Here is a 103,085-nt window from a genome sequence, read left to right as displayed (position 1 = left end):
TATTGATTTACACTTAAAATTGACCCGGGTTTAATACTTAAAACTGACCCACCCCAGATGGTGGATCGCGAGTATAAAACCATTTCGATTATACACTGTACCTTGAAAATTTAATACTTAGAATTGACCCACCTCTTTGAGGTTATATAGAATTCTTTCCGTATGTAAAAACATATGGAAGGAGGAAAAGAGGTGAAAGAATTGGAAGACTGGGTGGCTGTGCACAAAGTGTACAAACAGACTGGTTCCAAAAGAGCTACGGCTTCTATTCTTGGGATAGCCAGAAATACGGTCAGAAGTCTATTAGAAAAGACTGAACCTCCTGTCTACAACCGGACAGAGTACAGCTCCAAGATTGATCCGTTCAAGGAACAGATCATTGCCTGGAGGTGTGACCCATTTAACTTCAATGGCACCAGGATATTCAGTGAATTACAGAAGCGTGGCTACAAAGGCAGTATAGGACCTGTCTATTACTTTTTAAGAAGAGTGGATGAAGATGTTGGAAACAGTATCAGTAGTAAGGCAACGACAAGGCACGAAAGCCCTCCGGGTGACCAGGCTCAGTTTGACTGGAGTGAGTATCAGGTGCTTATTGCAGACAGGTACATGACAGTATACTGCTTTTCCATGATACTGGCTGCATCAAGAAAGAAGGCGATATGTTTTTCTTTACGGGAAGATGCTGATGCTATATATGAAGCTGTTCAGGAACTGTTTGATGATCTGGGAGGCGTAACACTGGAGCTTCTTATTGATAATCCCAAGGCGTTTGTTATCAAGAATAATCCAAAGTCAGAGGAAGAAATAAAATATAATCCTCATGCGCTGGCCATGGCTCTGCATCTTGGTGTTGAGCTCAACGCATGTCCATGCTACTGGCCACGTAAAAAAGGGAAAATCGAGAGACCATTCAACTATATCGAAGAACAGTTCATAAAAGGGAATGCCTTTGCAAGCATGGAGGATCTGAATTCCCGAGGGAAAGCTTTTATAAATGAGTGGTGCGACAAGAAGCATTCCACCACCAAAAGAATTCCAAACCAGCATTACCTGTTGGAAGAAAAAGCTCTGTTACAGCCGCTTCCCAAGGAACACTACTATGCAACCAGCAAGCTTAAGCGGAAAGTCAGTCCTGATAGTTATCTCAGTATCGGTGGCAATAAATATAGTGTTCACGTCAGATATGTTGGAAAAACACTATACTACAGGCTGAATTATGGCTTCAGGATCATGTTGTATGACTCACAGGGACATTTCATAGAACATCAGGAAATATCTTATGAAAAACATGAGATCCGTACCAATCCTGACCACTATGAGCCCATTGCAAAGAAGGTATCAACTTCTGTTCCGCAGATAAGGCGTGACTTCACTAAGCGCTTTAGTAATGGTGCACGTTATCTTGAAGCAGCAGGTCGTAAGTTTGACCAGCCTACATTCCATGCCAGAAGGATAATGGAACTCCAGGATCTTTACGATGATGATACTCTGGACAGGTTTATAGGGCTGGCCGTCGATGAAGGAAAGATGGATATCAAGCTGTTCAAAGAGATGCTTCGTGAGTATAACTCAGGAGAGCGAAAACTTCCGGAGGCTAACGAAACTGAAGCTACCGCCCTGATAATCGGTACAACGGCCACTAGTGAGCTTACGAGAAGCTGCAGCTACTATGAGAACTATGCAAAGGAGGTTCTGAATGCTTAACGACACAGAACACAAAAGCGCATACATAGAAGCAAAGATGAAGCAGTTCAAGCTCGTAGATATGCGCGCCCAATATAAAGACATCATTGAAGAAGCAACACAGGAATCACTGGGATATATGGATTTTCTCCTCAGGCTATTGGAACTTGAAGACAGTGGAAAAGCCAGCCGTAGAACAGAAAAGCTTCTTGTGAAAGCCGGTTTTGATAATGCATCTTCTCTTGAGGACATTGATTACAGCTTTAATCCGTCGCTGGATAAGGATAAGATCGATGAACTCGGAAAGCTTACTTTCCTGGATAACCGTGAAAATATCATAATCATTGGGCCACCTGGAGTTGGTAAGAGTATGATTGCTACGGGAATAGGTCGTAACGCCTGCAGAAGAGGCAGGAAAGTCCTTTTTGTTAATGCAAAGGAACTTGTCGACAGGCTTTATGATGAGATGCTTGCCGGGAATCTCCAGCAGATGCTTGATAAGCTGAATCGTATTGAGCTTCTGATAATAGACGAACTTTCATACATAAAAATGGACAAAGAAAGAGAGAGCATGTTTTTCCAGATCATCCGTCAACGATACGAAAAAAGCTCCCTCATTATCACCACTAATCTCCCAATGGGTAGATGGGATGAAGTATTTACCGGACAGCTTGCGGCAACTGCAATACTTGACCGCCTGCTGCATCACTGCCATGTGCTTAGTATAACGGGAGACAGTTACCGTGTCAAAGGGTCAAAAATAAGTGTTAAAAAACAGAAAGGTACAGAAAAATGAACATAACAAGCGATAGACAGCGATTCCTGCAGGATGAGCTGAATAGATATGAAAAATCCACACCAATGAATGAGGCAGAAAGGAAGGTTCTTCATGAATGGGTTGCTGCTGGCAACAGTGTGCACGAGAACTCATGCAATGCTGAAGACGGCCATGGAAACTACATTGATTTTCTTGACATTTACAGGGAGGAACAGGATATCCGTGATACCCTTAGCACTATGGATGATGAAGAAAAAGAAGAATATCTTGCCGAACTGAGAGGTGAAGACACTATTAAAAGCCTGAGAAAGCAGCTTCATGAGTTGTCGTATAAGTCAGATGTATATGAGAAAGTACTTCGGAGACACAAGCTCATTGAAGAGGCTGAAGCCCTTATGGAAGAAGGACGAGCTCTATCCAGAGCATTCGATGAATGGGCTGAAGCAGAAATGGGCAAGCTGTCGGAAGGAGAACTATCATGGTTAAAATAAGAGATAAAAATCTCCCTGAACTTGCAGGAATATACAACAATGGCGGAAAGGATGCTCTTTACCAAACGCTCCGAGAGTCATTTGGAATAAAGTATCCTTGGTCAACGCTGTCAAGAATGAAGAGCATGGATTCCCTGGGATACGACGAAACAACTGACAGATTCAGAGCTGAGCAATGCAAACAGGCAGATGAGAACTTATTTATGTCGATGGATGAACTATGCTCCCCAGTTAAACCACAACATATATGCGAGGACAAAATAGAAAGAAATGCTCCCAAGGCTGAGGCTATGGAGAAGCTCGTGAAGGAACTTATCGGTGACAGACTACTAGAACTTAGCAGGTATGTTGTCATGGATACCTTGAGCAAGACAATGATCATAGATAAAACAGCACTTACCGGTGCTGGATACACACTGGTAACTCATTAAAAGGTGGGTCAATTCACAGTGTAAAAATCGAGATTTATAAATAAAACTGACCCGCCCTCAAAATCGCACTGGCGGATCTAGGGGTGGGTCAGATTTAAGTGTAAAAGTGGGTCAATTTTACTTGACATTCAACATTGTAGTAGCATTTAGCTTTGTTATTAACCTAGGCGTTTTGTTTTTTTATAAGCACATAAATTTTGCGTTTGGAATATTGGGCAGGAGCAAAAAAAGTAACAGCATATTTAGGAAATGTATTAGCAGATAAATATGGAATAGAGGATCATAGAACAAATGAAAACTACAAAGGTTGGTTTTCGATGTATGATGACTATTAAAATTATAGGAACACAAGATTGAAGGAACAAACAGGGCTTGATCAGTATTTGATGCTTTTAAGTGACAATGACTATTTTGTTAATTTGACTATAGGAGATGATAGAATATATCAGGATTCAATTTTTAATAAAGTTGTGAAGAATTGCATTGTGGTGAATAATGATGAAATGGAACTGATTGATGGTCAAATTAAGATACAGGTAAATAGTTCAAAGAATGGAGAACTAATCGATGAGGCTGTTTTTTATATCCCTGATGGTGCTGATGTAAACAATCAGGAGCTTATTAGTGGGGGTTGGATACAGAGCCTTGCAATAAAGATAGAGGAATAGATATGAAAAAAGCTTTAAAACTCGTAATAATCACACTTTCGTTATTGTTTACTATTTTGTGTTGCATATTTCAATATTATCATTACAGCAAAATTAGAAAAATAGATATTAGCAAAGCTTCTGTTTCAAAGGAAATAGAATACTCAATCGAAGAGATTAATTACAAAGATACAGACAATGATTATATTATTGGTACGTTATCTATGGATGGACACTCTACCACTTCATTTCCAACAAAGATAGTGTTTTATCAGGACGATAGCAATGAAGCGTATTCATTACCAGTGAAATTGAGCAATATAAATGAAGATGGCGAAGTTGTTGATGGAGCGAATAACAACGGATTATATGCTGCATCAACTCATTTTGATGTTCTGATTGATAGATATTCAGGGCTTAGGAATAAGTATAAAATTGGCTTTCTAATAAAGGTCGACGGAAAAGAAATCTTTGTAAAGACTGATAATTTGTACAAGTACAGTGATGTTTGATGGAGAAAAATAAGTTTTGGATGTAATAAAGAAGAGGGATAATCTAAAGTACATATTGATATATGGTGCGCTTATTGGTTTATATCAGATTGTTATGAAAGAGTATTATGGAGATACTCTTGCTTACTTTGCTAGAGCAATTCAAGATATGAACATGTCATCTTTATTGGCTGAATTGTATATCAGGTATATGTCTTGGACATCTAGAATACTTATTGAACTGCCGCTTTTTATTTTGGCTCACGGAATGCACATGGTACTTTTTGGAATAGCAAATTGGCTTGTGCATATTATGTTACTTCTATCACTTATGCGTCTTACTGACTACAAGCATAATAGAGTATTAACATGCTTGATGCTGATGTATCCTGTCGCACTTATGGCTGGATCAGGCTGGATGACGGCTTATATTACTTATTTTTGGCCATTATCTTTCGGAATTACAGCAATGGTATCACTTAAGAAAATGTTTGATGGGGCGAAGGTAGGAATTATTGAAGGGGTATTCTACTTGCTTTGTCTGATTTTTGCAGTGGATTTGGAAGTGTGCGCTGTTTTCTATACTTGTATCTTAGCAACGTTTTGCTTTTTGATGTTTTGGGATAAGAAATTTTCATCTAAGTATGTGGTATATACAGCGCTTCAATTGGTTATGTGTACATGTGGCATTGTTTTTGCCCTCACGTGTCCAGGTAATGAAGCAAGAAAGATTTCTAATATAACTTTTTGGTTTCCAAATTATACTTCATTTACAGTAATTGATAAAGCTGTACTTGGGGTGAATTCTGCATTTATTAATCTATATACACATGATGTATTCTGGTTTGTATTATGCTTTGTTGTGTGTGCCCTTACATTGGCAAAAAACAAGGACAACATTATACTGATGATTGAAGGTGTAGTACCATTTACCTTCATTATCTTTTGGAATATTCTTAAGAATTTTGTGTATGGATATTATCCAGAAATTGTGGATCTGTTTGAAGCTTTTGACAAGAATAAATACGTGGATTCCACTAACTATAATAGCCCAGCTGTTTATATTCCATTTGTGATCTACATGTTCTTGATAGTGATGCTTCTTCTTAGCATTTTGAACCTTTTTAATGATGAGAGAAAGGGCTTTTTAGCATGTGCTATCATAGTATCGGGTATTATATCTAGGCTTACATTAGGCTTTTCTCCAACAGTGTTTACATCTGGCAAGAGAACTTTTATTTTTGCTGATTTTGCTATTATTTTTGTTTTGTTACTGATGGCTGAGGCCTTTGTGCCTGAAATAAAAAAGGATAATGAAAAGGTACTTGTATTATGTAGATCTTTAATGGTGATTGCTACAGGATTTGTAGTCTTGGCCAATTTTGTTGCTGTATGTAGCGTGTATTTATATTGAGGATAATTGGTATGGTAACTGTACTTGGTATATTATTCCCTTTTCTCTATATGTGTTTAGTGACAGGGGCTTATTCAATTCAGTTTAATAGAAGGTATGCAGAGAGCATGGCACCAGCTTTTTGTATACAGATGCTTTTGATGTTATTTACAGGTATGGTGATTAACAGTGTTAGCTTAGGAATTGTGATAGGTATAGTATTAGCGATTTCAAGCTATGCTTTTTTTATGTTTAAGAATAGGTCATGGTCTATATTACATAGCAAGATGAAGGATTGTTATCCTGAATTCGTGTTAGCTGTGATAGTTTATTTGTTGATTTATACTATAAACATGGGAAAACATTACCACTCAGTAGATGAGTTTATGCACTGGGGTAATTTTCTTAGAGAAACTTATAGATTAGATGCTTTATATGTTACCTCGCCAGCTCCGTTTTATCATAAAGATTATGTGCCTGCAATCACTTTGTTTGAAGCATTATGGTGCAAACTTTCTCTTAGGCTAAGTGAAGCAAATGCATATAGAGGAATACAGATGCTACAGGTGAGCATGCTACTTCCTATGATTACCAGAACTGTCAGACGTGAGGAACATATCAAGCCAATCAGTGTTGCTGTAAAGACATTTATAACACTTACTATTCCACTATTCTTTTCGGGATTACTTTTCTACCATACAATCTATCAAGATTACATTTATGGTGTACTTGTATTCTATTGCATGTGGATTGTCATCACAGGTGAAAGAACAATATATACGCTGTTTGAAGCTACATTGGCTATGACCATTTTGATTCTATCAAAGATGACGGCGTTAGCATTTTTGCCGATGATAGTAATTTTCTATGCTGTATACATGATTTTTTATCAGGAAAGCGTGCGAGTATCACATACTGTTTCTAAAGTTATAGGAGCTAGTGCGGTGTTGACGTTTATTCCGCTGGCTACATGGAAAATGTATAATGTTTATGCTCAGACTTTTCTTGGCAAATCTAGCGGAGGACAGAGCTATGGAGCACATGGAATTTCTTCGCTACTTATAGTGCTTGCTCATGACGGAACAATTGCATGGCAGAATGATGTTGAGAAAAGCTACCTTTCAGCATTGATATCTCGCGGTTTGGTTAGCCGGATACCGTATGTTCAGCTGATTTTACTAATTGTTGCTTTGCTCTTGCTATACTCCTACATGGGTGAGAAGAGAGACTATATCAGAAAAATTCGTATATCTGCGCTATGGATATTTCTTGCTGGACTAGCGTATGGTTTTTTGATGTACTATCTATATATGACAGGCTTTAGTGAATATGAAGCAAGGGAACTGGCAAGCTATGACAGATATATGGGTACATTTGCTATTTCAGCTGTATTTCTGGCAGTAGCGATAGTGTTCTACTTTTCAAAGGAAAAAACAATAGTTATACCTGCGATAGGAATAGTATTTTTGCAGAATGCATTTTTCTTTTTGGATTATGATCAGATTATTCCAGGTATTCTATCAGGAGATAAAGCTCTTTATTTAAATGAGGCAAATCACATTTGTAATATCGTTCCAGAAGATAAGACGGTTGCTGTTGTTATACGTGGAGAAAATGTTATTGCTGAGGATGCAGTTAATTATTATGGCTATCCAAGAGAAATGGGATTTGCTTATCCGGGGAAAGCTACGAGTGAAGAAGATACGCTCAGTAGAGAATATTCATGTGAAGAACTTACTAAGTGGATTATAAGTTACGACTACGTATATTTTATGAATATAGATAACGCTTTTATAGGGGAATATAGCGGAATATTTGCTAACCCTGAAGACGTTGTTAGAGGTGAAATATATAAAGTGAGCTATGATGGCGGAAAGATAATAACATATTAAAGGTGAGAAACTATGGGAATTATTGGTGGAGCTATATTGGCAGCAGTGCTTGCTATAAAATTTCATAAGAAAATTGAAGAAATGATAGCGCTATCGCTATTGTTGTTTATTCTTTTGATTTATGCATTTGGATTGATGGGACACCTTACATTAGGATTATATTTTACTATAGGCATTATGATAGTATCACTTGGGTATCTTATCTATTTGACGATCAAAGATAGGAAAAATGTAAGGACTTCGTTGCTGACATGGGGAAGCTTAGCATTCTGTATATATCTAGTATTTTTTTTCTATTATAGTCACAATAGATGCTTAAATCATCCCGATGAATTTTATTGTTGGGGATTAATGGCAAAGGGATACTATTATTTTCAAAAACTATTTTCTGATAATGCTACTGCTATGTCTGGAGATCATCCGCCATTTATGCCTTTGATTAATTATTTTTCTATGATGACCTGGAGGGAGTATTCTGATAGTATTTCTTTCTTTGGCAATTCAGTATTAAAAATATCACTATTACTTCCTGTTTTTGCGCATGTTAAGTCTAAAATGACTGCTCCAAAGTTTCTGGGGATGTTGGTGCTTCTTCCACTTTTTCATGTGTTATCAGGATTGGAAGGATTTGACCATATTCTTGCAGATGGGCTAATTGCTTTGCTTTTGTGTTATTTTATGCAGAATGTCTTAGCGCATATTGAGACAAAAGACAAATTATATTATGTGTCTGCTTTAGCAAGTTTGCTTGCTATTTGCTTATCTAAGAGATTAGGCTTTTTGTTTGCAGCACTGGCGATAGTGTGTATAACTGCAATTTATTCAAAGAAGATGACAGAATGGTATGTCTACTTGGGAGGATATGCAGTAGCCTCATCTTTAGTATGTTTATCTTGGTTTAAATTCCAGCAGGGAATATTCCTTGTACCTATCATAGCTTTGATTGGTGCTATGTTTCTTAATGTGGTGTTTGAAAAAACAATTAAATTACGTGGTAGTACAAAACAAATCGTGATAATAGTGGAAGCTTTTGCAGTTGCGGGTGCTGTTTTTATTTTTTGTGTGGGCTATCTTGGCAGAATTGGCGCATATAGTTACGCAGTGATGGCTAGGCTATGTGAAGATTTATTTACAATTAAAAGTACTGGAGACCATATTATTTTATCTTATGGAATATTCATGGTGGTTGCTTTACTGTTTGTAGCATATCTCAAACAGTACCAAAGAGGTAAATATTTGGAGATTAATTATATTACCTTTTTTACAGTTGTCAGTATGTGTCTTTATTTGCTAGCAATGCTCACAATACATATTAAGTCTATTGGCCCATATAGAGACTATATCGAAGGCCTTATTCAGAGGTACTTGATACCTTGGGAAATAGTAGTTATATTCCTGATTTTTTTGGCACTTGTTATTTACAATGAAAAATCATCATATCTGCATGTTTTAGTGGCTTTTATTCTGTTGCTTTTAATTTCTAATGCTAGCGAGTTTTATAGAGGGATATTTTTTAAACATTATGCTGGAGATTATAGCGCTTTTGAAAAAGCAGGCGTAGAAATTAATAGCGGAGATATGATTTACTTTATTGATGAAGAACCTGTTTATGGATATTCTGACAGAGAGTTTTTCTACACGATGTTTCCTGCTAGAACAAACTTTATATATGATATGATGAATGATAATAATGGACCGATTGAATGTACTGTAGAAGAATTATCGAACGAAATTGCTGAGAAGTATAATTATGTTTATATTCAGTCTATAGATGATGATTTCGAGCTAAAATATGGAACTTTATTTGATAATCCAGATGAAATAAAAGAAAAGAGCGTTTATGAAGTAGAGAGGGAGGGAAAAAAGGTTTCGCTCAAATTAATTTCATAAATATTTTTTGGGAGTTTGGCGACCTATGAAAAAAGCACGATTTATTCAATATGATTTGCTTAGAATACTAGCATTTATCAGCGTTTGTGCTGGGCATTTTCTGGGAACATACGGTGAATATTATATTAGGCATAATATGATATACGATCTCTTTCTTAAAATATTTGATATGGGAAAGTATCATGTGTGTATATTTGCAATAGTACTTGGCATATTTGCTTCAAAAGTAAAAGAAGAAAGAATTGGAAATTGGATATTAAAAAGATATATCTATTTTTTCATTTCAGGGGCATTTATCAATTTAATATATTTTGGACTTGGAAGCTTTACAGATATTTTTGCTCCAATTGGTTTTGAAGATGTGATTGTACAATCGTTGATCATAGGAGGAAAGATCTTTCCTCCATACTGGTGTATGCAGGCTTTCTTTTTGGGAAGTATCTTAGTTCAGATTAATAGTAGAGGGAAAGCAGATCTTATCACAGTTATATTTGAAATGGTATTTCTTACTGTAATTGGACAGCTTTTTGTGGCTGCGTGTCTGTGCGGTTATTTGATTACTTTATTAGGAGATAATAAAGCATATCAAACGATTACAAATAGCATATTCTTTAGAGTGGGAATCTTGTTTGCTGCTTGGGGAGCAAATTATCTGTTGAGTGCTTATGATGAATCGCTTTGGATTTACATTATTAATGTGCTTACTGCATGCTTTACTGTAATTGCTTTTTCACCTAGGAAAGAAAGTAATAGGCTATTAGATGCTATTGCTAAGATTCCATTCCTAAAAAACTACATGGCTATGTATATCATTCACATGGTAGTTCTGATTTTGACAGGAAGATTTTTCTTTGAGCATGGACTTGGATATGGAAAGAGCATGATTCTGACGTTGATTACAATTATGTTATTATCTATTCCAGTTCAGAAAATAATTGATTATATATGTGGCAAATTATATGGATTGTTCCTGGCGTTAGAAACAAAAGTTAGTAAGTGAGTATTTAGGAGTCTAATATTTCATGAATTCCAGTAGAGTTAATAATTCCCTTCGCAACGCTTTCTATGGTGTGCTGAGCAGAATTATACTTATCATCCTTAATTTCATAAACAGAACAGTATTCATCATGTTCCTGTCAGATGAGCTCCTTGGTGTAAGTGGGCTCTTTTCTGATATCTTGATGATGCTGTCTCTGGCGGACCTTGGACTTGGTGTGTCTATGGCGTATAGCTTTTATAAGCCCCTGGCTGAGGATGACAAGGACAAGATTTCCAGTCTTATTGGCTTTTACAGGAAGATGTACACCTATATTGCCGCAGTTGTGTTTGTTGTGGGTGTGGCCCTGACGCCTTTCCTGGACTTTTTTGTTAACACTGAGACTGAGATCGAGCATCTGCAGATTTACTACCTGATCTATGTGCTTAATACGGTGGCGTCATATCTTTTTGTATACAAGTCATCGCTTATTACAGCTGATCAAAAGAACTTTGTGGTCTACAGGTTCAACATTATATTCAATATCATCAAGCATGTGCTTCAGATCACGCTACTAGTGATTACCAGGAACTACTTTGTTTACCTTGCTGTTATTGTATTCTGCACATTTTTCCAGAATATCTTTATCTCAAGGGAGGCAGACAAGCTCTATCCATATCTAAAAGAAAAGCCAAAAGCCCTTGAAAAGTCTGAACAGGATGAAGTGTTCTCCAACGTTAAGGCTATGTTCCTGTACAAGTCATCGGGAGTTCTTCTTAGTGGAACTGACAACATCATTATTTCCAAGATCATTGGCACGGTGTTTGTGGGCTTTTATTCCAACTACCTTTTGATTGCCAACTCTATCATGGTCTTTGTGGACATTATCTATTCATCAGTTACCGCCAGCGTTGGTAATGTTATAGCCAAAGAGTCCAAGAAAAAAGCCTTCGAAGTTTTCCAGATGATGCAGAGTGTCAGCCTTATCATTACTTTTATTTCAACTGTATGCTTTGGCGTGCTGATCCAGGACTTTATCCATCTGTGGATTGGACCAAAGTACATGCTGGATACTCTGACAGTTTGGGCAATCATCCTTAACTTCTACCTTGGAGGCGTGGTCCATCCTATCTGGTCTTTTAGAGAGGCCACGGGAATGTACCTTAAGACCAAGTACATCATGGCTATATGTGCTGTGCTTAATATCATCCTTTCAATTGTCCTTGGAATCTATTTTGGAATTGGCGGAGTTGTGGCAGCTTCTGCTATTTCAAGAGTATCTACCTACTTTTGGTATGAACCAAAGATCTTGTTCGAAGATTATTTTGACCAGGGATTATCAAGGTTTATGGTGCCGGTTGCACTTAATTTGGCACTTACGATATTGTATATTATACTGTTTAAGTGGATATTATCTAATATTGCCATGACCAGCTACTTTGTCTTTTTTGCAGAGGCAGTTGTCATTGGACTTATAACACTGGTTTCGGTTGCTGTTATCTACAGGAAGACTGAAGGCTACAGGATGCTGAGGGACGTGGCATTTAGATTTTTGAAAAAGAAAAAAGAGGCATAATTTTAGATGAAGATTAGTATTTTGATGCTTACACATAATGCTCCAAAGTATGTAAAAGAGAGCGTAGAAACCGTAAAGAGAACTACAGGCGTAGACTACGAGCTTATCGTTGTGGATAACGCTTCTAAGTTTTGGACAAAGAGGTTATTAAAAAAGCTTGAATCTAAAGGATACATTGATAAGCTGTTTTTAAATCCTGAGAATTCTCTTTTTGCCAAGGGAAATAATATCGCAAGTACCATGTGCTCAGAGGATGCAGATATGATACTGCTCCTTAACAGTGATGTCAGGATCAATTCTGACGACTGGCTTTCTAAGCTTGTTTCTATCCATCCTGCTGAGGGCGGTATCTCATCTTATGGCGTTGTAGAGACAGAGCCTATAAGGGCAGATGGCTATTGCATGCTGATAAATAGAGAGCTTTACGACAAGTACAAGCTGGACGAGGAGTTTGCCTGGTTCTGGGGTGTAACTAAGCTTGAGAGCCTGGTTCTCAAAGAGGGCAAGTCTATCGTTTCAGTAAGAGACCATGAGAACAAGATTCATCACTACGGCGGTAAGTCCGGTAAGGGCTTCAAGCATGCCGCAGGAATGGGTATCGATATTGAGGAAGTGAAGAAGTGGTTTACAACCGGCAAGGTTGAGATCATCGATCACTTAGACTGATATGGGAATTAGGAAGTGCATTAATACAATTTCAAATGTGGTAGCATATAACTTCCCAGTGGGAGAGTCTGTAGAGACAGACATGATTCGCGTATTTGATACCAGCGTGGGCAGTGATAATGCAGGAGATTACATCATCATGCATTATTGCAACCTGATTCTTGATGAGGTGTTTGGCACAGATATTAAGAGGCAGTATGTTCCAACCCATGTGAGACCTGCTGTATCTGAGTTTATTAAGAGGGCTCCTTTATCAATCTTTTGCGGAACTAATATCCTCTACTCCAACATGCAGGAACATAGCATGTGGAAGATGCCCTTTGGTGCAGGCAAGACTATCAGTAATGTAGTAGGCCTTGGCCTTGGTTGGGAATACTACGAGGATAGAGAGCTTTCTGGATATACCAGGAAGATTTTTGATGAAATTTTTTCAAATGATTTGGTGCACTCTGTTAGAGATAAATATACTTACGAGAAGTTAAAAGCCTTTGGCTATAATAATGTTCTTTTCACAGCTTGCCCAACTATGTGGAGACTTGATGAGAAGCACTGTGGGTCAATTCCTACTGGTAAGGGCAAGTCAGTTGTAACAACTATTACGGATTACAACAAAGATCCTGACAGTGACAGAGCGATGCTTGATATCCTTAAGAAAAATTATGAGAAGGTCTATGTGTGGATTCAGGGTGAGAAGGACAGAGGATATTTAGAATCTATCTGTGATGTGAGTTCTTTGGAACTGATTGATTCAACCTATGAGGCATATACTAAGGTGCTGGAATCTGAGAGTAATTTAGATTTTGTGGGCACAAGACTTCATGCGGGAATCCATGCTTTAAATCTGGGACATAGGACTATTATCGTTGCTATCGACAATAGAGCCAAGGAAATGGGAAAGGATACTAATCTTCCTATCATTTCTCGTGAAGATGTGTCAGATAAGCTGGAAGGCATGATAAATAGTGAAGTTAAGACGGAGATTCTTTTACCAACTGAGAATATCAAGAGGTGGAAGGATCAGTTTAAAGGAGATGAGCGAAAGTGAAGAGTCTCTTGATAATCACCACCAAGCTTGATGCAGGTGGCGCAGAGCGAAGCTTAATAAATTTCTTGAGTTCATATGATAGGAGCAGGTACACGGTGGACCTGCTTCTTTTAAAGAGGGAAGGAGCGTTTCTTAAGTATGTACCTGAGGATGTGAGAATCCTGGAGCAGGATAAGGTTCTGTTCTACATGTACAATATGGCGAAGTTCTCGCTTGGTACGGCATCTGATGGATTGCATCGAGATTTCCTGCATGGAATTCCTTTTGTTGTTAGAAGAGTTTGGTCAACGCTCTACTACAAGAAGATAAAGAAGCTGGACCGTCCTACTGCAGAGCAGCAGAGATGGGAAAATTCCTACAGCAAGGTCATCGAGGAACTGACTGGTCACTACGACTGTGCTATGGCCTATCTCGAAGGCGAACCTATTTATTATCTTGTGGATAAGGTCAGCGCTGACAGGAAGATTGGCTGGATCCACAATGACTATGAGAAGATTGCCGGTGACAGGGATTTTGATGAGAAGTACTTTGCCGGGCTTGATAATATAGTTACCATCTCTGATAAGTGCGTGGATGTGCTAAAGAAGAATTTCCCTAAGCTGGCAGATAAGGTTGTGGAATTACCTAATATCAATTCGGTGGAAGTTATTGAGAAGTTTGCAGAGGAGTTTACGCCGGAGAAGTATGCGGAGGGTAGTGACGTCCATAAGGATGATAATGGGGGTGTGAATGCTAGAAAGCATGTGCTCTTATCCATCGGCAGACTTACTCAGCAGAAAGCCTTTGACAGGATCATTCCTATTGCTAAGGCTCTCAAGGATAAAGGTGTTTCTTTTAACTGGTTTGTGCTTGGGGATGGAGAACTGAGGCAGGAGCTAGTTTCTAAGGTGTCCGAAGCTGGACTTCAGGATACTGTTAAGCTTCTTGGCATCAGATCTAATCCATATCCATATATCAAGGGGGCGGATGTTATAGTTCAGACGTCTCTTTTTGAAGGAAAGTCTGTAGTACTTGATGAAGCCAAGATTCTTCACAAGAAGATTGTAGCTACTAAGTACGACACTATCATGGATCAGGTTGGAGATTATCCTATTAAGGTTGTGGAGTATGAGCCAGAGGCTGTGGCTGAGGCAATTAAGACGGCACTTAGTGAGGATATGGTGATTGATATGAGCAAGAACTATGGCAACGTGGAGTGCTTGGAAGAGTATTATAGGGTTATAGGGTAAACCAGTACACAAGTATAAAATAAAACAGCATAAATGTGTAAACTAAACGGATTGAGCATAGTCTGATATACTATATATGTATTAGTTAAGTGATAATGTTTGATAATGAATGAAATATGCGGAGGAGCAGGATGTTCGATTTATACATCAAGAATATACATATTGATAAAGTTAGAAATTTAGAGAACATCGATATTAAAGTATCTGACAAAGAGAAAAAGCATATATTGATTACTGGTAAGAATGGAAGCGGTAAAACCAGTCTTCTAGACGCAATGGCAGGGCATATAGAATACCTGGCATTGCATGACGGATATAAAGAACTTGAAAATTGGATTAAATTGAATAGAAGTAATTATGAAAAAGCGCAGATGGAGAATGCCTCTCTCAGTACTTTAGAAAAAACAAGGCAAGGACTTGAAAATGCCGATGCCGAGTTAGAATCTGCAAAACATGGTCTGACGATAGTTTTTTCAGAGCCATATGATGATATGAACGCTTACTTCATGGATAATGAGTATATTGTCGCATACTACAGAGCAAACAGAGTCTTTTCCTCAATTGTTCCAAAAAGCGTTGAGAAGGTGAAGCTTAAAAACTACTATTCTGTTGATGATGAGCCAAGAAAAGACTTCATCAAGTATCTTCTTGATATGAAAATGACAGCAGCACTTGCTCTTAATTCAGGTAGAGTAGCAAGGGCTAATGATATATATAAGTGGTTTGAAAGATTTGATGATTTTTTGAAAGATGTTTTTGAAGACGAGTCAACGAAGCTCGTATTTGATGAAGAAACATTCCTTTTTTCGATTCATCAAGATGGTAAAGAACCATTTGACTTTAATACGCTTTCAGATGGTTATGCAGCAGTATTGGATATTGCTGTTGATTTGATGATCAGAATGGAAAGGTACACTGGCGGAACTTTCAAATATGATATGCCAGGTATTGTTTTGATAGACGAAATAGAAACACATCTTCACTTGGAACTTCAGAGAACAGTAATGAAATTGTTAACAGCGATGTTTCCTAATGTACAGTTTGTTGTATCTACGCATTCTCCATTTATTCTTGGAAGCGTTGAAAATGCTGTAATTTACGATCTTGAAAATAGAACATACGTTGAAAATGGTCTTTCAAATGTGCCATATAGCGGTATTGTAGAGAGTTACTTTAAAGCGGATGAGTTATCCAAGAATTTAAGGGACAAATTTGAAGAGTACAAAAAGCTGCTTCAACAAAATGAATTATCAAACTCTGATTTGGAAAGAAAAGCTAAACTTGAGTTTTATTTAGATGAAATTCCAGATTATTTAGCTGTTTCTTTTTTGACAGAGTATAAAAGGTTAAAGCTAGAGTTTAAGGCAAGGAATAAGAAATAATGGTTAAGATAGAGAGAAGTAAACCAGCACCTAAGTCTCTTCAAATTGCAAAAAAGAAGGGGAAGGGCAGTTATAGAAGAGAAGACGTAATAGATAGGCTGAGAGAAGATTTTCATGATAAATGCTATTTGTGCGAAACTAAGGGACTTCAAGATCCAGAGGTAGAGCACAGATTACCACATCAAAATGGTAAAAATCTAAAAAGAAAATATGATTGGAATAATCTTTTTTGGTCATGTGGACATTGCAATAATGTAAAAAACAAATATTACTATAGCAAAAATATCATTGATTGCTGTAAGGTTGATCCCGAAGAACTTTTGGTTTTTGTTGCAGCTGATGAAAGTATTCAGATTGAGCCTGTGAATAAGAAAAAGAGATCAGCCAAGGTGACAGCAGATTTGCTAAATGATGTTTACAATCTGACAAATACTGGAATCAGACTAGCAGCTTGTGACAATAGAGTAAAGGGCGTCTTTATTCAAATGAATTTGTTGTTTAACGCTATAAATAACTACATCGATGATTCAAGTAATAAAGACTACGAAGATACTCTTAAAGCTTTATTGAGTAGAGAGTCGGAGTACGCCGCTTTCAAGAGAAGCTACATCCGTGAGAATAAGGATTTGTATCCTGATGTTTATGGCTTAATAGATGAAGAATGAAAAAGAATGTATTTAAGATTATAACAATTATATATTGGCTCATGGTACTGGTTAATACCGATTCTTACTATTGGGTTTACCTGCTTCTGGGTGGTGCTGCGCTTTTTAGTTTTAGTAAGAAACTTGCTGATAAAACAGCAAAAAGCACTGGGCTTTTTGGAAGTCTGTTTTCACTTATGGTGGTACTAGCAAATTACGAGACAGTGCTAAACTTCTATGAGGGAACGGGTAAGGCGTTTTATATTCTCTATACTGGAGTGTCAGCTGTATTCATGATACTTGGCGGTGTCTATGTTTACACAAGTGTATTTGAACTTGGGCATCAAATAGTTGATAAAGGATTGGTAGTAATCTCAGAAGGTAATGAGAAGAAAGTTTCTCTAGCCAGATTCTTCTGGCTCTCATTTACAGGTATATCTGTATTTTACCTGCTTATCTTATTTCTCTTTAATTATCCTGGAATAGTATCTCCGGATGCAATTCATCAGTTGAGAATGATCAGGGATAATGCATATTCAGACCACCATCCGCTTGCACATACGTTAATGATTAAGCTGTTCTTTGGATTTGGAGCCGAAATCTTTGGCTCAGCTAATGCTGGGGTTGCGGCTTATTCTGTGTTCCAGATTTTGTGTGTTGCAGCTGTCTTTGCATATCTTTTTATGACTATTTATGAGATGGGTGGCAATTGCAAGAAAATCGCAGTTATTACAGAGGTGGTTTATGCTATACTTCCTTACAACATTGAGTTTTCTGTATCTATGAGAAAAGATACATTGTTTAGTCTGTGTATCTTACTTTTTATAGTGGCAGTATATAGATTATCAAGATCAGAAAAAACACTTTGCGATTCTATAATTTTTTCTGTAAGCTCTTTTGGAATATGTCTTTTGAGAAATAACGGAATGATGATATTTCTGGCATGTGCTGTAATATTTGCGATCATGTTTAAGAATAAAAAGAAGGCTGAACTGATGATCATGTCGATTATAGCAGTTTTTTCTTTAGCAATAACACCGATGATGAAAAATGAATTGAATGCAGTTTCTCCTGACTATCTGGAGAAAGTAGGAGTACCTATGCAACAAGTTGTCAGAGTAATAGTAGATGGATATGAATTAACGGATAATCAAGATAAAATAGCCGAAAAACTGTTCGGGGGGGGTATAGAGATGGCTTAAGACAAGTATACCTGCCTTACTTTGCGGACCCGACTAAGGAATATATTAGGGAAAATGGCGATGTTAAGGCGCTGCAAGACAATTTAAATGAATATTTTGGTTTATACATTGAATTGGGTGTGGAACATCCTTTGGAATACATAAAAGCTTGGATAGATGAGACCAGAGGCTATTGGAATGGTGGATACAACTACTGGCGTTGGGAACAAGGTGTCGTCTTAAACGACCTTGGCATATACAGAGAGTATCCATCTGAGATGATCCACAGGCTTATGTGTGAATATCTGTGGCTATGGCAACGCATTCCTTTATTGATTCCTTTTCTATGTATAGGCCTACAAACATGGCTTATCATGTTAGTGATGAATGAGGGAATTGTAAGAGGAGATAAAGTTATTGTGGCAATGACGTTACCTCTTGCAATAAATATATTGACGCTAATGCTTGCTACTCCGGTATTTGCGGAGTTTAGATATGCGTATTCAAGTTTCTTATGTGTTCCTTTTCTGTTTCTGGCGTGTGTGTGCCGTGAATAGAAAAGGATAAGAAAGAATGAATAGTAGAAAAAGATTAAATAGTATCAATGTTTTAGCGATTGTTTCAGTGGTGGCCCTTATCATCCTGTTGATCCCCTTCATCTGGGTATCCAAATTTGCCTACCCATGGGCAGATGATTTCTCTTACGCATCTGAGGCAAGAGCTGTATTTGTCAGCACCCACAATGTGTTTAAGACAATTGCAATGGCGTTTTCTACTATGAAGGACTCGTACATGACATGGCAGGGAACATATACTTCATGTTTCCTCATGGCCCTGCAGCCTGCGGTCTTTAGCATTAAGCTCTATCACTTAACTGGCGTATTTATGCTGGGATCAATATTGATCTCATACTACGTACTGGTGACAGTTCTTTTTAACAAGGTATTTAGTGCCTCCAAGTCAGCAAAATGGCTGATCTATGTGTTCACAGTTATGCTGAGTATAGAGGGAGTAGATGGCAAGGCAGAAGCCTTCACCTGGTACAATAGTGCTGTGCACTACACCTTTGGGCATGCGCTCTTCGTACTGTTTATAGCTCTTTTGATATATTACGTACATGACCTTAGAAATTCATCCAAAAAGACTCTGCACTGCGCACTCATCAGTATAGTGGGCTTCCTGGCAGCAGGTACCAACAACGTAACTGTATTTGGCGGCCTCTTAACTATTGTGATCCTTGCAGCCATGAGCTTTTTGTATGAACTTATCTTTGGGGAAAAGAAATACGACGGACTATTAAGTGCTCTTCCAATGGGAATCGTTTATATCATTGGAACTGCTGTGAATCTTGGAGCTGTGGGAAATTCTAAGAGAATGGTCACAGCTGGATCTCACAATAATAGCGTGTTTATTACTGTTAGGAACTCTTTTGTCCTAGGAACAGAGTTCATCAAGAGACACTTCTGGGGCATGACAGTTGCATATATTCTCATAATGGTGGCTGTTATCTGGTATGCCTTTGTAAAAGAAAATGCTCTTGAGGGTGTAAACTTTAAGTTTAAACTTCCTGGCCTTGTGACACTTGCAAGCTATTGCCTGTTATGTGCTCTGTACGCACCATTTGCATATCTTGGTGAGGCACAGGTTTCGCTTCCTTACATCGATGAGAATTTAAATGTCCTTAGAGTAGCTAATGACGTATATCTTGAGTTTATCTTACTTTTATTTGTAAATGTGCTCTATTACTGCGGATGGCTTTATCAGAAGGGCGTTAGAGTTTACACTCCTATATTCAATATCTGCGTAGCAGTTGTTTCAGTAATCTTGGTTGTTACTTCCTACAAGGCTCTTACTGTAGAGAATCAGTCAAAGTTCTTAACTGGAAGTGCTATTCACAGCATTCAGAATGGAACTGCTGAGTATTATGGATATCAGATGGCGCTTAATATCCAAAAATTAGAAGCTGAGGATGAGGTTGTTTATGTTTCTCCTATAGCTGTTGATCCTGACTGCCTCTTCCCTCACGGGGCTGCAGACTGGAAGGAAGGCACAAGAGTCTTTTATGGCAAAGAGGCTGTTGAATATGATTCAGAGCCATATACTTTCTAGGAATTGCAAAACGGATATGACCGTGTTATCATGAAGATGATAAAATTATGATAAAATAATGGAGGCGATGTATATGATGCAGATCAGACCGGTTTCCGATTTAAGAAATAAATTTGCAGATATTGAAAAGGTCGTCCAAAGTGGTGATCCGGTGTATTTAACAAAAAATGGTTACGGGGCTATGGTTGTTCTTAGCTTGGATGCATATTCAAGAATGACTGATCCCGAAGAGTATATTATGGATGTTGCTGATGCGGCAGCGGCTTCAACGGATGCGAGGCTGACACATGATGAAGTGTTTGGGACTATTAGGGGAAAAATAAATGCTTAATCAGAAATATACGTTAAGATATCTTCCCCTATTTTATGAAGAACTTGAAGCTGCTGTTCTTTATATCGCATCACGTTTAGGAAACCCTTCTGCAGCTGAGAATCTACTCAATAATGTAGAAAATGCTATACTCGAACGAGTAAACAATAATCCTGAAGGATATGAGCCGGTACCATCAAGAAAGAAAAGGGACTATCCATATTATCGAATCTATGTCGGAAACTATATTGTCTATTATGTAGTTATTCCGGAAGGCAACGAGCGTATTATGGAAGTAAGACGTTTTGTACATACACTTCAAAATCGAGACAATATTTAGACATAAAGGCATGATATAGAATCAATATTAAGTACCACAAAGAAGCACGCTCCGTCGTGCTTTTTTGTGGCTTTGAGGACATTCTACCCTCCCATGATGATTACAATTAACGCTTTATTATCTATTTCTAAAAATATTTGGCCATTTTATAAACAGAAAATTATATATATGGTAAACTATACGATGGGAGTGGGTTTCATAAATTGTGAAATTTGCTACGAATTAGTTTTTGTTAAAAGAGGATATGAAAAGTGCCAAAGAAATTAAACGGAACAGTAATCGTAACATATAGATGTAATGCTCGTTGCAACATGTGCAACAGGTACAAAGCTCCATCTAATCCGGAGGACGAGATCTCAATCGAGACTATTAGGAAACTCCCTCCAATGTATTTCACTAATATCACAGGCGGTGAGCCATTTATCCGCGAAGATATCAAGGATATCGTCAGAGAGCTTCGCAAAAAGAGCGATAGGATCGTAATCTCAACAAACGGCTTTTTTACCGACAAGATAATTGACCTGTGCAAGGAGTTCCCTGACGTGGGAATCCGCATCTCTATTGAAGGTCTAGAGCAGACCAACAACGAGATCAGGGGATTACCTGATGGATTCAATAAGGGCTATACAACGCTCAAGAAGCTTCGCGAGATGGGACTTAAGGATGTTGGCTTTGGTATGACAGTTCAGGATAGAAACGCTCCTGACCTCTGCGAGCTATACAAGTTATCAGATGAACTTGATATGGAGTTTGCTACAGCCTCTCTCCACAACAGTTTCTACTTTGTTGAGGCCAAGAACATCATCCATGACAGACCTATGGTTGCTGAGAACTTTGAAAAGCTCATCAACATGCTTCTTAAGTCCAAGAGCCCTAAGAAGTGGTTTAGAGCATACTTTAACCACGGCCTTATCAACTATATTTATGGTCAAAAGAGACTTCTTCCCTGCGACATGAGTTTTGATACCTTCTTTATCGATCCTTACGGCGATGTTATGCCATGTAACGGAACCAAGGATAAAGAAGTTATGGGAAATCTTAATAGACAGTCATGGGACGAACTATGGAATTCACCAGAGGCTGAGCACGTTAGAAACGTAGTTCGTCACTGCGACAGACAGTGCTGGATGATTGGTTCAGTTTCACCTGCTATGCACAAGTATATCTGGACACCTGCTCTTTGGGTAATCTGGCACAAGTTCAAGGCTCTTTTCATGAAAAAGCCTTATTCAATGTATGAGCTTAAGTGCGTTCGTGACCTTAGAGACGGCAAGGTTACCAAGCAGCAGCTTGATAGTTGCAGTACCTGCGACTTTAATGCAGTTGCAAATGATGGACTTAAAAAGTGATTGGAGAATGACGTGAATAGACGAGGCATTCGTTATCCTGCAAAGAGAATATTGGTACTAGATGAGCTGACGCTTATAGTGGCGTTTTTTGCGACCTTGGCTATAAGATATCGCGATACCTTTAGGTATTGGACCACATTTTATGACGGACTATATATCAACTTTCTGATTGTTTTGTGTCTGGTGCAGGCGTTGGTATTTTTGGGATTTGATAAAAGGAAGAAATCTATCTTCGAAATGGACCCAGTAGAAAACCTCATGTCTGTAGTTAAGAGCAAGGTCATCCTCATAGTTCTTGGACTTCTTTATCTCTATGCCACACAGCGCGGTGAACAGTCATCAAGATTTGTGGTGGCTGGAGTTTTAGTCCTTAGCATAATCTTTGGATTTGTGGCAAGGATGATCTGCAGGAAGAGTTATCTTAAGAATCATGACTTGAGTGCAGAATATAAAACTCTGGAAGTTACGTCTGACGAAGACGCGGCTGAGGTAATCGCTAAATACCATCAGGGTTCCTACAACGATGTGCTAGTTCATGTAGTAAGCGAGGGGTATGATAATCTCCTCCGCAAACTTGACCGGGAAGGAATCCGCACTTTCATCGGTGCCACAGCCCTTGATTACCAGGTTCGCTCAGGCATAATCTCAGACATTAACGGCTATGCTTCAATTCCTGCTTCTGTAAGATCAGAGCGTTTTAATTTATTTGGTATCAACTATGCAGTTTCTCGTACCGAGGAGGCAGTCCTTCATGTGATGCGTCATATCAAGGAGCTTTCTGGCGAATATATCTGTTTTTCAAACGTGCACACATCAGTTATGGCTAGAGAGGATGCTAGTTACAGGGATGTCCTTAACGGCGCAGCCTTTGTTTTTCCTGATGGAACACCTATTGCAACCCTTGAGCAAAAGAAGGGCTATGTAGGGGCAGAGCGTGTGGCAGGACCTGACTTTATGGAGCACATGTTCAGGGATACTCAGGATGGCAGGCTTTCACATTTCTTTTACGGCGCATCTCAGGAGACTCTGGATGCCTTAAAAGAGAATCTCTTAAAGAAGTACCCTGGCATCGACATTAGAGGCATGTACTCTCCACCATTTAGAGCACTTTCCGAGGAAGAGGACAGAGCTGATGTTAACCTCATCAATGGCTCTGGTGCAGATATTATCTGGATCGGTCTTGGGGCACCAAAGCAAGAAAAATGGATGAATGCTCATAAGGGCGAGATAGGCGGCGTTATGATGGGTGTTGGTGCTGGATTTGACTTCCATGCTGGAACTATTAAGAGAGCACCTAAGTGGATCCAGAAGATTGGCCTTGAGTGGCTCTTTAGACTATTTCAGGATCCGGGAAGACTTTTTAAGAGATACTTTGTAACAAATGGCAAGTTTATCTGGTATTTTCTGACAAATAGAAAATAATTAAATTAGCACTGTGGGGGAATTTCATGGCAGATGCAATTAAAAAACTAATTTCAGATAGAAGGCAATTGGGAGAAGGTATATACCTTCTCTATTTTGCGCTTATGGTGGGAGCAAGGGCAGCAGGCCTTTACGAAGGAATGACCATCTATAACATCTCCCTAGTACTGGGCCTTGGACTCTTTGTTCTCAAGATGATAGTAACTCAGCATACGGTAAAAGAATATGTGGTAGCGGCTCTTTTCCTGGCTCTTGGCGGAATTGTCTATCTTCATACCGGAGAAAAGGGGCTATTTGTCTGCTTTACCATGATGCTTGGAATGAAGGGCGTCTCTAGTATCAAAGTTGTAAGGTGCGGAGCTATCGTTGCAGGTGTCATCATTATCTCCAAGATCCTACTTGGAGTTTTTGGACTCACATCAGAAATATATTATCCACAGGAACGAGACGGCGTGGGGCTTATGTTTAGGCACGCTCTTGGTTATGCACATCCTAACACTCTGCACATGAATGTCCTGATGCTGACCATGATGCTGATGTTTCTTTTAACTGTGGCACTTATGAGAAATCATGACGTTAACACCCAGAGGATGTCTAGGTTTGTACTTATCTTAGCTTCAGTTATGGCCTTTATGTTCAATGTATATATTTTCCTGTATTCAGGCAGCAGAACAGGGCTACTAGCTAGCTTCATATATCTTTTCATAAATGCGTATCTGTACCTTAGAGGCGGGATTGGCATATTTGAAAAGATCTGTCTATATATTTCATTTCCATTTGTATGCTTTATTTCAATTGTTCTGCCATTTTTACTTGATGGTGATCTTTTTGAGTTTGTTGATAGAACAGTGTTCACAACGAGATTTTCTCTTGCCAGATATTTCTGGAGTAACAACCACATTTCTCTTTTTGGAATAAGGCTTGTTAATCCTCAGGAGAATTTAAAGACTTACGGAATCGATATGGCTCAGCTTTATCTCTTTTTACAGCTTGGTCTTGTGGCCTTTGTGGTGATAGCTGCACTTACTATCTGGTTTATCAACAGGGCTATCAAAAAAGATATGAGAGCAGAGCTTTCAGTTCTCATGGGAATGCTGTTTCTTGGCATGTGGGAGCCTCTTTTATACAACCTTGGTTTCAAGAACTTCATATATGTTTTCATGGGCCAGCTTCTTTACGAAGCTCTAAGCGGCGCTACCTTTACTGAGTCTGAGTGCACAGAAAAGAGTCTTAGCTTCTTCCAGGATATTAATCCAGAGCTTATGAAGACCACACTTTCTATAATCTCAATTTCGCTTGTAGTGGGAATTGTGGCATCAACTCTTTATCTAACATCCACTAGGACTCCTGACTATCTCTATGGTGACAGGGAGCAGAGTGAAGCTGGTGAAAGCTTTGGCATGGATCCAATGTATATTTCCGAAACTGAACTTGCTCAGATTGAAGGCAGGGGCAATATTGTCATTGGCTATGTGGATGAGACCGTGCCTATGTATCAGTTTGGCCCGGAGATCGCGGAGATGGAATACCAAAAGCGCGCCGTTAGTTTTGGCGTGTGGAGCGGTGCTTTTGCCATGATCTGTTTGCTTCTTTTAAATAAACGTAGAAAAAGGTATAATGCTAACGTATGAGTAACAAATATAAAACACTTCAAACATACCTGCTGTGGATGATCGACATGGCATGTATCATAGTAAGTTACGTATTTGCCACATGGCTCAGATTTAATAGTAAAAGAGACTACGGAGACAAGACACTGCACTACATGGTGTGCGTTGTTTTTCTCCTGTTTTGTACTGTCTATGTTTTCCTTGCTGACTGGAACAGGGATTTTATCATTCGTGGATATTTCAAGGAACTTATGGCAGTTATCAAATACGTAGGACTGATGCTGGTTGCAAGTCTTGTTATCGTTTACTTTCTGCAGTGGTCGGGCATTCTCTCCAGATTTGTTATTGGTAACTTTATCTGGATGGATATTGTCCTTACTTATGTAGCGAGGATCCTTTTTAAAAATGTCTTTAGAAGGCACATTTCAAGCGCGTCCAACGCAGTTCGTGTTGTTGTTGTGGCTGAAAGAGAGCTTATGGAGGCTACTATAGGCAAGCTCCTTGCTGAGTCTGATGGTGTTGGATACAAGATTGTAAGGGCCTACAGTGCAGATGCAGACAAGGTTCTTGAGAGTTATGCGGCCAAGAAGTCCGGGACCAAAGAGCCTTTAGAAGACTCTGCTTCCAAGAAATCAGATGGTGAGTGGTACATCGGAGATATCCACATCCACGAAGGCATTCAGAATCTTACATCAAGGCTTATAACAGATCCTTTTGACGAGGTATTTATCAATACACCTAATATTCCTCAGAGAGCTATGCAGGATATCATCCTTGGCTTTGAGGAGATGGGCGTTACAACCCACTACAATCTTGAGCTTCCTAGCATTGGCAAGGCCAACACCCAGTTTGATGACTTCCTTGATTATTCAGTCATCACCTACACCATGCACAAGACCAGCTACAAGAGACTTTTTATCAAAAGAATCATCGATGTCATCGGCGCTTTGGTAGGACTTGTCATTACTGGAATCATTACCCTTTTCCTTGCGCCTGCTATCAAGCTTGATTCTCCTGGTCCTGTTTTCTTTTCACAGACCAGAATTGGTAAGAATGGTAGAAGGTTCAAGATCTATAAGTTTAGGTCTATGTACATAGACGCTGAGGAGAGGAAAAAAGAGCTGGAGTCTCAGAACGAGATGAAGGGTCTCATGTTCAAGATGGAGAACGATCCTCGTGTTACTAAGGTTGGAGCATTTATCAGAAAGACCAGCCTTGATGAGTTCCCTCAGTTTTTGAACGTCCTTAAGGGAGATATGTCCCTTGTGGGAACAAGGCCGCCAACAGAGGCTGAGTTCCAGCACTACAATGAGCATTACAGACGTAGGCTCTCCATGACACCAGGTCTTACAGGACTTTGGCAGATCAGTGGCAGAAGCGACATCGAGGATTTTGACGAAGTTGTTAAGCTTGACCTTAAGTACATCGACAACTGGAGCCTTACAGAGGATTTCAGCATCCTGCTTCAGACGGTTTATGTAGTTCTTTTTGGCAAGGGAGCTAAATAAGAGAAAAGTAATATTTGCTAGGGATACATTGGCAAGAAAGTGTAGATATGTTAGATAAGAATATTGATTTAAATGGAAAAAGAGTATTAGTAACAGGTGCGGCGGGATTTATTGGATCTAATCTGTGTAAAGAGTTATTAAAAGAGTTTAAGGACATTCATATTTATGGAATTGATAATATGAATGACTACTATGATCCAAAGATTAAGGAGCAGAGACTTAAGGAAGTATTGGAGTTATCTGCAACTAAAGGTGATGAAGAAAAATACGCTGAGGATGATGCTCCATTTGTTTTTGAGCGTGGAAGTATTGCAGATAGAAATGCTATCGATGATATCTTCAAGGAGTTCAAACCAGAAGTAGTCGTAAACCTTGCTGCACAGGCAGGGGTTCGTTACTCTATTGAGAATCCTGATGCATATATCGAGGCAAACCTTATTGGTTTTTATAACATTCTTGAAGCGTGTCGTCACTCCTATGATGCAGTTAAAACTGATGCAAATGCAGACTACAAGGGAGTTGCACATCTTGTTTATGCTTCAAGCTCCAGCGTTTACGGCAGCAACAAGAAGATTCCTTACAGCGTAGAGGATAAGGTTGATAATCCGGTATCTCTTTATGCTGCAACCAAGAAGTCTAATGAGCTTCTTGCTCACGCATATTCTAAGCTCTACGGAATTCCTTCAACAGGACTTCGATTCTTTACAGTTTATGGACCTGCCGGAAGACCAGATATGGCATATTTTGGATTCACCAATAAGCTTGTAAAGGGTGACAAGATCAAGATTTTTAACTATGGTAATTGCAAAAGAGACTTCACTTTTGTTGATGATATCGTAAAGGGCGTTGTAAATGTAATGCAGGTGGCACCGGCAGAAAATGAGAATGGTGTTAAGTACAAGGTTTACAACATCGGTAATAATGATCCTGTTAATCTCCTTGATTTCGTGGATATCCTTCAGCAGGAGCTCATAAGTGCAGGAGTTCTCCCTGAGGATTATGATTTTGAAGCTCACAAGGAGCTTGTTCCTATGCAGCCTGGCGACGTTGAGGTTACCTATGCTGACGTCACAGCTCTTCAGGAAGATTTTGGATTTAAGCCAGCAACACCACTTCGCGACGGCCTTAGAGCTTTTGCTAAATGGTACAAAGAGGTTTACTGTTAATGTTTAGTTATGAAACTCCCAAGTGGAATATTAAGTTTGATGCCAAAAAGCTCAGTATCTTTTTTACATGCATATATGTACTGAGCCTTATTCCTATGCTTGTTTTGGGATTCTATGATTTCCCGTCAGCTGATGATTTCTCAATGGCTATGCAGCCTCATCACTATTTTGTAGAAACAGGTAATTTACTTGGAACCTTAGGAGTATGGCTTCAGAAGTCATATTATGTGTATTCGAATTATGAAGGATACTTCTTTTCTATAATGCTAACATGCATTTGTCCTGTAATATTCGGTGAGGGCTTTTATGTTCTGACTCCCTTTATTATTCTAGGAATGCTGACTTTCGGCGTGTGCTACTTTTTTGACGCCCTGTTTGTACGAGTTTGGAAGCTGGATAAAGACCTTACGAATATAGTAAGGATGATCGTTTTAACAGTAATGGTTCAGTGCATTCACGGAGAAGGCATCCGCGTAGAAGCTTTCTATTGGTACGCTGGAGCCATTAACTATACATTTACCTTTGGAATGGCATTTTTCTGGCTGGGACTTCTTCTTCGTTCTATTTACGATGAAGACGAGAAATCCAGAAAAAGAAAGCTCATCTGGGCTAGCATCTGGGGCTTTTTCATGGGCGGAGCCAATTATCTTACAGCCCTTGAACTTGCAATCTGCTCAGTGATAGCTCTTTTCCTACTGATCATGATAAGATTCATGAAAAAGAGCTCCTTCAAGTTGGAAGGCGTATCTGATGCCCAGCAAAAGAGCTTTGGATACATCTGGATTCCTACAGTACTTAATCTTATTGGCTTTGGATTTGCCTGCTTTGCTCCAGGAATTGCCACAAGAGCTCAGGAGACTAATCAGACTGGACCTGTAAAAGCAGTTTTTTTATCACTGTATTCGACCTTTGATGTAATGATGAATCAGATGCTGAGATGGGAGATCCTGGTAGCTTTTGTACTCCTTATTCCTATTTGCTGGAAGCTTGCAGAGGGGCTTAAACAGAGATTAGAGCATCCGATCATGTTTGGGCTTTTTGCTTTCCTTATGGTTTCATCAAATGTTACACCGCCAATCTATGCGGTATCTAACTTTGATGCAGGGAGACTCAGGGCTCTGGCATTTTTTGAGTTTGTGTTCATGATGAGCCTTGTGATGTTTTATTTTACGGCGTGGATGAGGCAGCACATCCTGGGAGCCAACGGTAGCAGTGTTGCAGGAGCTGATAACAATGAAAATAAGGACGGTAGCAAGCTCTTTTCACATGCATCATCCATGATGATAGCAATATGCGTAGTCTTCATTGCTCTTGGTTCTGAACTCTGCGTGATTCCTGAGAGAGACTATTACTGTGCCACATCGGCACTTAATGATATAATGAGTGGAGATGCGTCCAAATATCGCGCAGAGAACATGGAGAGACTTTCTATTCTCAAGGATGATTCAGTAAAAGAGGCTGTGCTTGAGCCACATACTGTCCGCCCGGAAATGCTCTTTTACCAGGATATAACATATGATGCAGGCGAGTGGATAAATTACGTAACGGCAGATTATTACTACAAAGATAAGCTTTATATATTTAATGAGAATGAAGAGGAATGAGGGATTAGGTAATGCAGGAAATTAAAGAACCATACAAGCTATTGGAGTTTAAGGAATACGGCGATGAGAGAGGAAACCTTGTTGTTGCAGAAGGTTCAGGCTTTGATATTCCTTTCGACATCAGAAGAGTCTTTTACATGTCAGGCTCTGACCCGGATATCAGACGAGGCATGCACGCAAACCGCTATACGAAGTTCGTTTTGATCAATGTCAGCGGCAGCAGTAAAGTCCTTGTGGACGATGGTCACAAAAAAGAGATAGTTGTTCTGGACAAGCCTAGAATGGGCCTTTATCTCGGACCAATGGTATGGAAGGAAATGTACGACTTTTCTCCTGATTCAGTTCTTTTGGTATTGGCAAGTGAGCACTACATCGATAGCGAATATCTTCGTGATTACGATGAATTTATAGAAGAAGTTAAAAAGGGAGAAAACTAAGAAGTACTATGAGTAAGATTTCTATTGTTATTCCGGTTTATTGGAACTCCGATACACTGGAGATGTTATACGATGACATGAAGGAAAAGATCCTTGGACAGATCGGTGACTACGAGATCGTATTCGTAGATGACGGCTCTGGCGACAATTCCTGGGAGATCATTCAAAAGATCGCAGCAAAGGATCCTAACGTAGTTGCAACCAAGCTTTCAAGGAACTTTGGAGAGCACGCAGCTATCCTTGCTGGACTTTCAGTTTGTACCGGTGATTGCGCAGTTACCAAGCAGGCTGACCTTCAGGAAGATTCAACACTTATTCTGGACCTCTACGAGAGCTGGAAGAGAGGCAACAAGGTTGTCCTTGCTATCCGTGGTCAGCGCGATGAGAACCCTGTCAAGAAGTTCTTTGCAGGCTGCTACTACTGGCTGGTCAGAAAGACAATAAATAAGGATATGCCTCAGGGTGGATGCGACTGCTACCTTGTAGACAGAAAAGCCATAGAAGTTCTGAAGCTTATGGATGAAAAGAACTCATCCCTTACCCTTCAGGTTATGTGGATAGGCTTTAAGACTGAGAAGATCTACTTCCACAGAAAGGACCGCGAGGTTGGTGAATCCCGTTGGACCCTTGGTAAGAAGATCAAGCTTGTCGTTGACTCTATGATGAGCTTTTCATATTTCCCTATCAGATGCATGGCAACACTTGGATTTTTCTTTGCCCTCTGCTCTCTTATCGGAATCATCATGGTCATCAGAGAGAAGATCGTGACAGGAACTCCTATCCTTGGATATGCGTCCCTTATGGCGGTTATTCTCTTTGGATTTGGCGCTATGTTCATCATGCTCTCAATTTTGGGAGAGTACATCTGGAGAACTCTTGAGGAGTCAAGAAAGCGTCCTCCATTTATCATTGATGTTGTGAAAAGACATGACGATAAAGAGTAAACACGTGTAAGTTGATATGTATATGTGTATATGAATGTATGTATGGAGAAATGTACATGTATAGATATGGAATATAGAAAGGCGAAAAGTTATGGATAAGATTATGCAGAGCCGTATGGATAGAGGCTTTGAAAGATATCAGGATGAATATGAAAAGAAGGCTCTTGAAGTCCTTCGCTCAGGATGGTACATCCTTGGCAAAGAGGACGAGGCTTTTGAAGAAGAGTTTGCAAAGTACATCGGAACCAAGTACTCAGTTGGACTTGCCAGCGGACTTGATGCACTTTGGCTTGCATTCAAGGTTCTCGGAATAGGTGAGGGCGACGAAGTGATCGTTCAGGGTAACACATACATTGCCAGCGTTATGGGTATTACGATCAACGGCGCAAAACCAGTTATCGTTGAGCCTGATGAATATTATCAGATCGATGCTGACAAGATTGAAGAAAAGATCACAGATAAAACTAAGGCAGTTCTTGTTGTTCACCTTTATGGTCAGGCTGCCAACATGACTAAGATCGTAGACATCTGTAAGAGACATAATCTCAGACTTGTTGAGGACTGTGCTCAGTCCCATGGCGCATGCCACAATGGCCAGATTACAGGAAGCTTTGGTGATTTTGGATGCTTTTCTTTCTATCCATCCAAGAATATGGGAGCTTTCGGCGACGCAGGTGCTGTTACAACCAATGATCCTGAGCTTGCTCGTCTCATGAAGATCTACAGAAACTACGGTAGTGAGAAGCGTTACTACAACATGGTAGTAGGTGCTAACTCAAGACTTGACGAGCTTCAGGCTGGACTTCTTAGAGTTAAGTTAACTCACATGGATGAGATCACCAAAGAAAGAGAAGAACTAGCAAAGGTTTACACTGATGGCATCAACAATGATCTTGTTATCAAGCCTGTTGTCCGCGATGGTTCAACAAGCGTATGGCATCAGTATGTTCTTAGAGTTCCTAGTAAGTTTGATGAAAACGGTAAGCTTATAGGCGAGAACATGCGTGACAAGTTCAAGACTTATCTTGAGGAGAAAGGCATCACAACAATCTGCCACTACCCAATCCCTCCTCACAGATCAGAGGCTTATGCTTACCTCAATCTTCCAGAAGGTAGCCTTCCTATTACTGAGCGCTACGCTAATGAGGTTATCTCTCTTCCTATTTACACAGGCATGTACAAAGAAGAGCAGGAGCGCGTAATCGAGGCTGTTAACAGTTTCAAGGGTTGACGCTTCGCTTCGGAGAGAACGTGTATGGCAACAAGTTAAGGGATGCGTTTCGGCAGAGAAGAGCTTGGAATTGTGCTACGGAATGTATAGCGGCGGTGCTTGGCATTGTGTTACGGAATATATAGCGGCGATGCTTGGCATTGCGTTACGGAATATATAGCGGCGATGTTTGGCATGCGGATTGCTTTAAAAATTTAAAAAAGGCATGCCAAAAACAGCAAGATTAAGGTTTGCCGGCATGTAAAAAGCAAGAAATAATTCCCAAAGGCATGCCAATACCTTATAAAACAAGCTCAAAATGGCATGCAAAAAGTTGTAAAATAGCCCAAAGGCATGTTGAACTTGATAACAAGTTAAATGCGACACGTAAAAAGATAGTAATAAGCATAAATACATGTCAGGACAGGTATTTTTTTGTATTTTGACCATTTAAGGGCTTTGAAAAACGTCAGTACTTAGGTGCTGTTTTTTAGCACCATAGTACTGCTACGTTTTTCACAGAGCGAGAGCGTCCCGCAAATGATCAAAATACAGAAAATGCCGTACGAAAGGATATTATGAATATAGTTTTATTGTCTGGTGGAAGTGGTAAGAGACTTTGGCCACTTTCAAATGATGTCAGATCCAAACAGTTTATAAAGATGTTCCACCCTATTGAAGGTGGCGATGAACTTGAATCTATGGTTCAGCGTGTATATGGTCAGATTAAAAGAGCTGACGCAAACGCAACTGTAACTATCGCAACCAGTAAGTCACAGGTTTCTGCAATTCACAATCAGCTGGGAGATAAGGTTTCAGTTTGTGTGGAACCAACCAGAAGAGATACATTTCCAGCTATTGCTCTTGCAGCAGCTTTTTTACAGGACAAGCTCCATGTATCAAGAGATGAAGCAGTTATCATCTGTCCAGTAGATCCATATGTTGATGATAGCTACTTTGATTGCTTCAATGAACTTGAAAAGATGGTAAAGTCCGGTGACTACAACTTAAACCTCATGGGCGTTGAGCCAACCTACCCATCAGAGAAATACGGCTATATTCAGCCTGAGAAGTCAGAGCACATCAGCAAGGTTTCAGCATTCAAGGAAAAGCCTGATGTAGAGACTGCTCAGAAATATATTGACGAAGGCGCCCTTTGGAACTGCGGTGTTTTCGCATTTAAGCTTGGATATATCATCGATAGAGCTCACGAGCTCATTGATTTCAAGGATTATCAGGATCTTTTTGACCACTATGAAGACTGTAACAAGATAAGCTTCGACTACGCAGTAGGCGAGCACGAGACTTCAATCGGAGTAGTTCGCTATTCAGGATCCTGGAAGGATATCGGATCATGGAATACTTTTGCAGAAGAGATGCATGAGAACATGATCGGTAAGGGTGAGATGGATGAAGATTGCGTCAACAGTAACGTTGTAAACGAGCTTAATATTCCTATCATTGCTATGGGCCTTAAGGATATGGTGGTTGCAGCTTCTAACGACGGTATCCTTGTTGCAGACAAAGGTAGATCAAGCTTTATCAAGCCTTATGTTGAGAGACTTACTCAGCACATCAGATACGCAGAGAAGTCCTGGGGATCATTTACAGTTGTTGATGTTCAGCCGGAAGCTTTAGTCATTAGAGTAGTTCTTTTACCAGAGCATAGGCTTCACTATCACAGCCACGAACACAGAGACGAAGTGTGGACTGTTATGAGCGGCGAGGGAACTGTGATCCTTGATGATGTCAAAAAAGACGTGAAGGCCGGAGACGTGATCTCTATAAAGGCAGGTCAGAAGCATACTGTTATTGCAAAGACTGAACTTGTACTGAATGAAGTTCAGGTGGGAAAAGAAATCAGCGTCGAAGATAAGGTAAAGTATGATTTTCCAGAATAAATAATAGGAGAACAGATGAAGAAAGAATTAGGAATTGATAAGTTTATCAAAAATCTAATAAGTAAATATCTCTTTGAAATCTGCATGCTTGCAATGATCTTTGCTGCTACAGCTATCAGATGCAGGTTTGCTTCAGAGACAACTCTTTCTCCTGATTATGAGAGCTATTACAAACCTTGGGTGGATTTCTATAGAGAAAACGGCATTATCAAAGGCCTTGGTAACGCTATTGGCGATTACTATGTTCCACTTAATGTGCTGTATGCTCTTTGTAGTCTCCTTCCTGTGGAGCCATGGATTCCACTTTCAGTAGTGACCTATGTTTGCGAGATGTTATCTGCATGTTCTATTTTTGGAATCTTCTATGTCCTTACAGGACGCAAGCACCACTCTATGTTTGCAGGAGTTGCTACACTTTTCCTTCCATTCGTTGCCTTTAACGGTTCCCTTTGGAAGCAGGTGGATTCCATCTATACTTGTTTTATATTGATATCCATTTACCATATGTTAAAGCAGCACTACAGAGCAACCTTCATCTGGTATGGAGTTGCCTTTGCAGTAAAGCTCCAGTCTGTGATCTTTTTGCCGGTTCTCATAATTCTCTATATTACTGAGGGTTTCCACAGCTATGACAAAGTGGTCAAGGACGCGCAGGCTAGAAACAGCTTTAGCATCCTGGAATTCTTATGGATTCCTGCAATTTACTTTATTGCCGGTCTTCCGGAAGTTCTCTGTGGAAATGGCCTTAGGAGAACCTACCTTTCATACCTTTATCAGACAAGGGAACTTGATTCTGAAGGCTATGGAATGGTTTCATTTTTCCCAAATCTATATAATTTAGGTCTTGATGATTATGACAGTCTTCTTTCAACAGCGGCTATCATGCTGACTTTTGCGGTGCTTGTCATCATCACCTACACCTGCTACAGGAAAAAGGAAAATCTTGATAAGAGAACAGTTCTTTATCTTGCCATTTGGACAGCCTGGACCTGCGTTGTGCTCCTTCCTGGAATGCACGAGAGGTACGACTATTCAGTACTGCTCCTTCTGACTCCTTTTGCGATCCTTCTTAGGAAAAAGATCCTGTGGCCTATGCTTATTGCAAATATCTGCTCCCTTGCTGTTTATGCAAAGACTTTGTTTAGAGCAGGTGACCTTATAAATATGCCGGTAGTATCACTTTTCTACGTGGCAGCGTACCTTTATGTGACCATAGATATCATGAAGCTCATAAATGGCGATACTGGAGAAAAGTACGGTGAAGCTTAAGAAAGTTTTTTTTAACATAATATTATTCTGCCTGATGGTGGCAACTCTGACTGTGCTTGGAGCCAGCATTCTCACTACTATCACCTATGAAATGCATGTGGATGTGGATTTCCCTCATTACTCTAGAGAGAACATTCCGCTGCTCCTGATTTCATTGATACTCGTATTTGGAATCTTTGCTTTTCTTAAGTCAAAAGATGTATTTACCAGCAAAAAGATGATCGGCTTTGCTCTTATCTTTTGCATCGCCTACTGTCTGATGCTGATCCTTGTGATAAAACCTCAGCCCGTTAATGATTCCAAGACCTTGGATGATATAATAAATGCCTTTATGGCAGGGGATTATTCGTCCTTAACTCAAAAGGGCGGTTATTTGTTTATTTGGCCTTTTCAGCTTGGCTATGTCTATTTTGGCCAGCTTGTATGCAGTATCTTTGGAACTGGAAATTATCTGGCATGGGATATACTGCAGCTTGTTTCCATCGTCATCACAGTAGACCTCATCTACAAGATGACCTGGGAGATGTTTGAAGATAGAGAGATCTGCGGTATCATGGCTCTTATGTCCGCAGGGTGTCTTTTTTTCTATAATTATGTGACCTATATCTATGGCGACATCCTTAGTATGGCGCCGCAGACCTTGGCTCTATATTTCATGATCCTTTATATGAAAAGAGATAAGGTTAGATACGGGCTTCTTTCAGGCATTTTCATTGCTATAGCCGTTATGTTAAAGACAAACTGCGAGATTGCAGTTATTGCACTTATAATGATGGTGCTCCTCCACACTGTTAGAGAGCACAGGCTTGCTAACACTGTAGGAAGAGATGTCAAGAGAACAATAGTTATCATTGCGGCAATGCTGATCATGGTATTTGGCATCAAGACAGCTGTTAATACCCATTACTGCGCACTTACCGGCCTTGAGGAGATTCCGGCAGGCAGCCCTTCGGTATCCCACATAGCTATGGGACTTCAGGAAAGCTACCTTGAGGATGGATGGTACAACGGCTACAACTACCGCGTCTTTGATGAAAATGACTATGATACAGACAAAACCAAAGAGGCAGCGATAACTGAGATAAAGAGACGATTAGCTCTTTTTACAGAGCATCCATTGTACGGAGGAAGGTTCCTTGCAAGAAAGTTCCTGACGCAGTGGGCTGACCCGGTTTGCATCTCGACACACAATCTTGACCTTGTATCAAGGCATGTTGATGATCAGCCGGCCTTTTGTAAGTCTCTGGTCTTTGGTAAGACCAATTCGATTTTACGATGGATCATGAATGTATTTATGACCTTTTGTTATTTTGGAATTGTGGTATACTTATTTAATGTTTTAGAAAAGGGTGAAGTTTCAGATTCAGAAATGCTGATACTGATACTTATATTTGGCGGCATTATGTTCCATGAATTCTGGGAAGGATCATCGAGATATGCCATGAGATATTATGTTTACTGGCTCCCATTTGCTGCATTCGGCATCAGGGAAACGCTGGACATGATCTCCAAAAAGCTTAAAAGATAAGATTAAGAATATAAAGAATATTAGGAAGTAGGTTTTAGTTATGCCAATAAGAATCAATAGTTTCATGGGTAAGTTTGGATGGTTTGCAAGGAAGCATTTCCCAATGCTTGCAAGTAACGCTTACCTTAAGTTACAGTTTGCTACAAGAAGCAAGTCTCAGAAAAAGTACTGCGATTATTTCCTTAACGCAGAAGAAATTCCAATGCCAAATGTAGTAAATATCGAGACTATCAACAGATGTAACTCCACATGTTCATTCTGTACAGCAAACGTAAACGCAGAGTGCAGACCACTTGCCAAGATCGACGACGACCTTTACAAGAGCATTATTGATCAGCTTGCTGACTGGGGCTACAAGGGACATCTTACACTTTATGGAAATAACGAGCCATGGCTTGATACCAAGATTGTTGAGAGACACAAATACGCAAGGGAGAAGCTCCCTGATTGCTTTATCTTCATGTCAACAAACGGATTGATCCTCAGTGTAGACAAGCTCAAGGCAATCAAACCATATATCAATCAGCTCATCATCAACAACTACTCAATGGAAATGAAGCTCCACAAGAGTATTCAGGAAGTATATGACTACGTTAAGGCTAATCCTGAGGAGTTCAAGGATCTCGATATTCAGATCCAGATGAGATACCTGCAGGAAGTTCTTACAAACAGAGCAGGAAGTGCTCCAAACAAGCAGGAGACAAAGAAGGTCATCAAGGAGACATGTCTTTTACCATTTACAGACATGTGGATCATGCCAAATGGCAAGATGGGTCTTTGCTGTTGTGACAACTTTGAAAAAACTGACTTTGGCGACCTTACGAAGATGACTCTCAAAGAGGCGTGGGGAAGCGAAGCCTTCCAGAAGGTTCGTAGAGCAATCGCAGAGGGCAGACAGAATTATCCATTCTGTAAGCACTGCGACTTTATCGATGCAGGCTTCCGTATGCAGCTTGTAAACGCTATCCTGAGTGGGGACCAGGATGCTGCCAATAAGCTTGGCGGACACGAGCGTATGAAGATCGGTAAAAAGAACAACGAAGACGACAACATTAAGTAAAAAGTATTTGGGGCTAAGAATATGAGGAGATTATCCATTGGTAAGTTCATAGTATTTCTGTTTCTCTTATTTGTTGTGATTTTTTATTCCGCAATTGGAGAGAATAGTTATATTGCCATCCAGGATAATCTTGACCTCTTTCAGGCCCAATTTGCAATGCTTCAAAATACAGGGAGCTTCTTTGCACAGTATGTGCATGCTCCATTTCTAGGCGGTGTATCAAGAGACGTGCTCCCAAGTGAGCTTTCTTTGTACACTGTCCTTTTTATGTTTTTACCACCTTTTGCAGCCTATGTTACAGGATATGTCCTTAAGGTCATCATTGCTGTATTTTCAATGAGGCTCCTTCTTTTAGAGGTTATCTATGAGAAGACTGAAGCTGGCAAGAAGTATGGAAATTTCAGTATCAATCCGGTTTTCTATGATGATCATGTTGATAATTTTGCTACTTTAACAGGTCTTTTGTATGGCGTACTTAATCTTTTCCCGGCTTTTGGGATTCCATTTGCGTCAATTCCTTTGATCATATTTTTACTTATCAAAGCTTATAGGGCGGGAACAGAAGCTAAAGGCCCGGGAGCTTCCTTTAAAAAGAGCTTTAAATGGCTGTTTTTGATCTTCTTATTCCCATTTGTTTCCTATTTCTCATATATTGGATTCTTTATCCTGGGATATTTGTTTATAGCCATCATCTGGCTCTGGATCAAGGACAAAAAGTTTTCTTTTAGCCTTTTATATGCGCTGATCTTCCTTACTATTGGAAATGTGGTATTCGAGTACAGACTCTTTTACCTGATGCTATTTACTGACACGCCAACTATCAGAGAGACTATGGTCCAGACTTATCTCTCTGCTCCTGAAATATTGGGGGAAATGGGAAATATTTTTGTTAACGGCATGATGCATGTTGACGACCTTCACAAGTTCTTTATCATGCCTATCTGCGCAGTTTACTTCATTTACCTTAATGTGAAGTACATAATTGACAGAGATTTTGAGGGTATCTTTACTGATTACTTTAATCTTGGAGTTTTGATCCTTGTATTTAACTGCGTGGTTTACGGCCTTTACTATTCAGAGCCTGTGGAGTTTGTGATAGAAACGCTCCTTCCTCCACTTACGGGCTTCCAGTACAACAGGACAATCTTCTTTAATCCGTTTATCTGGTGCGTTCTTTTGTTCATCATCGTTTACAGATGCTATAAAAAGAACTCTGACAACAAGTTTAGAAGACATAAGTCAAAGGGCGCTCTGAACTTCATGCTCTTTATGCAGTATGTTGTGATCCTTGTGGCTATAGGCATAGTTCTTTTTACTCCTACAAGATACAATGACCTTTATAGAACAGCTCTTTTGACAGCAAGACAGGAACTGTTCCATCACGAAAACGATGACCTTAATTATAGAGAGTTCTATTCAACAGAGCTCTTTGACAAGATAAAAAAGGACCTTGATTACAACGGCGAGGATTACTGCGTTGCCTATGGTATGCATCCTGCAATCCTTGAGTACAACGGCTTCTACACACTTGATGGCTATCTGGGATTCTATCCTCAGAGCTACAAAGAGAGATTTAGAGAGGTTATTGCACCGGCCCTTGAGAGAATGGAGCCTACAAGACTTTACTACGATGATTGGGGAGCAAGGTGTTATCTATACTCTGGCTCTGACCTTTCAATAGTCATGGCAACAAAGAGTATGACTGGTGTTACAGATACAGATATTTATATCAATGCACAGTCACTTAAGGACCTTCATTGCAAGTACATTCTATCCAGGATTGAAATCTCTAATGCCGAGGAAACAGGCATTGAGCTTATTGGAACCTATGAAGATAAGAGCTCACCATATACTATTTATGTATATGGATTTCCGGAAACTTGAAAGAAGCTAGTGAAATCCTGATTGGTTGTCATTTGATTCATTAGAGGTTACAATAATTAAGCTACAGACTTGAAATACAAAAATTTTTTGCAACTGGCAAAATAGATGATAAAAGAGGTACAGATGGATAAGATCGCAGTTTTGATTCCATGCTACAACGAAGAAAAGACAATTGGTAAGGTTATCAGAGATGCCAAAAAGGCACTTCCTGAGGCTACCATATATGTTTACAACAATAACTCCAAGGACCGCACAGCTGAGATCGCAGAGGCTGAGGGTGCTGTAGTTCGCAATGAATACATGCAGGGCAAGGGCAATGTTATAAGGAGAATGTTCCGCGAGATCGATGCCCTTGTATATGTAATGGTTGACGGTGATGACACATATCCTATGGAGTCAGCACCTGAGATGGTTGACCTTGTTCTTAACCACAATTCAGATATGGTTGTTGGTGACAGATTATCAAGCACCTACTATCAGGAAAACAAGAGACCATTCCACAACTTTGGAAACAATCTCGTAAGAGGCAGCATCAACAAGCTCTTTGGATGTAACATCAGAGATATCATGACTGGCTTTAGAGCATTCAGCTATGAATTTGTTAAGACATTCCCTGTTCTATCAAAGGGATTTGAGATTGAGACAGAGATGACTATCCACGCTGTCTACAATAACATGCAGATCGACAATGTAGTTATTGACTATAGAGATCGTCCAGAAGGATCAGAGTCCAAGCTCAACACTTACGCTGATGGATTTAAGGTCCTTAAGACTATTGCAAGACTTTACAGAAGCTACAAGCCATTTGGATTTTTCTCAATCCTTGCTGGTCTTCTTGCTATCCTTTCAGTTATCTTCTTTGTTCCAATCCTTCAGGAATACTGGGCAACACATCTTGTTCCAAGGATCCCAACACTTATCGTGTGCTGCTTTGTTATGATGGCTGCGGTACAGAGCTTCTTTGTAGGAGTGCTTCTTTCTACAATGGCTATCAACAACAGGAGAGAATTTGAGATGCAGCTGAACATGCTTCAGAGGCACAAAGAGACGGATTATTCAGATAATGAAAAGTAATAATAAGAAATTAGTTTTAAATGCATCAAAAGACTTTATATTCAGTGTACTTGCGCTGGTAATCTATAACGGTGTCCTTCAGCTTCTGATCTACCCAAGACTTGAGACTTATGTTGGGGCGGATGCTTTTGGCACCGTTCTTTATTTGATATCAGCAGTGTCCATCATGGGCGCAGGTTTTGGTACCGCTGGCAGTTACTCACGTATGGTAGCCAAAAAAGACAGAACAGAAGCAAACGGTGATTACAACCTTTTCCTTCTGATCATCACCCTGATATCGATACCTGTAACTATAGGTTCACTTATTGCGATCCATAGCCTTGATCTTATCCAGTTTATCTGGGTATTTGTGCTGATGGCTATAACTGTTGCCAGATACTATTCTGATGTTGAATACAGGATGAACATTAAGTTCCTTGATTACTTCCTGTTCTTCACATCAGTTTCTTTGGGTTATATCCTAGGCCTTAGGTTATATAGATACACCGGCAACTGGGTTATTACAATCCTTACAGGTGAAGTCTTTGGTATCATCTACACCGTGGTAAGAGGCAGGATCTTTAGGGCGCCATTTACAGAAATTTCCAGTAGCTTTAAAGAGAATATGAAATCTCTTTTCTTTATATCTGCCAGTAATTTGCTGGGTGCACTGATCCTTCATTCAGACAGGATCTTATTAAGACTTGCGGTTGGTTCAAGGGAAGTTACAATTTACTACACAGCAAGTCTTGTGGGTAAGATCGTAGCAATGCTCACAACTCCGCTAAACGGCGTTATCATAAGCTATCTTACTAACTACAAGATAGAGCTTAATAAAAAGAGATTTGGAATCATCGCAGCAGCATTCCTTGTGCTTACAGTTATTGGAGCTATCTGCTGCACAGGAGTATCATATCTTTTTGTACAGATAATGTATCCTGATGTTTTTGAGGAGACTGTTCCATATTTCTTTGTGGCAAACTTAGGACAAATCCTTTACTTCATATCAGGTTCACTTATGGTCATCATCATGAGCTTTTCTGCTGAGAAACTGCAGCTTCTTATAAATGCAGTTTACGCGGTAGCTTTCTGCGTAGTAGTTATTCCTATGACTTACATACTGGGACTTCCCGGAATAGCTTACGGACTCGTTATTGTTAACCTTGTGAGATTTGGATTTACCATGATCCTTGGCATGAAAAAGCTTAATAAGATTCAAAAGGAAACTATTGGCACCGATAATTAATTATCGAAATAGTGTTAACTTCTTAAGACTTTCTTAAGATTAACAGCAGATTTCCTTAATTTTTTTGCTTTTCTATTTCCAAATCCGAAACAAGTGGTAGAATGAGTTTTGTTAGGAGGAATTAAAAGGATGAAAAGAAAACTAATGGCTGCAATAGCAGTTATTTCAACAATTACAATAATGGTATCTGGTTGCGGCCTTAAGAATAATGATGTTCAGACAGCAAATGAGTATGTGGGAGATGAGGCTTCTAATGAAGATTCTGCAGAGGATGATGCAGCTTCAGTTAGCTCAATCGTAGTTATGGAAGGTCTTGCAGAGCCTACTTTTGAAGAGTCAAGCGCTTCTGCTTCTACATCAACAGTTGATAAGCAGGTAGCGGCTGATGAAGATCAGACAGTTATGGTATTCTTTGGAGATAGCCAGATGGCAAGCGGAAGAGGAGATGGAACAGATATCCCTTCACTTGTTTCTCAAAGAGTTCCTCATTCAGTAGTTTATAACCTTGGTATTGGTGGTACTACAGCAGCTCTTGAGGCTTCATCATCATCAGTTGATCCAGCTACTATGAATTCAGATAGCTTCATCGGTATGGCTTATGCATACTCAGGACAGGCAGATAGAAATGCAGTTCTTGCAAGCCATCCGGAAGTTCTTGAGACTATGAACAAGATCGATCCTGCAAAGGTTGATTACTATGTTATCGAGTATGGTGCCAACGATTTCTTTAGCGGCAACCCTATCGATTACACCCAGTATGATGGAGACAACAGAATTCATGCATATTATGATGCTATGTGCGCAGGTATTGATATCTTAAAGAAGATGAGCCCTGATGCCAAGATCATTATCATGACTCCATTCTATGGAATCTACAAGGATACAAACGATGCATTTATCGGTGATACATATGTTGTAAGTAACGGATATGGCACACTTGCTGATTACGCCAAGAAGGCCAAGAATGTTTCTGAGGATGAGGGATGCATCGACTTTGACGGAATGTTCAGAGAGCACTCAGATCTTTATCTTGATACTGCTGAGCAGTACCTTATAGATGGTGTTCACCTTACACTTACAGGTAGACAGATATTTGCAAGACTTCTTGCTCATATCCCTAATTTCTACGAAGGCTATGAACCATACGCTTACCTTGAGCGTGATAACATCGAAATTGCTAATTTCGATCCTGATGAGTACTTCAGATTCAGACATGATCTTATGCAGCAGTATTATCCAGAAGCTTGGGCCAAGATGCAGAACGGCGAGTATCTTCTTGCACCACCTGTAACTCAGGAGGAAATTGATGCTTCATCTGTAGAGGCAGCAAATGAGTCAGCCCAGGAACAGCAGCAACAGTAAGTCCACAACCTAAAATTTTTGGTATTTAACCTGCTTCCATCAGAAAACATGGGAGCAGGTTTTTATTTTGCTTTGGTAGTGTACTAAAATTTGAACAATGTCTTTATATAAGGTATACTACTTATGTTTGAAAAGATTAATTTACGATTGAGGATAAAGGAATGAAAAAGGTTGTAATAATTGGGGCAGGTCCTGCAGGTTTAACTGCAGCATATGAGCTTTTGTCTAAATCTAAGGACTATCAGGTGGTGGTTTTTGAGGAGACAGCAGCTTTTGGTGGTATTTCCAGGACTGTAAATTACAAGGGAAATCGTATGGACATGGGAGGACACAGATTCTTTTCCAAGGTTCCAGAGGTAAACGAGTGGTGGGAAAAGATGCTTCCACTTCAGGGCAAGCCTGCATACGATGACATTGCGTTAGAGAGACAGATGGAGCTGGCTGATGGCGGACCAGATCCTGAGAAGACTGACAAGGTTATGCTGAAGCGTAATCGTGTATCCAGAATCTTCTTTGACCGCAAGTTCTATGATTATCCTATATCTCTTAAGGTTGAGACCTTCAAGAATATGGGACTTCTTAAGACTATAGCATGTGGCTTTTCATATCTTGGGGCTATGATCCACAAGAGAGAAGAGAAGTCTCTTGAAGATTTTTACGTTAACAGATTTGGTAAGAAGCTTTACTCAATGTTCTTTGAGTACTACACAGAGAATCTTTGGGGCAGACACCCATCTGAGATCGATCCTTCATGGGGCGCTCAGAGAGTTAAGGGTGTGTCTATCATGGCAGTTCTCAAGAATGCTCTTAACAAGAAGCACGGCAACAAGGACGGCAAGGTAGAGACTTCACTTATCGAAGAGTTCCATTATCCAAAGCTTGGACCTGGTCAGCTCTGGGAAGTAACAGCTCAGCAGATCAAGGAGCTTGGCGGAACTATCGTTATGAATGCTAAAGTTACCAAGATCCGTAAGAAGGGCGATCACATCGTTGGTATCACATATCTCATGGATGGCAGTGAGATGGAGATCGAAGGTGATATCTTCATCAGCTCAATGCCTGTTAAGGACCTTGTAGAGGGTATGAATGATGTTCCTGCAGATCCACTTAGAATTGCTAAGGGTCTTCCTTACAGAGATTACATGACACTTGGTGTTCTGGTTCCTAAGCTTAACCTTGAGAACAAGACCAAGCTCAAGACTATGGGCGGCATCGTTCCAGATAACTGGGTATACGTTCAGGACAGAACAGTTAAGATGGGTAGATTCCAGATCTACAATAACTGGTCTCCTTATCTGGTAAAAGACCTTGAGAACACAGTATGGGTAGGTCTTGAGTACTTCTGCTTTGAAGGTGATTCAATGTGGAACATGACTGAAGATGAGTTTGCTAAGATGGCTATCGATGAGATGGTTACACTTAAGCTTATAAACAGCCCTGATGAAGTTCTTGATTATCACATGGAAAGAGTTAAGAAGGCATATCCTGCTTACTTTGATACATATGCTGAAATGGACAAGCTTGTTGATTACCTCAACACGATTGACAACCTCTATTGTGTAGGACGTAATGGACAGCACCGTTACAACAATATTGACCACTCAATGTGCACATCTTTTGAGACTGTTAAGAACATCTTGAGTGGCGAGACAGACCGCAGCAACATTTGGAATGTCAACACAGAAAAAGAATACCATGAAACAACTGAAGAAGTTTCAGATGAAGTTCAGGTAGATTAAGTTTTTGAATTTAGTAAGTTTATGCGGTGCGTGTTATCGCACCGCATTAGTTATGTTTTAGAGGATTATTATGAAAAAGATCAGTATTTTGATTCCCTGCTTTAATGAAAGTGAAAATGTAGAGGGAATATCTGCAGCAGCAGAAAATGTATTAAAGACAGAGCTTCCACAGTATGATTACGAGATCGTATTTATCGACAACGCATCAACTGATGGAACAAGAGACAAGATTGAGAAGATCTGTGAAGGCAACAAGAAGATCAAGGCAATCTTTAACGTTACTAACTTTGGACAGTTTAACTCTCCATTCCACGGCATGTGCTCTCTTGATGGAGACTGTGTTATTCCTATCTGCGCAGACTTTCAGGATCCGGTTGAGCTCATTCCTGTTTTTGTAAAAAAGTGGGAGGAAGGCCACAAGATCGTTAGTGGTGTTAAGTCTTCAAGTAAGGAAAACGGGTTTATCTATTTCCTTAGAACCATGTATTACAAGACTATCAAGAACATGTCCAGTGTTCGCATGATCGAGCACTTTACAGGATTTGGACTTTATGACAAGACCTTCATCCAGCTCCTTAGACAGCTTGATGACCCAATTCCATTTATCAGAGGAATTGTTGCTGAGTACGGTGAAGGCTTTAACATGACAACAGTTGAGTACGAGCAGCCACAGCGTAGAGCAGGCAAGACCCACAATAACTTCTATACCCTCTATGATGCAGCAATGCTCAGCATTACATCATACACTAAGGTTGGACTTCGTCTTTGTACCTTTGCAGGCTTTATCTGCGCACTTATAGATATAATTGTGGCTTTTGTATACCTTATACTTAAGCTCACACACTGGTATAGCTTCCACGCAGGTTATGCACCAATGATCATTGGTATGTTCCTTATCGGCGCTATACAGCTGTTTTTTATCGGACTTATGGGTGAATACATCCTTAATATCAATACACGAGTAATCGGCAGACCAATAGTTGTAGAAGAAAAGAGAATAAATTTCGATGAGTAGTTTTATTTCCCTGTACTTTTTCATATTCTTACCGGTTGTAGTATTATTTAACTTTGTCATTCCAAGGAAGTTCAGATATATCTGGCTCTTTGTGACCAGTATCTGCTTCTATGGCAGCATAGATCTGGGAAGTACCATAGTCCTTGCGGCAGTTATCCTGCTGACTTATGGTGCAGCTCTTTTGATGGGAAAAAGTGATGAAGGCAAGAGAAAGCTGGTGCTGACAGGTTCACTGGTTCTGACTATTGGAACACTGGTAGTCTTTAAGTACCTTGGATTTATTGTTGGTACCTTTAAGGGGCTTACAGGCGGCGATGCTTCAGATAGCGCTATCAAGCTTCTTGCGGTAACCGGTATCTCTTTTTATATGTTAAAAGCAATCGGATATCTCATAGACGTTTACAGGGAAGATATTCAGGCTGAGAGGAATGTGGTAAAGTATGCACTTTTTGTTTCATTCTTTCCACAGATCCTGTCAGGACCTATTGAAAGAGCTGGGAAGATGCTTCCACAGTTTACTTATCCCCTTACTGTTGATTACGATAGGCTTCGTGATGGATTATTCCAGATGTTATGGGGATATTTCCTTAAGATGGTGATTGCAGACAGGCTTTCTATCTACGTTGCGGGAGTTTATAGTAATCCAGCCGGTGCTGTGGGATTTACAGCATTTATGGCTACTATCTTTTACACATTTGAGATCTACTGCGACTTTGCAGGATATTCCCACATTGCTATCGGTATGGCAAGGATTCTGGGAATTGACGTTATGAAGAACTTTGAAAGTCCATATCTTTCCGGAAGTATTGCTGAATTCTGGAGAAGATGGCACATATCTCTTAGTACCTGGTTTAGAGATTATCTCTATATTCCACTTGGAGGTAACAGAAAAGGCACCGTTCGTAAGTACCTGAATGTCCTTATCGTATTTGCAGTTTCAGGACTTTGGCATGGAGCTGCCTGGACCTTTGTATTCTGGGGATTTTTACACGGAGTATATCAGGTTATAGGATATCTTTTAAGACCTGTCAGAGACTTCCTTGTAGATACCTTCAAGGTTGAGAGAAGAGCTTTTTCACACAGGCTCATTAAGATTGTTGTTACGTTCCTTCTTGTGAATTATGCGTGGGTGTTCTTTAGAGCATCCAGTATGGCACAGGCTTTTGCGGTTATAAAGAATAGTTTGGTATTCACTCCATGGCAGATCATGGACCAGAGCCTTTATTCATACGGCCTTACAAGACTGGATTTCCTAGTTGCGATCCTTGGAATAATGCTGGTTATCCTGGTTGACATTGCAAACTACTACGGAATTATTGTAAGGGAAAAGATAATGAGTCAGGGAATCTGGGTTCGTTATCTGATCGGACTTGTTGGAGTACTTATTATCCTGATCCTTGGAATCTGGGGACCTGGATACGACGCAGGAAGCTTTATTTATCAGCAGTTTTGATGATGGGAAAACTTAATGAAAAAGACTATTTTTAACACTATTAAAATTGTAATATTTCTTTTGATACTTGGCGGATGCATCTTTGCGTCAACAGTGGTACTCAGGCGCAAGGACTCTGATTATAAGTATGCAGATTTTTTGAGTGAATCTAAGAAAGGACATATTGATGTTCTTTTCATCGGTTCATCTCATGTAATAAATGCCATCAATCCGGTAGTTCTTTATGACGATTATGGATACACATCCTACAACATGGGCGGACACGGTTCACTTCTTCAGGCAACCTATTGGGAGCTTAGGGAGAGTCTTGAGTATATGACTCCTGAGTGGGTTGTAGTTGATACCTACATGATCGAGAAGAATGTCAAGTATCTTGATGACAGAGAAGAGTACGAGGATGATGACATCAACACCTCTGTCGAGCAGCTTCACTTAAATATGGATGTTTGGCCATACAATGACCTTAAGGTTAAGGCTATTGATGATCTTATTTCTGATGAAAAGACAAAGAATGAGTTCCTCTACGACTTTATTGTTTATCACAATAGATGGCAGAACTTAACAGCCAATGATTTCAAGACTCTTACTGGAACTGCTGACAGAAATCAGCTCTTTGGCGGAGAGATGAGATATAAGGTTGAGATCGATCCTCCTATGCATCCTGAGGCTACAGAGGGAGACTATTTGACAGAGGATACAGTTGGATGTGAGTACTTAAGGAAGATCATCGAGCTGTGCCAGGATAAGGGAATCGGCGTAGTAGTGACCTATTATCCATTTGCAGCTGAGACCGGTGACAAGGCAGCAGCTGTTAAGGCAGGCGAGATCGCAGCTGAGTACGATGTTCCATTTTTGAATATGCTGGAACTTGATGTGGTAGATCTTTATTCTGATCTGAATGACCACGGACACTTGAATGTAACCGGAGCTACAAAGGTTACAGATTATATGGGAGAGTGGCTTTCTAATACAGGAGACCTTATTGACCACAGAGGAGATCCTGAATATTCACATTGGGAAGATAATGCCGAGAAGTTTCAGGCTGAGCTTGATGACATGGTTCTTGATGAGGACAATCTCTATGTTAAGCTCAATCTTTTAAAGCTTGATGGATACAGCTTTATCCTCTATGTAAACGAGGATTCTGGTGTATATCACGATGTAGCCATGATGCATATCATTGATGATGTGGCTGAGACAGGCAAAGTTTCAACTGATAACAGTGCTTATATCGTTATCAAAGACGGTGCTTCAGGCAAGGTCTACGACGCTAAAGGAGGCGAGATCCTGGAGAGCGTTCCAACATCTATGGGCAATCTCTACTATAGATTTGTAGAGAAGTACTATAGAATCTTAAGTCCTGTCGACGATGAAGATACAAACTACTTGTACGATGATGGACATGCTGCTGAAGATATTCAGCTTATAATATTTGACAGTGAGACAGGTGAGATCCTTTCTCACGATTATTACAGATCATATGGAGGTAATTATGAACGATAAGGTAACAATAGTAGGAATTGCGGGAGGAACAGCATCTGGTAAGACTACGATCGTTCGCATGATCAAAGAGAAATTTGGAGATGATATTGTTGTCATCAGCCATGATTCATATTACAAGGCACACAATGATCTTTCTTACGAAGACAGATCAAGACTTAACTACGATCATCCAGAGGCATTCGATACTGCCCTTATGATCGAGGATATCAAGAAGCTCAAGAACAACGAAGCAATTGATATGCCGGTTTATGACTACACTATTCACAACAGATCTGATGCTACAGTGCACATCGTGCCCAAGAAGCTCATCATTATTGAGGGATTCATGATCCTTGAAAATAAAGAGCTTAGAGATCTGATGGATATCAAGGTATTTGTTGAGACTGACGCTGACGAGAGATTACTTCGCCGTATCAGACGCGACATGGTGGAGCGTGCAAGAAGCATTGATTCAATCCTTACTCAGTACATTGAGACTGTTAAGCCAATGCACGAGCAGTTCGTAGAGCCAAGCAAGAAGTATGCTGACATCATCATCCCTCGCGGCGGCGAGAACATCACGGGTATCACAATCCTCGAGGAACACTTGAAGCACATGATGGATTGAGGAAGCACGCTAGTTTGCAATGGGGTTGTGGTTTACAAACCACTTCACGGACGCTTCCGCTTCGTTAAATTCGTAGCGGTACTAAGGTGATAAAGAACATCACCTAAGTACCGACGAATTTAAAGACCGTGAATTGATTTGTAAACCCACACCCCCATTGCAAACTATAGGCTACATGAACTATTGTGAAAGCAGGAAGTGGACCTGGGGGACGGGGTTAGTGGTCCATTTTTTGAGCCCTAGGGACGGAGGTTGTGGCTCATTTTACCTGCAACCGGGTAAAAAATAAATTTGCAGGTAAGGATTTTGAGCAAATTTAGGTATAGAGTTGCGGAGAGTTACCTGCATCCGGGAAAAAATAAGACTTGCAGGTAAGGATTTTGAGCAAATTTAGGTATAGACTAGCGGAGAGTTACCTGCATCCGGGAAAAAGTAAGATTTGCAGGTAAGGATTTTGAGCAAATTTAGGTATAGAGTTGCGGAGAGTTACCTGCATCCGGGAAAAAATAAGACTTGCAGGTAAGGATTTTGAGCAAATTTATGCTAAGGCATGCGGGGAGTTACCTGCATTCGGGAAGAAATAAAACTTGCAGGTAAAGGTTTTCTAGCAAATATGTGCTAAGGCTGGCGGAGAGTTACCTGCAACCGGGAAAAAATAAAATTTGCAGGTAAAACGATTCCAGCAAGTTATATATATTAGTCGTGGAGATGGAGGAGTAACACTTGTTGCAGAGCATATTTGGAGTGGTGAGCTTGATATTTTGGTTACTTATAGCACCACTTATGGTAGGAATTACATTTAACTTCATACTTCCTAAAGAAAAGAGAAGACTGGGCATAACGTTCGTTCTGGGCTTCCTTATCTACGTTGCAGGCTTCGAAATTATTGCCATACCTTGCATGACAAAGATCATGTACAATGCGTTCAGTTACTGCGTGAAGTATTATGTAATCTTGGCGTGGGCGCTGATGATTCCGGGAATTATCAAGACAGTATTAGCGATATTCAAGGATAAGGATCTGAGCAAGCTTTTCTACATACAGAAAAAAGATGAGAGAATAAATGATACAAAGAACAATGGAATGAATGTAGCATCTAGAAGTAGCGTAAGCAGTGATGAACTTGAAATTGCAGATCCAGACGTTGCCAAGAAGCACAAGATAGAAACCTGCATTTACTGGGGAATTTTCTTTGCTCTCCTTGCATTCCAGATGGTGATGGCAGTGCTAATGGCAAGTTTTGATGGGGATGACGCTTACTACGTTGTTGAGTCACTTCTTGCACAGCAGGCAGATGTTATGAACACTATCCTGCCATACACAGGAATATCTACATCTCTTGATATTAGGCATGCGCTGGCGGTTATTACAATGTGGATTGCGTTCATTGCCAAGGTTTCAGGCGTTCATGCAACGATCGTGTCACATACGGTTATACCGCTGATAGTGATACCACTTGTTTATCTTGTTTATGTGGAGATTGGTAAGAGCTTATTTAGAAAGAAGCAGGAGTTTGTGCCTGTATTCATGATAATCGTAAGTTTCCTTTTGATGTTTGGAAACGTGTCGATCCACACACCAGCTACGTTCTTCCTTATGAGAACATGGCAGGGTAAGGCTATAGTATGCAACCTGGTATTTCCTCTTATCTTCTGGATCTTCCTGGAAATGATGGAAAAGAAGGAAGACAAGACAGAAGAAACGAAAGAAGAAAAGAAGGAAGACAAGACAGATGAAAAGAAGGAAGAAAAGACAGACAGTGCTGGTGTAGAACATACTACAGAGAAGGTAGTAGCCAAGGCTGGAATCAGGCAGAAAATATCTACATCTTCCTTCGGCTGGATAATGCTGATATTTGTAAACATGCTAGCTGGAATGTGCACAGCAATGGGTGTAATATTTGCAACAGGACTTATTGGACTTCTTACGCTGATACTTCTTTTCATCAAAAAAGACTGGAAAGTCCTGATTGGTGCATTTATCTGCGTGATACCTAATTTTGTTTATCTGGCGCTGTATTTGTCAATCTGGAGCCGGTGACCAGTCGTTGGACAGTTAACTTGGCAAAAAAGAACTGACCAGTCATTGGACACTTAACTTGGCAAAAGAAAACTGACCAGTTAAAAGAGAGTTAACCTGAAATAGAACAACTAACTATACAAAACACAGCAAAAATCACATAGATTACGGAGCATTTATATGTACGGAATATTTATGGAATGCTGGGTCGATCTTAAGTTATATGGTGGAAATGGCGCGATACTGGCGCTTCTGATCATATCATCCATATACCTCATCGCCTCAGAAAAAGACCTGAAAAAGAAAATATTGTTTGGAATATTGCCGCTGATGATCCTTGCGGGGTTCCTGTTACCGATCACCAAGATTGTCTATGTGGCGGCTTTTGAAGATGGTAAGGATACTTACTACCGCATTATGTGGCTGATACCAACCTATGTGACCATTGGCTACGCGGCTACAAGAGCTCTTTCTCGTGTGAAAAGAGATACTGTAAGGAGATGCCTTCTTCCGGTGATCCTGCTGATCATCGTTGTCACAGGCTCTTTTGTCTATACGAATCAGTATATGCAAAGGGCGGAAAATGCCTATCACATTCCACAGAACGTTATCGACATTGTGGATGAGATCGCACCAGCAGAGGGGGAGCCTAGAGTACGCGCTGCATTCCCATCTGAACTCGTGCACTTTGTAAGGCAGTACAATACTGATATCTTGATGCCTTTTGGCCGCGAGATGGTGGTAACTCAGTGGGATTACTACAATGCAGTTTATGAGGCTATGGAAAAGCCTGAAGTTATCGACGCTAAGGAATTGGTAGAAGCCACAAGGCAGACCAAGTGCACATATATCGTGATGCCAGACAATAGAACGATAAAAGGAAGCCTAACTGACGAAGGGCTGACAATAAGAGCCAATATTGATGGCTACACAATCTACGAAGATCCGCAGGTTGAAGCATTTAATGGATAATAAAGTCCAAGAAACGGAACATTAATATGTGACTGAACATGAATATGTGTCAGGACATGAATGTCTGATGGAACATGAAATATCTTGAGTTCATGGATTTGATTATAATAATTGTTAGTTTTACGAAAGAAGTAGTTTTATGGAAAAAGAAGTACAAGAATATTTAGACAGAGTGCATGAATCTGATTTTGCTATGCTTTGCGAAGTAGATAGAATCTGCAAGAAGCACGGCATTCAGTATTTTTTACATGGAGGCACATTCCTTGGGGCTGTAAGGCACCAGGACTTTATTCCATGGGATGATGACGTTGACATCCTGTTTTTGAGAAAAGACTATGAGAAGTTCCTTGAGGTCTTTGAATCAGAGGCAGACAAGAGATTTAAGCTCCTTAGATTTGAGAAGTACCCACAGTTCTTTGATTTTATCACTAAGATTGCTGATCAGGATCTTACATACGAAGGCACAAGCTTTGGTGCAGAGGACTTTTACGAGAACAGATACTCTCACCCAACACTGGACCTTTTCGTGTTTGATATCGAGGCTGGGCACCACAAGTGGCAGCTTACAAGGATGAAATTCCTCTACGCCCTTGCCATGGGCCACAGACCATATATTGATTACAGCAAGTTTGACGGCGCTATGAAGACTGTAGCCAAGGTTCTTGCTGGAATCGGACGCGTGATTCCATTTAAGGTAATCGCAAGACAGTACATTAAACTTCAGACTCTTGGAGGACTTGCGGAAGTTCATGGGGAAAAGAAGACTCTTTTCATATCAAATGAGCAGCCAGATCCAAGGTATTGGGGCCTTGATTTTGGACCAGAGCATTTGATCGATGGACCAGACACAGGAATTATCAGGGGAAAAGAGTTCCCTATTCCAAAGCTTCACGACAAGTGGCTTACAAAGACATATGGCAACTTTATGGCGCTTCCACCAGAGGACAAGAGAGTTCCAATGCACGTAAATATTATCAAGTAATTTTATAAGGAATTAAGTTATGAAAACAATCGCACTTATTATCGCAGGTGGAACTGGTGCAAGAATGCATCAGGATATTCCAAAGCAGTTTTTAACAGTAAATGAAAAACCAGTAATCGTCTATACTCTTGAGGCGTTCCAGAATCATCCGGAGATAGACTCTATCGCTGTTGTATGTGTTGAGGGCTGGGAGCAGATGCTCTCTGCTTATGCAAGACAGTTTAATATTACTAAGCTTGAGCACATTGTACCTGGCGGAGAGAACGGCCAGGGCTCTATCAGAAACGGAGTATACGAGCTTGAAAAGTTTTTTGAAAAGGACGATATCGTGCTGATCCACGACGCCATCAGACCTATGGTTTCAGCGGAGATCATTTCCGACTGCATCATGAAGACCAAGCAGTACGGTAACGCCATCACTGCAATCCCTTGCGCAGAGGCTATGCTCACAACTGAGGACGGCGCAAGCTCAGAGGAGACCTATTCTAGAGACAAACTTAAGAGAACTCAGACTCCACAGGGCTTTAAGCTGGGTGAGATCTGTGAACTCCACAGAGAAGCCCTCAAGAAGGGCATTACAGGATCAGTTGCTTCCTGCACACTTATGATCGAAATGGGTAAAAAAGTCTTCTTTTCCGAAGGCTCTGAAAAGAACATAAAGCTTACAACTGTTGATGATATCGATATTTTTAAGGCACTTCTTATCAGTAAGAGAAGTGAGTGGCTCAAATAAAAATGCTTTTTAATTCTTACAGTTTTATGCTGGCCTTTTTGCCGGTATTTATAATTGGATACTACCTCATAAAGAGGAACTTTAGAGATGATGAGAAACTAATGAAACTGCTACAGGGCTGGACCGTAGCAGGTTCGTTAGTTTTTTATGCTTTTTTCGGCTACCAGAATGCAGTGGTGTTTGCAATCAGCATTCTGTGGAACATCAATGCCATCAACGTCATGAGGGTAAATAAAGTAAAGACTGCAAAAGTCGAAAATGATTCAGAAAATAGCAAGTGCGCAAATGCAGATAATTCTGTGGATAAAGATACCAAAAAAACAGCAGACAGTGGAAAACTCTGGCTCTTTGCAGGCATCTTTGTTAACGTTGCCCTTCTTTTGTTCTTTAAGTTCAGCGGCACATTTTTCCCTGTGGCTATCAGCTTTTACACCTTTAATCAGATCTCATACCTTGTGGATTACTACCGTGGCGACATCGATGAATTCAGGCCTCTTGAGTATCTGACCTACATTATGTTCTTCCCTAAGCTTCTTCAGGGACCTTTAATGGGCTACGGCGATTTTGTAAAAGAACTTAAGAAGTCCGTAAAAACTAAATTTGATTACGAGACGATTCTTAGAGCGCTGCTTCTCATATCCCTTGGTATGTTCAAGAAGGTGATCCTTGCAGATACTATTGGAAAAGCAGTTGATTACGGCTTTGAAAACCTTGCTATGCTTGGAAGCCTGGAGACTATCCTTACGGCGGTATTTTATTCATTTCAGCTGTATTTTGACTTTAGTGGTTATTGCGACGTGGCAACAGGAATCTGCATGATGATGGGCTTTGACCTGACACTTAACTTTGATTCACCTTACAAGGCAGTGAACATCATAGATTTTTGGAAAAGATGGCATATCACTCTTACAAAGTTCTTTACCAAGTATGTGTACATTCCACTTGGAGGTAACAGAAAGGGTGCAGTTAGAACCTATGTGAATTTCATGATCATCTTCCTACTTAGTGGCCTTTGGCATGGAAGTGGATGGACCTTTATTGTGTGGGGCGCCATGCACGGCATTTTGTACGTGATCACAAGACTTGTGCAGAAAAAACCAGGACAGAAGACAACGGCAAATGTAGAAAAACAAGGAGCAACAGCAAAACAGGGAAACTCAGTTATCAAGGGGATCAAAATCATCCTCACCTTCATTTACGTAACTGCAGCCTGGGTATTCTTTAGAGCAGAGACCCTCTCGGATGCGATACTTCTTTTCACAAGAATGTTCACAGGCGGCAAGAAGCCAATCGCCATCAGTATGGCAGCAAGCTTCCAGTTGGACGAGCTGTGGTACATCATAAAGGTCACACCTATCATGAAGCTTAGCTTTGCGTGGGATATCTGTCTGTGGATGTTCCTCATAGGCAGCGCGGTAGTGATCTTTTTTGGCAAGAATGCCATCGCTTACGCAAAAGAGTGCAAGATAAGCCTTAAGACAACTTTTTTAACAATAGTGCTGCTTGCTTGGACTATCGTTAGCTTTGCGGGAGTCAGCACATTCCTTTATATGAATTTCTGATGGATATGTGGACAAACACTTGAGATACGAAGAGATATGTGGACAAACGCTTGAGATACAAAGAGATTTGTGGATAAAAAGATGAAAGAAAACAAAATGGAAAAGAAAAACAGAACATATAGAAATCTGTTCATACTGTTTGTTGCGGGGATGCTCACAATTGCTGTGGTGTTTGCAGGCACCATCATTTACGTGGATCCATTTTTCCACTATCACGCGCCTCTTAAAGGCTTTCCTTATGTGGTGGATAATCAGCTGAGCCAGAATCCGGGCATGGCAAGGAACATGTGCTATGAGGGCTGCATTATTGGATCTTCTATGACAGTTAACTTTGATACAGATGATTTCAAAGAGCTTCTAGGCACAGAGACTGTGAAGCTTAGCTACAGCGGCGCTTATCCAAAGGATGACTACAATATCCTGTCTATCGTCTTTGATGAAAGTAGCTACGCAAGGCAGAACAGCCCTGTTAAAAAAGTCTTTTTTGCCATGGACATTCCAACCATGACGGCAGACCTGGAGACTACCAAGTATCCGCTTCCTGAGTACCTGTACGACGCAAACATTGTAAATGATGTAAAGTATGTCCTTAATAAAGACGTGCTCTTTCAGTACATCATGCGTCCTGTGGTCCAGGGGAAGGGCTCTGACCTTTCAGAGATCTACTTTAGCTGGTGGACTCCGGAATATTACAACATTCAGTGGGTTATGCACACTTATGAAGAACCTGAGAAGGTAGAAAAAGAACTGGGGGCAGAGGAACTGATCCCTCAGACTGAGGAAAATCTCAAGGTGAACATCCTTCCTTTCGTGGAGGCACATCCTGATACGGAGTTTTATTTCTTTTTCCCACCTTATAGTATTCTCTATTGGCACAACGTTATGCAGGAGAATACCTTTGAGGCTACCTTAAAGCAGTATCAGTACGTTGCTGACAGGCTCCTGCCCTATGACAATGTGCACCTGTTCTATTTCCAGGATATGGAGGAGACGTTAGACCTCAATAACTATGCGGACTATTCACATTATAAGCCCGAAATCAATAGATTTATGGTAGAATGCTTTAAGGATGGAAATTACGAAATTCATTCATCCGAAGAGATGGCAAAAGAGCTTTCGAAGATGCGCCAGATGATAGATGGCTTCGATTATAACGAGCTCTTTTCTAAAGAATGGTAAAGGCGGAAATTAACTATGGATAACGAAGAAAAGTTTACTATACCTAAATGGGTTCATATTACAGCAATTTCAGTGATCGCGCTGGTCCTTATATTCTCAATCTACAAGCTTGTCAGATGGAACATGGGAACAGCCAAGACTGAGGGTGTTACAGGAGAGAGCTACGAGGTTGAGGTTCTTGACCAGATATTCCTTCTTCCAGATGAAAAGAAGGCTGGACATGAGGATGACGGTGTCGAGACAATTCTTTTCCTTGGAAATGATGCTATTACTTATGACGTTGGAGATACAGGTGTTGTCAAGCAGATTGGTTCAAAGCTTGGAGGAGCAAATGTGATAAATGCAGGCTTCCCTGGCTCTACAGTTGCTCTTAAAAACGCAGACTATAGTGATGATTACGTTCTTGATACATATAGTTTTTACAACGTTGCTAAGTGCATCGTAAATGAGGACTTTACACCACTTAAGGATAAGACTGGAAGTTTTGAAGACAGTCAGTACATCTTAAGTTCTGAAGCTCTTGAGGAGACTGATTTTAGCAAGGTTGATACACTGGTTATCTATTACAATGCTCAGGATTATCTCAATCTCAGAGTTGGTATGAATCCAGATAATGACAGCGACCCTGTTACATTTAGCGGAGCCCTCAAGTCAGGAATACAGATGATCCAGGAGAAGTACCCATACATAAGGATCGTATGTATGTCTTTTCCTATGTGTTATGCCTATGACAGCACAGGAAGCCTTGTAAGCGGCGACAGATATGATTTTGGAAACGGCAAGCTCACAACATACCTTCAGTTCATGATCGATGTATCAGGAGCAACCGGTGTGTCCTTTATTGATAACTACTACGGAACGATCCATGAGGACAACAGCTCCACATGGCTTCTTGATAACATTCACGTAAACGCTGAATGTAACGCCCACATCGCAGAGCACTTCGTGAGCGCAATCTATCCTTCAAACGGAAACGAGGAGAACTGATTTTAATGAAAAAGAAGATACGAGTTGTAGACTTACTGCTCCTTCAGAGCGCAGTTGTGATCTACTCACTTTCAACAGTTGCGGCAAATCTTGCCTCCAAGCATGAATTTTTATCCTTCGGATACATCGCCTTTTTTGGCCTTGAGTTCGTGATCCTTGGAATTTATGCCATCGTTTGGCAGCAGATGATCAAGAAATTCCAGCTTTCAGTTGCTTACGCCAACAAAGCTCTGACCCTCATGTGGTCTATGCTCTGGAATTTCCTTATTTTCAGCCAGGGCATAACACCATTTAAGGTTGTGGGCGTACTCCTAGTAGTAGCCGGAGTTATCGTTATGAATTCTGGTGCTATTGCAGAAAAAGAGCCTGAGAAGGAGGAAGAGAAATGATCAATATTTACTTCCTTCTGATGATCCTTGCTGAGATCATCGCATCATCATCACAGATGCTCCTTAAGCTCAGCGCAACCAAGAAGTACCCTAACTTTATCAGAGAGTACTTAAATGCACTTGTTATCGGTGGATACTGCCTCCTTGTAGTATCAATGGCTATCTCGATCTTTTGCTATGACGGCCTTGGATACATGGGCGTAGTAGTAATGGAACCGATTGGATACATTATCGTAATGTTCATGTCCAGAGTTTTCTTCAAGGAGAAGTTTACTCTTCGCAAATTTATAGGAATGGTGCTGATTCTTTCAGGTATAGTTGTATTCTACGCATTGGGATAAATTATGAAAAAAGATAGGTTGACCGAATATATAGCGGCGGTGCTACTTGCAGCTTCAATAGTATCGCTGGTGTTTGTCTTTGCAAATGCCAATATAAGCCACTACACAGCCAGGATGGAGTCTGATATCGCATCAGAAACATTGCTGGCTACAGTGCTTTATGAGAATAATTTCATTCAGCCAGATTCCTGGTACGCATCCACAGCCATCAGACTCATATCCACGCCTAACCTTGCAGCCTTTATCTATCCTCTTGTGGGGATGGATGCAAATCTTGCAATGGGCATTTCCTGTACGGTTATGATGGTGATCATGTTGGTGGTTATGGGACTTTACTGCAAGCAGACGGGCTTTCCTGTTCTTGCAGCTCTTTCATCCATCCTGCTGGTCCTTGCGTTTACCAAGCCATCTGATGAATGGCAGAGGATGATCTTTGTCTATGCATCCTACTACGTAAGCCACATTATTACGCTTTTTATGATCCTGATGCTCTATAACAGGGCAGTTCGCAAACAGAAAGTGGAGCTCTGGGTATTTACCTTGTCCATGCTGGTTGCGGTAGTGAACGGCCTTCAGGGCATGCACGGATGCCTCTTTATATATTTCCCGCTCTTGGGACTTGAAATTGTTAAAAGAGTTATCTTCAGGATCCAGACCAGGAAGCTTGACAGAAAGCACATCTTTGCATGGGTGGTGCTGATGACTGCAGTGTCTATCATTGCATCCAAGCTCACATCATCAAACAACATTGGCGCCAGCAGGAATATCAGAAACGCCCTTCCTAAATTCAGAGAAGAGGTATGGCCCAGCATAGTTGATATGGTAGCTCTTGATAATTACGGGACTCTTAGAGTTGTTATCATAATTGCTGCTATTATTGGATATTTGATGGCTCTAGGCAAACTCTTTGGAAGGGAAAAAGAGGACAGTGTAAGATTTTCAGTACTTCTTTTCCCGGCAGGATTTGTTGTGAGCCTTCTTCTTACAACATTTACTACAGTTGAAGTTGCAGGCAGATATTTCCTAATGCTCCTATTTACTATCGCAGTTGGAAATGCTCTTTTTATCATGAACGTGAAGAATAAGAGCATCAAAGCCTTTGTGGTATTTATTGCGATCTTTGGAATCTTGCAGACAACGGTATTTAATAATGAGCTTGTGGTACATGATGATTCTGAGCATCTTGATGTATATAAGGTCGCAGCCTGGATGAATGAAAAAGGCTACGAGTATGGCTACAGCTCTTTTGACCACGCAAACTGTATAACCGTTATGGGTAACAATACAGCTAAAGTCAGAGCAGTCAACAACATGAAGGACATGAACGGCTGCAAGTGGCTTACTGATGTCACCTGGTATCCTCCTGTTAAATCAGAAGAAGGACCTACCTGCTATGTGGTGACGGATTATCTTGCTCAGGACTTTAATGAGTTCATGGACAGAGTAGAACCAGAGGTGCTTGAAACAGCGCAGGTTGGCGTTTATACCATATATGTACTTGATCATGACTACACAGTGTGGGAATGAGCAGGTATTAACACGCAATGAGAGGAAAGATGAATGAATAAGACAGTAACCAAATTACTGAATATTGTGCTGATCCTTGTAATGATCGGGGCCCTTGCGTCTCCGCTTATAGGAACAGCGTTTACATATCCAAGTGAGGATGATTTTTCCTATGAATCAGGCGGATCTGCCGGAGCGGCGGAGTTTGGCTCATCACTTATTGGCTCACTTTACAAGGTGACAGTTATCTACAAGATGCAGCAGGGCTGCTATACAGCGATGTTCCTTGATCATTTCATAAGGCCTTACTCAAGATTTGGCCTTCCGGGATTTCACATTGCGATCATTGGCTACATGGTTCTTTTTATCTGGGCTACATGGCTTGTGTTCTCAGTTCTTTCCAGGAAAAATAAGACTGTGAGCTATTGTGCCATGGCAGCAGCTATGCTCAGTACCTTTACAATGACAGGTTCTGTCCATGACACCAAGCTCTTTTACTGGTACACAGCAGTTGTTGGCTATACTTTGATGTTCACCTTTTCTCTGTTTGCATTATATTTCAGCGTTCTTTCAGTTCAGGAAACTGATAACAGGAAGGTGAATCTTTTCCTTGTTTTATCTGCTATCTTTGCATTTCTTGGAAGCGGCGGATCACTTGTTATCACTTCACCAACCTGTTCATTTTTGCTGGCTGTTGTCATTGTTTCTTTTGACAGGGTAAAAGCGAAAAAGAAACTCCTGATACCTTTTGTATTTGCCATGATCGGTGCCCTTGTGAACGTTGCTGCACCTGGAAATTATCAGAGAGCCAGTGCAGATCTGAAGGAAGGCCACACAACAGTGTTTGACGCCATAAGAGATGCATTTACTTTCTATTTCAGCGAGATGAAGAACGTGTTTGATCCGATCTTTATTGTTGTTATTTTGGCGGTTATCCTGATCGGTGTTATTTACAAGGTAAGAGTTAAGGAAAGTGGCATCACAAACGGCATGATGGGGATCATATTTGTCGGAGTATTGCTGATACAGTATTTTACTGTGTTCCCGGCAGCTTACGGATATCATACCAATGAGCTTAGTACCCACGTAACAGGAATGTACGACATTATCGCACGATTCACATTTATTTTCCTGGGACTGTGCATAAGTCAGTGGTTTGGTGAGACAGTTGTGGATAAGCTCACCGGAAAAGTAAGCATTGGTGGAAAAGTAGATGCAGATCATGTTGTAAAATACGCGCTTGGTGCTTTGACAGCGCTGGCACTTTTACTTGCGCTTGTTTTACCTTCTGCTCACGTCATCGTAAAGGATAGCTTCACAGCAAGAACATTCAGGGATTTTAAGAACGGAAGGTTTACAGAGGTGTATCGCATCAGAGAGTATGAGCTTACAACCTTTGAACTTGCAGAAGAGGGCACTGATTGCATCATCTATATCCCTTGGGATGTGGAGTGTGAGTCTCTTCCAGGACTAGGCATAGGATCAGATTCAGAGTGGTTCACTAATGTGAGCGCCGCGCACCTGTTCAATCTACATACCACGACGGTATTGATGCCTTGATTTTTGCCCATTGTTGACAATGATGGTAAAATGTACCTCAGATGTAGTGTGACGTTTTGGGGAATGACTACATCTGGATATATTAGTTAGAGAGTTTTAAGTTTTTTTATTTTTGGGAGTAAAGTATGAAAAGAAGTACAAAAAAGGGTTTAGGCCTTTTTGGTAAGAAATCACGTACCAAGAGACACGACGAGAGAATTGATTTTGACGAGCAGTATGATCAGTACGAGGATGATTACGAAGATTACGATCCTGAGTACGATGATGATTATGATGATCGTGACTATGAAGATGACGATTATGACAGAGATGATGATCGCGAGTATGAAGATGACTACGACGATTATGATCGCAGGGATGATCGCGACTACGAGGATGAAGACTATGATGATGTAGAGCGCGACGACTACGAAGATGACGATTATGACAAAGAAGAGGATCGTTACGAAGACGAAGAGGAAGAAGATCGTTACGAAGATGATGTAGATGACCGCGAGTATAACGGAATTCCTGACGATGAGTACGACCGTGAGTATGAAGACGAGTACTACGAGGATGAGGAAGACTACGACGGCGATGATGATCATTACGACGAAGACGACTACGATAGAGATGACCGTGATTATGACGATGATGATCGTTATGATGATGAGTATGACCGCGATTACAGAGATGATCGTTATGATGACGAGTATGACCGTGACTACGATGATCGCTACGAAGACGACTATGACCGTTATGACGATGATGAGGATGATGATTACGCTCCAGTAAGAGGACGTAGAGATAGAGACCGTGGCGAAAGAAATCGCAGAGATAGAGGCAGCAGAAGAGATCGTTCCAGAGGCCACAGAGAATCTGGCGCAGCAATCTTTTTTGCTGGTGCTTTAGAAAAAATCAAGAATACATCTGCAGTTGAAAGAATTGCGGCAGCAGTATTTCTTTTCCTTATTGCTGGTGCAGTTGCTACTGGCATATTCTACAAGGCAGCCAGTACCAAGAATGAGCAGATCAGCTCTTTTGCAGATGTAGGAACAACTCTTGGCGAGGTAGAAGTTGTAGGCGAGAGCGGACTTCTTGCTATGGCTGACGCTGAGAAGGCTAAGTCTATGACAGCTCAGATGATCGAAGAAGAGGAAGAAGAGGAAGAGATCGCTGATGACGCTAAGGGCGTAACAGTTCAGATGACTCTTACTTCTATTAAGAGCGACATTAAGATCAAGTTCATCAACTCAGAGACCAAGAAGCTTGTTGGAAATGTTCATTTCGAAGTTTCTGTAAAGTGCCCGGACGGAAGCACTGTAACTTATGATGATCACGATAAGGACGGAATCATCTATAAGAAGGATATCAAGGCCGGCAAGTACACAGTTACTCCAATGGCTCTTTCTGATGAGTATTCAACATACACACTTGATTCTTCAAGTAAGACAATTACTGTAAAAGACACAGTTGAGATGAAGGCAGTCGATGTCAGCAACGAGGTTAAGAAGGAATCTCAGGTCAACGCTGCGAAGGAAGATACTCAGGTTAAGACAGAGGTTGAGTCTCAGCTTAAGGATACAGTTGAGTGGGTTGAGAGTACGAAGACTCCTATCGGTGAAGCTTCTGATGGACAGTACAGCTATGATGAGATCAAGAAGGAAGATATCACTCCTCCAGGAACTACAGCTAAGTTAACAGCTGGAAGCTTCATGAGAATGGCTGGAGCAAGAAATCCTGGCGAAGGGAATTCTCTGACAAGTAATGATGCAGCTTCAAATAAGAGCTCAAAAGAGAGCTCCGAAGGTGGAAACGGCACAGGCGGAAGCGGTGAAGGTGGCGGAAGCACAGATAACCCTGGAGAGGGTGGCGGAAGTACAACTCCTAAGGAAAAGGTAGATATTGAAGCCAGCATTTCTGCAACTGAACTTACAGTTGGACAGGAAGCAACTATTTCTATTGCTAAGGGACCATCTAATCCTGAGATTACTTCAGATAACGCAAGTGCTGCTACTGTATCAGGAACAACAGTAAAGGCTGTTGGCACTGGTAAAGCAAAAATTACAATTAAAGGTAATGACGATTATAAAGAAAAGTCATTTGAAGTAAATGTTAAAGAAGAGCCTAACAAGGACATGACTGTTGAGGTTACACCTAACAGCATAAAAGTAGGCGAGAAGGCAACAGTTAAGGTTACAGGACCTTCAAATCCAACAGTTACACAGTCTGGCGGAGATGGACAAGTCAAGATAACAGGAACAACAGTAGAAGGAACAAAGAAGGGACAAGTAACTCTTAAGGTAACTGCTGATAAATATAATGCAAAAGAAGTAACTCTTACAGTAGACGATCCTGCAAAGAAGAACTTCGAGACTTCTGCAAAAGAGATCACTGTTAAGGAAAAAGAGACTGTAGATATTGCATCAGTTCTTTCTCTTAAGAATGCACCATCAGATATTAAGTACACATCATCTGATGCTGGCATCGCTAAGGTTGAAGATAACAAGAAAGTTACTGGTGTAACACCTGGAAAGAGTACAACAATTACACTTACAGCTAATGGATATAATGATTATCCTGTAACAGTTAAGGTCGTAGGCAAAGATACAGTTCCTGTATCCTTCACAAAGGCTACTCTTGTTGAAGGCCAGACCCTCAAGATAACAGCTAATAACGTTAAGATCACTAAGGTTGTTTCAAGTGATACCAATAAAGTAACAGTTAATGTCGATACAATTACTGGTAAGGCAGCAGGTGATGTAACTCTTACAGTTTCAGCTGATGGTTACACAGATGCCAAGATTGAAGTGAAGGTAGTAGGCAAAGGAACAGTCCTTAAGGATAAGAGCGGAAACACTGTTTACGTTAAGGATGGCGATAAGTATAGAGAAGCTACTTATCAGGATTACTACGACGGAAACAAGAAGTTCTATACAAGAAAAGCTGCTACAGCTTTCAAGTACACAGGTTGGCAGACACTTGATGGCAAGACTTATTTCTACGACAAGAACGGAGATAGAGTTAAGGGCGAGCAGGTAATCCAGGGTGCTAAGTACACATTTGATAGCGACGGTGCACTTGTTAAGTCACCTGGTGCAATGGGTATCGATGTCAGCAAGTGGAACGGAAACATTGACTGGAACGCAGTTAAGAACTCAGGCGTCAACTTTGTTATCATCAGATGTGGATATAGAGGTTCTTCTGAGGGAACACTTATCGAGGATCCTAAGTTCAGAGCAAACATCAAGGGAGCTCAGGCAGCAGGACTTAGAGTTGGTGTGTACTTCTTTACTCAGGCGGTAAATGAGGTTGAGGCTGTTGAAGAAGCTTCAATGGTTATCAGCCTTTGCAAGGGATACAGCCTTTCATTCCCTGTATACCTTGACGTTGAGGGAAGTAACGGTCGTGGTGACAGAATCAGTGCTGAGCAGAGAACTGCTAACATAAAGGCATTCTGCGGAACTATCAAGAATGCAGGCTACCAGGTTGGCGTTTACGCAAACAAGACCTGGTTCACAAGCAAGATCAACACTTCACAGATCACAGGTTACAAGATCTGGCTTGCACAGTACGCTTCACAGGTTACATACACAGGTTCAAGATATGACATGTGGCAGTACACTTCAAAGGGCAAAGTAACAGGTATCTCAGGAAACGTTGACATGAATATCTGCTACTAAGCTTTGTTAGAAAGATATTAGATGGACAAGAAACGTTTTAAGATCATTTCAATACTAATACCGTTTGTGTTCTATATAGGTATGGCGATCATCGATGGAACGGTGTGGTGCGTGGATTCTGCAAGCTACACCTCCATGGATTTCTCAAGAGAACCGGTTTATCCACTGTTTCTTTTGGGAATCAGAAAGCTCTTTGAACTTTTTGATTTCGCCGGAACTATGTACGGACAGCCTTCTTATCTGTTCTGCGTTGTGATCATCCAGAGCCTATTGTGGGTTTACACCGCAGCAAGGCTTGGAATCTACATGTATGACTACACGCTGGAGCAAAGGTACTCAAGGCAGAGAGCGACCATTGTAGGCTTTATGGGACTCTTTTCCCAGATGGCAGTTGCAATCCTCAACAGATTTGTGGCAAACAGAGGCTCCATGTACTCTGAATGCATCATGACAGAAGCTCTTGCAATGCCGCTGTTTGTGCTGTTTAGCATAAGGCTCTTTGAACTTTTCCGGAACTACTCAGCGATGAACATGTTGGCGGTATTTCTTTTGAGTGTCTTGATTTCAAGCATCAGGAAGCAAATGCTCATTACGATCCTGATCATGGGCGCAGTGTCACTGATCATTCATCTCATTGTTAAAAGAACTAGAGACCCCAGAAGGTTCCTTTCTATAGTCATCATGGGAATCTTGGCGGTCATCAGTATTGGCGTCATCGATAGAAGTTACAACTACGCTGTAAGAGGCAAGTTTGCTGAGCACGTAGGTAATAGCAAGGGAACTCTTTGTACGGTTCTTTATACTGCAGATGCTGAGGACGTTCACCTCTATGACAAGTATGAAGACTCTCAGAAATTCCCGGAGCTTGGAAGCCTGTACACCCGCATCTATGATGAATGCGTGGCAAAAGAGCTGACGATTTCCTATGCTCCTTCTCAGAACTTTGATTCTACCTGGCTTGAAATGACAAGCCACTACGCAGAAGGCTATGACATAATAGGCTTTGATATTGTGATCCCGTATTGCCAGCAATATGTATCCGAGAAATTTCCTGAAATTTCAGGACCGGAGTTTGACATAAAGGAAAATGAAGTAGAAGCAGTTCTTGCAAAAGAGCTTCTTTTAAAGGATATAAAGGGTATATTTACCGGTAAGTCGTCTGAGTTTTTGTACGTTCTGGTGGCAAATGTGGCAAAGGCACTTGTGATATCTGTGGCGAATAATCGACCTGCGATCCTTGTTAAGGTTTCTATATTTATTTATCTCTTTTATCTGATTCTTTTTAGCGTAAGGTTGATAATGAAGAAGGATGAAAAGAGCAGAGAACTGTGCCTGTTTGCACTTATCGTATTCATGGGAATACTGATAAACTCTGTGGTTACAGGCTCTATGATATTCCCACAGCCGCGCTATATGTGCTATGGAATGGGACTCTTCTACTTGACGATTGGTTGTGGTATACTATACCAGTAAATTTTTCAAAAAATTAGAAATGAGGCAAAAAAATGAGAACTTATCTTGTAACTGGAGGAGCTGGTTTCATTGGTTCCAACTACATACACTATATGTTTAAGAAATATGATAACGAGATCAGGATCATCAACGTTGACGTGCTTACATATGCCGGCAATCTTGAGAACCTTAAGGATGTGGAGAACAGAGACAACTACACATTCATAAGAGCTGACATCTGTGATAGAGATGCCATAAATAAGATCTTTGAGGAAAATGATATCGACAGAGTAGTTCATTTTGCTGCAGAGAGTCACGTTGACAGATCAATCGTTAATCCAGAGGTCTTTGTACAGACTAACGTTCTTGGTACAGCTACAATGCTCAATGCTGCCAAGAAGGCATGGGAGCTTCCTGACGGAACATTCAAGGAAGGCAAGAAGTTCCTTCACGTTTCTACAGACGAAGTATATGGTTCACTTGATGATGATCCAAATGCTTTCTTCTATGAGACAACTCCATATTCACCACACAGCCCATATTCAGCAAGTAAGGCTAGCTCAGATATGCTCGTAAAGGCATATATGGACACATACAAGTTCCCAGCCAACATTACTAACTGCTCAAATAACTATGGACCTTACCAGTTCCCAGAGAAGCTTATTCCTCTTATCATCAACAACGCTCTTGCAGGCAAGGATCTTCCTGTATATGGCGATGGTAAGAACGTACGTGACTGGCTCTATGTAGAGGATCACGCCAAGGCTATCGACATGGTTCAGGAAAAGGGACGTCTCTTTGAGACATACAACGTTGGTGGTCACAACGAGAAGCAGAACATCGAGATCGTTAAGACTATCATTGATACTCTTAAGGAAGTTCTTGATGACTCTGATCCAAGAAAGGCCCACCTTTCTTATGACCTTATCAAGTACGTAAGTGACAGAAAAGGTCATGACAGACGTTACGCTATCGCTCCAGACAAGATCAAAGCTGAGATTGGCTGGGAGCCAGAAACAATGTTTGCTGAAGGAATCAAGAAGACAATAAAATGGTACTTCGACAACATGGACTGGATGAAGAATGTAACAAGCGGAGACTACGAGAAATACTACGAAAAGATGTATTCTAACAAGTAATAATATAATTAGTTTTATTTATTATTTGAAGGATAAATGCCTGTTAGATGTGAATCTTTCGGCATAATATATAATTGTGAATTTAATCATTTATCAGTGAAATGTTCATAGATTACAATTAGAAATTGGTTTATACATAAAGCAATTTTATGGTCTTTGAAAACGTCAGTACTTAGTCAGTGTTTTTTACTGACTTAGTACTGTTACGTTTTCAACGAAGCGGAAGCGCCCATAAAATGATTTATGTAAAACCAATTTCGAATCAAAATCTTTCAACATTTCACGTCCTAAAGGAGAAAAAATGAAAGGTATAATTTTAGCTGGTGGTTCAGGCACCAGACTTTATCCACTTACCAGGGCAATGTCCAAGCAGATGATGCCTGTATATGATAAGCCAATGATCTACTATCCACTTTCAACTTTGATGCTGGCGGGCATCAGAGAAGTGCTTATCATTTCTACACCAAGAGATCTTCCAATGTTTGAAGAGCTCTTTGGTGATGGATCACAGCTTGGAATGCACTTTGAATATGCTGTTCAGGAACAGCCTAGAGGACTTGCTGATGCATTCATCATTGGCGCTAAGTTCATTGGCAGTGATTCTGTTGCCCTTGTTCTTGGAGACAATATTTTCTATGGACAGAGCTTTTCTAAGCTTCTTAGAGAAGTTGCATCCAGAGAAAAGGGAGCTACTATCTTTGGTTACTACGTAAGAGATCCTAGAGCTTACGGCGTTGTTGAGTTCGATGAGAACGGCAAAGCTATCAGTATCGAAGAGAAGCCTGAGCATCCAAAGTCTAATTATGCTGTACCTGGACTTTATTTCTATGACAATCAGGTTGTTGATATTGCTGCAAACGTTAAGCCTTCAGCAAGAGGCGAGATCGAGATCACAAGTATCAATAACGAATACTTAAGCCGCGGCGAGCTTCGCGTAGAGACTATGGGAAGAGGCTTTGCATGGCTTGATACAGGCAATCACGATTCTCTTCTTGATGCATCAGATTTCGTATGTGCATTCCAGAAGAGACAGGGACTTTACATTTCATGTATTGAAGAGATTGCTTATAAGCGCGGATTTATCGACAAGGAGCAGCTACTCAAGCTTGCCGAGCCACTTATGAAGACTGATTACGGTAAATACCTGGTTGAGGTCGCTAACGGGCTGTGAACACCTGGCGAGGTTTTGATAACGGGAGGAGAACGTGGATAAAAGAGTTTTCCGAATGGCAATACTTACCATCATAAGTGCCTTTATTCTGGTACTTGTCATTGTCTATGCTACTAATACCCAAAAGATCAATCAGCTTTTTGGCTGGGGATCCAAGGAAAGTGATGAAGCTGAGACCGCTGCATCCTACAATAGTGGTGAGCAGGTTTACGGACAGCAGATCGGTAGCAATCTAGACGGTTTTTTAAGCGATGAAGATTTTTTTGATGAGACAGAGAAGATACCTTCTGTTGTGGTGATCAAAAAAAGTTCAGGCTCTGCTGAAGAGAGTTCAGAAGCTTCAAGCCTTGGCAGTTCAGTTAGTGATGATGAACTTCCTGGAATGGCAGTTGTAGGCGAGCTTCAGAATCCTGAGGGATATGCTCCGGGAATGGGCGGCTCTTTTGACAGCAGCTTATATGAATATAACGGCGTTATGCCAACTGCACCTATCGAGGGAACACCAGTTGGACAGTAATGTCTGAGAAATATTAGGAGATATAAAAATGGGAAAGATAACTGTTGAAACTTGTGAGATAGAAGGACTTAAAGTTATTACACCTACTGTTTTTGGTGATGCAAGAGGATATTTTGTTGAGACATACAACAAGAATGATTTTGTTGAGGCAGGTATTGATGTTGAGTTTGTTCAGGACAATCAGTCAGCCAGCAAACAGGGAGTTTTAAGAGGACTTCATTTCCAGAAGGAGTATCCACAGGACAAGCTTGTACGCTGCATAAATGGTGAAGTATTTGATGTGGCTGTAGACCTTAGAAAAGGTTCAAAGACTTATGGAAAGTGGTTTGGTGTCAGACTTTCTGCTGAAAACAAGAAACAGTTTTTTATTCCAAAGGGATTTGCGCATGGCTTTTACGTACTTTCTGAGTACGCTGAGTTTGCTTACAAATGTTCTGATTTCTATCATCCAAACGACGAGGGCGGCCTTAAGTGGGATGATCCAGATATTGGTGTTGAATGGCCTTTGATTGAAGGCGTGGAACTTAACCTTTCCGATAAGGATACCAAGTGGGGAGGAATTAAAGAGCTTTGATAAAGGGACTTAAGAAACTTCCCAAGCGATTAGGCTTGGGCATTTTCTATGTAATGGCGCTTATTTTGGCGCTACTTCTTGTAATGCACACAAATCCGCTGGCAGACCCGCATACAGAGATGCTCAAGAAGATATGTGGATGTATCTTGATTGGCATCAGTTGTATACTGGTCTTCTTTTGGTATGACAGATTGCTGGTGCTTCCGGTTGAGTTGTTCCATTCAAGGAAGCTCATCAAGAGACTTTCAGTAAATGATTTCAAAAAAAGATATGCCGGTTCCTACATGGGTATCGTGTGGGCCCTTGCTCAGCCTGTTATTACAGTTATAATGTACTACATTATCTTTGACGTTGTATTTCAGTCCAGAGCCGAGGCGGTTTCTGATGGCATAGAGGTTCCTTATGTTCTCATGCTCACAGCTGGTCTTGTGCCATGGTTCTTTTTCTCAGAGGCCCTTACAAACGGCACAACATCACTTCTTGAGTACAATTACCTGGTAAAAAAGGTTCTTTTTAAGATCAGCATACTGCCAATCATCAAGATAATAGCAGCTATGTTCATTCACGTGTTCTTTATCTGCGTTCTTCTTTTGATCGCTTGTGTTTACGGATATTATCCAAGTGTCTACTGGATTCAGATCCTTTACTACATGGCATGCGAGTTTATCCTAGTATTGTCACTAAGCTACGCAACCAGCGCTATTGTAGTATTTTTCAGAGATCTTTTACAGATCATTAACATAGGACTTCAGCTGTTCCAGTGGTTTACACCTATTCTCTGGAACATCAACATAGTTCCTGACAGATTCAAGTGGATCTTCAAACTCAATCCTATGGCATACATTGTTGAGGGTTATAGAAATGCAATCTATGGCGATACATGGTTCTTTGAGCACTTCTATTCATCCACTTATTTCTGGATCTTTGTAGTGGCAACCTTCTGTATCGGAACACTTATCTTTAAGCGTTCTAAACCTCACTTTGCAGACGTTCTGTGATACTAGAGGATTAGTGATAATATAGGAATTTATTATGGAAAAAGATGTAGCTATTGAGGTAAAAAACCTCACTAAACTATATAAGCTTTATGACAAGCCTATGGACAGACTCAAGGACTCCCTTGGACTTTCCCGTAAAAAGAAGTACAAGGAGCACCTTGCCCTTAACAACGTTAATCTTACTGTTAAGAAGGGTGAGACAGTTGGTATCATTGGCACAAACGGTTCTGGTAAGTCCACTATCCTCAAGATCATCACAGGAGTTTTATCTCCAACTGAGGGTGAAGTTAACGTTGATGGTCATATCTCAGCTCTTTTGGAACTGGGAGCAGGCTTTAACATGGAGTACAACGGAATTGACAACATCTACTTAAACGGTATGATGATTGGTTTTTCTGAGGAAGAGATCAAAAAGAGGATGGATGCAATCCTTGAGTTTGCTGATATTGGCGACTATGTCTACCAGCCAGTCAAGACCTACTCAAGTGGTATGTTTGTGCGTCTTGCCTTTGCAGTAGCCATCAACATTGATCCTGAGATCCTTATCGTTGATGAGGCCCTTTCTGTAGGTGACGTATTCTTTCAGGCTAAGTGCTATCACAAGTTTGAAGAGTTCAAGAAGAGAGGCAAGACTATCCTCTTTGTATCACATGATCTTTCCAGTATTAGCAAGTACTGCGATAGAGCAGTTCTTTTAAATCAGGGTGTGCTCCTTGGCGAGGGAACACCAAAGAAGATGATCGATATCTACAAGCAGGTTCTGGTGGGACAGTACCCACTTCCAAGTAGTGACGTTGAGAACCTTCTTGATGATGATCAGATCCGTCAGGCTGCAGCAGATGCAGACAAAAAAGCTGATGACAAGATAAAAAAAGATGATAGTGCCAAGAAAACAGCCGCTGAGAATCCAGATACCCTGGAGTATGGCGATGGCGCAGCTACTATCACAAACTATTTTGTCACAGATAATACAGGAAAAGAGACTAACTCTATCATTAAGGGTACTGATTTTACAGTGCACATGAGAGTTAAGTTTAATAGAGATATTGCAGCTCCTATCTTTGCCCTTACCTTCAAGAACATCATGGGCATTGAGATCACAGGAACCAACTCAATGGTTGAAAAGGCTTTTCTGGAGCCGGTTAAGGCTGGCGAAGAAAAGGACGTCACCTTTACACAGAATATGTCACTTCAGGGCGGAGAGTATCTTCTTAGCTTTGGAGTAACAGGTTTTGAACAAAATGATTTTACCGTGTATCACAGACTCTATGATGCACTTAATGTATCAGTAGTATCAGACAAGAACACTGTTGGCTACTATGACATGAATTCTAAATGTGTTGTTACTGATGCTAAATAACTCGCGAGGAACGAGCAAAATGCAGGAAAATGTTAAGATTGGGAATGTGACCCTTAATTTCAAACACTACTCTGGGGTTGATCTCTACAGCGATGGTGCTATAGAGAACGACCTTCTTGAGATTGTCAAAAAATACAAAAAAGAAGAGTATCAGAAGGTTATCGAGGAGAGGGCAAACTGGCCTATTCTCTACCATCTTTCTGAGCAAAGATCTAATATCGTTGAGTGGATCCCTATGGATAAAAACGCCAAGGTATTAGAGGTTGGCTCTGGATGCGGCGCTATCACAGGTATGCTCTCCAAGAAGGCTGGCGAAGTAGTTGCCTGCGATCTTTCAAGGAGACGTTCTGAGATCAATGCAACCAGAAATCAGGAGTGCGACAACGTAACTATCCACGTTGGTAACTTCAGGGATATTGAGCCAGATCTTCCCAGAGATTTTGACTATATCTTCTTGATCGGCGTATTTGAGTACGGTCAGGGCTATATTGGAACTGACAATCCTTACGAGAAGTTCCTTAGAATGCTTCAGAGACACCTTAAAAAGGGCGGAAGAATCGTAATTGCTATTGAGAACCGCCTTGGACTTAAGTATTTTGCTGGATGTGCTGAAGATCACCTTGGAAGCTACTTTACAGGTATTGAGGGATACTCACCAGACAGCGTTGCCAAGACTTTTACCAGAAATGGACTTATCAACATCTTCAAGAAATGTGGCATGAATGAGTACCATTTCTATTATCCATATCCTGACTACAAGCTTATGACACTTCTTCATTCAGATGATTATCTGCCTAAGTTTGGAGAGCTTCAGGACAATGTTCGTAATTTTGACAGGGATAGATTAGTTCTTTTCAATGAGAAAAGAGCTTACGAGGACCTCTCAAAGGACGGCCTCTATCCAGAGTTTGCCAATTCCTTTGAAGTTATCCTTGGACCTGGCTTTGATACTATCTACAGTAAATACAGCAATGACAGAGTTTCTGAGTTCAAGATCAGAACTGATATTGCTATCGATAAAGCTGGCAGAAAGGTTATCAAAAAGTTCCCTCTTACAGAGGAAGCAAGAGAGCACGTATTTGGTATCAGAGATGCTTATCTTGGCCTTGTTGAGAAGTATAGAGGCGGGGACCTTGAGATCAACGACTGTCAGATAAATGAACAGGAAGGCTGCGCTATTTTTTCTTTTGTTAATGGCGTACCGCTGGCTTCACTCCTTGATCAGTGCATTGATAGAGATGACATGGAGGCATTTGAAGCTCTTTTGAACGAATATCTAAAGCGTATTAGGTACAAGGAAGACTATCCTGTATCAGATTATGACTTGATATTCTCTAATATTATGGTTAATGGCCCTATTTGGACTATAATAGATTATGAATGGACCTACGGTAAGTGTATACCTGCCAAGGAGTCCATGTGGAGAGCACTTTACTGCTACAGATTAGAGGATAGGAAAAGAGAAAAGTTTGATCCTAAGCCTCTTTTTGGCAAACTTGGTATTACAGAAAAAGAGATCCAGGTTCTCCTTGATGAAGAATACGCCTTCCAGAAGTATGTAACTGGAAACCGCAAGTCAATGGTAGAGCTATGGAAAGATATAGGCAGAAAGGTGATCGTTCCTAAGGAGATCACAGCTACTGCCAGTGCTGCAAGGCCTGATGACCAGATCCAGATCTATCTTGATAATGGTGAGGGCTACTCTGAGGATGAGTCAATGTTCCCAGAAGAGCAGTACGATGACAAGAACACAGTAACTCTGGATATCAGAGTTGATGATACCTGCAACACAGTCAGGATCGATCCTGCTTTTGCACCATGTATGGTCACTATCCTGAACGCTACATGGAACAGTCTGAACATTGCAGAGGGTGGGGCAGATATTGCAATAAATCCAGTTAATGGTGAGTGGATCTCAGATGATTCCATAATCTTTAATTCTGATGATCCTAATATCGAGTTTTCACTTACAAGTGACAAACTGGGCATTAAGCAAAAGAACCACCTTGTGGTAAAGCTTTTGATGACTCTTATTCCAAGAAATGCTGCAGATGCAGTAATAAGCTCACTTCCTGAACCTGAAGTAGCAGTTCCAAAGAAAAAGAACATTATCAAAAAGCTTGGAGAAAAAATAAGCCAGAAACGTGAAGCACGATACTATAAAGATGATGAGGAGTAATTGTTAGGGGAATGCTGAAGGACTTAGCCAAGAAAACTCTTGCGACAAGGAGAAAAACTAAATACAACAGAGTAGTAAAAGCCAAGTCTTCTGCTTATGATAAGTGGCAGCGCCAGGGTGAAAAAGAGCCTGTGATCAAGGCTGAAGCTCCTGTGTACTACGAGGAGAATGAAGACGGCACTTTGGTACCTTACAAGAAGCCTGAGCCAGAGGTTAAGGTTGTGCCTTATGCCAAGGTTTGGGAGGTTTCTGATGCTAAGGGCGACGAGAATGTTGTCTACATTTTTGTAAGTCCTAAGGGCAGACTTACCAAAAGAGCTACTGAAGTTATCAAGCAGTATTTTGTAGCACACCCAGAGCATGACATTGTTTACGGTGATGAAGACGAGATCGGCAAAGGTGGCAAGTATATTCATCCATTCTTTAAGCCAGACTGGTCTCCTGATTCATATTTGAACGCGTTTTATATAGGTAGCTACTTTGCCTGCAGAGCAACTACCATGCATGCCGCTGCACCTGAGTACGATAACGCAGTCAGGATGCTGGGCGGAACATCAAACAAAAAGAATTCACCAGAGCAGGTGGGACTTGAAGCATCTCTTTTATCAGCTGATGTACTATTCTGCATGCTTGCTATACATGTGAGAGCCTTTGCCAAGAGAACCGGCATGGAGCTTCCTATTGGACATATCAGAGAAGTATTATTCCATAGAAACTCTGAGCAGGATGTCTTTTACGGAAGAACATTCCACAATTCCAAGCATATGCTCTTAAGACCAGCTACTGTCAGCATCATCATTCCTTCCAAGGATCATCCTGAAGTGCTGCAGCAGTGTCTTAATTCCATCGTAAATACAACTGGTGGTGACAACATCAAATACGACATTGTCATCATTGATAATGGTAGTTCAGCTGCTAATAGAGTTAAGTACGGTGTTTATTGCAGCCGTGCCGAGAGAAAGAACGGACTTACCAAAATAAATTACATTTACAAATCTCAGGAGTTTAACTTCTCTGCTATGTGTAACCAGGGCGCTAGAGCCTGCAGCGGTGAGTATCTCCTGTTCCTTAACGATGATATTGAGGCGGTAAAAGAGGGATGGCTTCGCGAGATGCTGTCTCAGGCTCAGCTTGGCCATGTGGGCTGTGTAGGAACCAAGCTTATTTATCCTGACACAGACCTTATTCAGCATTGCGGAATTGCCAATGTTAGACGTGGTCCTGTGCATAAGCTTCAGAAGATGCACGATGGCAAGAGCCACTACTTTGGATATAACAGAGGTGTCCACAATTTCATCGGTGTAACCGCTGCTTGTCTCATGATCAGCAGAAAGAAGTTTAACGATATAGGAGGCTTTCCTGAGGAACTTAAGGTTGCCTTTAATGATGTAGATTTCTGCTATACAGTAATGGAAAAGGGCTACTACAACGTATGCTGTAACCATGTTTATCTATATCATCATGAGTCTCTTACAAGAGGTCTTGATAACCTTGATCCAAAGAAGATGGAGAGACTTGCAGTTGAGGGTGACACTCTTATGAAGAGGCATGCGCACCTTTATAACTTTGATCCATTCTATAGTCCACACCTTACAGAGGATGAGACGATCTCAGCTATTATTCCACGTGAGGATTACACTGCTGTGGAGGATATTCCTTATGCCAGAGTTTCAGTTCACGAACATGGTATCAGGGGAGCAAGGGAAGATCAGTGTCTTAGAATTGGATGCGAGTACAATGGCAGCCTTCGCAACTGGCTGTACGGAGTAACTGCAGAAGGGTACGATGATGGCTACTATCTCAAGGGATACAGCTTTGTCATTGGATCTGATAATGCAATTTATGAAAAGAGATTGCTCCTTCGTCTTGTGGAAAGACATGAGGATGGAGCAGGCCCTGTAGAGCCTAAGGTATTTAGCGTGCCAACTTATGTATGGTACAGGCCTGACATCAAGGTTCGCTTACAGGATCAGGTAAACGTAGATCTCACTGGCTACAAGGTAAAAATCCGCAAAGGTGATCTTGTACCAGGCTACTACCAGATCGGTATGTTAGCGGTTGATAAAACAAGCCACTTAAAGCTTGTAAACTGGGTTCCTAACATTCTTAATGTGAAAAAGTGATTTAAGAGGTTATAAATGAGCGAGTTGGATTATAAGTCAGCTTATGAAAAAGAAAAACTAAAGAGTGCAGAGCTTGCTGGTAGGATTGCTGAACTTGAAGATAAAAACCAAGAATTAGAGTTCAAGCTTAATAGAATTAAGAACAATCCTATTTGGAAAGCCAGCACTCCAGCACGTAACACAATGCACTGGGTTATCAGGCAGCGTGATAGGATCAGGAATCAGGGGTCTCTCAGAGGTGTTATTGCTAAGATCAAGTACAAGCAGATTGAGAAGAAGGCAATGACTCACTACGGAACAGAGTCTTTTCCTAGTGAAGAGACTAGAAAAGAGCAGGAAGAGGCAGTATTTGAGAAGATGCCTCTTATTTCAATCTTAGTTCCTCTTTACAATACTCCTGAGAAGTTCCTTAGAGATATGATAGAGTCTGTTCTTGCACAGACTTACGGCAATTGGCAGCTCTGTCTTGCTGATGGATCTGATGAAGCTCATATTTCTGAAGTATCTAGGATTGTAGAAGAATACATGAAGGATGCGAAAGCTCTTTTACCTGATGGAAAGTGCAAGATTGCTTACAAGAAGCTTGAAAGGAACGAGGGAATTGCAGGAAATACCAACCATTGCCTTGAACTTGCAGAGGGTGAGTATATTGGACTTTTTGACCACGATGATATTCTTCATCCAGAAGTATTATACTGGTATGTCAAAGCTATAAATGAAGAAAATGCAGATTACATCTACTGTGATGAGACAACCTTTAAGGGCGACGACATCAATAAGATGATAACCATGCACTTCAAACCGGATTATGCTATCGATAATCTGAGAGCCAACAACTATATCTGCCACTTTAGTGTTTTTAAGAGAACTCTTCTTGATGGTACAGAGCTCTTTAGAACTAAGTTTGATGGAAGCCAGGATCATGACATGATCCTTAGACTTACTGATAGAGCAGAGCACATCGTACACATTCCAAAGCTTTTATATTACTGGAGATCTCATGCTGCATCTGTTGCATCTGACATCAGTGCCAAGCCTTACGCTATTGAGGCTGCAAAGGGCGCTGTGGCAGATCATTTGAGGCGTCATGGATATGACCACTTCAAGATCACCAGTACAAGGGCATTTGAGACTATCTTTAAGATCACCTATGAAGTTCAGGGAAGTCCTAAAGTCAGCATCGTAATTCCTAACTGCGAGCACGCAGAGGACCTTAAGAGATGTATCACTTCAATCTATGAGAAGTCTGTATATGACAACTACGAGATCATTGTTGTAGAAAATGGCAGCACTGGTTCTGAGATAAAGGGCTACTACGAGGAGCTTAGAACAGGTAATCTCAAGGATGTTGTCAAGGTTGTTGATTATTATGAGAATGGTCAGAATCTTACAGCAGATGGCAAGAAGCCACCATTTAACTATTCAGCAGTTGTGAACTACGGCGTTTCAAAATCTGACGGCGAGTATGTAGTTCTTTTGAACAATGATACACAGGTTATTACTGTTAACTGGATCGAGGAGCTTCTTATGTATGCTCAGAGGCAGGATGTGGGAGCAGTTGGAGCTAAGCTCTATTTTCCAGACAGAAAGATCCAGCACGCAGGTGTAGTACTTAAACTTGGAGCACATAGAACAGCAGGCCACTCTCACTATGGCCAGGCAGGTATGAATCTTGGATATATGGGCAGACTTTGCTACGCTCAGGATGTGAGCGCAGTTACAGGGGCATGTCTTATGGTTAGCCGCGCTAAATACGACGAAGTTGGAGGTTTTGCAGAAGACTTCCAGGTTAGTCTTAACGATGTGGACTTTTGTCTTAAACTCAGAGAAAAAGGATATCTCAATGTATTTACTCCTTTTGCTGAGCTTTATCACTATGAATCTCTTTCAAGGGGCCTTGATCTTGAGGGTGAGAATGCAAAGAGATATGAGGCAGAGTCAGAGCATTTCCGCACCAAATGGAAAAAAGTTCTCGATAAAGGCGACCCGTACTACAACCCTAATTTCTCCCTCGACAGGAGTGATTACAGCCTTAACGTAGAGGGCTATTCAAGTCTTAGAACTCAGTAAAAACCTGATGCATAGGTTTTTTGAATTGGGGATATATGATATAATTTTTGTGGTATATGTGCACAGGAGGACAATGTAATGAGTGAAGCAACAAAACAGTTTGAATATTGGCTTAATGATTCATACTTTGACGATGATACAAAGCAGGAACTTATGGCAATTCGTAACAACGAGGCAGAGGTAGAGGATCGTTTCTACAGAGAGCTTGAGTTTGGTACAGGCGGACTTCGTGGTGTTATCGGTGCCGGAACTAACAGAATGAACAAGTACACTGTACGTAAGGCTACACAGGGACTTGCTAATTATATTAAAAAGAATGGTGGAGCAGACGCAGCAAAGAAGGGCGTAGCTATTTCTTATGACTGCAGAAGATTTTCACCTGAGTTTGCTGAGGAGACAGCTCTTTGTCTTGCAGCTAACGGAATCAAGGCTTATGTAAGTGATATCCTTCGTCCTACTCCAGAACTTTCATTTGCTCTTAGAGAGTTTGAATGTATCGCAGGTGTTATGGTAACAGCTTCTCACAATCCACCTGAGTACAATGGTTACAAGGTATACTGGCAGGATGGCGCGCAGGTTACTCCACCTCACGACACAGGCATTATCAAAGAGGTTATGTCTATCACTGACTACCACGAAGTTAAGACAATGTCTAAAGAAGATGCTGTTGCCAAGGGACTTTATGTTTCATTTGGCGAAGAGATCGATGACAAGTACATGGTAGAACTTAAAAAGCAGATCATTCATCAGGATGTTATTGATGAGATGGCTGACAAGTTCACTATTGTTTATACACCATTCCACGGAACAGGAAATCTTCCTGTTAGACGAGTGCTTAAGGAACTTGGATTCAAGAATGTATTCGTAGTACCAGAGCAGGAAGCTCCAGATCCAGATTTCACAACTCTTGCTTATCCTAATCCAGAGGATCCTAAGGCATTCGAGCTTGCTCTTAAGCTTGCAAAAGAGAAGGATGCAGATATCGTACTTGCAACTGACCCTGATGCAGATCGTCTTGGAATCTATGCAAAAGATACTAAGACAGGCGAGTATATTGGATTTACAGGAAACATGTCTGGAATGCTTATCGGCGATTATATCTTAAGAGAGCGCACAGCTACAGGCACAATGCCAGCTAACCCAGCATTCGTTACTACTATCGTTACAACAAACATGGCTAAGCAAGTTGCAAAGAAGTATGGCTGCCACTACATTGAAGTTCTTACAGGATTTAAGTACATCGGTGAGCAGATCAAACTCTTTGAAGAAAATGGCCAGTCTCACAACTATGTATTTGGCCTTGAGGAGTCCTATGGATGCCTTGCTGGAACACATGCAAGAGATAAGGACGCTGTTGTTGCAGTTATGTGCCTTTGCGAGCTTGCAGCTTTCTACAAGAAGCAGGGCAAGAGCGTATGGGATGCTATGATGGATCTTTACGAAGAGTACGGCTACTACAAAGAGGGCCAGTATTCAATCACTATGAAGGGTAAAGAGGGAGCTGAGCAGATTGCTGCTATCATGGATAAGCTTCGTAAGAACCCTCCAAAGGAATTTGGTCAGTGGAAGGTTGAAGAGTTTAGAGACTACAAGACTGGCAAGACTCTTGATATGGCTACTGGCAAAGAGGGAGAGACAGGTCTTCCTACATCAAATGTTCTTTACTTTGCACTTAACAATGATTCCTGGTGCTGCGCAAGACCTTCAGGAACTGAACCTAAGATCAAGTTCTACATGGGTGTAAAGGGCAAGAACCTTGAGGATGCTGAGAAACTTCAGGCAGAATTAACACAGGCTGTTAAGGATGCAGTAGGCTAACTTCATTATAAAAAAAGGATAGATAATTATGGGTATAAAAAATGCGGCTAAAAAAACAATAGCATATGCTAAGCGCAACGGTGCTAAAGCCGCATTTTTTGCTGCCTTTGAGAGAGTTTCAGATACTTTAAATGAAAAATATGATTATATTCCTCTTTCTGAAGACGTATTAGAGGAACAGAAGAGGGAATATAAGTCACTTGCAGAATCAGGAGGCGCTATGCGTTTTAGCATTGTAGTGCCTCTTTTTAATACTCCTGAAAAGTACTTAAAGGAGATGATAGATTCTGTTGTGGCTCAGACCTATGGAAACTGGGAACTGGTACTTGCTGATGCGTCTCTATCTGAGTCAGAGACTGTCAAGGAATACACCAGGGTTGATCCCAGGATCAAGTACTACCATCTTGGAAGCAACGATGGAATATCAGAGAATACCAATAAGGCTATTGAGAAGGCTAAAGGGGATTATATAGGTCTTTTGGACCATGATGATACTCTTACGCCAGATGCTCTCTATGAAGTGGCTAGAGTCATCAGAAAGAGCATGAAGCAAAATAAACTTACCCAGTTCTCGGCATGTCCTATACGCCTTATTTATTCAAATGAGGACAAATATGATGATGGCAAGGGTGCCTACTATGAGCATCACGCCAAGCCATCTTTTAACATGGACTATTTATTGTCCAACAACTATATCTGCCACTTTGCAGTCATGAGGGCAGATATCCTGAAAAGACTCAAACTTCGCGGCAAGTACGACGGAGCACAGGATTTTGATCTGTTCCTTAGATGTTGTACAGAGGCGGCTTTGTCCATGGCAATGGCAAGCGGCCAGATTGCACATATAGACAAAGTTTTGTATCACTGGAGATGTCACAGAGGCTCAACAGCAGCCAATCCTGCCAGCAAGATGTATGCTTATGAGGCAGGCCAGAGGGCTGTAAGAGATGTTCTTCATGAAAATGGCGTTAAGGCAGATGTGGCGCAGATGCCACACCTTGGCTTTTACAGAGTCTTGTACGAGCCTGATGTCTTTTCATTTAGAAGCGATGTGGGAATCATCGGCGGCAAGATACTTAATAAAAGAGGCAGGATCATAAGCGGCAATTTCAAGAAGGACGGAAGCATCAGGTACAAGGGACTTCCTCTTGGATATAGCGGCGGATTTCAGCACAGAGCTGTTCTTCAGCAGGACTGCGCAGCTGTAGATGTGAGATGCATGGCAGTCAGGCCAGAATTAAGGGCTGTCTACCAGCAGATCACTGGATTTGAATACAAGGACACCTTCTATGAAGGCGGAGAAACAATAGATGATAGATTTAAGGCTTTTAGTGAGGAGACAATTGCTGCTATGAGTCTTAAGCTTGGGGAAGAGGCCAGGAAGCAGGGCTTCCGCGTTATGTGGGATCCTCAGGTTATCAAAAGGGTTTGATATATGAGTAAAGTTACCGTTGTAATACCAAATTATAATGGAAAAAAATATCTTCCAGATTGCATAAAGAGTCTTAAAAAGCAGACCTTTAGGAATTTTACTGTGACAGTTGTAGACAACGGCTCAACTGATGGAAGCATTGAACTTATAAAAAAGGATTTTCCTGAAGTTAAGGTTATTGAGCTTAATGACAACACAGGCTTTGCTAATGCGGTAAATGTGGGAATAAAGGATGCTGACAGCCCTTATGTATTTCTTTTAAATGATGATACAAGGTGCGACGAAGAGGCAATTGAGAAGCTTGTTGCATGTATGGACAAGCGAAAGAAAGTGTTCAGCGCTCAGGCCAAGATGCTTCAGTTTAAGGAACCACACAACATTGATGATTGTGGTGATCTTTACTGCGTCTTTGGATGGGCATTTACTCCTGGCAAAGACAAGGATAACACGCATTTTAATAAGATAGATGCTGTTACTTCTGCCTGCGCAGGTGCCGCTATGTACAGAAAAGAGTACTTTGAGATAGTTGGCTATTTTGACGAAGCACATTTTTGCTACCTTGAGGATGTGGACCTTGGCTATAGAGCAAGGCTTAAAGGATTTGTTAATGTCTGCGAGCCTTCGGCCATTGTTTATCACGCTGGAAGTGCTTCAAGCGGATCAAGATACAATGCATTTAAGGTTGAACTAACTGCAGGAAATAATTTATACTTAATCTATAAAAATATGCCTGTATTTCAGATAATATTAAATTTGCCTCTGATATTACTTGGCATTATCATTAAGCATGTCTTTTACGTGAAAAAAGGACTTGGAATGGCTCATATCAAGGGGATAATGAAGGGCTTTTCCAAGATATTTGCCGGCTCTCAAAAAAGAGTCAGATTTGGCAAAAAAGAACTGTTTGGCAGCTTGAAGATGCAGCTTGAACTGTGGATCAACCTGGCCAGACTAGTTGGGGTAGTTTTACTATGATCAAGGACAATCAGGTACATTTGAATAGAGCGCACGTGGTTGTGGACGGGCTTATCGTAGCCGGTTCCTACGTGGCATCATATTTTGTAAGATTCGGACTATTATGGGGTGACAGAGATCACGCGGAGCATTTACCAATGCTTACGTACTTTTCTGTACTCTATTTTTTAGTCCCTGCGTATCTGTTTTTGTATTATATGGTTCAGCTCTATACTTCAAGGAGAGCACTTAGGCTTTGGGATGAGTTCATGGACATTGTCAAAGCCAATATCATGGGAATACTTAGTTTTCTTGTGATCTTGTACATGATCCATCAGAACAACTTCTCCCGTGGAATGATCGTTATATTCTTCTTTATTAACGTTCTTCTGACGACGGTTTCGAGAGGCTTCCTCAGGAAATTCCTTAGATACATCAGGAAAAAAGGTTATAACATGAAGCATATCCTTCTTGTTGGCTATTCAAGGGCAGCAGAGGGGTATATCAGCCGAATTTTGGATAATCCTCAGTGGGGATATGAGATTGCAGGCGTTTTGGATGACTTTGTGCCAATTGATACAAGTTATCACGGTATCAAAGTTGTGGGCAAGATCGAGCAACTTTCAGAATATCTTGAAAACAACAATTACGATGAGATCACTATCACGCTTCCTCTGGATGATTACGACAGACTTGAAGAGCTTGTGGCTCAGTGTGAGAAATCCGGCGTTCATACCAAGTTCATTCCGGACTATTCATCTCTTTTCCCAAGTAATCCGTACACAGAGGATGTTCAGGGGCTTCCTGTTATCAATATCAGATACGTTCCATTATCAAACTCTTTTAACAGAATGGCTAAAAGAGCTGTGGACATCGTGGGTTCACTGTTTGCAATCATCTTATTCTCACCAGTCATGCTGATCGCGGCTATTGCAGTTAAGACAACCAGCAAGGGACCTATCATTTACAAGCAGGAGAGGATCGGACTTAACGGTGTTCCATTTAAGATGTACAAGTTCAGGACTATGAAGGTTCAGTCAGAAGCTGAGGAAAAGAAGGGGTGGACTACCAAGGGAGATCCACGAGTTACTAACGTTGGGGCGTTTCTTAGAAAGACAAGTATCGATGAGATGCCTCAGTTCTTTAATATTTTGTTTGGTCAGATGAGTATTGTGGGCCCTAGACCGGAGAGACCACAATTTGTTGAGAAGTTTAAAGAGCAGATACCGCGTTACATGGTAAAACACCAGGTTCGTCCAGGTCTTACAGGCTGGGCTCAGATAAATGGATATCGCGGAGATACATCAATTAGAAAGAGAATCGATTATGATATCTATTATATTGAGAACTGGTCTATGTCTTTTGACATAAAAATTATGCTTGGTACCATCAGATACGGGTTCATTAATAAGAACGCATACTGATAAGGGTTGTATATTTTGCACATTTGTGGCATAGTATACTAATGGTTTACAATACATTTTGTTGGGACAAGGAGAATTATTATGTCAAATCGCGACGATGAGTACTACGAGAGAGACAGCAGAAGATCATCTCGAAATGATGACAGATATAGGGATGATAGAAGACCATCTCGAAGTAATGATAGACGTTATAGAGATGATTATGATGAATATGATGAGAGACCTTCAAGAAGATCAGAAGGATCCAGCAGATCACACAGTTCATCAGCAAGTAGATCAAGAAGCTATGATTCAAGAAGTTCGGCATCCAGAAGCTCTTCATCAAGAAGCAGCAGTAGCAGACCTTCTTCATCAAGAAAGTCTTCAGGATCAAGGAAGAAAAAGAGTAACAAGAAAGCAATCGCTATTCTTATTGCAGAAGTATTGATTGCATGCATCTTAGTTGTTGTAGCATACCACGTATTCTTCAAGGTTGACGTTACCAAGGTTGGTAAGGTTAACATGAACGAGGAAAAGATCACAAGCTCCATCAGTGAACAGGCTGCAGCCAATGAAGAGATGAAGAGCTACACTAATATCGCCCTCTTTGGTGTTGACTCCCGTGAAGGAGCACTTACCAAGAACACAAGATCAGATACTATCATGATTGCTTCTATCAATAATGAAACAGGCGATATCAAGCTTTGCTCAGTATATCGTGATACATACCTCAATCTTAGTAACGACAGCTACACAAAGTGTAATGCAGCATACGCCGAGGGTGGTCCAGAGCAGGCTATTTCAATGCTTAACATGAACCTCGATATGGATATTGAGGATTTCATCACTATCGGATTCAGAGGTCTTACTGATGTAGTAGATGCTCTTGGTGGTGTAGAGATCGAAGTTACAGATGCTGAGATTCCTCACCTTAACAGTTATCAGCAGACCATGGCTACAGAGCTCAAGCTCAACTATACACCTGTTACTTCAGCAGGCAGACAGACACTTAATGGTCTTCAGGCAACAGCTTACTGCCGTATCAGATATACAGCAGGTGATGACTTCAAGAGAGCTGAGAGACAGAGAACAGTCCTTATGGCCTGCCTTGAAAAGGCTAAGGGTATGAGCTATTCACAACTTGAGACAGTTGCCAACAACGCATTTAATGAGACATATACATCACTTGATCTTTCAGAGATCCTCGATCTTCTCAAGAATATCGCTAACTACAATGTTATCGATCACGGCGGATTCCCAGAGGAGAGCATGAGAGCTACTGGAACAATCGGTAAGAAGGGAAGCTGTGTAGTAGCAGTTGACCTTGCTAGCAACGTTAAGTGGCTTCACCAGTTCCTGTTCAATGACAGCAACTATGAGGTATCTCCTGACGTTCAGAAGTACAGCGACAAGATCAAGTCTGATACATCCCAGTATCTGAACTAAAGTTTATACTTTGATTTACTAATGGGGCGGGGTCTAGATAGAAAGAGCCCGCCCCATTTTACGTGAAAGCGCTTACGCGCAAAGGATAAAGATATATGAACACAATTGACGTAATCATTCCTACTTACAAACCTGATCATTCTCTTTTCACTTTGATCGATGATCTTGAGAAGCAGTCCGTAAGACCTGATCATATCATCATTATGAATACTGAAAAGAAATATTGGGATCAGCTTTTGGAAAAAACAAAAGAGAATCCACAGGATAAGTATGATAATATTATTCTGGAACATGTGACAAAGACGCAGTTTGATCATGGAAATACTAGAAATGAGGGAGTAGCTCTTTCTAAGGCTGATTACTTCCTTATGATGACTCAGGATGCATTCCCTAGGGATAAAATGTTGATTGCAAGCCTTTCTAAGGCTATGGACAGCGATGTAGCTGTAGCTTATGCAAGACAGTATCCAAAGACAGATTGCAACCTTGCAGAGAGATATTCAAGAAAGTTCAACTATCCAAATGAGCCAATGAAGAAAACTCAGAAGGATGTTGAAAGGCTTGGTATCAAGACTTACTTCTGTTCTAATGTATGTGCAATGTACAGAAGAGATATCTATGACAAATTGGGCGGATTTACAAAAAAGACTATCTTCAACGAAGATATGGTCTATGCAGGAACAGCCTGTCAGAATGGTTATGCGATCTGTTATGTTCCTGAAGCTGGTGTTATTCATTCACACAACTATAGCTGCAAGCAACAGTTTCACAGAAACTTTGACCTTGGTGTATCCCAGACTGATCATCCAGAGATCTTTGGAGGCATCAGCTCAGAGGCTGAGGGCAAAAAGATGGTGAGACAGACTATCGATCATTTCAGACACATTGGAAAGTCTTATCTGATCCCGCATTACATTATTATGTGTGGCAGCAGATGGCTTGGTTACAAATTGGGAAGGAACTACAAAAAGCTCCCACGTTCATTTATTCTGGCTTGTACCATGAATAAGGACTACTGGGTATGAGGGATTACTTATGGAATTGGATTTAGCAGCAAGTAGTACAAATATCACAGATGACATTAATACTTGGGAAGAAGTTAACCTTCTTTATAATGCTGCTCTCAAACAGATCACTACCAAGATCGAGATCTTGAATGAGGAGTTTCAGGAGGTTCATAGATATAACCCTATCGAGCATGTTAAGGCAAGGGTTAAGGCTCCTGAGAGTATAGTTAAAAAGCTAAAGAGAAACGGATATGAGTCTACTATCGGCAATATGGTTCGTTACGTAAATGATATTGCCGGTATCAGAATTATCTGTTCTTTTACTTCAGATATTTACAGGATTGCTGAGATGATCAGTAATCAGAAGGATATTCAGGTCATTACTGTTAAGGATTATATTATGAATCCAAAGAACAGCGGATACAGAAGCTATCATATGATAGTTTCGCTTCCTGTATATCTTTCAGACAGGATCGTGAACGTTAAGGTTGAGATTCAGATCAGAACTGTAGCCATGGATTTCTGGGCTTCACTTGAGCACAAGATCCAATACAAGTTCGAGGGAAAAGCGCCTGGACACATTAACGAGGAACTTACTGAATGTGCGGAAATGGTTGCTAATCTCGATGCACGCATGCTTCAGTTAAATGAGGAAATTCTTGCCATAGAAGGGGAGCATTGAGCTTCCCTGTGGCTTTTGACATAAGCTCTTTTGACAGAGCCCATTAATGAGGAGTGGCCAGACACGGTTTCCCGCACCTGGCCTATTATGAAAAAATCTATCTTTCTTATTCAGTATTGCCGTATCGCTTTCGGCTATGTTATTAATATACAAGGTAATTATGAACAAAGTATGAACTGATTATGAATAAATGGTAAAAGTGTACAACAAAAGATTTTTTTTAAATATAATCTTGTCTAATTTGCATAATGAATGCTAAGCTATTATGTATGCAGAATAGAAGGAGAAGTAACTTATGTTGGGAGGAAATATTGTGGATAACATTATGGACAAACTTGCGCAGAAGTTAAGTGCTCAGGAAATGATCAAGGCTAATTCACAGGCTGAGGTCGAGTCTGCTATAAGTGATGCTACAGAAATCTTTACCAAAAAGATGGATGAAGCCACAGATTCTTTTACCAAGAAGGTAGAAGATGCTCTGACCAAGAAGATGGAAGAGAGCGACTCCAAGACTCATGATGTCGGAGTTCAGACATATCGTAATGTACAGGCTCTTATAAATAAGCAGCAGGAGAAGACTGCAGAGGAGTTTAAGGAGTTGGATTCCAAGCTTGAGACTCTTCAGTATGCAGTTGAGAGCAAGAATAGTGGTCTTTTACCACTTATCATCATCACTCTTTTTGTTGCGGGAGCTGATCTTGTAATAAATATTTTGAGAATTTTTGGAATTCTATAATTACTACGGAAAGATTTTTTTGCTATGAATTTTAGAAATACGGTTTTTAGAAATAAGATTAGAATATGGTTTTTACATTCTACTCTTATGGTCATATTTTTGTGGATATTGCTGATGCCCAGCATGGTAAAGTACCAAAGGGGCGGGAACAACATTTTTACCATCTTGATGAATGGACAGCCTGTAGGAACAGTTGCCTCCAAGGATGATGCGTATGATGCCTACAGAAGAGCTAGGAGAGCTATTGCTTCAAAAAGTGACGAGCTTACGCTTGCTACATCAGATCTTGCTATAGAGGGCAGCAATGTGGTATTTGGTACTGTTGACTCCACACAGGAAGTTGCTGACAACATGACAGAGGTTTTGAAGGGAAGCGTCAAGTCAACTCTTAACAGAGCTTATTCTATCAAGATCAATGAGTTTTCCGTTAATCTTGCTGATATCAGCGAGGTTATGCAGCTCTTAGAGACAGCTCTTTCTAACTATGACACAGAGGATGAGTACGACGTTGATCTTGTGCTTGATCCTACAAGAGAAGTTAACGTATTAACTCCTGTTGTTCTTAGCAAAGCGGAAGTGGAAAAGAAGGAAGAGGACGAGAGAACGGCCCTCCCTGAAGCAGGCGTTTCACAGATGCTGACACAGACAGTCAAGGAAGCTGCTCCAATTGCTTATGACAAGGATTTTTCAGACTATGAGCTGGGACTTATGAGCATTGATTTTGGCGACAAGGTCGAGATTGTGGAGAGTTACCTTCCTGATTTTGCGATAACTGACCTTGGGACTGCTGTTGATGATGTTACCAAGGACAAAGAGACAAATCAGATCTATGAAGTACAGGCAGGCGATACACTTAGTACTATCGCAGCCAAGTATGATCTGACTGTTGCAGATCTGATTGCAATGAATGAGTCCCTGGAGGATGAGTTTACAAGGATCAGAACTCAGGACGAACTTATTGTTACTGTTCCAGAACCTGAACTTTCAGTTGTTTATACAGTTCAGGAGTATTATGAAGAGGACTACGAGGCTGAAGTTCAGTACGTAGACAATGATTCATGGTACACAACCCAGAGCAAAGTTATTCAGGAGCCATCTGCCGGCCACAGAAAGGTAGTTGCTCAGATCACATATACAGACAAGAGTGAGACTTCTAGAGAGATTGAGAAGGAAGAGATCACTTACAAGGCTGTTCCTAAGATCGTAGAGAGAGGTACTATCGTTCCTCCTACATATATCAAGCCTATTTCTGGTGGACGTCTTACATCAGGATTTGGAAAAAGAAACAGACCTACCAAGGGCGCTAGTTCTTACCATAAGGGCGTTGACTGGGCTACTCCAGTTGGTACAGCTGTTGTTGCTTCTTCATCAGGTACCGTTACAAGAGCTGGTTGGGGAAGTGGATACGGTTACTGCGTATACATCAGACACCCAGATGGAAGAGAGACCAGATACGGACATCTGTCTAAGGTATTAGTAACTGTTGGACAGAGTGTAAGTCAGGGGCAGAAGATCGCACTTTCAGGAAATACCGGTGTTTCAACTGGACCACACCTTCATTTTGAGATCCTTGTAAATGGTTCTCAGGTGAACCCGCTTAATTACCTAAACTAAGTCCATTTCTTTGACACACTACTAATATTGTGATATTAATAGTATTTGGCGAATATGTTAATTTTGTGAATTTTGGGATGGGAGTCCTATGGAAAAATATGTAATAAAAGGCGGAGTTCCGCTGGTTGGTGAGGTAGAGATTGGTGGCGCCAAAAATGCTGCTCTTGCTATTCTTGCAGCCGCAACCATGACGGATGAGACCGTATATATAGATAATATGCCAGATGCTTCTGATACTAATGCTATGTTACAGGCAATCGAGAGTATCGGTGCATTTGTTGAAAGAACTGGCAGGCATTCAGTCAAGATCAATGCCTCACAGATCCGCAATTATACAATTGAAAATGACTATATCAAGAAGATCAGAGCATCTTATTACCTTTTAGGAGCCCTTCTTGGTAAGTACAAACAGGCAGGAGTTGCTCTTCCTGGCGGATGTAACATCGGACTTCGTCCTATTGACCAGCATATTAAGGGCTTTACTGCTCTTGGAGCTAAAGTTACTATTCAGGACATCATCCATGCTAAGGCTGATCGTCTTGTAGGTAGTCACATCTACCTTGATGTTGTCAGCGTAGGTGCTACTATCAATATCATGATGGCTGCAGCTATGGCAGAGGGTAAGACTATCATTGAGAACGCTGCCAAGGAGCCACACGTAGTAGATTTTGCTAATTTCCTTAACAGTATGGGAGCTAATATCAAGGGTGCTGGTACAGATGTTATCAGGATCGTTGGTACCAACAAGCTTCACGGTACAGAGTATACAATCATTCCTGACCAGATCGAGGCAGGAACATTTATGCTTGCAGCAGCTGCGACTAAGGGTGATATAACAGTCAAGAATGTTATTCCCAAGCACCTTGAGTCTATCAGCGCCAAGCTCATAGAGATGGGATGTCAGATACATGAATCTGATGATGCTGTCAGAGTAGTGGCTACTAAGAGACTTACTAATACACATGTTAAGACTCTTCCATATCCAGGATACCCTACAGATATGCAACCACAGATTACTGTAGCACTTGGACTTGCAAGTGGTATCAGTATTGTTACAGAGAGTATTTTCGAGAATAGGTTTAGATACGTTGATGAGCTTACCAGAATGGGAGCCAGCATCAAGGTTGAAGGTAGCACAGCTATCATCGAGGGTGTAGACAAGTACACCGGAGCTACAATCTCAGCACCAGACCTTCGTGCAGGAGCGGCACTTGTAATCGCAGCTCTTACAGCAGAGGGGTATTCAACAGTAGAGGATATCAAGTACATTGAGAGAGGCTATGAGGATTTCGATCAGAAACTCCGTGAACTTGGCGCTCATATCGAAAAGGTTGATTCCGACTACGACGTACAGAAATTTAAATTAAAGAACGCTTAAAATAAATGAACCTAGGACTTATGTCCTAGGTTCATTTTATAATATTTCCTCAATATAGACGTTGTGCGTCTTGGAAAGGTCTATGTATTGATTTCCAATCTTAATAGTTGGTTTGGATAAGTTATTGCGGTTTATGAAGATGATCTCGCCAATTTCACCGGTGTTTAGACGAACTGTGTCAGAAATGTAGGTGTTTACTATGTTCTGAAGGAAGGCTAGGATCATTTCTGAGTCATATTTTTGGAAGCCGTCCTCTTCAAAAGTTGCTATGGCAATAAAAGGACAAAGGGGGCCTCTGTAATAACGGGCACTAGTCATGGCATCATATACGTCTGCAATTGCTATGAGCTTGGCAAATTTGTCCATTTGAGGGCCTGTGAGCTTACTTGGATAACCTGTGCCATCACATCTTTCGTGGTGCATAAGAACAGCATTTTTGACGTGATTACTAAGAGGAAAATCTTTGATGCAATCGTAGCCGATTTGAGGGTGCTTTTTTATCTCTTCATATTCATCGGCGGTGAGCTTGGTTTTCTTTTTGATAATGGAATCTGGAATCATCAGCTTTCCAATATCGTGGAAAAGACCTGCCTGAGTAGCAAGTTCAATCTCATCTTTATCATATCTGAGCCACTGGGCCAAAATATTGGAAATCAGGGCTACATTTATGCAATGAGCATAGGTTGCGTCATCATATTGTCTTAAATTGTGGAGCATATCAAAAACAGAATTTGTGTTTTTGTTTTTGCTCATAAGCTGATAGATTGGAGCCATCAGCTCATCTAACTCAAATTCTTTATTCTTTGCCAAAATGTCATTTAAAGTATGAGCATACTTTTCAGTACAGTTTTCAAAGTCCTGTTTGAATTCTCTAAACTCTTTTGAGGCTTGTATCCTCTTTGATCTGGTTTCTTTGTGGAGATTTGGAAGATCAGGCGGAGGAGCAGGGGTACTTTGCACAGGCTGTGTCTCAACAGATACTTCGTTTACAGAGTAAAAGGTGAGCCTTGCAATATCCTTACTAGAAAGAATGTCGCCTTTTTCAAATAAAGGTATTTTATTTTCGCTAACAAAGACATCTTCTGCCAATACCATTCCAGGCATCAATTCTTTGACATCAAATTTTTTCATAAGTCACCTTTAGACGATAAAGCATATATATACTCAGTATAAATATACGCAAAAGCCTTGTCAAACAAGACATGAGAAAGAAATTTGGGAAAAGACAACTTGATTAAGTGTATGCTTATTGCACAACACTCTTGACATAATTGCAAATACCAACTATTATCTCTATTAGAAAAATATAATTCTTCGGGGCAGGGTGTGATTCCCAACCGGCGGTATAGTCCGCGACCCACTTAGGTGGCTGATTTGGTGAGATTCCAAAACCGACAGTATAGTCTGGATGAGAGAAGAATGAGTATGAGCTTTGTTTGTGGTGCCCCGAGTCTATTAATTAGACTAGGGGCTTTTTTATTCAATTATTACAACATGACAAGGCGCAGTTTCATTCCCCGAACCTAAGGAGGAAGAAATGAAAGAAAAACAGAGTCTATTCAGCCTGATCACAGGCAACTGGCAGCATTTCCTTGCGCTGGTAGTACTAATGGTGATTGCATTTGCAGTCAGCATCTTTGCGGAGAAGCTTGCTTCCAAGAAGGATTTGAAGGAAGGCAAGGAACCAGAGAAGCTTCTTAGCATCAGAAAGGTTTCCATTATTGGAGTCTTTTCAGCAATAGCATTCGTGCTTATGCTTATTGAATTCCCACTTCCAATCGCGCCTAGCTTTTATAAGTTTGACTTTAGCGATATTCCAGCTCTTGTTGTTGGATTTGCAGCAGGACCATTTGCAGGTGTTATGGTTGAGTTCATAAAGGTTACCCTCAATATCCTTTTACAGGGAACCACATCAGCTTTTGTTGGTGAGATTGCAAACTTCCTGATTGGAGCATCCTTTGTATCAGTTGCATCTATCATTTACAGATTTAAAAAGACAAGAAAGACTGCACTTATTGGTTGTCTTGCAGCAACACTTTTTATCACATTTGCAGGAGCATTCCTTAATGCGTATTTCATGATTCCAGCTTACGCTCTTATGTTTGGCGGAGTCGAGAATATTCTGAGTGCAGGAACAGCAATCTATTCATTTGTAGATAATGTCTTTACATTCTGCCTGTTCTGTGTAGCACCATTTAACCTTGTAAAGGGAATCGTTCACAGTGTTATCACTTTCCTTATTTATAAACAGCTTAGTCCAATCCTCAAGGCAGAGGCTTTTGGACCAGCAAAGAAAAGTAAGACAGTAGCAGCAAACGAGTAATAAAGCAAATTCCACCTATAATGTTTAAAAAGGGCTTCGGTTATTTACCGAGGCTCTTTTTGTGATATACTACAAGTGGATTATTATGACTTTTTGCGAGGAAGATATGGGAATTGTTACTAAACTCGAGACCTTCAGTGCGGAGGAAACTTTTGAAGTCGGAAAGAGAATAGGTGAGAGCGCTACTCCTGGAATGGTGTACACTCTTGTGGGCGACCTTGGAGTTGGCAAGACAGTGCTGACCCAGGGAGTTGCTAAGGGACTTGGAATAGATGGCCCTGTCAGCAGTCCGACTTTTACCATAGTTCAGGTACACGATGGCGGAAGGCTTCCATTTTATCATTTTGATGTATACAGGATTGGCGACGTCAGTGAGATGGATGAGATCGGCTATGAGGACTATTTTTATGGCGATGGCATCTGTTTTATCGAGTGGGCCAATTTAATAGAAGAGATCCTGCCTGAACATTATACAGAGATAGTTATTGAAAAGAACCTTGAAAAGGGCTTTGACTATCGACTTATTACAATGACCAAGAAATGATGTGAGAATACAATGAAGATTTTATCAATTGATACATCGGGACTTGTGGGCGCTGTAGCCATTACTGATGGCGATATGCTTGTCTCACAGTTCTCGATACAGTACAAAACTACACACTCAGAAATTTTGATGCCTATGCTTGATGATATGGCAAAAAAGATCAATCTTGACCTTTCTACCATTGATGCAATAGCTGTGGCTATGGGCCCTGGCTCTTTTACCGGACTCAGGATCGGAAGCGCGACCGCCAAAGGTCTTGCTCTTGCCCTTAATAAGCCCATCATTCCAGTCCCTACTGTTGATGGAATTGCTTATAACTTATATGGAATTGAGAAGATCATCTGTCCTATGATGGACGCCAGAAGGAATCAGGTGTACACAGGTCTTTATACCTTTGTGCCCAAGACACCTGAGGGAAAGAGCCTTGAGAGGACCTTTGACATGATGGTTCTCCATGAGCAGTTTGCTACATCCGTAGAGAATATCGCGGATGAGATCAATAAGATTGGCAAGCCAGTAGTTCTTTTGGGGGATGGCGTTCCAGTTTATCATGACAAGCTTGAGGAGCTCATCAAAGTTCCTTATTCTATAGCACAACTTCACCAGAACAGACAAAATGCAGCAGCTCTTTCTGCTCTTGCAGCAGTGTATGCTGAGGAAGGCCGCATGATATCTGGGGATGATTTTGCACCTGATTACTTAAGGCTTTCACAGGCTGAGCGCGAAGCCAAGGAAGGTAAGAATACTGAGGCTAAGCCTGACAAGGCTAGAAATGCAGCTCCTGGAATCATCAGAGTTCGCGAGATGACTGCAGAGGACATTGATGATGCCTACAATCTAGAGCAGATGAATCTGGGAAAAGAGGCGTGGAACAAGAAACAGCTCCTGGATGCCCTTACAAGAGACGATACCATCTACCTTGTTGCTGAAAAGGCAGGTAGGATCGTGGGACTTTGCGGAGTTCAGAATATATCAGGCGAAGGCGAGATCACAAATGTGTCGGTTTCTCCTGACACCAGAAGAGAGGGCGTGGCCTACAAGATGTTAAGGCAGCTCCTTGAAAGGGGCAAGGGCATTGGAATTGAGAGCTATACTCTGGAAGTTAGAGCAGCTAATGCACCTGCCATAGCTCTTTATGAGAGACTTGGATTTGTCAGCGAGGGAGTTAGACCTGGCTTCTACGACGAGCCCAAGGACGATGCTGTTATATATTGGAAAAGGAAATAATTTATGATAGATGTATGTTTGCTTGGAACTGGCGGAATGATGCCTCTTCCAAATCGTTTTCTCACTTCTTTGAATGTGAGATACAACGGCAAGTGCGTGCTGATCGATTGTGGCGAAGCTACGCAGATTGCCATGAAAAAGAAGGGAATAAGCGCAAAGCCAATTGATATTATCTGCTTTACTCATTATCACGCAGATCACATCAGCGGCCTTCCTGGACTCCTTCTTACTATGGGGAATGCAGAGAGGACAGAACCTCTTTTGATGATTGGACCAAAGGGGCTTGAAAAGGTAGTTAATTCCCTTAGAGTTATCGCTCCGGAGCTTCCATTTGAGATAAAGTTCAAAGAGCTTACGGAACCTGAAGTAGAATTCGAGCCAGATCCTGAGAATATGCCGGGATTTAGCATCAAAGCATTTAGAGTTAATCACAACATTACCTGCTATGGCTACAGCATGTCCCTTAAGAGACAGGGCAAGTTCAATGTAGAAGCGGCACAGGCAGCAGGTATCGACAGAAGATATTGGAATAGCCTTCAGAAGGGTGCTGAAGTTACAACAGAGGATGGAAGGGTATTCACACCAGACATGGTTCTTGGTGAAGCCAGAAAGGGCATCAAGCTTACTTATGTTACGGATACAAGACCTACAGACAGCATTGTAGCTAATGCGGCAGGCTCAGATCTTTTCATATGTGAAGGTATGTATGGCGAGCCAGACAAGATTGCCAAGGCTAGAGAATACAAGCACATGACATTCTATGAGGCAGCCAAGATGGCAAAGAGTGCAGAGGTAAAAGAGATGTGGCTTACTCACTACAGCCCATCACTTGTTAATCCTGCAGAATTCATGCAAGAGACCAAGAAGATCTTTGCAAATACAGTGGCAGCCAAAGATGGACGAAGTGTTGAACTACGTTTTGAAGACTAGAAAGTGAGGGGAACATGGAAAAGGGCGGTACAAAATCAGCGATCGTAAAGTCAATTGTTCTAGTGGTGCTAGCAGCAATCATTATTCTTGGATTCTATCTTCTTTTGACCAGGAACAAAAAAGCTCCGGATGAGGAAAACTATGTTTTGACAACAGTTGATGAGATCACAACAACGGATCTTAGCAAGAACTATCCTGCTAATCCTAGAAAGGTTGTAGACCTCTACGCCAAGATCATGCAGACTCTTTACAAGGAAGAGTATACAGACGAGCAGGAGACCAAGATGATCGATGTTCTGGGCGGAATCTTTGATGATGAGCTTAGGGAGAATCAGTTCGATCTTCAGTCTTCTATCAAGAATGAGGTTTCAAGCAGAAAGGCTGAGGACTACGGCATTTCAGCCTATGCTGTTCAAGAAAAGAATCCGGAGATCTTTACCAAGGATGGCCGCGATATCTGTTCTGTTGATTGCCTTTTTACCATGAGAAAAGGAAGCCAGAGAATCCTTCTGTATTATCAGTTCGTTTTGAGAAAAGACGATGAGGGCAGATGGAAGATCTTAGGCTGGATAACAAAAGATAACAACGAGGGTTAAGTAAAAGTGATAGAGTATCATGCTGATGATTATGGCCTTTTTCCAGAGCAGAGTAGGCACATAATCGATTGTTACAGGACGGGGGCGTTAAATGGCATTAGTATCATGCCAAACAGCCCATATTTAAAAGAATGTATGGATGAGATTGAGGATATAAGAAGCAAACTTCTCATAACGGTCCATCTCAATATAGTAGAAGGAAAGCCCTTAATGGGCGACAAGGTTCCAAGACTTATTGACAAGCTTGGGAATTTCAATGACAGCTTTGTGAAGCTTTTTTTCATAAGCTATATTCCGGTTCTAAGGCTTTTTTACCGCAGAGAACTAAGGAAGGAGATTGCTGCACAGATAAAGGCCTGTGAGCCATATATGAACGGTGATAGCTTCAGGATTGACGGACACGTGCATTATCACATGATTCCTGTGGTCTTCGACGCACTTATGGATGTCATCAAGGAAAAAGAGCTGAAGGTTTCGTATATCAGATTCCCTAGAGAGGAAATTTCTGTTTACCAGAAAGCCAAGAAGAACATCAAGGACGTGAAGCTTCTTAATATTGTGAAGGTTATGGTCCTTAATTACCTTGTCCGCAGAAATCAGCGCAAATACGCTGAGGAGCTTGCTGGAATGAACCTTGAGAGGAAGATGTTCATGGGAGTTATGCTCTCTGGACATATGTTTTATGATAATGTTAAGGCACTTTTGCCTATCGCAGCTGATACCATGGCAGATAAGGGCTTTAATGAGATAGAGGTTCTTTTCCATCCTGGCGATGTGTCCTTTGAAACGGACATTATCCAGCTTACCAGCAAGGATGACAGAGAATTTTTGACAAGTAGTAATAGGTTAAAAGAGGCAGAGGCGCTCAAGAAACTTGGAAGTAACCTTAAGCGCTGAGGAATTAGTAATGGAAATTAAGAAAAACGTAGAAGATGACGGCGTTATCTTCATGTCTATAAAAGATAATAAGGGCGAGGAGGCCAAAGAGTCTGTTTCTAAGAAAGAAGGAGACGTGACTATCCTTGCTATTGAGAGTTCTTGTGATGAGACAGCTGCAGCAGTTGTAAGAAACGGCCGCGAGGTTCTGTCTAATATCATATCTTCGCAGATCGCTCTTCATACTATTTACGGCGGCGTTGTACCGGAAATTGCATCCAGAAAGCATGTTGAGAAGATGAATGGATGCATCAAGACTGCTCTTTCTGAAGCAGGAGTTACCCTTGATGATATTGATGCGGTTGCAGTAACCTATGGACCAGGTCTTGTAGGAGCTCTTTTGGTGGGAGTTTCTGAGGCTAAGGCCATTGCATTTGCTACTGGAAAGCCCTTAATTGGCGTTCATCACATTGAGGGGCATATTAGTGCCAATTTTATTGAAAATAAGGATCTGGAGCCTCCATTTGTGTGCCTTGTGGTATCAGGTGGACATTCACATCTTGTTGTTGTAAAAGACTATGGAGAGTACGAGATTATCGGTCAGACCAGGGATGACGCAGCTGGCGAAGCCTTTGACAAGGTTGCAAGAGCAATCGGCCTTGGATATCCTGGAGGACCAAAGATCGACAAGGCGGCAAAAGAGGGTAATCCTGATGCCTTCACATTCCCACAGGCTAAGATTGACGATGCGGAGTATGATTTCTCTTTTAGCGGATTAAAATCATCAGTACTTAACTATATAAATCAGGCCAAGATGCAGGGGCAGGAGCTTGACCAGGCTGATGTTGCGGCGTCATTCCAGAAGGCTGTAGTGGAGGTCTTAGTATCTCACGCTATCAAGGCCTGCAAGGAATATGGATACAACAAGCTTGCGATTGCAGGAGGTGTTGCGTCTAATTCCGGGCTTAGAGAGCTTATGGAAAAAGAGTGTGCGGCTAACAAGATCAGTTTTTACAGGCCATCACCTGTTCTTTGCACAGACAATGCGGCAATGATCGGAGCTGCGGCTTACTACGAGTACCAAAAGGGAGTACGTTTCGGCCTTGACATGAACGCAGTGCCAAACCTTCCTCTAGGAGACCGCGAACGCAGGTATCATGGAAGGGTACGTTGAAAAACGTTTATTATAAGTGGTTTACAATCATTTCAGGGACGCTTTCGCTCAGCTGTGCTTCGTCACGTTACTAATGTCCTTGAAAAACAGGACATAAGTAACGACGAGCACAGATGCCCTGAAATTGCTTGTAAACGCACATTATAATGAACCTTTTTCAACTTACATCATGAAAACGAATGTGTATAAATGCGCATGAGTAAGCAGAAAATTGATATGGTATAAGTATGTATAAATAAAATGCACATGAGAAATGGTGTGTATGAGTAGAAATATATGTGGATAAGAGCATATAGAAGCTAATATATAGTGGATAACTATAGGAGTAAGGCATGAAAACAGTTGCGGTGGTGTTGGCTGCAGGTAGTGGTAGTAGGATGCAGTCAGATGTTAAGAAGCAGTATATGGAGATTGGTGGAAAGCCGCTGATCTATTACTCTTTAAAAGCTTTTGAAGAGAGTGTTATTGATGATATTGTTTTAGTTGTGTCTAGAGGAGATATAGACTTCGTAAGAAGTGAGATCGTGGAGAAGTTTGGCTTTCAAAAGGTTACTGCAATAGTTGAGGGCGGACTTGCGAGATATCACAGTGTGAGACTGGGGTTACAGGCAGCAGCTCCTGATTGTGACTATGCATTTATACATGATGGTGCTAGACCTTTTGTGACAGAGGATATTATTCTTAGGGGACTTCATGCGGTTAAGGAGTATGGTGCCTGTGTAATTGGCATGCCTGTTAAGGATACCATCAAGATTGCAGATGACAAGGGCTTTGCCAGCATGACACCTGACAGGGATAAGACGTGGCTCATTCAGACTCCACAGATCTTTTCTTATAAAATGATCCTGGACCTCTATCAGAGGCTTGACCGCGAAGAAGGCGAGCTTATTGAAAAGGGTATCAATATTACTGATGATGCAATGGTTGTAGAGTATTTTTCGGATAAAAAGGTTAAGCTTGTTGAGGGCTCCTATACTAATATAAAGATCACTACACCGGAGGATATTCCTGCAGCAGAAGCTATTCTTAAAAATATGTGAGCTGCATGGTGCGATGGGGATGAACACTTTAGATAGCAACAAAAAGAGAATATGTATGATCGTTCAGCAGCCGGACGTGCAGGGCGGGATAGCAGCGGTTACTAGCGGCTATTACGGAAGCGTCCTGGAGCAGGACTACGATATACGTTATGTGGAATCTTATTGTAATGGCTCAAAACTTAAAAAGCTTACTAAGGCTCTTAAGGGATATGCAGAGTTTTCAAAGGTTTTAAAAGAGTTTAAGCCTGAACTGGTTCATATGCATACTTCCTTTGGTGCAAGCTTTTATAGGATGCAGCCATTTCTTTTTATGGCCAAAAAACGCGGCATTCCGGTAGTGGATCACCTTCACGGGGCAGATTTTAAGTCTTTTTACACAGAGGCATCAGATAAAAAGAAATCTACTATCAAGAAGATATACGGCAAATTCGACAGGATAATCGTGCTATCAGAAGAGTGGAAAACTACCATGTCTGAAGTTGTTTCTGTGGATAAGATGGCCGTTATCGAGAACTACTCCAAGCCTCTTAAGGAGGATGAAGTAGAACCATTAGTAGACAAGCGTTTTGCAGACAAGAAGGTTCTTTTCCTGGGAGAGCTTGGGCAGCGTAAGGGCGGATATGACTTTGCTGATATTGTAAAAGAGGCGCAGTCAAAAGATCCTGATATCAAGTTTATATTCTGTGGAAGTGGCTCTGAAGCAGATGAAAAGGCCATAAAAGAGGCTGTATATGGAGCTTCAAAATCTAATAGAGAAAAAATCTCTTTTCCAGGATGGGTTCGCGGCGCAGATAAGGACAAGTTCCTTAGGGAGGCAGCTCTTTTCATGTTACCTTCATATCAGGAGGGGCTTCCAATGTCCATCTTGGATGCTATGGGCTATGGGCTTCCTATCGTATCAACAGAAGTTGGCGGCATTCCACAGCTGGTGGATGAGGGCGTCAGCGGAAAGTTGTCTAAGGCAGGAGATACTAAGGCTATAGGATCAGCTATTGCAGATCTGTTAAAAGATAGATCTAAGTACGAAGCGGCTTCTAAGGCTAGTTTGTCTATCGCCAGAGAACGTTTTGGATTTGATGCCCATGTGGAAAGGCTTGAAAGAGTGTACGAGGAAATCTTGAAATAAAGAATGTGAGGGACTTTATGAGATCACCGTTTATGTATTTAAAAAATGCAATAGGAATGGGATTTAGAAAACTCAGATTTGGCGGAAAATTCAAGGCTGGAGCTATACAGACCTTTGATAAGCTCCATGTTGAGATCTACAAAAAAGGCAGTGTCAGTCTTGGAAGCTACAATCAAAACAGAGGAAATCTATACCTTGTAGCTGATGGCGGTCATATTGAGATAGGTGACCATTGTTTCTTTAATACAGGAGCAAGTATCAGTTCAACAGAGAGCGTTAAGATTGGAAATAACTGCAAATTTGGAAACAATTTAGTCATTGTAGATCATGATCATAACTTCAAAAATGAGACTGATGAGGAGTTTTTGAGCTCAAAAGTCGAAATTTCTGATGATTGTTGGGTTGGAGCAAACGTAACCATACTCAGAGGTACTAGGATCGGTCGCAAATCCGTTATTGGTGCGGGTTGCGTCATAAAAGGTGATATTCCTGAAGGCAGCAAAATCATACAGAAAAGAGTCTAAAAATTCACGCCCTGAAATTTTTTTGAAATTTTTTGAAAAAAGTTGAAAATAGTTGTTGACATAGGGCTCACCCTTTGTTAATATAATTCTTGCGCTGCGGCGAGAACAAAAAACTTCTCAAGCACAGCTAGTTCTTATTGAAACTTAATAAGACAACTCGGAGCGATATCGAAGCGGTCATAACGAGGCGGTCTTGAAAACCGTTTGGCGGCAACGCCACAAGGGTTCGAATCCCTTTCGCTCCGCTTAATTATGAACACGCTGCTACAACAATATAATTATTGTGAATCAACTATTTTGCAGAAGTACTCAAGTGGTTGAAGAGACACCCCTGGAAAGGGTGCAGGTCGTTAATAGCGGCGCGAGGGTTCAAATCCCTCCTTCTGCGTTGCCTTATGCAACTAGTAAGGCTCATAATTATCAGCACATTGACAAATAAACAGTAATGCAACCCTGAAAAATTCCAAGAGAATTATTCAGAACAAAGATTTAGTAAATAACGGACAGAACGAAAAGCCAAGCTTTAGTTCTTTGTCAGATCAAACTTTTAAACGTGAGAGTTCGATCCTGGCTCAGGATGAACGCTGGCGGCGTGCCTAACACATGCAAGTCGAACGGAGATTTAACGCTGATGAGGCTTCGGCGGATTCTTGTTAAATCTTAGTGGCGGACGGGTGAGTAACGCGTGGGTAACCTGCCTCATACTGGGGGATAACAGCTGGAAACGACTGTTAATACCGCATAAGCGCACAG

Annotated in this window: 86 protein-coding genes, 2 tRNA genes, 1 rRNA gene and 1 riboswitch; of the genes, 88 read left to right on the top strand and 1 reads right to left on the bottom strand. The window is 40.9% G+C overall.

Going from position 1 to position 103,085, the window contains the following annotated elements; translation table 11 throughout:
* The first annotated feature begins 192 nt into the window (after positions 1 to 192).
* From istA to BUA02_RS13635, 75 genes are all read left to right on the top strand, one after another.
* Positions 193 to 1,707 carry an IS21 family transposase gene (gene istA, locus BUA02_RS14005; protein WP_178297661.1) on the top strand — a complete coding sequence of 505 codons (1,515 nt, stop codon included), beginning with the start codon at positions 193 to 195 and terminating at the stop codon, positions 1,705 to 1,707.
* Complete coding sequence (gene istB, locus BUA02_RS14000; protein WP_072703992.1) at positions 1,700 to 2,482, top strand: IS21-like element helper ATPase IstB; 783 nt, start codon at positions 1,700 to 1,702, stop codon at positions 2,480 to 2,482. The genes istA and istB overlap by 8 nt, the downstream gene beginning before the upstream one ends.
* Entirely contained in the window at positions 2,479 to 2,955 is a 477-nt protein-coding gene (locus tag BUA02_RS13995) for a hypothetical protein (RefSeq protein WP_072703989.1), read from the top strand. Before istB ends, BUA02_RS13995 begins: the two co-directional genes overlap by 4 nt.
* Positions 2,943 to 3,386, top strand: coding sequence for a hypothetical protein (locus BUA02_RS13990; RefSeq protein ID WP_072703987.1), 444 nt, complete (start codon positions 2,943 to 2,945; stop codon positions 3,384 to 3,386). The genes BUA02_RS13995 and BUA02_RS13990 overlap by 13 nt, the downstream gene beginning before the upstream one ends.
* Positions 3,387 to 3,739: 353 nt before the next feature.
* Complete coding sequence (locus tag BUA02_RS13985; protein WP_143147437.1) at positions 3,740 to 4,054, top strand: hypothetical protein; 315 nt, start codon at positions 3,740 to 3,742, stop codon at positions 4,052 to 4,054.
* A 2-nt stretch (positions 4,055 to 4,056) separates the two neighbouring features.
* Positions 4,057 to 4,545 carry a hypothetical protein gene (locus BUA02_RS13980; protein WP_072705347.1) on the top strand — a complete coding sequence of 163 codons (489 nt, stop codon included), beginning with the start codon at positions 4,057 to 4,059 and terminating at the stop codon, positions 4,543 to 4,545.
* A 16-nt stretch (positions 4,546 to 4,561) separates the two neighbouring features.
* On the top strand, positions 4,562 to 5,938 hold the full coding sequence (locus tag BUA02_RS13975; protein ID WP_072705343.1) for a hypothetical protein: 1,377 nt from the start codon (positions 4,562 to 4,564) through the stop codon (positions 5,936 to 5,938).
* A 107-nt stretch (positions 5,939 to 6,045) separates the two neighbouring features.
* Positions 6,046 to 7,809: a hypothetical protein gene (locus BUA02_RS13970; RefSeq protein WP_207647723.1), complete on the top strand. Its 1,764-nt coding sequence runs from the start codon at positions 6,046 to 6,048 to the stop codon at positions 7,807 to 7,809.
* Positions 7,810 to 7,821: 12 nt separating this feature from the next.
* Positions 7,822 to 9,699 (top strand): hypothetical protein, encoded by a 1,878-nt coding sequence (locus BUA02_RS13965; RefSeq protein ID WP_072705337.1) that lies wholly within the window; start codon positions 7,822 to 7,824, stop codon positions 9,697 to 9,699.
* 25 nt (positions 9,700 to 9,724) lie between these two features.
* Positions 9,725 to 10,699, top strand: coding sequence for an acyltransferase family protein (locus BUA02_RS13960; protein WP_072705335.1), 975 nt, complete (start codon positions 9,725 to 9,727; stop codon positions 10,697 to 10,699).
* A gap of 22 nt (positions 10,700 to 10,721) precedes the next feature.
* Positions 10,722 to 12,251, top strand: coding sequence for a lipopolysaccharide biosynthesis protein (locus BUA02_RS13955; RefSeq protein ID WP_072705332.1), 1,530 nt, complete (start codon positions 10,722 to 10,724; stop codon positions 12,249 to 12,251).
* A gap of 6 nt (positions 12,252 to 12,257) precedes the next feature.
* On the top strand, positions 12,258 to 12,917 hold the full coding sequence (locus BUA02_RS13950) for a glycosyltransferase family 2 protein (RefSeq protein ID WP_072705329.1): 660 nt from the start codon (positions 12,258 to 12,260) through the stop codon (positions 12,915 to 12,917).
* A gap of 1 nt (position 12,918) precedes the next feature.
* Positions 12,919 to 13,962 carry a polysaccharide pyruvyl transferase family protein gene (locus BUA02_RS13945; RefSeq protein ID WP_083572777.1) on the top strand — a complete coding sequence of 348 codons (1,044 nt, stop codon included), beginning with the start codon at positions 12,919 to 12,921 and terminating at the stop codon, positions 13,960 to 13,962.
* On the top strand, positions 13,959 to 15,191 hold the full coding sequence (locus BUA02_RS13940; protein ID WP_072705326.1) for a glycosyltransferase: 1,233 nt from the start codon (positions 13,959 to 13,961) through the stop codon (positions 15,189 to 15,191). Before BUA02_RS13945 ends, BUA02_RS13940 begins: the two co-directional genes overlap by 4 nt.
* A gap of 131 nt (positions 15,192 to 15,322) precedes the next feature.
* The gene (locus BUA02_RS13935; protein WP_072705323.1) at positions 15,323 to 16,573 is read left to right on the top strand and encodes an AAA family ATPase; all 1,251 of its coding nucleotides are present in this window, start codon (positions 15,323 to 15,325) and stop codon (positions 16,571 to 16,573) included.
* Positions 16,573 to 17,238 (top strand): hypothetical protein, encoded by a 666-nt coding sequence (locus BUA02_RS15975; protein WP_072705320.1) that lies wholly within the window; start codon positions 16,573 to 16,575, stop codon positions 17,236 to 17,238. Before BUA02_RS13935 ends, BUA02_RS15975 begins: the two co-directional genes overlap by 1 nt.
* Entirely contained in the window at positions 17,235 to 18,419 is a 1,185-nt protein-coding gene (locus BUA02_RS13925; RefSeq protein ID WP_072705317.1) for a DUF6020 family protein, read from the top strand. Before BUA02_RS15975 ends, BUA02_RS13925 begins: the two co-directional genes overlap by 4 nt.
* An 11-nt stretch (positions 18,420 to 18,430) precedes the next feature.
* Positions 18,431 to 18,955 carry a DUF6020 family protein gene (locus tag BUA02_RS13920; protein ID WP_330393350.1) on the top strand — a complete coding sequence of 175 codons (525 nt, stop codon included), beginning with the start codon at positions 18,431 to 18,433 and terminating at the stop codon, positions 18,953 to 18,955.
* Between the two features lie 16 nt (positions 18,956 to 18,971).
* Positions 18,972 to 20,507, top strand: coding sequence for a hypothetical protein (locus tag BUA02_RS13915; protein WP_072705311.1), 1,536 nt, complete (start codon positions 18,972 to 18,974; stop codon positions 20,505 to 20,507).
* Between the two features lie 73 nt (positions 20,508 to 20,580).
* Positions 20,581 to 20,838, top strand: coding sequence for a type II toxin-antitoxin system Phd/YefM family antitoxin (locus BUA02_RS13910; protein ID WP_072705309.1), 258 nt, complete (start codon positions 20,581 to 20,583; stop codon positions 20,836 to 20,838).
* Positions 20,831 to 21,157 (top strand): type II toxin-antitoxin system RelE/ParE family toxin, encoded by a 327-nt coding sequence (locus BUA02_RS13905; RefSeq protein ID WP_072705306.1) that lies wholly within the window; start codon positions 20,831 to 20,833, stop codon positions 21,155 to 21,157. Before BUA02_RS13910 ends, BUA02_RS13905 begins: the two co-directional genes overlap by 8 nt.
* Positions 21,158 to 21,408: 251 nt before the next feature.
* Complete coding sequence (locus BUA02_RS13900) at positions 21,409 to 22,506, top strand: radical SAM protein (RefSeq protein WP_072705302.1); 1,098 nt, start codon at positions 21,409 to 21,411, stop codon at positions 22,504 to 22,506.
* Positions 22,507 to 22,518: 12 nt separating this feature from the next.
* Complete coding sequence (locus tag BUA02_RS16120; protein ID WP_242946515.1) at positions 22,519 to 23,928, top strand: WecB/TagA/CpsF family glycosyltransferase; 1,410 nt, start codon at positions 22,519 to 22,521, stop codon at positions 23,926 to 23,928.
* Positions 23,929 to 23,954: 26 nt separating this feature from the next.
* Entirely contained in the window at positions 23,955 to 25,559 is a 1,605-nt protein-coding gene (locus BUA02_RS13890) for a hypothetical protein (RefSeq protein WP_072705299.1), read from the top strand.
* Positions 25,556 to 27,046 carry a sugar transferase gene (locus tag BUA02_RS13885; protein WP_072705296.1) on the top strand — a complete coding sequence of 497 codons (1,491 nt, stop codon included), beginning with the start codon at positions 25,556 to 25,558 and terminating at the stop codon, positions 27,044 to 27,046. The genes BUA02_RS13890 and BUA02_RS13885 overlap by 4 nt, the downstream gene beginning before the upstream one ends.
* A 47-nt stretch (positions 27,047 to 27,093) precedes the next feature.
* Positions 27,094 to 28,212, top strand: a complete 1,119-nt coding sequence (locus BUA02_RS13880) for an NAD-dependent epimerase/dehydratase family protein (RefSeq protein WP_072705293.1) — start codon at positions 27,094 to 27,096, stop codon at positions 28,210 to 28,212.
* Positions 28,212 to 29,816, top strand: a complete 1,605-nt coding sequence (locus BUA02_RS13875) for a DUF6056 family protein (protein WP_072705290.1) — start codon at positions 28,212 to 28,214, stop codon at positions 29,814 to 29,816. Before BUA02_RS13880 ends, BUA02_RS13875 begins: the two co-directional genes overlap by 1 nt.
* Before the next feature lie 11 nt (positions 29,817 to 29,827).
* A complete protein-coding gene (locus BUA02_RS13870; protein ID WP_071175303.1) occupies positions 29,828 to 30,253 on the top strand; it encodes a sugar 3,4-ketoisomerase in 426 nt (141 codons plus the stop codon).
* A gap of 8 nt (positions 30,254 to 30,261) precedes the next feature.
* Positions 30,262 to 31,197, top strand: coding sequence for a glycosyltransferase family 2 protein (locus BUA02_RS13865; protein WP_072705287.1), 936 nt, complete (start codon positions 30,262 to 30,264; stop codon positions 31,195 to 31,197).
* Between the two features lie 91 nt (positions 31,198 to 31,288).
* Positions 31,289 to 32,428 carry a DegT/DnrJ/EryC1/StrS family aminotransferase gene (locus tag BUA02_RS13860; RefSeq protein WP_072705284.1) on the top strand — a complete coding sequence of 380 codons (1,140 nt, stop codon included), beginning with the start codon at positions 31,289 to 31,291 and terminating at the stop codon, positions 32,426 to 32,428.
* Between the two features lie 557 nt (positions 32,429 to 32,985).
* Positions 32,986 to 34,308, top strand: coding sequence for a sugar phosphate nucleotidyltransferase (locus tag BUA02_RS13855; protein WP_072705281.1), 1,323 nt, complete (start codon positions 32,986 to 32,988; stop codon positions 34,306 to 34,308).
* Between the two features lie 15 nt (positions 34,309 to 34,323).
* Positions 34,324 to 35,577: a hypothetical protein gene (locus BUA02_RS13850; protein WP_072705278.1), complete on the top strand. Its 1,254-nt coding sequence runs from the start codon at positions 34,324 to 34,326 to the stop codon at positions 35,575 to 35,577.
* On the top strand, positions 35,567 to 37,105 hold the full coding sequence (locus BUA02_RS13845; RefSeq protein ID WP_072705275.1) for a glycosyltransferase family 39 protein: 1,539 nt from the start codon (positions 35,567 to 35,569) through the stop codon (positions 37,103 to 37,105). The genes BUA02_RS13850 and BUA02_RS13845 overlap by 11 nt, the downstream gene beginning before the upstream one ends.
* Positions 37,106 to 37,145: 40 nt before the next feature.
* Positions 37,146 to 38,165 carry a radical SAM/SPASM domain-containing protein gene (locus tag BUA02_RS13840; protein ID WP_072705273.1) on the top strand — a complete coding sequence of 340 codons (1,020 nt, stop codon included), beginning with the start codon at positions 37,146 to 37,148 and terminating at the stop codon, positions 38,163 to 38,165.
* Positions 38,166 to 38,186: 21 nt separating this feature from the next.
* Positions 38,187 to 40,049: a DUF6044 family protein gene (locus BUA02_RS13835; RefSeq protein WP_072705270.1), complete on the top strand. Its 1,863-nt coding sequence runs from the start codon at positions 38,187 to 38,189 to the stop codon at positions 40,047 to 40,049.
* A gap of 123 nt (positions 40,050 to 40,172) precedes the next feature.
* Complete coding sequence (locus tag BUA02_RS13830; RefSeq protein ID WP_072705268.1) at positions 40,173 to 41,123, top strand: glycosyltransferase family 2 protein; 951 nt, start codon at positions 40,173 to 40,175, stop codon at positions 41,121 to 41,123.
* Complete coding sequence (locus BUA02_RS13825; RefSeq protein ID WP_072705265.1) at positions 41,113 to 42,348, top strand: lipopolysaccharide biosynthesis protein; 1,236 nt, start codon at positions 41,113 to 41,115, stop codon at positions 42,346 to 42,348. Before BUA02_RS13830 ends, BUA02_RS13825 begins: the two co-directional genes overlap by 11 nt.
* Positions 42,349 to 42,477: 129 nt before the next feature.
* Complete coding sequence (locus BUA02_RS13820; protein ID WP_072705262.1) at positions 42,478 to 43,710, top strand: SGNH/GDSL hydrolase family protein; 1,233 nt, start codon at positions 42,478 to 42,480, stop codon at positions 43,708 to 43,710.
* Between the two features lie 161 nt (positions 43,711 to 43,871).
* Positions 43,872 to 45,449: an NAD(P)/FAD-dependent oxidoreductase gene (locus BUA02_RS13815; protein ID WP_072705259.1), complete on the top strand. Its 1,578-nt coding sequence runs from the start codon at positions 43,872 to 43,874 to the stop codon at positions 45,447 to 45,449.
* A 70-nt stretch (positions 45,450 to 45,519) separates the two neighbouring features.
* Positions 45,520 to 46,464: a glycosyltransferase family 2 protein gene (locus BUA02_RS13810; protein WP_071175315.1), complete on the top strand. Its 945-nt coding sequence runs from the start codon at positions 45,520 to 45,522 to the stop codon at positions 46,462 to 46,464.
* The gene (locus BUA02_RS13805) at positions 46,457 to 47,917 is read left to right on the top strand and encodes an MBOAT family O-acyltransferase (RefSeq protein ID WP_072705256.1); all 1,461 of its coding nucleotides are present in this window, start codon (positions 46,457 to 46,459) and stop codon (positions 47,915 to 47,917) included. The genes BUA02_RS13810 and BUA02_RS13805 overlap by 8 nt, the downstream gene beginning before the upstream one ends.
* A 15-nt stretch (positions 47,918 to 47,932) precedes the next feature.
* Complete coding sequence (locus BUA02_RS13800) at positions 47,933 to 49,420, top strand: hypothetical protein (protein ID WP_072705253.1); 1,488 nt, start codon at positions 47,933 to 47,935, stop codon at positions 49,418 to 49,420.
* On the top strand, positions 49,410 to 50,027 hold the full coding sequence (gene udk / locus BUA02_RS13795; RefSeq protein ID WP_071175318.1) for a uridine kinase: 618 nt from the start codon (positions 49,410 to 49,412) through the stop codon (positions 50,025 to 50,027). The genes BUA02_RS13800 and udk overlap by 11 nt, the downstream gene beginning before the upstream one ends.
* 744 nt (positions 50,028 to 50,771) lie before the next feature.
* A complete protein-coding gene (locus BUA02_RS13790; protein ID WP_330393349.1) occupies positions 50,772 to 52,067 on the top strand; it encodes a DUF6077 domain-containing protein in 1,296 nt (431 codons plus the stop codon).
* Between the two features lie 159 nt (positions 52,068 to 52,226).
* A complete protein-coding gene (locus BUA02_RS13785; RefSeq protein ID WP_072705248.1) occupies positions 52,227 to 53,018 on the top strand; it encodes a hypothetical protein in 792 nt (263 codons plus the stop codon).
* Between the two features lie 139 nt (positions 53,019 to 53,157).
* Positions 53,158 to 54,000, top strand: a complete 843-nt coding sequence (locus BUA02_RS13780) for a LicD family protein (RefSeq protein ID WP_072705246.1) — start codon at positions 53,158 to 53,160, stop codon at positions 53,998 to 54,000.
* 19 nt (positions 54,001 to 54,019) lie between these two features.
* Positions 54,020 to 54,733, top strand: a complete 714-nt coding sequence (locus BUA02_RS13775) for an IspD/TarI family cytidylyltransferase (RefSeq protein WP_071175322.1) — start codon at positions 54,020 to 54,022, stop codon at positions 54,731 to 54,733.
* Between the two features lie 101 nt (positions 54,734 to 54,834).
* Complete coding sequence (locus BUA02_RS13770) at positions 54,835 to 56,295, top strand: MBOAT family O-acyltransferase (RefSeq protein WP_178297676.1); 1,461 nt, start codon at positions 54,835 to 54,837, stop codon at positions 56,293 to 56,295.
* A gap of 81 nt (positions 56,296 to 56,376) precedes the next feature.
* Entirely contained in the window at positions 56,377 to 57,474 is a 1,098-nt protein-coding gene (locus BUA02_RS13765; protein ID WP_072705240.1) for a hypothetical protein, read from the top strand.
* 15 nt (positions 57,475 to 57,489) lie between these two features.
* Positions 57,490 to 58,461, top strand: a complete 972-nt coding sequence (locus BUA02_RS13760) for an SGNH/GDSL hydrolase family protein (protein ID WP_072705238.1) — start codon at positions 57,490 to 57,492, stop codon at positions 58,459 to 58,461.
* Positions 58,462 to 58,466: 5 nt separating this feature from the next.
* Positions 58,467 to 58,850: a transporter gene (locus BUA02_RS13755; RefSeq protein ID WP_071175326.1), complete on the top strand. Its 384-nt coding sequence runs from the start codon at positions 58,467 to 58,469 to the stop codon at positions 58,848 to 58,850.
* Positions 58,847 to 59,191, top strand: coding sequence for a DMT family transporter (locus BUA02_RS13750; protein WP_071175327.1), 345 nt, complete (start codon positions 58,847 to 58,849; stop codon positions 59,189 to 59,191). Before BUA02_RS13755 ends, BUA02_RS13750 begins: the two co-directional genes overlap by 4 nt.
* 3 nt (positions 59,192 to 59,194) lie before the next feature.
* Positions 59,195 to 60,718: a hypothetical protein gene (locus tag BUA02_RS13745; RefSeq protein WP_072705235.1), complete on the top strand. Its 1,524-nt coding sequence runs from the start codon at positions 59,195 to 59,197 to the stop codon at positions 60,716 to 60,718.
* 33 nt (positions 60,719 to 60,751) lie between these two features.
* Entirely contained in the window at positions 60,752 to 62,257 is a 1,506-nt protein-coding gene (locus tag BUA02_RS13740; RefSeq protein WP_072705232.1) for a hypothetical protein, read from the top strand.
* 125 nt (positions 62,258 to 62,382) lie between these two features.
* Entirely contained in the window at positions 62,383 to 65,919 is a 3,537-nt protein-coding gene (locus tag BUA02_RS13735) for a GH25 family lysozyme (protein ID WP_072705230.1), read from the top strand.
* A gap of 21 nt (positions 65,920 to 65,940) precedes the next feature.
* Entirely contained in the window at positions 65,941 to 67,392 is a 1,452-nt protein-coding gene (locus BUA02_RS13730) for a hypothetical protein (protein ID WP_072705228.1), read from the top strand.
* Between the two features lie 32 nt (positions 67,393 to 67,424).
* Positions 67,425 to 68,510 carry a dTDP-glucose 4,6-dehydratase gene (rfbB, locus tag BUA02_RS13725; RefSeq protein ID WP_072705227.1) on the top strand — a complete coding sequence of 362 codons (1,086 nt, stop codon included), beginning with the start codon at positions 67,425 to 67,427 and terminating at the stop codon, positions 68,508 to 68,510.
* 301 nt (positions 68,511 to 68,811) lie between these two features.
* A complete protein-coding gene (gene rfbA / locus BUA02_RS13720; RefSeq protein ID WP_071175333.1) occupies positions 68,812 to 69,681 on the top strand; it encodes a glucose-1-phosphate thymidylyltransferase RfbA in 870 nt (289 codons plus the stop codon).
* 34 nt (positions 69,682 to 69,715) lie between these two features.
* Positions 69,716 to 70,198, top strand: coding sequence for a hypothetical protein (locus BUA02_RS13715; RefSeq protein WP_072705225.1), 483 nt, complete (start codon positions 69,716 to 69,718; stop codon positions 70,196 to 70,198).
* Between the two features lie 28 nt (positions 70,199 to 70,226).
* The gene (gene rfbC, locus BUA02_RS13710) at positions 70,227 to 70,772 is read left to right on the top strand and encodes a dTDP-4-dehydrorhamnose 3,5-epimerase (RefSeq protein ID WP_072705223.1); all 546 of its coding nucleotides are present in this window, start codon (positions 70,227 to 70,229) and stop codon (positions 70,770 to 70,772) included.
* A complete protein-coding gene (locus BUA02_RS13705) occupies positions 70,769 to 71,770 on the top strand; it encodes an ABC transporter permease (RefSeq protein ID WP_072705221.1) in 1,002 nt (333 codons plus the stop codon). Before rfbC ends, BUA02_RS13705 begins: the two co-directional genes overlap by 4 nt.
* A 34-nt stretch (positions 71,771 to 71,804) precedes the next feature.
* On the top strand, positions 71,805 to 73,130 hold the full coding sequence (locus tag BUA02_RS13700; protein ID WP_072705219.1) for an ABC transporter ATP-binding protein: 1,326 nt from the start codon (positions 71,805 to 71,807) through the stop codon (positions 73,128 to 73,130).
* Positions 73,131 to 73,149: 19 nt separating this feature from the next.
* Positions 73,150 to 75,309: an SAM-dependent methyltransferase gene (locus BUA02_RS13695; RefSeq protein ID WP_072705217.1), complete on the top strand. Its 2,160-nt coding sequence runs from the start codon at positions 73,150 to 73,152 to the stop codon at positions 75,307 to 75,309.
* Positions 75,310 to 75,320: 11 nt separating this feature from the next.
* On the top strand, positions 75,321 to 77,432 hold the full coding sequence (locus tag BUA02_RS13690; protein WP_072705214.1) for a glycosyltransferase family 2 protein: 2,112 nt from the start codon (positions 75,321 to 75,323) through the stop codon (positions 77,430 to 77,432).
* Between the two features lie 15 nt (positions 77,433 to 77,447).
* Positions 77,448 to 79,502 carry a glycosyltransferase family 2 protein gene (locus BUA02_RS13685; protein WP_072705211.1) on the top strand — a complete coding sequence of 685 codons (2,055 nt, stop codon included), beginning with the start codon at positions 77,448 to 77,450 and terminating at the stop codon, positions 79,500 to 79,502.
* A 78-nt stretch (positions 79,503 to 79,580) separates the two neighbouring features.
* Positions 79,581 to 81,320: a phospho-sugar mutase gene (locus BUA02_RS13680; RefSeq protein WP_072705209.1), complete on the top strand. Its 1,740-nt coding sequence runs from the start codon at positions 79,581 to 79,583 to the stop codon at positions 81,318 to 81,320.
* 28 nt (positions 81,321 to 81,348) lie between these two features.
* Positions 81,349 to 82,752, top strand: a complete 1,404-nt coding sequence (locus tag BUA02_RS13675; RefSeq protein WP_072705206.1) for a glycosyltransferase family 2 protein — start codon at positions 81,349 to 81,351, stop codon at positions 82,750 to 82,752.
* A 3-nt stretch (positions 82,753 to 82,755) separates the two neighbouring features.
* Positions 82,756 to 83,727, top strand: a complete 972-nt coding sequence (locus tag BUA02_RS13670; protein WP_072705203.1) for a glycosyltransferase family 2 protein — start codon at positions 82,756 to 82,758, stop codon at positions 83,725 to 83,727.
* Entirely contained in the window at positions 83,724 to 85,130 is a 1,407-nt protein-coding gene (locus BUA02_RS13665; RefSeq protein WP_071175344.1) for an undecaprenyl-phosphate glucose phosphotransferase, read from the top strand. Before BUA02_RS13670 ends, BUA02_RS13665 begins: the two co-directional genes overlap by 4 nt.
* An 81-nt stretch (positions 85,131 to 85,211) precedes the next feature.
* On the top strand, positions 85,212 to 86,555 hold the full coding sequence (locus tag BUA02_RS13660; protein ID WP_072705200.1) for an LCP family protein: 1,344 nt from the start codon (positions 85,212 to 85,214) through the stop codon (positions 86,553 to 86,555).
* Between the two features lie 95 nt (positions 86,556 to 86,650).
* A complete protein-coding gene (locus BUA02_RS13655) occupies positions 86,651 to 87,580 on the top strand; it encodes a glycosyltransferase family 2 protein (RefSeq protein WP_072705197.1) in 930 nt (309 codons plus the stop codon).
* 10 nt (positions 87,581 to 87,590) lie between these two features.
* Positions 87,591 to 88,244, top strand: coding sequence for a GTP pyrophosphokinase (locus BUA02_RS13650; protein WP_071175347.1), 654 nt, complete (start codon positions 87,591 to 87,593; stop codon positions 88,242 to 88,244).
* A 313-nt stretch (positions 88,245 to 88,557) separates the two neighbouring features.
* Entirely contained in the window at positions 88,558 to 88,980 is a 423-nt protein-coding gene (locus BUA02_RS13645; RefSeq protein ID WP_143147433.1) for a hypothetical protein, read from the top strand.
* Positions 88,981 to 89,094: 114 nt separating this feature from the next.
* A complete protein-coding gene (locus tag BUA02_RS13640; protein ID WP_242946514.1) occupies positions 89,095 to 90,594 on the top strand; it encodes a LysM peptidoglycan-binding domain-containing M23 family metallopeptidase in 1,500 nt (499 codons plus the stop codon).
* An 88-nt stretch (positions 90,595 to 90,682) separates the two neighbouring features.
* On the top strand, positions 90,683 to 91,972 hold the full coding sequence (locus tag BUA02_RS13635) for a UDP-N-acetylglucosamine 1-carboxyvinyltransferase (RefSeq protein ID WP_072705188.1): 1,290 nt from the start codon (positions 90,683 to 90,685) through the stop codon (positions 91,970 to 91,972).
* Between the two features lie 36 nt (positions 91,973 to 92,008).
* On the opposite strand, the gene BUA02_RS13630 is transcribed toward BUA02_RS13635, so the two are convergent.
* Entirely contained in the window at positions 92,009 to 93,103 is a 1,095-nt protein-coding gene (locus BUA02_RS13630; protein ID WP_072705185.1) for an HD-GYP domain-containing protein, read from the bottom strand.
* A gap of 175 nt (positions 93,104 to 93,278) precedes the next feature.
* Positions 93,279 to 93,396, top strand: a riboswitch (FMN riboswitch).
* Positions 93,397 to 93,509: 113 nt separating this feature from the next.
* Here BUA02_RS13630 and BUA02_RS13625 point away from each other — a divergent pair.
* The 13 genes from BUA02_RS13625 to BUA02_RS13565 form a co-directional block, all read left to right on the top strand.
* On the top strand, positions 93,510 to 94,295 hold the full coding sequence (locus tag BUA02_RS13625; protein WP_083385671.1) for an ECF transporter S component: 786 nt from the start codon (positions 93,510 to 93,512) through the stop codon (positions 94,293 to 94,295).
* Positions 94,296 to 94,401: 106 nt separating this feature from the next.
* Entirely contained in the window at positions 94,402 to 94,839 is a 438-nt protein-coding gene (gene tsaE / locus BUA02_RS13620; RefSeq protein ID WP_071175352.1) for a tRNA (adenosine(37)-N6)-threonylcarbamoyltransferase complex ATPase subunit type 1 TsaE, read from the top strand.
* A 12-nt stretch (positions 94,840 to 94,851) separates the two neighbouring features.
* Positions 94,852 to 96,066: a tRNA (adenosine(37)-N6)-threonylcarbamoyltransferase complex dimerization subunit type 1 TsaB gene (gene tsaB, locus BUA02_RS13615; RefSeq protein ID WP_072705181.1), complete on the top strand. Its 1,215-nt coding sequence runs from the start codon at positions 94,852 to 94,854 to the stop codon at positions 96,064 to 96,066.
* 3 nt (positions 96,067 to 96,069) lie between these two features.
* Positions 96,070 to 96,996 (top strand): ribonuclease Z, encoded by a 927-nt coding sequence (locus tag BUA02_RS13610; RefSeq protein WP_072705178.1) that lies wholly within the window; start codon positions 96,070 to 96,072, stop codon positions 96,994 to 96,996.
* Positions 96,997 to 97,010: 14 nt separating this feature from the next.
* The gene (locus BUA02_RS13605; protein WP_072705176.1) at positions 97,011 to 97,592 is read left to right on the top strand and encodes a DUF6715 family protein; all 582 of its coding nucleotides are present in this window, start codon (positions 97,011 to 97,013) and stop codon (positions 97,590 to 97,592) included.
* A 6-nt stretch (positions 97,593 to 97,598) separates the two neighbouring features.
* Complete coding sequence (locus tag BUA02_RS13600; protein WP_072705173.1) at positions 97,599 to 98,489, top strand: ChbG/HpnK family deacetylase; 891 nt, start codon at positions 97,599 to 97,601, stop codon at positions 98,487 to 98,489.
* Positions 98,490 to 98,541: 52 nt separating this feature from the next.
* Positions 98,542 to 99,642 (top strand): tRNA (adenosine(37)-N6)-threonylcarbamoyltransferase complex transferase subunit TsaD, encoded by a 1,101-nt coding sequence (gene tsaD / locus BUA02_RS13595; protein ID WP_071177413.1) that lies wholly within the window; start codon positions 98,542 to 98,544, stop codon positions 99,640 to 99,642.
* Between the two features lie 332 nt (positions 99,643 to 99,974).
* A complete protein-coding gene (ispD, locus tag BUA02_RS13590; RefSeq protein ID WP_072705170.1) occupies positions 99,975 to 100,682 on the top strand; it encodes a 2-C-methyl-D-erythritol 4-phosphate cytidylyltransferase in 708 nt (235 codons plus the stop codon).
* 19 nt (positions 100,683 to 100,701) lie between these two features.
* Complete coding sequence (locus BUA02_RS13585; protein ID WP_207647722.1) at positions 100,702 to 101,808, top strand: glycosyltransferase family 4 protein; 1,107 nt, start codon at positions 100,702 to 100,704, stop codon at positions 101,806 to 101,808.
* A gap of 17 nt (positions 101,809 to 101,825) precedes the next feature.
* On the top strand, positions 101,826 to 102,332 hold the full coding sequence (locus BUA02_RS13580) for an acyltransferase (protein WP_072705164.1): 507 nt from the start codon (positions 101,826 to 101,828) through the stop codon (positions 102,330 to 102,332).
* A gap of 159 nt (positions 102,333 to 102,491) precedes the next feature.
* Positions 102,492 to 102,577, top strand: a tRNA-Ser gene (locus BUA02_RS13575).
* 54 nt (positions 102,578 to 102,631) lie between these two features.
* Positions 102,632 to 102,720, top strand: a tRNA-Ser gene (locus BUA02_RS13570).
* A 161-nt stretch (positions 102,721 to 102,881) separates the two neighbouring features.
* Positions 102,882 to 103,085 (top strand): 16S ribosomal RNA (locus BUA02_RS13565); the annotation flags it as partial.

Origin of the sequence: Butyrivibrio hungatei DSM 14810 (genome assembly GCF_900143205.1) — a bacterium.
Taxonomy (GTDB): Bacteria; Bacillota; Clostridia; order Lachnospirales; family Lachnospiraceae; genus Butyrivibrio; species Butyrivibrio hungatei.
This window is presented reverse-complemented; position numbering and strand designations above follow the sequence as displayed.

Excerpts from the sequence above, each read along its gene's own strand:
- istB (WP_072703992.1), top strand. The coding sequence starts at position 1,700 with ATGCTTAACGACACAGAACACAAAAGCGCATACATAGAAGCAAAGATG.
- BUA02_RS13995 (WP_072703989.1), top strand. The coding sequence starts at position 2,479 with ATGAACATAACAAGCGATAGACAGCGATTCCTGCAGGATGAGCTGAAT.
- BUA02_RS13990 (WP_072703987.1), top strand. The coding sequence starts at position 2,943 with ATGGTTAAAATAAGAGATAAAAATCTCCCTGAACTTGCAGGAATATAC.
- BUA02_RS13980 (WP_072705347.1), top strand. The coding sequence starts at position 4,057 with ATGAAAAAAGCTTTAAAACTCGTAATAATCACACTTTCGTTATTGTTT.
- BUA02_RS13970 (WP_207647723.1), top strand. The coding sequence starts at position 6,046 with ATGGCACCAGCTTTTTGTATACAGATGCTTTTGATGTTATTTACAGGT.
- BUA02_RS13965 (WP_072705337.1), top strand. The coding sequence starts at position 7,822 with ATGGGAATTATTGGTGGAGCTATATTGGCAGCAGTGCTTGCTATAAAA.
- BUA02_RS13960 (WP_072705335.1), top strand. The coding sequence starts at position 9,725 with ATGAAAAAAGCACGATTTATTCAATATGATTTGCTTAGAATACTAGCA.
- BUA02_RS13955 (WP_072705332.1), top strand. The coding sequence starts at position 10,722 with ATGAATTCCAGTAGAGTTAATAATTCCCTTCGCAACGCTTTCTATGGT.
- BUA02_RS13950 (WP_072705329.1), top strand. The coding sequence starts at position 12,258 with ATGAAGATTAGTATTTTGATGCTTACACATAATGCTCCAAAGTATGTA.
- BUA02_RS13945 (WP_083572777.1), top strand. The coding sequence starts at position 12,919 with ATGGGAATTAGGAAGTGCATTAATACAATTTCAAATGTGGTAGCATAT.
- BUA02_RS13935 (WP_072705323.1), top strand. The coding sequence starts at position 15,323 with ATGTTCGATTTATACATCAAGAATATACATATTGATAAAGTTAGAAAT.
- BUA02_RS15975 (WP_072705320.1), top strand. The coding sequence starts at position 16,573 with ATGGTTAAGATAGAGAGAAGTAAACCAGCACCTAAGTCTCTTCAAATT.
- BUA02_RS13925 (WP_072705317.1), top strand. The coding sequence starts at position 17,235 with ATGAAAAAGAATGTATTTAAGATTATAACAATTATATATTGGCTCATG.
- BUA02_RS13915 (WP_072705311.1), top strand. The coding sequence starts at position 18,972 with ATGAATAGTAGAAAAAGATTAAATAGTATCAATGTTTTAGCGATTGTT.
- BUA02_RS13910 (WP_072705309.1), top strand. The coding sequence starts at position 20,581 with ATGATGCAGATCAGACCGGTTTCCGATTTAAGAAATAAATTTGCAGAT.
- BUA02_RS13905 (WP_072705306.1), top strand. The coding sequence starts at position 20,831 with ATGCTTAATCAGAAATATACGTTAAGATATCTTCCCCTATTTTATGAA.
- BUA02_RS13890 (WP_072705299.1), top strand. The coding sequence starts at position 23,955 with ATGGCAGATGCAATTAAAAAACTAATTTCAGATAGAAGGCAATTGGGA.
- BUA02_RS13885 (WP_072705296.1), top strand. The coding sequence starts at position 25,556 with ATGAGTAACAAATATAAAACACTTCAAACATACCTGCTGTGGATGATC.
- BUA02_RS13880 (WP_072705293.1), top strand. The coding sequence starts at position 27,094 with ATGTTAGATAAGAATATTGATTTAAATGGAAAAAGAGTATTAGTAACA.
- BUA02_RS13875 (WP_072705290.1), top strand. The coding sequence starts at position 28,212 with ATGTTTAGTTATGAAACTCCCAAGTGGAATATTAAGTTTGATGCCAAA.
- BUA02_RS13870 (WP_071175303.1), top strand. The coding sequence starts at position 29,828 with ATGCAGGAAATTAAAGAACCATACAAGCTATTGGAGTTTAAGGAATAC.
- BUA02_RS13865 (WP_072705287.1), top strand. The coding sequence starts at position 30,262 with ATGAGTAAGATTTCTATTGTTATTCCGGTTTATTGGAACTCCGATACA.
- BUA02_RS13860 (WP_072705284.1), top strand. The coding sequence starts at position 31,289 with ATGGATAAGATTATGCAGAGCCGTATGGATAGAGGCTTTGAAAGATAT.
- BUA02_RS13855 (WP_072705281.1), top strand. The coding sequence starts at position 32,986 with ATGAATATAGTTTTATTGTCTGGTGGAAGTGGTAAGAGACTTTGGCCA.
- BUA02_RS13850 (WP_072705278.1), top strand. The coding sequence starts at position 34,324 with ATGAAGAAAGAATTAGGAATTGATAAGTTTATCAAAAATCTAATAAGT.
- BUA02_RS13840 (WP_072705273.1), top strand. The coding sequence starts at position 37,146 with ATGCCAATAAGAATCAATAGTTTCATGGGTAAGTTTGGATGGTTTGCA.
- BUA02_RS13835 (WP_072705270.1), top strand. The coding sequence starts at position 38,187 with ATGAGGAGATTATCCATTGGTAAGTTCATAGTATTTCTGTTTCTCTTA.
- BUA02_RS13830 (WP_072705268.1), top strand. The coding sequence starts at position 40,173 with ATGGATAAGATCGCAGTTTTGATTCCATGCTACAACGAAGAAAAGACA.
- BUA02_RS13825 (WP_072705265.1), top strand. The coding sequence starts at position 41,113 with ATGAAAAGTAATAATAAGAAATTAGTTTTAAATGCATCAAAAGACTTT.
- BUA02_RS13820 (WP_072705262.1), top strand. The coding sequence starts at position 42,478 with ATGAAAAGAAAACTAATGGCTGCAATAGCAGTTATTTCAACAATTACA.
- BUA02_RS13815 (WP_072705259.1), top strand. The coding sequence starts at position 43,872 with ATGAAAAAGGTTGTAATAATTGGGGCAGGTCCTGCAGGTTTAACTGCA.
- BUA02_RS13810 (WP_071175315.1), top strand. The coding sequence starts at position 45,520 with ATGAAAAAGATCAGTATTTTGATTCCCTGCTTTAATGAAAGTGAAAAT.
- BUA02_RS13805 (WP_072705256.1), top strand. The coding sequence starts at position 46,457 with ATGAGTAGTTTTATTTCCCTGTACTTTTTCATATTCTTACCGGTTGTA.
- BUA02_RS13800 (WP_072705253.1), top strand. The coding sequence starts at position 47,933 with ATGAAAAAGACTATTTTTAACACTATTAAAATTGTAATATTTCTTTTG.
- udk (WP_071175318.1), top strand. The coding sequence starts at position 49,410 with ATGAACGATAAGGTAACAATAGTAGGAATTGCGGGAGGAACAGCATCT.
- BUA02_RS13785 (WP_072705248.1), top strand. The coding sequence starts at position 52,227 with ATGTACGGAATATTTATGGAATGCTGGGTCGATCTTAAGTTATATGGT.
- BUA02_RS13780 (WP_072705246.1), top strand. The coding sequence starts at position 53,158 with ATGGAAAAAGAAGTACAAGAATATTTAGACAGAGTGCATGAATCTGAT.
- BUA02_RS13775 (WP_071175322.1), top strand. The coding sequence starts at position 54,020 with ATGAAAACAATCGCACTTATTATCGCAGGTGGAACTGGTGCAAGAATG.
- BUA02_RS13770 (WP_178297676.1), top strand. The coding sequence starts at position 54,835 with ATGAAACTGCTACAGGGCTGGACCGTAGCAGGTTCGTTAGTTTTTTAT.
- BUA02_RS13765 (WP_072705240.1), top strand. The coding sequence starts at position 56,377 with ATGAAAGAAAACAAAATGGAAAAGAAAAACAGAACATATAGAAATCTG.
- BUA02_RS13760 (WP_072705238.1), top strand. The coding sequence starts at position 57,490 with ATGGATAACGAAGAAAAGTTTACTATACCTAAATGGGTTCATATTACA.
- BUA02_RS13755 (WP_071175326.1), top strand. The coding sequence starts at position 58,467 with ATGAAAAAGAAGATACGAGTTGTAGACTTACTGCTCCTTCAGAGCGCA.
- BUA02_RS13750 (WP_071175327.1), top strand. The coding sequence starts at position 58,847 with ATGATCAATATTTACTTCCTTCTGATGATCCTTGCTGAGATCATCGCA.
- BUA02_RS13745 (WP_072705235.1), top strand. The coding sequence starts at position 59,195 with ATGAAAAAAGATAGGTTGACCGAATATATAGCGGCGGTGCTACTTGCA.
- BUA02_RS13740 (WP_072705232.1), top strand. The coding sequence starts at position 60,752 with ATGAATAAGACAGTAACCAAATTACTGAATATTGTGCTGATCCTTGTA.
- BUA02_RS13735 (WP_072705230.1), top strand. The coding sequence starts at position 62,383 with ATGAAAAGAAGTACAAAAAAGGGTTTAGGCCTTTTTGGTAAGAAATCA.
- BUA02_RS13730 (WP_072705228.1), top strand. The coding sequence starts at position 65,941 with ATGGACAAGAAACGTTTTAAGATCATTTCAATACTAATACCGTTTGTG.
- rfbB (WP_072705227.1), top strand. The coding sequence starts at position 67,425 with ATGAGAACTTATCTTGTAACTGGAGGAGCTGGTTTCATTGGTTCCAAC.
- rfbA (WP_071175333.1), top strand. The coding sequence starts at position 68,812 with ATGAAAGGTATAATTTTAGCTGGTGGTTCAGGCACCAGACTTTATCCA.
- rfbC (WP_072705223.1), top strand. The coding sequence starts at position 70,227 with ATGGGAAAGATAACTGTTGAAACTTGTGAGATAGAAGGACTTAAAGTT.
- BUA02_RS13700 (WP_072705219.1), top strand. The coding sequence starts at position 71,805 with ATGGAAAAAGATGTAGCTATTGAGGTAAAAAACCTCACTAAACTATAT.
- BUA02_RS13695 (WP_072705217.1), top strand. The coding sequence starts at position 73,150 with ATGCAGGAAAATGTTAAGATTGGGAATGTGACCCTTAATTTCAAACAC.
- BUA02_RS13690 (WP_072705214.1), top strand. The coding sequence starts at position 75,321 with ATGCTGAAGGACTTAGCCAAGAAAACTCTTGCGACAAGGAGAAAAACT.
- BUA02_RS13685 (WP_072705211.1), top strand. The coding sequence starts at position 77,448 with ATGAGCGAGTTGGATTATAAGTCAGCTTATGAAAAAGAAAAACTAAAG.
- BUA02_RS13680 (WP_072705209.1), top strand. The coding sequence starts at position 79,581 with ATGAGTGAAGCAACAAAACAGTTTGAATATTGGCTTAATGATTCATAC.
- BUA02_RS13675 (WP_072705206.1), top strand. The coding sequence starts at position 81,349 with ATGGGTATAAAAAATGCGGCTAAAAAAACAATAGCATATGCTAAGCGC.
- BUA02_RS13670 (WP_072705203.1), top strand. The coding sequence starts at position 82,756 with ATGAGTAAAGTTACCGTTGTAATACCAAATTATAATGGAAAAAAATAT.
- BUA02_RS13665 (WP_071175344.1), top strand. The coding sequence starts at position 83,724 with ATGATCAAGGACAATCAGGTACATTTGAATAGAGCGCACGTGGTTGTG.
- BUA02_RS13660 (WP_072705200.1), top strand. The coding sequence starts at position 85,212 with ATGTCAAATCGCGACGATGAGTACTACGAGAGAGACAGCAGAAGATCA.
- BUA02_RS13655 (WP_072705197.1), top strand. The coding sequence starts at position 86,651 with ATGAACACAATTGACGTAATCATTCCTACTTACAAACCTGATCATTCT.
- BUA02_RS13650 (WP_071175347.1), top strand. The coding sequence starts at position 87,591 with ATGGAATTGGATTTAGCAGCAAGTAGTACAAATATCACAGATGACATT.
- BUA02_RS13640 (WP_242946514.1), top strand. The coding sequence starts at position 89,095 with ATGCCCAGCATGGTAAAGTACCAAAGGGGCGGGAACAACATTTTTACC.
- BUA02_RS13635 (WP_072705188.1), top strand. The coding sequence starts at position 90,683 with ATGGAAAAATATGTAATAAAAGGCGGAGTTCCGCTGGTTGGTGAGGTA.
- BUA02_RS13630 (WP_072705185.1), bottom strand. The coding sequence starts at position 93,103 with ATGAAAAAATTTGATGTCAAAGAATTGATGCCTGGAATGGTATTGGCA.
- BUA02_RS13625 (WP_083385671.1), top strand. The coding sequence starts at position 93,510 with ATGAAAGAAAAACAGAGTCTATTCAGCCTGATCACAGGCAACTGGCAG.
- tsaE (WP_071175352.1), top strand. The coding sequence starts at position 94,402 with ATGGGAATTGTTACTAAACTCGAGACCTTCAGTGCGGAGGAAACTTTT.
- tsaB (WP_072705181.1), top strand. The coding sequence starts at position 94,852 with ATGAAGATTTTATCAATTGATACATCGGGACTTGTGGGCGCTGTAGCC.
- BUA02_RS13610 (WP_072705178.1), top strand. The coding sequence starts at position 96,070 with ATGATAGATGTATGTTTGCTTGGAACTGGCGGAATGATGCCTCTTCCA.
- BUA02_RS13605 (WP_072705176.1), top strand. The coding sequence starts at position 97,011 with ATGGAAAAGGGCGGTACAAAATCAGCGATCGTAAAGTCAATTGTTCTA.
- tsaD (WP_071177413.1), top strand. The coding sequence starts at position 98,542 with ATGTCTATAAAAGATAATAAGGGCGAGGAGGCCAAAGAGTCTGTTTCT.
- ispD (WP_072705170.1), top strand. The coding sequence starts at position 99,975 with ATGAAAACAGTTGCGGTGGTGTTGGCTGCAGGTAGTGGTAGTAGGATG.
- BUA02_RS13585 (WP_207647722.1), top strand. The coding sequence starts at position 100,702 with ATGAACACTTTAGATAGCAACAAAAAGAGAATATGTATGATCGTTCAG.
- BUA02_RS13580 (WP_072705164.1), top strand. The coding sequence starts at position 101,826 with ATGAGATCACCGTTTATGTATTTAAAAAATGCAATAGGAATGGGATTT.